Source organism: Paenibacillus sp. JDR-2, from assembly GCF_000023585.1.
Taxonomy (GTDB): Bacteria; Bacillota; Bacilli; order Paenibacillales; family Paenibacillaceae; genus Pristimantibacillus.
The window spans coordinates 1600858-1716200 of the sequence record NC_012914.1 but is presented as its reverse complement, the minus strand read 5'-3'; the positions used below and the strand labels follow the sequence as shown (position 1 = coordinate 1716200).

Below are 115343 nucleotides of genomic sequence, written 5' to 3'. Positions count from 1 at the left end.
TCTTCAAAGCCTTTGGCGAAGCCGGTGTTATACCCGTCGTTATAGGCTTGGTTAAAACCGTAATCATAGCTAGCCTGATCAAAGCTTACGCTTTTTCTTCTTTTTCTGACCGAAGACTTCCGGCGTTTCATCGTGCTTTTGCCGGATTTCTTCCCCACTGTCTTCCGGGCTCCGCTTACTTTGCGTTTAGTCCGTACACCAGGCTTGCGTTTGGTTCTCCGTTTGGCTGAAACAGCCCTCTTCTTCTTCATATCAAACGCCTCCTTCTTGGATGACTTCTATCTTACGGCCTGCTGATCTTGGCGTTCAGCCAAGGGCTGCCGGGGCGTCCCCGCTTCAGACGCTTGCCGCGCATGGTCAGCCCCGTTACCGACTCCGCTATATTTTTCTGCATGGACGTAAGGAGCTTCACATTCTCGGCAATGCTTCTGGCAAGCTCCGGTGAAGCCTCCGATACGTCGGCGATGCTGTTCAGAATGCGGGCGAGCGCCGTCTGGCTGCTTGCGAGAGAAGAGAGAATTTCCAGCTTCACTTGCTGTTCTCTGGATGCCATGAATCTCAATTCATGTCACCCATGCCGCCGAACAGCATCTCCTCGTCGTCCCCGCCATGATCGCCTCCGCCTTCATTGCTCTTGGGCAGAACCGAGCGCATAACGGATAGGATCCCTTGGCTCATTTTGTTAACGCCATCCAATAATTCAATAACCTGCTCGTTGATTTGGGCTGTCTGTTTAAGCTGCGTCTGATCGCCCGGGAAGGATGCCGAGGTAATATGATTACATATCCAATGACGTGCTTTCTCCGCTTCTTCCGCTTTGGCCTCCAACATCTTGGCGATATTCCATTGCATATTGGCGGTAGCGCCAAGCATACGCATATAAGCCTGTTCCCGATTCATGACAAACATCCTCCTTCCGGCCGCTTACTCTTCTTCCTCTAAGCGAAGCTCGCGGACCGTAAACGTCAGCTGCGCAGCAAGCGTCTCCTGCAATTCGGCTATCGTCGTTAAATAAGATACAACTCCGCCCAGCAGAGCTTGCGTGTTCGACAGCAGTCCATCCGTTCCTCCAAAGTTCGGATTGTTGTCGGGGATAGCCTTCACAACCTCGGCCATCCGTACGACAACATGGCGCTTGGAGTCGATCATGCGAGCCATTTGTTGATGGGAATGCGATAAATGCTCTATTATTTCGTTTACGATCTGCTGCAACTTTAAGCCCCTCCTTTGCAGCAATAAACGTTTCAAGTTCAGTTGTCGTCGTCATACTAGCATATGCATCTTTGAAAAAGGGTGATACTTGCGTATGCCTACAGAACCTGGCGCAGCTTAACCGGCGGAATTAGCGGCAGACCTTCCGGCATTTCCTGAAGCTGTTCCACGGTCAGCGGATATTTCGCCCTTTCGTTCAAATGCCAGGAGACAGCTGCTGCTTCGGTAATAATTTTCCGCTTGGTGCCATTCTCCAGATAATACAGGAAGCCGTCCAGCCCGCTTGCAATCTGCCCATGCATGGGAGCGCCGTAATGAACGGAATGAAGCGCATGCCATTTGGATGCCGCTTCAACCGCGGGCAGCGCATCTGCCGCCGGCCAGCTACGGAGAAGAATCTGCGGCAGACGTACGACCGGTCCGGACCATTCCCCTTCGATTGGACGTTTGATTCCTTGCTCGATCCAATAAACCTGCGGGCCAATTCCTTTCACAACGACACCTTCCGGGTAAAAGGCGGTCTCTCCCTTTGCCGTGAGCGAAGTAAGCTTCGGATTGCTTGTGCGAACTTGATGAATCCAAGCATACGGATTATTCCATTTGGTCATATAGTAAACCATATTCCGGGTGTTAACTTGCTCAAGCTGATCGCCAAGCGCTTTGATACTAACGCTACCGAAATGATGGATAAAGGAGTCCCTTGCGATGACAAGGGAGTAACCGAGCAGCCTGGTCCGAATATTATAATCATCATCCTCATAGTTTCCGAATTCGAACCCTTCATCAAGAAAACCGACCTGCTCCCACAACTCGCGGCGGAACAAGAGGCAGAAGCCCGGAAGCCTGTCTGTTCTCTCCCAGCGCTTCGGATCGGAAATATTATTGAGTCTCGCGAATTCCGGCATATCTTCAATTCTTTCATAAAGGACCGGGATTTGCTGATCCCCGCTAATATAATTCGTGACTGGCCCCACCATTCCGATTGTGGGATCGCTGTGCAGACAGATCAGCAAGTTGCCGAGCCAGTTATCCGTCACAAGCGTATCGTTGTTCAGAACAAGCATCGTTGTGCCTTTGGCCATCATCAGCCCCGTATTCACCGCACCGGCGAAGCCGTAATTCTGATCGAGCACCCGGTAACGCACCTGACCGTCCAGCTGCTCCAAATATTCGGCTGTCCCGTCAGTCGAAGCGTTGTCGACAACGATAATCTCATGGGGCTGCTCCGTATTGTCCACGATGCTGTCGATGCAGCCGCGCAAATAATTCACCTGATTGTAGCTCGGGATAATAATACTTGTTCCCTCGAATAAAGAATGATAGCTGCTTTGACCAGCCAGAAGTCCCTGATTGTATCCTGCCTGCAGACCGGCCTGATAGTTAGCCGTACGCCTTCCCACTTTCGTTGGTTTGAGACGACGAATGCCCCGAGGTTTGCGTCTCACTCAAAAATCTCTCCCGTCTAGTATTCTATATCCCAATATCGGGCAGATGCTTCCTTAAGCGACTCGAATGTTCCCGCATCCATCCACCAGCCGGATATCGTCCGGTAGGTTAATAGACCGGCAGCCGCGTAAAGATTATTCAGATCCGTAATTTCGAGTTCTCCTCTGCTTGACGGGCTGATATTCTCGATCCGCTCGAAAACATCCGAGCTGTACATATATAAACCGGTAACCGATAGATTCGACTGCGGCTCCGCGGGTTTTTCTTCTATGTGCTTGATCGCACCGCTAGAATCAAAGACCGGAATCCCGTACCGGTGAGGGTCGTCGACTTCTTTAAGAAGCACCATCGCCCCGTCTTGCTGCTGCCGAAAGTCATGAATATAAGGCTTTAAATCCTCTTCAAACAAGTTATCGCCCAGAAGAACGAGAAACTTCTCGCCATCCGCAATAAACGGTCTGGCCAGCTGCAACGCATCCGCAATGCCCCCGGCCCCTTCTTGGATCCGGTACACCAGCGACACGGCCTGGTCTTCGCCGCTGCCGAAATATTGGATAAACATTCCCGCAGACTGACGGTTCGTAATAATCAGAATCTCACAGATGCCTGCCTTGCGCAGCGTCTCGATACCATGATGGATCATCGGATGTCTACCGACCGGCAGCATATGCTTATTGATATAAGAAGTAAGAGGCAGGAGCCGTGTGCCGGTTCCGCCCGCCAAAATAACAGCTTTCAAAAGTGCAGCCCTCCTAACCATGTGCAGACTTACAAGGCCATCTCGCGCTTGCGCAGCCGATCCTCGAACCCGCCCCGTTCATCTGTGCATGACAGCAGCCAATAGATCGCCTCCAAATGATCGCCTAAAATTAATCGTTCAAGCGGGTTTTTTCTCTCCCGCTCCGGCCGGGGTTTGTTTATTTTGCCGACATTAACGGTGTGTACGGCCTTCACCTTAAGTCCTTGCTTCACAGCCATCGCATGGGCAAGCGGAGGGACCGACAAAGATTCCGCGCCTATCGTATCCAGACATCTGCGGCTGATCGCATGCGGTACGGCCGTGAAGGACATCCCTTTCAAATCGGGTCTTTGAAGAACGGCATTCAAGGCATGTTTGGCCAGCACAACACTATGAACCTTTGCTTTGCGAACTGGACCTGAATAGTTATTCAAAGCCGCGTCTACTCCTTTTTCTCTCACTGCGTGAACGAAAGGACGTAAATTAGCAGCTGATATAACCATATCTCCGTCAATAAACAGCAATACCTCGCCTTTGGCTTCCAGTGCCCCTATCGTTCTCCCAACGTCATGACCAAGAGGCTTCTCGAATTGCAGCACTCTTGCCCCCATCTTTCTAGCAATTGCTATGGAACCGTCTGTAGAACCATTGGCAACAACAATAACCTCGGTACGGGGATGTACCTTTGCAGCTTCGCGAATCACGCGCCCGATGGTTGATTTTTCATTCATAACGGGGATAATGACCGATACGGCAGGATTAGGATGAGGTGCGCGTTTCATCCACTGAATCACCTCAGTTTTACGCCTATTAAAATTTGCAAGCAGATTGATGCACATCACATAGTATGTATGCAGACTCCTGGCGCAACGGCATTTGTACAACTTCCAAGACGTCTGTCCCCCTCCCAAATAAAAAAGAGGATAGGAGCATAGATTTCGCTCCCATCCTCTAGTAAAACTATGATTGTTACCGGCCAATGGCGATCCAGTTCATATATCCCTCAGGCTCAAACGAACCTCTGGAACGGACAATATTTAGAATGGCGCTGCCTTCGGATTTGCTAAAGACGGATACATAACATTCCGGATTGTCGCAGATGGCAGTAATGGCATAGTTCGTGTTGCTGAACGGCTCGTCGAAAATAACTTCAACCTCCAGAATCTTTCCTTTTTTGAAGAACGAATACGGAGCAAGGCCAAACTGTTGAGTGACCTGACCGGTTCCGGTGGAACGGATAAAGGTAGGCGCAGGTTCCGATTCTAGTTCCGGTTGTTCTTCCACTTCTTCTATAACTGGCGGAAATATCGCAGATACAAGCTCAGGCGCTAATTTATCCAGCGTTATTGCCTCTGTCGCAATATGCCAACCGCATACACTGCCTTCCGCCAGCTTCTCCCTTGTTACGCTCTCATCGGCTAGCTTCTCGTTTGTTACGCTCTCATCGGCCAGCTTCTCGGTTGTTATGCTTTCTTCTACCAGCTTATCGCCGGAGATGCTGTTGCCGGCAAGCTTATCGCCCGTTACACTGCCGAACGCCAACTTCTCGCGGGTAATGCTGCTATTCGCAAGCTTCCCGGAGGTTACACTATGATCCGCGAGCTTCCAAGTGGTTACACTGTCATCAACCAGCTTAGGCGTTGTAATGCTGTCATCGGCCAGCTTCTCCGCCGTAACGGTATCGTCGGCCAATTTGCTTCCGGTAACAGCCTGATCAGCAAGCTTATTGGTAGTTACGCTGCCGTCAGCCAGCTTGCTTGCTGTTACACTTTCTTGAGCCAGCTTGCGGCTTGTGATGCTGTCGTCGGCTAGCTTCTCTGCGAGTATACTAGCATCCCGGAGGATGTCGCCGGTAATGCCGTCTGCCGCAAGCTTATCGGCCGTAATACTTCCAGCTGCGAGCTTCTCGCTTGTAATGCTGTTATCGGCCAGCTTGCTTCCGGTCACCGCTTGATCGGCTAGCTTCTCGCTGGTCACACTCTCATCGGCAAGTTTATCGCTGGTTATGCTTTCATCAATCAGCTTGCGGCTCGAAATACTATAGTCAGCCAGCTTTCCTGTCGAGACGCTCTCATCTGCCAGCTTGCTGCCCGTGACAGACAGGTCGGCTAGCTTGCTCGTAATGACATTTCCGTCCGCGAGCTTCTCGGAGGTTACACTCTCAGCTATCAGCTTGCGGCTTGTAATGCTATCGTCGGCTAGCTTCTCGGTTGTGACACTTTCATCGGCTAGTTTGCGGCTTGTAATACTATCTGCCGCAAGCTTATCTTTCGTTACGCTTCCCGCTGCCAGCTTCTCCGTCGTGATGCTCTCATCGGCCAGTTTACTGCCGGTAACAGCCAAGTCGGCAAGCTTCATGCTTGTTACGCTTCCGCCTGCCAACTTCTCGCTGGTTACACTTTCATCGATCAGCTTGCGGGTTGTAATACTGTCGTCGGCTAATTTCTCGGAAGTGACGCTGTCGCCTGCCAGCTTTTCCGTTGTAATGCTTCCGGAAGCCAGTTTGACAGTTATAACACTTTCATCGGCCAGCTTATCGCTTGAGATACTGCCCTCGGCAAGGTTCCAGGCCGTGACACTTCCGCCCGCGAGCTTACGGGTTGTAATGCTTTCATCCGCCAGCTTTTCGGTTGTGACGCTCTCGCCTGCCAGCTTCCAGGTGGTCACGCTATCATCAGCCAACTTCTCATTCGATACGCTGCCGCCTGCCAGCTTCCCGGTTGTAACGCTCTCGTCCGCCAGTTTACTGCCGGTAACAGCCAAGTCGGCAAGCTTTAGGCCCGTGACGCTGCCGCCTGCCAGCTTGTCGCCGGTCACACTTTCGTCAACCAGCTTACGGCTTGTGATGCTGTCATCAGCCAGCTTCTCGGTTGTGACACTTTCATCGGCCAACTTGCTTCCGGTAATGCTGTCTGAGGAGAGCTTATCAGCCGCAATACTTCCAGGCGCCAGCTTATCGCCGGTTATGCTATTGTCGGCCAGCTTGCTTCCGGTAACAGCCTGATCGGCCAGCTTCCTGCTCGTCACGCTCTCGTCTGCCAGCTTGTCGCCAGTCACGCTTTCATCGATTAGCTTACGGCTCGAAATACTGGAATCAGCCAGCTTCCCGGTAGAGACACTCTCATCGGCCAGCTTGCTGCCCGTGACGGACAGGTCCGCGAGCTTGCTTGTAATGACGCTTCCCTCGGCCAGCTTCTCGGTAATTACGCTTGCGGCGGTCAGCTTGCGGCTTGTAATGCTGTCGTCGGCCAGCTTCTCCGTTGTCACACTTTCGTCGGCCAGTTTACGCCTGGTAATACTGTCTGCCGCAACCTTCTCGGACGTAACACTTCCCTCAGCCAGCTTTTCCGTCGTAACACTCTCAACGGCCAGCTTGCTGCCCGCAACTGCTTGCTCGGCAAGTTTGTTGGTTGTGATACTTTCGTCGGCCAACTTCTCGGAAGTGACACTCTCATCAATCAGCTTGCGGCTTGCAATGCTGTTGTCAGCCAGCTTCTCGGAAGTCACGCTCTCGTCTGCCAATTTGCCGCCTGTTACTGCCTGATCGGCCAACTTGCTCGTAGTCACGCTCTCTTCAGCCAGCTTCTCGGCGGTCACGCTTTCGTCAACCAGCTTGCGGGTTGCGATACTGTCGTCAGCCAGCTTCTCCGCCGTAACGCTGTCGCTTGCCAGCTTCCGGCCCGACACGCTTTCATCCAGCAGCTTCTCGGCCGTAACGCTTTGATCAGCCAGCTTGCTGCTCGTGATGCTTCCGTCCGTAAGCTTATCGCTTGTAATGCTTTCATCCGCCAGCTTACTGCCGGTAATGCTCCCGTCGGCCAGCTTGCTGCCCGTAATAATGCCATCCGCCAGCTTCCGGCTTGAGATGCTTTCATCCGCCAGCTTGTCGCCGGTAATACTGCCTCCGGCCAGCTTGCTGCCCGTTACGCTTTCGGCTGTCAGCTTATCGCCGGTAATACTCTCAAATGCCAGCTTCCGGCCTGTCATGCTTGCGTCGGCCAGCTTATCTGCCGTAATGCTGTTATCGGCCAGCTTCTCGTTTGTAATACTGCCTGCCGTCAGCTTGCTTCCGGTAATGCTCTCATCCGCCAGCTTCTCGCTCGTGACGCTCGCTTCGGCCAGCTTGCTGCTTGTGATGCTTCCTTCCGCCAGCTTGCCGGTTGTGACGCTCTCTTCGGCCATCTTTTCGGTTGTGATGCTGTCATCGGCCAGCTTCTCGGTAACGATGCTGCCGTCCAGCAGCTTGGAGGTTTGGATAATCCCTTCAGCCAGCTGCTCCGGCAAAATCATTTTTGGCTTGAATTCATTCAGAACATCGGCGCTCAGGTGATCGAAGGACACCGTGCCTTTCCGAAGATGATAGCTTTGAATGGAATCGGCCTTAATATGCTTGCTCGCGATCGTCTCCAGGCGCAGGTGATCGCCCGATACGGTATCAACTGCCAGCTTGGAGGATGTTACCGCTCCGTTTTGCAGCTTGCTTTCATCGATGCTGCCCGGTGTCAGATGTTTCTCTTGAATGGACAACGGCTGGATATGATCGGCATTAACCGACAAGGAAGCAAGCTTGGTTTCCTGAACCGCACCGTCCGCGAGATGCTCCGTTCCGATAATTTCTTCCTGCAGGGCTTCCGAATTTACCGCACCGGCCTGGATATGGGCCTCCCCAACGCTGAGCGGAGCAAGCTTTGCTTCGGTGACCGCTTCATCGGTCAGATGAACGTTGCGGACGCTGCCCTGGCCGATATGAATGCCAAGGACGGAATCATTCGCCAAATGCCGGCTCATGACCGCTTCATTGACGATATGGCTGGACTGTACAGCATCGGTTGTCAACTTCGACGCCGTTACCGACTGGTTAGACAAAGCCTCCGTTCCAACCGCTCCATTGCGAATATGATTCGCTCCGATAATGCTGTCTGTCAAATGCCCGGATTGGATTGAAAGCGGCTCGATATGACCGGTTTGAATCGAGAACGGACGGATTAACTCCGAGTAGATGGAGCCTTCCGCAAGTTTGCTGGCCGTAACGCTGCCGTCTGCCAGCTTGGAGGTGGTAACGCTTGAATCGTTCAGCTTCTCGGTTGTTACCGCATCCTTGGATAGCTTGCTTTCCGTTACGGCCTGGTCGGTAATGTGATCCGTGTTCACGATATCATACGACAGATTCATCTCGGTAACGGACTGATAACCCATATGCTCCGATTGAATAATACCCGTCTGCAGATGCTCCGATTGGATCGCCTGAAGTCCAATTAAGTCAGAATGAATCGAGCCCGAAGCAATATGATTCGATTGCACGCTGCCGTCCGCCAGCTTGGAGGAGGTAACGTTCGAATCCGCCAGCTTCTCGGTTGTTACCGATTGGGCAGCCAGCTTGCCGGTTGTCACCGATTGGTCGGACAAATGCTCCGTCTGTACGCTGCTATGAGACAGATGCTGCTGCGTTACAGCTTCGTCGGCCAGATGAACGGATTGAATTGCGCCGTCCTCAATGTGCTCGCTTGCGATCGAAGAATACTGTACATGACCGCCATGAATAGAAGCAGGCTGAATCGCATCGGAATTTACCGCGTCTTGCGCGATATGCTGCTCATTGACGCTGCTGTCGCCAAGCTTTGAAGCTGTTACGCTTCGCTCGGCCAGCTTGTCGGTTGTAACGGATTCAGGAGCAAGCTTCTGGGAGCCGATAATATGATCGGCCAGATGATGCGGATGAACGGAGTTCGGAGACAGGTTAAACTCGGTAATCGCGCCGAAAGCAATCTTGCCGCTGGTCACCGACAGATCCTGGATGGCATCCGTGCCAACTGCCTGATTGGCAAAATGCTGCTTCTCAATCAGCTTCGGCTTTAAATGCCCGCCGGAGATCGCCTCCGGGGAGATCGCATCTTCAGTTACAGCTCCTGCCGAGAAGTGATAAGCACGAAGCGCATCGGGAGCAATCTTCTGGAACGTAACAATCTCGTTTTTCAGATGCCCCGTTTCGATTGCACCGGCAGCCAACTTGGAGCTTTTGACCGCGCCGTCCGCCATTTTCTTATCCGTTACGGCCTGGTCCGCAAGCTGGTGCGTACCAACCGACTGGTCACTCAGATGATCGGTCGCAATCGCTTGGGGAGCGATTTTTTCCCCTTTCACAGAGCCGTCCTGCAGCTGCTCTCTGCCTACGGAGCTGGATTGCAAATGCTGACGGGACACCACCTGATGGGCAATATGGCGCTGCTCGATCTGACCGATGGCAATATGGTCCGAAATGATGCTGCTGCGTCCGATATGCCGGGTCTGCACGGCTTCATTCGCCAGCTTGCTCGAATTGACGCTCTGGTCGACTAGATGCTTGCTCCCAATCTGTCCGGCCACAATATGTTCGCCGGAGACAGTCTCTTCCTGAAGATGACTTGCGTTAACGGCTCCGGGTGCTATCCGCTCGGCGTTTACGGATTGAGGCTGAAGGGCTCCGGTCCCTACCGCTCCTTCCGCCAGATGCTCCTGCGTAATGGCGCCTGGAGCCACGTGCTTCCCCAGGATAGCTCCAATCGAGACATGCTCCGCCAGGAGCAGCCCTTGCTTCAGATGAACGGATTCAATCGTATCCGAGGCGAGCTTGCTGCCCGTAATCGCTCCGTCCCGCAATTTGGAATGGGTAACCGATGCCTCGCCAAGCTTCGAATTCGTAATGGCTTCATTGGCAATTTTTTCCGTGCGGACGGCGCTGTTCTGAATTTTGTCAGATGAAATAGATTGGTTGTCGATTAGCTCCTCCGTAATGATAAACGGCTGAAGATGTCTCGAAGTAATCGAGCTGTCCGAGATTTTGCTGGAGTCAATGGTCCGGTCGGCCAGCTTCTCCGAGGTGATGCTGCCGTCCTGCAGCTTGCTGCCGTTAATCGAGGAATCTACGATTTTATCCCCGGTAATGGAGCTGTTTGAAAGATGGTTGCCCGTAATGGCTGAAGACGAAACTTTATTGCCCGTTACGGCTCCCGGGGCAAGATGAATGTTTTGCACCGCATAATCGGAAAGGGTGGAAGAGTTGATGCTGCCCGGACGCATTTTGTCCGAGTCTACCGAATAAGGGGCAAGCTTGCTGCCGGTTACAGAGCCGTCCACGATATCATCCGTATAGATAAACGGAAACGGTTTGTAGAGATCCTGTTTTTCCACCAGTTTGTCGAGCTTCTTCTCATAAGTTGGCTCAAGCTCCGGTACTGATGTCTTTTCTTGTTTCCGTTCCGGCTTCGACTCTTGCCTTTGCGTTTGCTTAACCTCCGGCTTCGCTTCCTGTTTAACCTCGTGTTGCTTCAGTTCAAGCGCAGGCTCCTGCTTCAGCTCCGGAATCGGTACGGGATCGGCATCATAAGAAGTAATTTCCTCAATAAGGCGCTCGGTCTCAGCGTCGCTCATTTCAGCCGATGAGGAGGCATCGGCAACAAGGATCAATTCTTCCGTCAATGCAGGGATCAAATACGTCTCCGCTTGCGAGGCCTCTTCCATGGGAGCTATTGCGTTAATATTTACCGGCCTGTTCTCTACAGGCTTAGGCTGCGGAACAAGCAGGTTATTATTTTGAACCTTATTTTTTTTGCTTTTTAATTCATCCAGCCACTTTAATTCCGAGGCATTCGGATTATCAACAAAATAACTCGGCTTACGCCCTTTGGCACTTTTCGACGATTTACCTTTTGTCATTGACCTCTCCTTCTTTCTTCCTCCCCAAAGTTATTTCACTATATGCTCCTACCCATGGGCTCGCTACTGCCGTTTAGGCAATAAAAAAAGGACAGCAGCTCTTAACTGCCGTCCTCCGGGGTATAAGGTTTGTGATTCGAATAGCCCATTTCGTAACTTATCATCTGCCCATCCTCATGAACCTTTTCCTGCACTTGCTGAGTATCCGACTCCGGATCTATGTTTTCATCACATAACTCCGGGTTCTCATGGCATCTCGTATCCACTTCATTTCGTTGAATCTTTAACCACCGCTTCGCCGTATGTTCCCATGTGAACAGCTGCTCCACCCGCTGTCTGCTCTTTACCCCCATCTGTCGGCGCAGCGCCGCATTATGGAGCAGAAGCAGGAGCTTGGCAGTCAGCTCGGTCTTAATTTCTTTCTGATTGATGAGAAAACCGGTCTCTCCGTCCTGAATAATTTCCTGCATTCCGCCAGCACGCGTGGCTATAACCGGAAGACCCGTTGCCATCGCCTCGACATTCACAAGTCCAAACGCTTCCCGCTTTCCCGAAGGCATTACGGCAATGTCGGCGGCCATGAACCAGCCAGGAACTTCCGAGTAAGGCACATAAGGCACGAACCGGACATGCTTCTTGTACCGCTCACCCATCTTTATCAGCTTGCGCGAATATGCCGTTGTACGGTGTGATCCGTAGAATGGACTTCCGACAATCACAACAAGAAGATCCGGATGGACCTTGATCAGCTTTGGCATAATGGCGAGCAAATGATGCACACCCTTAAGCGGAATCAGCCTGCCGAGGAAAACGACTACTTTTCGGTGAACCAGACCTTTACGCTCCCTGTGATGTCTTCGCGCGGTCTCCCCTTCCGCCGTATAGCGGGACTGGAAGCGTCTTGTCTCCACTCCCGGATATACGACGCGTAGCTTCGTTCTGGCTTCCGGCACCTTTTTAAGAATCAGACCGCGCAGAAATTCGCTGTTTACAATAATCCGGTCCGCTAGAGCAAAGCTCTTGCGGAGCTGCGACTCGGAGATATGTCGCGGACTTATATAAGTGGAGGAATGAAGATTTAGCCATATTTTGGCTTTAGGATTGGAACGCCTCAGCTTTATAACATAAGTCGGCCGGTTCTCGACCTGTATAATTTGCGGACCGAATTTCTTTAAAGCAAGTCCTACGTTCGCAACATAAGCTGAACGTTTGGCAGCATGGAATCTTTCGCATACGACGTCATGAACAAGGCTCCGGCGGGGCAATTTGCGCCCGATTTTCCCGTAAATACGAGGCTCAACACTAGGACGCAGCAGAGGAACGAATTTTTCAACAACCCGTTCGACAGAGCTGCTATTTCCCGATGGGATCGGATAGGCTCCAGGCGTAACGAATGCCACTTTCACAGGCGACATGTCGAAGGAAGGCCTCCTTCGTTATGAATTTGCAGTTAGCATACGCGAGCGATTCCGATATTGCCACAAGGTTGAGCGGACGCCTATACTATTGATTTGTATGAACGGTTGTGTCACACTGTTCGGAGGACATCGAAAGGTAAGATGCAAGGAAAGGACGTGAGTGAGCGGGCATGATGGGATGGTTGTTTCAAGCCATGACGGAGCTTAGTTCGCGCAAATGGATATCCAGACTGACCGGCCGCTTTGCGCAATCGAAGGCAAGCCGCGGATGGATTCCGAGATTCGCCAGCATGTATAACATCAAAATCGAAGAAGCGGAGAAGCCGCTGGAAGCATACAGCACGTTAAACGAATTTTTCACGAGGCGCCTAAAGCCGGGCTCCCGGATCATACATGAAGAGGCTACTGCACTTATAAGTCCGGTAGACGCCTTGATTACAGGGGCAGGACCGATCAAAGCCGGAACGATTGTTAATGTAAAAGGACAGGATTATACGATTGAGGAGCTGCTTAACCGCTCTCCGCGAACAGAGCTTTACCGCGACGGGTATTACATCGTATTGTACTTGAGTCCAACCGATTACCACCGCATACATACACCCGTAGACGGACAAATTGTCGAGCGCGAGCATGTTCCGGGCAAGGTATACCCGGTTAACGACTTTGGCCTTCGCCGTATGCGCCGTGTCCTCAGCCGGAATGAAAGACTGATTACCTACATCAAGCATGCAGGTGGAGAAACGGCCGTCGTCAAGGTTGGCGCCATGAACGTCAGCAGCATTCGTTATGTGGAGCCCATCCGGGACAAGGCTGTAAAAGGCGGAGAGCTCGCCTACTTCGAATTCGGCTCAACGGTGGTACTGCTCATGGAGAACGATACCTTCATTCCGCGGCAGGATCTTGCGCCCGGGTTAAAGGTACGGATGGGCGAGATGCTTGGGAAGTTGATTGAGGAGTAAAAAGCATGCTCATTGCGCGTTAAAAGGCATGCTCATTGCGCATAAAATGTTCTTCCGATCGCCATTGCTCGGGGATTCCTTTGAACAATCCTGGCGGATTGGAATCCCAGAGCAAAAGCGAACACTCCGTTTCTACAGAATCATTTAATGCTTCAATCGCACTTTTCCCCTGCATCAACTTATTTTTGTAGGCCGAATGCTGCCATTTCATTGCTTGAAATGGGTAAAATAAATAAGAAAGGCGCCGAGGGAGTTATCCCTGCGGCGCCTTTTTGGCGTTAACGGATTTCGGATGGGCTGCGGCCCGTATATTGCTTGAACTGTCTGCTGAAGAAGAAGATATCCCTGTAGCCAAGCGCATCCGCGACCTCCGTCACGTTCATGCCCTCATACATCAGCAGATGCTGGGCCCGCTCAATTCGTGTCCGGATCATGTACGATTGTACCGACATGCCGATCATTTCTTTAAATTTTACGGAAAAATACCGCGGAGACAACTGGGCGCGCATCGCCAAATCTTCGACCCGGTGAGCTACGCTTGGATGCTGCTTCACGTAATTGGCAACCTCTTGAATCGCTTCGGTCAGTTGGTTGCTTCCTTTGCGTTCAACCGGCATCTCCCGGTCCTCGCGCAGCAGATGGATCATCAGCTGCTTAAGCACCAGCAATGCCTCTTCCTCCGCCGCGTATGTCTCAACGAGAAACAGCCGGACATACCGGGAGAGCAAATATTCGAAATCAACCGTATCCGTTAGCTTCCGGTAACGTTCAGGCACAAACTGCACAGGCTCGCGCACGTCAAAATGGATATAAGTAAGGACAAGGGGCTTTTGGGGATTATGGGTAGCGCTCGTGTGGTCACCCGGCCGGAACAAAAAACAGCTTCCTTTTCCTACCGGATACGCTGTTCCGTTAACTTCCACTTCCCCTTCACCGCTCCATACATAAAATAAATCATAATTCGCCATCGGCTTTTCACGCCGCTGCCATCTCCAGTTTGGTTCACATACGATTTTGGCAATAGGCGGCAATTTAATGTACGAATCCGTAGATAAGTGCAGCATGTGAATCCTCCTAAAAATTTCAGTAAATAACGTACTTTGTTATTTGCTGAAATTACTTCGTAAGCATTAGCCGAAAAATTCAGACCAATAACACATCGTAGGTATAATCCTAAATTTTACCAAACAACACTATTCATTATTAAGTAAATATACTTCGCAAGCAAATATTCCGTATCTCGCGACGCTTTTCCAAAGCAATTTTCGCGAAATTTCGAGTACTTGCCGACATCATACAACAGCCGGAATCTCGCACGCAAGCGGGTACTGCCCTCCCGTTTGCACAAAAGTCAAAAAAAATTGCATTTTGGTTGGTGTGCTTTGTTAAAAAAATGTTATAATAGCACCCGATAAGCGTTAAATGACGAATTGATTTCCCGGAAGGATGGAATGAAGTCCATGAACCCACTTGCTCAGCAGTTGAATGAGACGCTCAAAGCCGAAAGTCCGAACGTCTACGACATGTTGTCCGCTTTAGGAAAAGCGATTTATTTCCCGAAGGAAGGCATACTCAGCCAATCCGCAGAAGCAAAGGCCAAGGCTAAGAAATTTAACGCCACGATCGGCATAGCAATAGAAAACGGTCAGCCCATGCACCTTAAGGTTATACAAGACACATTGTCTTCGTATGATCCAAAAGATATATACGAATACGCTCCGCCAGCTGGCAAGCCGGAGCTGCGTTCCGCATGGCGCACCAAAATGGTTAAAGAAAACCCTTCTCTGGAAGGCAAAAAATTCAGCAACCCTGTCGCTACAAACGCATTGACACACGGTTTGAGTATTGTTGCCGACTTGTTCGCTGATGTCGGCGACGCGGTTATCATCCCGAACAAGAACTGGGAGAACTATGAACTGACATTCAACATCCGCCGCGGTGCCGAGATCGTTGAATACCCGCTGTACAATGAGGATTACCGCTTCAACAGCGCCGGTCTGCGCGAAGCTCTGCTTGCTCAGAAGGACAAAGGCAAAGCGATTGTTATCCTCAACTTCCCGAATAACCCTACAGGCTACTCGCCGGGTCCTCAGGAAGGCGATGAGATTGTTGCAGCAATCCGTGATGCGGCAGAAGCAGGCATTAACGTTGTGGCCGTAACGGACGACGCGTACTTCGGCTTGTTCTTCGAAGACTCGCTGCATGAATCGCTTTTCGGCAAGCTGGCTGATCTGCATCCGCGCGTACTCGCTGTCAAAGTCGACGGCGCGACAAAAGAAGAATACGTATGGGGCTTCCGCGTTGGTTTTATTACTTACGCTAACCCTTCCGATAAAGCATTAGCTGCACTTGAGCAAAAAACGATGGGCATTATCCGCGCGACAATCTCGAGCGGTCCGCATCCATCGCAAACCTTCGTCTTGCGCGCACTGCAGTCGGCTGAGTTCGATGAGCAGAAAGCGGAGAAATACGAAGTGATGAAGAAGCGCGCCAATAAAGTAAAAGATCTGCTCGACAGCGGACGTTACGGAGACGTATGGAGCTACTATCCGTTTAATTCCGGTTACTTTATGTGCCTTAAGCTGAAAGGTGTAGCCGCGGAAGAGGTCCGCACACGTCTTCTGGACGAGTACGGAATCGGAACAATCGCGCTTGGCGAGACCGACCTTCGCGTTGCATTCTCCTGCATTGAGGAGCCGAACCTGGAAGAGCTGTTTGATACGATCTACAAAGCGGTTACCGAATTGCTCGGTTAATTGCTCTCTTATAACTAATAAAAAATAGCGGTGCAAGGGATACTCCCTGCACCGCTATTTTTTACGAAAAACGGTCATTCTTCCTCCGCGTCTTCATACAGCTTGCGGCGCAAGCGGCCGGGACGCAAGAACAGAATCTGCGCATAAGCAGCTAATAGCGCGACAATTGCCGGAATAATGAGCCCTTTAGCCAGCAGCATGACGGCTGCCGGCAGCCACATGAGGAAAGAAACAATCGCAAGCGCCCACCGGTCTACGATAACCAGACTCTCCATCCGTTTTGCCTCGGGCAGCGGATAGACGTGGCGCCAGACGGAATAGCGATGAGCATGCCGCAATCCCCCCAGCTGTACGGCAACCAACTGCAGAAGGATCATATAAGCTGCAGCAGCTCCCCAACCCGACAGCCATCCGTCCTCCGCAAACCAGTAAACGATAAGCGCAAACAATACGGTAAGCCGCAGGACGATGCCGCCAATTTCCGTACGTACTAGGGACGCCGCGTACAAATATGCATAGGTCAGGCGGTGCCGGTTCGGAATATACCTTATAATCCACGCCAGGTAAGATCGAGGTGCAGTACGGGAAGGCATCGTTGGAACATCGATAAATAAGCCGAAAAATTGATAGTAGCTTCTTCGGGTACGAACCTCTTCTTCGATCAGCCGTTCCCATGGGAAGGAATGCTGTACCGGCAGCCGGTACAGCAGGGCGAACAAGACAAGGAGCAGCAGCAGGAACAAAGCAGCCTGCCATGGTGCGCTTGTCAGCATGATCACCAGCGTAAGTGCATTCGCTGCCCAGCGCAAAAGCCGAAGCAGAAGGCGGACACCGGACCAGGCTATTTTCCGTTCCTTCCACGCCCCCCACAGGTTTGCCGCCCGCATGACCGCGCAAAGGAGCAGCAAAGTCAAAAAGCCGGCTTCCCCGTCTCCTTGCCGGTAAATCGGCCAGTATAGCAGAAGAACTATAAACCCGAGCAAAGATGTCAAGATTGCTGAGCGACGGAAGCTTCTGCGTATATAGCTGCCCATTTCCGCTTCCCGAGGCATATGGAAGACAATATCCGGCGAAGTCAGCCAGGTTCGAAGCGGACTCCAGCTAAGAATAATAAACAAGGCCACGGTACCAACAAGCGTAATTGGAAATCCGCTTGGCAGACCCCGAATCAGCTTGATGTAACCAAAGGCAGATGACAACACGATAAACGACATAAACAACGGAAACCCGCTTTGCGCCATATAACCGAAATAAGGAGTTACTTCTTTTCTGAATTCTCCTGACCGCTTAAGCCATAATGCCTCAAGTGACCGATTCCCCCCGCTCATTGGCGTCCCTCGGTGACAAGCTTGTAAAAGGCATCCTCCAGCGCCCCGCCGCGCGTTTCGATTCCGGCAGTCTGGCATACCTCTTCAAGCGTGCCGTATGCAGCCACTTTGCCTTGATGCATAACAATAAACCGGTCGCAATACGCCTCCACCGTGGACAGGATGTGAGAGCTCATCAGAATAGCCGAGCCTCTCTTCTTCATTTCAACAAGCCGTTCAAGCAGAGAACGAATACCTAACGGGTCCAGACCAAGGAACGGCTCGTCTATCATATAAAGCGGCGGTTCGGAGAGCAGCGCATTCATAATCATTACCTTCTGCTTCATCCCCTTGGACAAATGCGAAGCAAATGCCCCACGCTTTGGCCTCATCTGGAATTCATCCAGCAGCTGTTCCTGCCGCTCTCCGAATGCCGGCTCCGCCACATTGTAAGCCATTCCGGTCAGACGTAAATGCTCCTCCACTGTCAGTTCATCGAACAGTACCGGCGTCTCCGGCACATAGGCAAAAGCGGACCGGTAACGCTCCGCGTTGTCCTCAAGCGTAACGCCGTCTACTTTCACCAGGCCCTGATGGGGCTTCATAAGCCCAAGAATATGCTTGATCGTTGTGCTTTTTCCCGCACCATTAAGTCCTATTAATCCTACCATTTCTCCTGCCCGCACCTCGAACGTCACATCATGTAGCACGGGACGCCGCGGACTGTAACCGCCGGTTAATCCGGCCACCTGCAAAATGGGCTCGCTCATATTCCGTCACCTACAATTACCTATAAAATAAGTTGCTCTTCTGTTATCAGCATACCGAATTACAGCCGCAATATCAAAAAAAACAGGTATTCCTTTCCACGAGGGAAGGAATACCTGCTTCCATTCAATTCTTGTTAAAGAATAGTAATACCTGCAATAACGCCGTCTTTGCCTTGAATTCTAACATCATGGCCTGTTACAAGATTATTTCGGTCGCCGGCAATCAGCGCGTTTTCCGCAACGTTATAAATGGTTACCGTCGTTTGATTTCCGTCTTGCTTCGAGATGGAGATCGTCGACAGCTTGCCGTTAGCGTTATAAGTAATCGTGTTGATTTTGCCCGTAACGTCGAACAACTTGGACTCATCAACCGCTGCTTTAGTCACTTCAATAAACACAATTTTGTTCTGATAAGTGCGGACAAGAATCTCGTCGCCTGCCTTCAGCGCGCTTACCGCAGCTTTCTTGTCGTCTCTGAAAATAAAGACGTTTTGATCCAGGCTAAGCGTCAAATCCGTACCGCCCGATTGCGTAATCGTAATTTGACCATTCGAAGCAACGGCTTTCAGCTTGCCAGTGATAGCTTGTCCGTCGTTATCCGGAATTTCGGAATCTGTGCGGTCGAGCAAAGCAGCAAGCTCCGCGCGGGAAACCGGCTGGTTCGGACGGAACGTATTATCGTTGTAGCCCGTAATAATTCCTTTTTTGATAGCCAGGGCCACATAACCAACGGAACCTGCAGGGATATTTTTTGCATCCTTGAAGTTCAGCTGCGTATTGCTGAGCGCTTTCGCCTCATCTTCCAGTTTAAGCGCTTTAACGAGGATTGTTGCCGCCCACAGACGAGTAGCATTTTCCTGCGGCTTCACCTCGAAGTCATTCTCGTTAAACAGATCGTTCTCAACCGCTACCGCTACGTAACCTACTGCCCACGGATACTTCTTCTTGATTTGATCGGCATCCTTGAAGTTCAGCTTCGTGTTCATTTCTTCCGTAGATTCCGCCTGCTCGCGGAGGCCCATCAGACGAACGGCCGCAACAATCGTCTCAATGCGGGAAATTTTTTGATTAGGCTTAAACGTGCCGTCCTCATAACCCGTAAATACGCCCTTCGACGCCAGACGCATAATATATTCCATTGCCCATTTCATATCATCTTCATCGTTGAATTTCCAGTTAACCTTTACTTCTTTCTTGTCGCCACGATCGTCGCCTTTTTTTCCGCCATCGTCGTTATGGTTACCGTTTGCGAAAGCCGAAGACGCGCCGCCTGCGAGCATCATAACAGCTAGCGAAGAGATCACCGTTTTTTTCCATACCGCTTGTTTCTTCATAAAAAGCCACTCTCCCTTGTACTTTTTTAAATTCTAAGAGTTTATAAGTGTGTTCTTATAAACATCGCTTAGAATTCTCCGGATTGAAACGCGTTCTGCCTCCAAAGGACGGCGAAACCGTTTCACCTTGCGGAAAATATTCCGCTTGTACCTTCGCCTATACGTTTTCGTCGAAGGTCTAAAGTTTTGGGAGGGTGGCTTCTAAAAAAATTTCTTATATTTGGTTTTTTATTGATTGTCCTGACTTTCGCGCTTGGCCTTCAGCCACTTCGGAGCACCCTTGTCTTTCTTGTCGCGGAGCCGTTCCTGCTTGGTTGCAGCCGGCTTCGGACGCGGTGCCGGAGCTGCGCTTTCCGGCTTTGCAGCGCCTTTCTTGGGCTTCCGCTCTTCCTTGAGCAATGACTCCCATTCCTTGCTGTTCTTAGGCGCAACAAATGAACGCGTGCTGACTTCCTGCTCTACGGCAGTCCGGCGCGGGGACGGTCTTGCCGAAACCTTATTCGGCAGATCGCTCGGATCCACGAATTCGCCTTTGTACATCGCCTTCTCCGGCAGCTCGATACGAAGAGACTTGCGGAATTTGTCCATAATAAACCGTTCTTGCGGCGTAATAAGCGAGATAACGGTCCCTTTCCGGCCCATGCGCCCGGTACGGCCGGCGCGGTGAACATAATGATCCGCATCAATAGGAGGATCCAGATTTATGACTAGCTGCAGACCCTCAATATCAAGACCTCTGGCCGCTACGTCGGTTGCGAGAAGCAGCTGCGTTTTTCCTTCACGGAATCTGGCCAGCGTTGCTGCCCGGCGCTGCTTGTCCGAATCGCCGTACAAGGTCTCCACGGAGAAGCCCTCATAGCTCAGCTTCGCTTCCCAATTCGCTATATTTTCGGTAACGTTCAGGAACAAAAGCGCAGACTCCGGCTTCAGCATCCGGACAATCCGTCTAGCGGCATCCGGCTTGTCCCGTTTATCGCATACCACATAAAAGTTATTAATCGTCTCCGAAACCCGTTGCTCCGGCGCAATCTGAATACGGACGGTATCCTTCATCCATCGTCCTTCAAACCGTGCCATTACATCGGGATACGTTGCGGAGAAAAAGGCCAGCTGGCGCTCTTGGCTCATGGCAAACAGGATTGTCTCCACCTCGCGGGTGGATCCAAGCTCAAACACCTGGTCCGCTTCATCGATAACGATATGACGAACATCGCTGAGCTTCAGCTTGCGCAGCTTCAACAGCTCGTGAATCCGCCCCGGCGTACCGATGACAATCTGCGGACGAAGCTTCAGCTTCTCAATTTGGCGTTTCATCGCCGCGCCGCCGATCAGCTGCTGAACGCGGAGGCCAAGCGGCTCCGCGTATCCTTCGGCTACGCGGACGATTTGCATCGCCAGCTCCTGTGTTGGAGCAAGGATAATCGCTTGGATCGCCCCCGATGATGGCTTCAACTGCTGAAGCATCGGCAGCAAATAAGCCAACGTCTTGCCCGAGCCCGTCTGCGAACGCGCGGATACATCCCGGCCTTCAAGCAAAGTCGGGATTGCCTCGGCTTGAATGGCCGATGGGACCTTTATATTGTTCGCTTCCAGCTTATCGCCCAGCGCCTTATTAATACCTAGATCATTCCATGTCTTTTGACTCATATACGTTCCTCTCTTTTTCCACCGCTATTTTCGATTAAACCAACCGCCAAACACACGATCGGCGATGCGCGGGAACAGCTGATACAGCTTAATGCCAACAGCCGCTGTTTTTGGCAGATCTACTTCGGCTTTCCGCCGTTCCATCACTTTAATTATTTGCGACGCGACATATTCAGGCTTCATCATAAACCAGTTTACGTTTTTCACGTAAGTGCCTGAAGGATCGGCGACATCAAAAAATTCGGTACGGATCGGTCCTGGATTAACCGCCGATACCATAATACCTGTACCATTCAGCTCCATGCGCAGAGAATTGGTGAAGCCAAGCACCGCATGCTTGGTTGCCGAGTAACCGGTAGACTTCGAGGAACCAATTTTCCCCGCCATAGAAGCGATATTAACAATATGTCCGCTTCCCTGCTTCAGCATGTAGGGCAGCACGGCTTTCGTACAGCGGACAATTCCCATATAGTTGGTGTCCATCATCTGTTCGAAGCTTTCTACATCCGCTTCCAGGAAAGTCTCGAATTTGCCAAAGCCCGCATTGTTCAGCAGAATATCGATTTTACCGTAACTCGCTATAATGACATCAACGGTCTGCTGCACCTGCTTCATATCGGTTACATCCATCTGATACATCGGACATGCCGCACCGATTGCGGCCGCATGCTTGCGAAGCCGTTCCAGGTTCCGTCCGGTCAATATCGGCACCGCTCCAAGCTTAGCCAGCTGTTTCGCCGTGACCGCTCCAATACCGCTGGAGGCTCCGGAAATAAGGACAATTTTCCCCTTTAACACTCATCATCACCTGCATCCGCTTCGCTCATTCTCATCTCTTCAGTGTACTTGATCAATCCCCGATTAGCAAAAGATAAACCAAAAAAAAATAGCTCCCGAAGGAGCCTGTTTCCATGTTACGATGCGACTAGGACTTGAATATCAAATTGACCGATTCCGTCCATAATGAGAGGCACCGTTAATGCCTGTCCTGCAGATAAGCTTTCGGCGCTAGCCGACTGAATAATTCTTGGAGGTGTAATATCTACGCTTACCCCTTGATTGAAAAGCATGGTGCTCGCGTTACCGCTAATCATATTGCCTAGCTCGGATATCGCGCTGCGGCCGATCTCGTCTAGCTCGGAGATGATAAATCCGCCCATCATGGCTGAGACCATCTTCAAAGCTACCTGCTCACTCAGCCCGAATACAATGTCGCCATTCATTTGCCCATTAATCCCAATCTGAATCCAAATGTGATTTTCTACTAATTCGATATTCTTCAGGCCTAGCTTTCCAGTGGAAGGCCGAATCTGAATCACCTGCTCGATGACGATCGTTGCGGCTTCAAGAAACGGATTAATGTATTCTGCCTTCATTAGCGGGAACGCTCCTTTTCGACAAAATTCGCACGTAGTCTATTCTATTTCCATTATACTTAAATATGTAGGACAAGTATACTAATATTATCATTATTGAAACTTAAGTCCTACGCACATAGTCACTTTTTCATACTTAATTTGACAAAATGTGGAGGTTTTCTTCCATGCCTAATGTTTGGGCTCATCTTATATTTGGCCAAAAAGTACTTGATCAACTGCAAGAGTCCGGGCTTGCGGCTTCGGAACCACTCTGCCGGTTATTTTATATGGGCTGTCAGGGTCCGGATTTCCTATTCTATCACCGGTTTTTGCCTTGGCAGGGAAAATCGCCCATGATTCAGCTGGGCACCGAAATGCATAACCGGGACTGCGGGCCTGTCCTTATGAAGCTACTTGATTCGATTCTCGGACGTTCGGCAGATGCCGCGCAGCCAGATCCGGCTGTTGTTTATTCATTGGGATTTGTGCTCCATCATGTGCTCGACCGGCATATGCACCCGCTTGTCTTCAGCAGATCCGGCTTCCGCAAATGGGATCATCAGCGTTACGAGGTGATGATGGATACGATTATTGCAAGACAGCAATGGGGAATTGAAACGTGGAAAACACCGGTTTGGCGTAAAATTGATATTGGAGGCCGTTTGCCGGAAGCTGTAGTTAAAGCCTTCCAGGCCATTACGGGCAGCTACTATCCAGAGCTTGCACCGGTCGTCCTACAGGAAGATTGGAATACCGCGATCCGGGATATGATTCGGGCTCAACGGCTGTTTCACGATCCCACGTCTATTAAACGATCCGTTACCTTTGGGCAAATGGAACCCTTCGTCTTTCGGAAGCAGGTGCCTTACGACGTGCTGAATGAGGCCGGGACGCCATGGATTGATCCTTCGGACAAAACGGTTATCCGCAATGAGACAGCCTGGATACTATGGGACCGTGCCATGGAGGATGCGCAGCTGGTTATTCCCGCCGTGCTTCAATATTTAAGACAGGGCAGCAGAAGGCCGGAGCTTCGTCAGATTGCCGCCGAGCGGATCGGCAACCTCTCCTATGAGACCGGACTGCCCTGCGATTCCGGCGCGATCATTCGATATGCAGAGCCTATTTGGCCGGATGGCGGAATAAAGGAAGCACCCTAAACGGGGTGCTTCCTTTATTTCTTCCCAGACAATTACATCGCATGCTGCTTCGCGGACTTCCGGTAGTGGAGGCGGACAAGGCGCAGCCTTTCATAGAGTACATCCATTTGCTTTTCCTTCAAGCTGTCTTCCCCGTATACCTGTTGCAGCACGGGCTTCAAGTAGCGGTCGCCTGCCTGGCGGAACGTTTCCCAGATCAACTCTCTTTCCGTATCGGGCATATCGGCGAGCTCCCTTGCGATAAGCGGCTCAAAGTCATAGCCTTCCGTCTCGAGCTGTTCAATCCGGTCCATAATCTCGCGACGGGGAAGCTCAAGCTCCGATTGCAGCTGTTCCATCGAACCGCCTTCGAATACAAAGCTCAAAATCCGCTTCTTCTGCTGCTGCCGGATCATGTCGCTCTTGTAGCGAGCCTCCTTCTGCTTGTACATCCATTGGGTATACGCAGCCGGCTCCAGCTTCTCGGTTACCCATTTCAGCGGAAATTCGGTCTCGCGGACATGTTGTACCGTAATCTCCAGGAGCTCCTGTCCGTATGCCGCATGTTTCTGCTCTCCCCAGCCCGGAATCTGCATCAATTCTTCCGTTGTATAAGGAACAAATGCGCTAATCATCCACAGCATCCGATTGGTGGCAACCAAATAAGCCGAACGCTTCTCCGAGACTGCCTTCTTGCGGCGCCATTCCCGAAGTCCTTCGAACAGCTCCTGGTTCGCATGAAGCTCTCCATAACACTGCAGCATCGACAAGAAACTGCCGGCTCCTCCCCGCTTCTCCTCCAGCATGCCGTCTACGACAGGCGTATAGCCTTCACCCATTTTCACTGCTACGCCATGACGGAAACCAATCAACATTTCTTCCCAAGACGTACCTTCAAACCAGCTGACCGCCTCTTCCGTCCCCTCCGACCATAAGACTGCCCAGATGCCGTCTCTCTCGCAGATGGAGAGTTTTCCCGTAACAATGATGCCGTCCTCAGCCGGTTTTTCAAACGTGTTCAAAAAAACGATTTGCATGATTCATTCACTCCTCGATCAAAATGGATAATCGCGCGAATAAACGTAAACTAGCGTAAACGAAAAAAAAAGCACCCCTCCTGCAAAAAATGCAAGAGAGGTGCTTCCTCACGTTCGTTTATTCGATTAGTTCAATGCTATCATAACCGAACCTTTCTTACAAGCGTTTTCTTATTGTATAATGTGTTCAAACGATTTATGGAGGCTTTATCATGCTGCTGCCTGATTACGATTTTATGTCCGATACAACGGAAGATACATCCACAAGATTTGTGACGTTTATTACGCCAAGCATGAAGCGTTTCGACCTCGCTATTATGTCGACGGCAAGATTTTACGGCAAGAAGCTGATTACCGATCTTCAAGCCGGTCGTACGGCTATCATCGGACCGGATGATCTGGAAGAGGAAGGTTATCTGGAATATACCTTTAACCTGACGGAGGAAGAAGCGGCTGAGCTCGCCCAGTTTTTATATTTTGTAGTAGGAACGGTGAATTTTACCGATTAATCAAGGGTACACTGAGAGGGCGAACGCAAACTTAAGCCATTTCAGGAGGAGATATCGGTGGATCGGTTTATGGACGAAGACCGCAGCGAGTATACGGATTTATCGACAGTGGAATCGCAAAGGAACGATCTCTCGCATGAGGAGTTCCCTGACGGTTCCTACGGCTCAAGCATAACGGGGCCAACTGGCAAAAGCGGTCCTTGGCGCATTGATCAGCGATCCTCAAGGCCTTACGGCTATGAGGATCGCCAAATGCACGAGGAATATAACCGTGATTTTGCGGGCGATGATGATTACGACTCGCTCCCTGATGCAATGGATGAACCATAATAGGAAGCTTTATACAAAGCCCCGGCCAATTTAACTTGGCCGGGGCTTTGTTCTCATTATGATCTTGGAGGAAAGACACCTTGAAGCGCGATAATAAAATTGAGTGCTTGATAAGGCTGCATGTTGTTGTGCGGCTGAGAACCGCCTGTTATTCCTACAGCAAGCGGATTGAGTGCAACATCCGTTTTATCGGAATAGTATTGGATTCCGCCCCGGCCAGGCGCGCCTGCCATTGCCCAAATATCATTCTGAGCCTCCGTTTTGTTAGAAGCGGCTTGAGCGTTTGCCAGATGAGTATGGGCAGGAATTTCGGTTTGAAGAAGGGTCACATCGGGTTCGCCGCCCGTCTCGCCTAAATCTCTAGGAGTAAGTCCCGGCCCTTGTCCCCAATGCATGGGCGCACGGCCTTGAAGATTCGGCAAAGCGAAAGTCGTTCTGCCATCGCCTCCGTAAGTGACGCCAAGCAAAGAGAACAAAGCTGTATTTTGCTGGATTGACATAATTTGACCATTGCAGAATGCCCAGCCTCTTGGTTCGAAGTTGCCTGCAAACAACCGAATCTCGCCAACGTATGGATCCATTTCGTTTCAGTCCTTTCTACTAGTTTCTCGAAGGATAAATTCCTTGTAGTGCGATACAGAAATTGATAACCAAATACGGCTGCATATTATTATGGGGTTGGCTGCCGCCCGCTTGCGCGATGGCATTTGGAGACATAATCGTATTGGGTTGTGGAGCAAAAGGAGAAACACTGGTTGAAGTACCCCAGGTTTTTCCCGCTGGTCCCGATCCCGCAGCATCTGATCCGCCTTTAGCTTGATGATTATGATGCGGCATCTCGTTAATGGTTAGCGTATGAGCTTCCTCGCCGGCCGTCTGCCCTAATACGACGGTTTGGCCTGGATGAACCGGAACGCGCCCTTGCAAATTCGGCAGCGCGAAAGTCGTTGTGCCGTTCCCCCCATAGGTCGTACCCAGTAGCGAGAATAAGGCTGTATTTTGCTGGATTGACAGCAGCTGGCCATTGCATTGCGCCCAGCCCTTCGGTGCAAAGTTGAACGGAAATTGTCTTACCTCGCCAAGAAATGGTTCTGCCATGTTATTTCCTCCTTGTTCTCTCTCTAGGATTGGGACGGATAGATACCCACAAGCGCAATGATGAACGAAACCGCCAGATAAGGCATCATGTTGTCATGAGGCTGGCTGCCGCCGGTCACTCCGATAGCCGCAGCATTTAAAGTAACGTCGGAGGCCGCGTCGGAATAAAGATTTTTGTCGCTTGCAGCCCAGAAAGCATTCTCTGGGCTGTTGCTCGTTCCCGATAATGTTGAACTGTTCGCTGCATGGGAATGAGCAGGAAGTTGATTCATAATTAATGTGACGGATTCGGTACCCGCATTCTGGCCAATCGTATACATGCCGCCTGTCGCATTGTTGCGTCCCGTATGTACAGGCAAGCGTCCCTGCATATTCGGCAGCGCAAAGGTAGACACGCCGTCTCCACCGTAAGTTGTACCGATCAAGGAAAACAAAACTTCGTTTTCGCTGATGGACAATAGTTGACCGTTGCAAAATGCCCAGCCGATAGGAGCAAAATTGCCTCCAAACATGCGAATTTCACCTACATATTGATAACTCATATTAACTGCTCCTCTCTCGTATCTGGCCGCCAGGTCATAGAGATATAAGGAGATGCTCCCCCTATAGCCTTGAAGCCAAGTCTTTCGTACAACCGCTTTGCCTGATTGTGCTCCAATACGCTGAGCTTAACCGGCAGACCCGCTGCCGCCGCTTCCTCCAGCAATCCGGTTATTACAGCCGTACCTATTCCCTTATTGCGGTAAGCGTTCAGCAAGGAGATATCAATGAGATGAATAGAGTTGCTCTTGGAAGTAATGATCCTTCCTATTCTATTCCCGCCATGATTTATGACCTGCGTTACGGCCTCAGGGAACTGCAACGCATAGGACCTGGTCTGAAGCTCGTACTGCATACGCAAAAAAGCTTCTGCTTCGCCAGCCGGCCAACCCCAGGCTTCCATCTCTTCGCGCCTTGTATCGGCATAAACCTCAAACAAAAAAACAGCATGTTCAGGACAAGCGGATTCGAATACCAGCATCGCACCCCCACATTTTGAATAGTAAATATTAGCAAAAAAGTAGTGCAATTCTACTATAGATTTAAGAGACGGATATTGTCAATTAATGTATAAAAATATTAAAAAAAGCCCCTGCCTGGAAAAGGCAAGGGCTTCAAAAACAATAGATCTATTCCGGTATAAATGTCTCGCTGCCACCGGAATCCCGTGCTGCGTCATGAGACCTTGACGCTTCTTCAATCGCTCCGAACGCCCAGAAAGAAGCCGATACATCCTTCCAAGTAGGCGTTGTTACGCCAGTTAACGGACCGCGGCCAAGAATCCGGTTAACAATAACAACCGCTTCGGCACGGGTTAACGGCTGATCCGGACGGAACGTGCCGTCCGAATATCCGGTCATGTAGCCAAGCTTTGCTGCCGCGGCAATTTGGACAGACGCCCAATGCCCCTTCGCATCGCGGAAAGCAGGATTTGCGGCATCGGGATCGAGCTGCAGCCATTTAACGATAATAGCCGCCATTTCGGCTCGCGTAATTGTCGCGTTTGGCTTGAAGGTATGATCCGGATAACCGTTCAGAATCCCCACCTGCTGCCCCCACCGGATTGCTTCGGAAGCCCAGAAGCTGCCGGATACGTCTTTGAAGGCGGTGACGGAGCCTCGGCCTGGAAGCGTGCCGGACAAAAGACGATACAGCATGGTGCTCATTTCCGCTCTCGTCACCGATTGATTCGGACGGAACGTACCGTCGGAATATCCGGTCATATAAGCATTATGATGCACGCTTGCTCCTTCTGCCGAGACAATCGTAAACGTACTGAACTTGTTTACCTCGATTTCGATGCCAACCGGATAACCTTTGTCGTTATAGACGATTTTCCCGCGCTGGAATACCTTTTCGCCATCCGAGTGTTCAATGTATACGCCAAGACTGGCGAGGAAAAGCTTTCTTTGATTCAGATCGCTTGGAATCACGTTGGAATCCAGCGGGAACGTAACTTGAACCGCTACTTTCGGCAAATTCGTTTCAATCGTCATCGGCATGCCGATAACGGTCACTTTACCCGAGTTCGCGATTTTGCGGATCGCTTCCGCGTTAACCGTTCTGTCCTTCACCGCGTCCTGCTCGTCCTTCTTGCGGATCGGCAGGATATCGAAGAAGAACTCCTGGCTGCCTTTCATCGCCCCCAATGCCTCGGTGGATAGATGAAGCGTCGCATTCTCCGTTTGAATCACCACTTGAATCGAGCTGTCGAGGAGATACTTGATGGAGTTGACCGTCAGTTTCACCTTGACCTCGTCCGCCGGATCTCCGGGAATATCGTCCACGATAATTCTTATCGTTCCCTGATGGGCTCCTATCGCGCTTGCAACCGCTTGTTTGATTTTGTCCTCGTTCATAACGACGGTGTCCACCTTCTTGCCGCCGATTACCTCGCGTACAATATCGATCTGCACAATGACCTGCGGATGATCCGGGTCTCCTATTTCAACGGTTACTTGACGCACATTCGTATTGCTGACCGGTTTGTTGACCACGTTGACGTAGCGAATCACTTCTACCGCATGATTGCCCGCAAGGTCTACCGCGTTATATTGCAGCGTGTAAGTTCCAAGCGTGGTGGTATTCACCGTTCCAGTAACCGTAGCCAGAGGATCAGCCGGATTCGCATCCTGCACTTTAGCCCCTTGCTCCGTATAGGTGCTGCCGTTATAAACAATCACCGTGTTATTGCCGTTCAACACGATAACCGGTGCTGTCTTGTCGATCTTCACTTCGACTGACTTGACCTCGCTAACGTGATTATCGGGATCGATAACTCTCGCATAAAAGGCCGTCAGACCTTCCTGAGTTACAAGTACGGGAGCGGTATAGCTCGTCCATGACCCGCTGCTGCCCAGCTTGTATTCAATCTTGTTGTCCGGATCCGTCGTGACGGTTACCGTTACGTCTTTATTCGTCCAGTTTGTCTCGCTCAGCGCTATCGAGAAGTTGTTGCTGACCTTGATGTTCCCGGTGGCGCCGATATGGTTAAGCGTTGTGCTGAAGCCGTTGCCTGCAGCATCCGAGATAACCGCTCCGTTTAAAGCTAGTGCTCCGGAATCAACGCTGATGCCATCCGAATCCTGATCCTCAAGACGTACCGTGTAGCGGAACTTGAACTCGCTTGAAGATACGGCTTCAAGGTATTCCGCCTTAACGACAGCAGAACCAACCTGTACTTCCATGTATGGTTTTCCTGCGGCGGCATTAAGAATAACCGGTTCGCTTGTTTTAACAATAAAATCAAGGTTTGCCCCCGCATGATACATTCCGTCGGCAGGCATGCTGACCAGGCTCACGACCGGCACGGTCGTGTCGATCCGTACGGCGCTTGCATCGCCTGGGTTTGCAAGGGTAAGTACGGCCGCATTGCCTGCTTGGTCAGCTATTGCCGCACCATTCAAGGAAATACCTGCAGCAAGCTCAATGCCATCCGAATCCGTGTCTCCAGCTTGCACTTCGTATTGGAATACAAGAGCATTAGTACCCGATCCGGAAACGTAAGCCGCTTGAACGGTTTTACCGTCAAGCTTCAAGTCGAGCTCCGGAGTACCGCCGGTTACATGAACATTCTCGCTGAAATGCACAGTAAACTGAAGGTTTGATCCTGCTTTGTAAGAACCGTTTGCCGGAACCTCCACCTGCGTAATGCTTGGAGCAACGGCATCGACCTTCACCCCGGCCGTGCTGCCCAGGCCGCTAAGAACCGCTTCGGCGTTATTGCCCGTTGCGTCCTTCAGCGTTCCGCCGTTCAGGTTTAGGGCTCCAACTTCAATGCCGTTCGCATCGTTGTCGCCGGTTTTTACGGTGTAGCGGAACAGCAGATCTGTTGTTCCCGTACCCGAGACATATTGGGCTTGGACCGTAGCCGAACCAATCGTCATCGAGATGGATGGCGTTCCGGTGACCGTTACCGCCTCATCGTAATGAATCGTGATATCCAGCTGTTCTCCTGCCACGTAGGTATCATTTGCGGGCAGGTCCACGCTTTCAATCGATGGAGCTATCGCATCGACGAGGACAGCGCTTGTGCTGCCTACGGAAGCAAGCGTTAAGTCTGCCGCATTGCCTGCCGCGTCTTTAAGCGTGCTTCCGTTCAGCGCAATGGCATTGCCTACCGCGATGCCGTCCGTATCATGATCGCCGGCTTGTACCGCGTAGCGGAACAACAAAGCGTTGGTTCCCGCTCCCGACACATACGAGGCATGGACATCCGTCGTGCCAATAGTGACGGTCAAATACGGCGTTCCGCCGCTGAGCGCTACGTTTTCGTTCAAGGTAACCGTAAAATCCAGCTGGTCCCCTTCTTTGTACGTTCCGTTAGCCGGAACGCTTACGCTGCTTACGGTTGGCACAATTGCGTCTACAAGGACCGTGCTGATGCTGCCTGCACCTGTCAGGGCAAGGCCAGCCGTATTACCCGCTGCATCATTTATTGCAGCGCCATTCAGATTTACCGAGCTGCCTACTTCAATGCCGTTCGTATCTTCTTGACCTGCCAGCACAGTGTAGCGGAATACCAGCTCATTGGTGCCGGTTCCCGACACGTATGCAGCTTGCACTGGCGTCGTCCCAATCGTTACGGACAAGTATGGCGTTCCGCCCGTTACGTTGACGGCTTCATCGTAATGAACCGTAAACGTTAAGGCTTCGCCTGCTTTATACGTGTCGTCTGCCGGTACGTCCAGGCTTGTTACAGCTGGAGCAACGGCATCCACTTTTACTGCTGCCGTGCTGCCCAGGCCGCTAAGAACCGCTTCGGCGTTGTTGCCCGTTGCGTCCTTCAGCGTTCCTCCGTTCAGGCTGAGAGCTCCTACTTCAATGCCGTTCGCATCATTGTCGCCGGTTTTTACGGTGTAGCGGAACAGCAGATCTGTTGTTCCCGTACCCGAGACATATTGGGCTTGGACCGTAGCCGAACCAATCGTCATCGAGATGGATGGCGTTCCGGTGACCGTTACCGCCTCATCGTAATGAATCGTGATAACCAGCTGCTCTCCTGCCACGTAGGTATTATTTGCGGGCAGGTCCACGCTTTCAATCGATGGAGCTATCGCATCGACGAGGACAGCGCTTGTGCTGCCTACGGAAGCAAGCGTTACATCTGCCGCATTGCCTGCCGCGTCTTTAAGCGTGCTTCCGTTCAGGGCAATGTCTGTACCCGCTACTATGCCATTTGCATCAAGGTCGCCCGCTTGTACCGTGTAACGGAATAACAAACCGCTTGTTCCGGTGCCTGATACATACGGCGCATGAACCGTCGCGGAACCAATCGTGATCGTCAAATAAGGCGTTCCACCGCTTACCGTTACGCTTTCGTTGAAGTTAACCGTAAAATCCAGCTGATCGCCTTCTTTATAGGTTCCGTTCGCCGGAACTGCTACGCTTGTTACGGTTGGTACAATCGCATCTACGCGTACCGTGCTAATGCTGCCTGCTCCCGTAAGGGCAAGGCCAGTCGCATTGCCGGCTGCATCCTGAATGGAAGCTCCGTTCGGATTTACCGCGTTACCTACCTCAATGCCGTTCGTATCTTCTTGACCCGCCAATACCGTATAGCGGAATACCAGCGCATTGGTGCCGGTTCCCGATACGTAAGAAGCTTGTACTGGCGTAGTCCCAATCGTTACGGACAAATAGGGCGTTCCGCCGGTTACGTAAACATCTTCGTCGTAATGTACCGTAAAGGTTAATGCCTCGCCTGCTTTGTACGTTCCTTCAGCCGGAACATCCAGGCTAGTTGCTGCCGGAGCTACGGCGTCAACCTTCACCCCGGCCGTGCTGCCCAGGCCGCCAAGAACCGCTGCGGCGTTGTTGCCTGTTGCGTCCTTCAGCGTTCCGCCGTTCAGGTTCAGAGCTCCTACTTCAATGCCGTTCGCATCATTGTCGCCGGTTTTTACGGTGTAGCGGAACAGCAGATCTGTTGTTCCCGTACCCGAGACATATTGGGCTTGGACCGTAGCCGAACCAATCGTCATCGAGATGGATGGCGTTCCGGTGACCGTTACCGCCTCATCGTAATGAATCGTGATATCCAGCTGCTCTCCTGCCACGTAGGTATCATTTGCGGGCAGGTCCACGCTTTCAATCGATGGCGCTATCGCATCGACGAGGACAGCGCTTGTGCTGCCTACGGAAGCGAGCGCCAGTTCCGCCGCATTGCCTGCCGCGTCAGCGATTGTTCCGCTATTTAAGTTGAGCGAGGCGCCAACGGAGATGCCGTCCAAATCCACTTGACCCGCTAAAACGGTGTAGCTGAAAACCAAAGAATCCGTTCCCGTTCCCGTTACATATGCCGCTTGAACGGTAGAAGAACCAATCGTAATAGGAAGGGTCGGCGAACCGGCAATCGTTACTTTCTCGTTGTAATGAACCGTAAAGTTTAAGGTCGAACCCTCGCTGTAATTGCCATTACTAGGCACTTGTACACTGGTGACAGCAGGTGCAGCGGTATCCACCAGCACTCCGCTAGTGCTTTCCGTTGTCACGGCCAGAACAGCGGCATTGCCTGCCGCGTCTTGAATCGCCGCTCCGTTTAACTGAATGACGCTGCCGGCTTGAATGCCGTCTTGGTCATTATCTCCCGCTTGCACGTCGTATTCGAACAACAGAGAGCTTGTGCCCGAACCCGACGCATAAACAGCATGAACCGCAGCCGATCCAATCGTTACCGTCAGGAAAGGCGTTCCGCCGGTTACCGTAATCTTTTCGTCGTAATGCACGATAAATTTGAGCTTATCCCCTGCATTGTAAATACCGTTATCCGGCACATCCACGCTTGAGATGGTTGGTGCAATGGTATCAACCAGCACCGCGTTGGTGCTGCCCGCTGCAGTAAGCGATAAGCTAGCCGCATTACCCGCTGCATCGTTTAGCGCTCCACCATTTAACGCAACCGTGCCTAGTTCGATACCATCCGTGTCCTCATCCCCGTTCTGAACGGAATAAGCAAACGTAATATCCTTAGTGCCTGATCCGGAAGCGTAAACGGCATGAACCGCAGTGCTTCCGATCGTTATCGTGATATAGGGGGTACCGGTAACGGCAACTTTTTCATCATAGTGGATCGTAAAGGTTAAGCTGCTGCCTGCTTTATAAATTCCAGCTGCCGGCACATCAATGCTTACAGCGGATGGAGCTACGGCATCGACAAGCACTTGATTGGTATCGTCAACAGCTGTCAAGGTCAAACCTGCCTCATTGCCTGCCGCATCCGCCAGCGTTCCGCCATTTAGCGCCAGAGCGCTGCCAACTTCGATGCCATCCAAATCCTCCTGTCCGCTAAGCACCGTATACCGGAATAAAAGGGTTTTTGTACCCGCTCCGGAAACATACGCGGCTTGAACCGTAGAAGAGCCGATGGTAATTGGCAAGGATGGAATTCCGGTTACCGCAACGTTTTCGGAATAATGAACGGTGAACTCCAGTGCGGAGCCAGCTTTGTAGCTGCTATCCGCAGGCACATCCACGCTCGTAACCGCAGGTCCCGCCGTATCTACCAAGACGGCAGTCGTACTGCCGACGCCAACCAAAGTCAAAATCGCATGATTCCCCGATTCATCCTTAATCGTACTGCCATTCAAAGAAATAGCGCTGCCGGCTTCAATGCCGTTATTATCATTGTCGCCAGCTTGCACGACGTAGCTGAATACTATCGTGTCCGTACCCGCTCCGGATAAATATTGCGCCTGTACTGTGGAGGATCCAATCGTTAAAGGAATAAAAGGCGTTCCGCCCGCAATGACCACCTTTTTGCTAAAATGAACCCTAAAGTCCAGAATAGCTTCTGGCCCGTACGTCTGGCTCAGCGGCACATCAACGCTGCTAACGGTTGGGGCTGTCGCGTCCACCAACACCGCAGTCGTACTGCCTGCATTGTTTAAAGCTAGATTCGCGTTATTCGCGGCGACGTCTCTTACGGTACCGCCGTTTAAGTTCAAGCCGGAGGCAACCGCGATTCCGTCGCCATCATAATCCCCTGCCTGAACGGTATAGCGGAACAAGAGGTTTGCTGTTCCCGAACCCGATACATAGCTTGCTTGAACAGCCTTACTGCCGATCGTGATTGGTAAAAAAGGCGTTCCCGTTACCGCCACCAGCTCATCATACTGAACCGTGAATTCGAGATCTTGCCCGGCCAAGTAAGTTTTATTTGCCGGCACGCTTACGCTGCTGATTGTTGGGGCAACCGCGTCCACCAATACAGTATTGGTGATTATGCCGGAAAGCGCGAGACTTGCATTATTGTTTGCCGCATCCCGAATGCTTCCCCCGTTCAGCACCAGATTTGCCCCTGGCTGAACACCGTCGGCATCAAGATCGCCCGCTTGGACCGTGTAGCGGAAAAGAAGGTTTTGTGTTCCCGATCCGGATACATAGGTTGCTTGCCTCGAAGATGCGCCGATTGTAACCGGCAAATAAGGACTGCCCGTCACGTTTGCGTTCTCGTTGTAATGGACCGTAAAGTTAAGCTGATCGCCTGTCTTATACGTACCTGCGGAAGGCATGTCTACGGAACTGATGGCAGGTGCTACAGCATCTACTCTCACGCCTGCCGTGTTGCCAACGCTATTGAGAGTCAGAGCTGCCGCATTGCCTGCAAGGTCTTTGATGGTTGCACCGTTGAGAGAAAGGTTGCTAACCGTAATGCCGTCCGAATCGGATTGCCCGTCTAGCACATCGTACCGGAATACAAGCGAGCTTGTTCCCGATCCGCTTGCGTAATTGGCCTGTACGTTTGTTGATCCGATAATAAGACCAAGGCTAGGCGTTCCGCCTGCTGCGTTTACAGGTTCATTAAAATTGACGGCAAACGTAAGGCTTTGTCCGCTGCCGTAAGTCGCGTTAGCCGGTACGCTTACCGAGCTTACCGTTGGAGCCACGGCGTCTACCTTTACATTGCTTAAAGAGCCGATATTATTGAGGGTAAGAATACTGTCTTCATTACTTGCATTTTTAATGGTGCCGCCGTTGAGGCTGATCGATCCTCCTAATGATACCCCATCGGTATCAAGTTGCCCGCTTGCAACCGTGTACCGGAATGTGAGCGCGGTAGTTCCGGTACCTGATACGTAGGTCGCCTGTACACCCGTTGACCCAACTGTCAAAGGTATGCTGGGAGCATCCGTTACGTTGACGACCCGGTCAAAATTCACTGTAAAGTTCAGGTTTTGCCCGGTTGTGTATGTGCCGTTCGGTGGAGCAGTCACCGAAGCAACTTTTGCGTTTGTTGCTGTTGTTACTTCCAGCGCTGGTTTGTTGGATGGAGCGTTGTTGGAATTAATAGCAAATTGGTTGCTCTTACCAGGTGTATTCTTACTTGTCAGTACAAGGGTTGCTTTTTTATCACCTGCGGCAACCTGACTGCTAATATAAGAGGTAAGATCAATATTTAGAAACTGACCTTGCGTAATACCCGTTTGTTCGCTAACGATCGTAACGTCTTGGGTAGGAATCTTTTGCGAAGATTCCGAAATGGCATCATCATTTGATCCGTACACATTGACAAATAACGGAGTCGGATCTGTATGATCATAATCCACATATGGAACAAACAGCTTTAAATTCGCACTCGATACCATATCCGAAGCAGGAATGGAACTCAGATCAAATTGCAATACTGTTACAGAGTTGCCAAACTCAGAATCAAAATAAGTTCCAATCCAGCTATAACCCGGGCCTACGGAGTCATCTCCATTAAAATAATAACCGGAATTATCGTGGAAATAATCCACGCTTGCCGGAATTTGGGGTAGAGCCGCCGCGTAACTCGTTTGCGCGGGAAGCAGCCTGAACACGATTAATGCCAGCATTACTGACATAACCGCCATTCCTATTTTTCGTAAAACACCTTTCATAATACGCCTCCTTATTTGTTCAGATGACCCCTGCCCCGTACCGTTTGTTACCCTTCTGTTGCTAGCAGATCTGCCGGTTTTCGCGCGCCAAAAACCCTCTCAAGTCGCTTGTCACCCTGTTATCACCAACGGGCAATGCTAACATGAGAAGTTGCTTATTTTTAGCCAATATAGGTCTTGGTTACCAATTCGACATTTCCTTTCAGTTTCCTTTTTCCGCAACGAAAAAATAGTATTTTTTGGCAAAAAAATAAGACAGCTATGCTAAGCACAGCTGCCTTCCAGTTAAACGATAATTTTCAATAATGAGGCCAGACGATATTTTTCAAATACAATTTCTGCTTCAACCGGAACGCTCCATACGCATTCCTCCAGGCTGCAAGCAACCGGCACTTCAATGTTAATCCGTGCAAGCGTCCGTGATAGATGCAGCATATCCAAATCGGCTTCAATCTTTGCCTTGATACTCTTCGATACGGAGTCCAGATTGCTCAAAATTCCGTCGATCGACTCAAACTCCTGAAGAAGCTTCAGCGCCGTTTTTTCGCCGATTCCTTTGACTCCCGGATAGTTATCGCTTGTGTCGCCGGTCAAACCTTTCATCTCAATAACCTGGAAAGGATGGATACCTTTATCTTCTTTAAGGAAACCTAGATCATAGACCGCATAATTGCCTCTGCCTTTTTTCATAATGACAACATGAATGCGTTCCTCTACCAGCTGCAGCATATCCTGATCACCCGTCAGGATGTACACATGAGCCATTTGGCTGAGCTGCTTCGATACCGTACCGATACAGTCGTCCGCCTCATAGCCCTCAATTCCGATATTCGGAATACCAAGAGCGGCTACGATATCCTTCACGAGCGAAAATTGCGGGATCAGATCGTCCGGAGCTTCCGGTCTGTTAGCTTTGTAATTCGAGTACATCTCGGTACGGAACGTTTTGCTCCCCATATCCCAGCAGCATGCCACGTGAGTCGGCTGAAACTGGTTAACCGCGTCAAACAGATACTGCATAAAACCGTAAATCGCATTGGTAGGCGTACCGTCTGCCATTCTTCTAGCGCTGTATTGCTGAGCAAAAAAGGCACGGAATAGCAGCGCCATTCCATCTACTATAAGAATTTTATTTTCGTTCATCGAAAGGCCATCCTCTACACCATAATATAATTCTATTGTACAGCAGTTTTGGCGTTCCTTGTAATGCAAAAGCTGGCATTGAATGCTGGTCACTGGGTGGTCACTGGGCAAGCTTTCTCGGGGAATGGGTCGCTGGGGTTGCTGCGTAAGGGAATATTCTTTCGATCGCTGTTGTTTTCAAAGTTTCTCGGATTATTATTTGTCGGATGATAAACTTTGAAAACAAAGGCGTACGCTCCGCTTCTCAAGAACATTCCCTTACTCCGCTTCCCGCTCCCCCCGAAGATTCACTCGCTCCGTTCCCTCGCTCGCCACTCTTAATGCCGCTGAATTTGCATTAAGATGAAACCAAAACCGTGTACGGGCCGCGTGGCCCGTTAACCATCACTCCATTCACGAGTGATGACAAACTAATGAAGATCCATTACTCGTATTCCGAGTGATGACATAGTAAAGGCTACATCACTCAGGTTACGAGTGATGCAAATGGCCCCTAAATAATTGCTTGGACGAAGCGAAGCAAGCCAATACTCTGGAGAAGTGCAACGTTCGCTTTTGTCCCCGAATTTCATCCGCTGGCGGATTACAAACAAGAAATTCGGGGACAATGGCGATCGGAAGAGTATTGGCTTGCGTAGTGCCGCATGGCAATCAGGATCCTAGCCTCTAAGAAACGCACCGATCCGCCGAGCAGCCTCACGCAGCCTTGCTTCGTCTTCGACCAAAGCAATCCGCACAAACCCTTCGCCTTCGCTGCCAAACGCTTCGCCAGGAATAACAACAACGCCCGTTTGATCAAGCAAGCCTCGGGCGAACTCGCGGGAAGTCCACGTTGTGCCATCGCTGCGCTCCGGCAGCTTTGCCCACACGAACATGGTAGCCTTCGGCTTCTCTACAGCCCAGCCTTCAGCGGCTAAAGCCTCGATGAACGAATTCCGCCGCTGCTCATATAATACGCCGGCTTTAGGCGGCGCAGAAGCAGACATGGCTTCCTGCAGCGCCGCTACGCCCGCTTCCTGAACAGCGCCAAATACGCCGTAATCGATGTTTTCCTTCAGCTCGCGCAGCGCTCCGACGGCTTCGCGGTTCCCCGCAAGGAAGCCGATACGGCAGCCGGCCATATTAAAGCTTTTGGACAAAGAATGGAATTCTACGGCTCCATCCAAGGCTCCCGGAACAGCCAATATACTTGGGGGTTCATGTCCATCGAAGGCCATTTCGGAGTATGCCGCATCGTGGACGACCAGTACGCCGTATGGCTTGGCTTTAGCGAGCAATCGCTCGAAGAAGGCAAGATCAATAATGGCCGATACAGGATTGCCCGGATAATTCAGCAAAATAAATTTTGCGCGTTCCCACACTTCTTCCGGCACCGAGTCGAGATCCGGGAGAAAATGATTCTCTTCCTTCAACGGCAGCAAGTAAGGCTCTACGCCTGCCAATGCCAGCGCCGCCGTATAAATCGGATAACCGGGATTAGGCACGATAACCACATCTCCCGGATTACACAGCGACATTGCCAAATGGGATAATCCATCCTGCGAGCCCATCAGGGATACCAGCTCACGATCGGGATCCAGCTTCACTCCGAACCGATGCTCCATCCAGGCGGCTGCCTGCCGGCGAAAGCCTGTACTGCCGTGCGTACCCGGATAAGCATAAATATCCGTGCGCAGCGCCGCTTCGCTTAGCGCTTTTCTTACTGCTTCCGTTGGAGGCTTATCCGGACTTCCGATGCCAAGGTTTATTATATCCCGGCCTTTGCCGGCTGCTTCCTTTCTCCATTCCGCAACCTCGGCGAAAATCGAAGAGCCTAGCTGCGACAGCCGTTCAGAACGCCATGATTTCCTCATCCCGTCACCCGTTCCATACTTGCTCGTATTGTTCTTCCTTGTACCCAACCGTCACTTTTTTGCCGTCCGTTACGATTGGGCGTTTGATCAGCATGCCATGGGAAGCCAGCAATTCAAGCTGCTCCTGCTCGCTCATGCTGCCAAGCTTGTCCTTCAGGCCAAGCGCTTTGTACACTTCACCGGAAGTGTTAAAAAACTTCTTCAGCTCCAAGCCGCTGTTCTGAACAAGCACTTTCAGTTCAGCCGGAGTTGGTGTTTCTTCTACAATATGCTTCAGATCCAGCTCGTTGCCCTTTGCTTGCAACGATTTGACGGCCTGTCGGCATGTACCGCATTTCGGATATTGATAAATCGTCAGCTTGCTCATCTGTGTAAATCCTCCTATTAGCACTCTCTTAACGCCAGTTCCAGCTGCACAAGATCAGGCGGCAGCGCTGCCGTCCACTCGCTCCATTCCTTCGTCATCGGATGCGTCAATCCAAGCGTCTCCGCATGAAGCGCCTGGCGTCCGGCGGCTGTTTCCCACTCGTCTACCTTGCCCGTCTGCAGTCCGTACATGCCGTCGCCAATCAGCGGACAGCCGATATGCTTCATATGGACGCGGATCTGATGAGTCCGCCCCGTCTCCAGCTTTAACCTCACTTTTGATGCTTGTCCCCCGCCAAATACAGCTGCCGTCTTATAATGCGTAACGGACGGATAACCTTCCGGCGTTACGATTCGAACATGCGGATCCTCAGGGTTGCGGTCAATTGGCGCACCCACCGTTCCATCTGCAGGGGACGGCGTACCGTAAACGTAGGCGCAATAGATCTTCATTATTGTTCCGGCCTGCAGCTGTTCGGACAATTGCTGGTGTATGTACGGATTTTTGGCAATCACGACAAGTCCCGACGTATCTTCGTCCAACCGGTGTACCGGACGGAACCGTACGCGTTCGCCCCTAACCTGCCAATGATGCACAATCCCATTAGCCAGCGTATTGGTGTAATGTCCTTTCGTCGGGTGGACGATGATGCCCGCGGGTTTGTTCACGACAAGCAGATAATCGTCTTCAAACACTATTGATAAGGGCAGATCCTGCGGCAAAATATCCTCCGAGATCTCTTCCTCCATCCGGATGGCAACCGAATCTCCCTCGGTCACTTTCGCCGTGGTATAAGCCCTTACTCCATTAACGGTAATGCCATATTCGGTCAGCTTGAGCCGGGACAGAAGCGAGCGTGATACGCCAAGCTTCCGTTCCAGCACCGTCCTGACGTCTTTTCCTGCCATATCAGCGCCGACCTCAACGGCCAGCGCTTTGTAATAACCCGCAATATCTTTTACCGTCATTTCGATTTCTTGCGGAACACTTCCGCACTCCGTACGTATTCGGTATCAGGCACGCCAAGCTTCGCGTTCGCCGCTCTTGCCGCTGCAAAGAAAAAGTCCGACAGACGGTTCAAATATTTCTGTACTTCCGGATTAGCCGGATTGTCAGGATGCTCGGCGGCAAGCGTAACGACGCGGCGCTCCGCCCGCCGGCATACGGTACGGCACACATGCAGCAAAGCCGATACGGAGCTTCCTCCAGGCAAAATAAATCTTGTAATCTCAGGTGCCTCTTCGGTATATTGATCGATCATTGCCTCAAGTCTAACCGCCGCCTCTTCCGTCACTTTAAGCGGAGCTCCCGGGCTTGCATAGGCCAGGTCCGAGCCGCAGTCGAACAGTTCCTGCATAATATCTACGAGGAGTGCGGCCATATCCTTCAGTTCCTCATGCTTCGCAGCCTCCGCTGCAGCTTGCCCAACAAAGGAGTTCAGCTCATCGATCGTGCCGTAAGCTTCAACACGTATATCGTCTTTGCGTACCCGACCGCCAATAAGCGAGGTTTGGCCTTTGTCTCCCGTACGAGTATAAATTTTCATACAATTCAGCCCTTTCCTAAGGGTGTAGTTCCCTTCACTATATCATAAAAAAACAGGCAAGGGCGCGCCCTGCCTGTTTATCTTCTGCCCTATTAGCCTTACTTCAGCTTATGAACAAATTGTCCGATCCGGTCAAGTGCCTCCGTAAGCTGGGCAACCGATGTTGCGTAGGAGCAGCGCAGATGTCCTTCGCCTCCTAGGCCAAATACATCGCCGGGAACAGCAGCGACATTCCCTTCCTCCAGCAGCCGCTGTGCGAATTGCTCGGAGGTAAGACCAGTTGACGTAATGGAAGGGAACGCGTAAAATGCTCCCTCCGGTTCATGGCACTCCAGCCCGATTTCGCGGAAGCCCTTCACAACAAGCCGTCTGCGCTGGTTGTAAGACTCCATCATCCGGTCCTTCTCTTCGAGGCCATGAGGAGTCAACGCTTCAAGCGCAGCATATTGGGCCATAATCGGCGCACACATAACGGTGTATTGATGAATCTTCAGCATGGCGCCAATCAGATCCTGATGGCCGCATGCATAACCCATCCGCCAGCCGGTCATGGCAAAGGCTTTGGAGAAGCCGCTCACAAGAAGCGTCCGGTCCTTCATGCCCGGGATTGCGGCAAAGCTCACATGCTTGGAGCCATACGTAAGCTCTGCGTAGATTTCATCGGAAATAACGATCAGGTCGTTCTCTTCAACAACCTTAGCGATTGGCAGCCAGTCCTCGTAAGTCATAATGCCGCCGGTTGGATTGCTTGGATAACATAAAATAAGAACCTTGGACTTTGGTGTAATCGCCGCACGCAGCGATTCCGCCTTCAGCTTGAAATTATCCTTCGCAAAGGTCTCGATGCCAACGGCTTTTCCGCCGCTCAACGTTGTAATAGGCGAGTAGGAAATATAGCACGGCTCCGGAATAAGAATCTCGTCGCCAGGGCTGATCAATGCCCGCAGGGCAAGATCAATCGCTTCGCTGCCGCCGACCGTTACCAGAACCTCATTAGCCGGATTATAGGAAACGGCAAACGAATCGTTCAAATATTGACCGATAGCTTCGCGCAGCTCCGGCATACCGGCATTGGATGTATATTGCGTCTTGCCTTTCTCGAGCGCGTACACAGCCGCGTCGCGCACATGCCAAGGCGTTACGAAATCCGGTTCGCCTACGCCAAGCGTAATTACGTCCTTACGGGTACTAACCAAATCAAAAAAGCGCCGGATGCCTGACGGTTTGATGCTCCGAGCAAGCGGCGACAAATAATCAGCCATTGATTGGCGATGATTCGATGTTACCTCGTCTTTAATCATAGCCATCACCCTCTTATGGCGAAATCATCAATCGATGGTCACCTTCATGCTCCTCGAAGATAATTCCGTCCTGTTTGTATTTTTTCAAAATAAAGTTTGTTTTTGTCGACAGCACTTTGTCGATAGGTGATAATTTATTGGAAACAAAAGAGGCAACCTCTTTCAGATTCTTACCTTCAATCTCGACAAGCAAGTCGTATGCCCCGGACATCAGATAGACCGATTTCACTTCCGGATATAAGTATATGCGCTCGGCGATGCCTTCAAAGCCTCGTCCGCGCTCAGGTGTAATTTGAACCTCGATCAATGCCGTAACCTTCTCGTCATCAACCTTGCTCCAGTTCACAACTGTGGCATATTTAACGATGATATGTTCTTCTTCCATGTAGGCAATTGCCTGCTTTACGCTCTCAACCGGCTCATTCAGCATGGCGGCGATCAGGTCGGCGTCGCGTCGCGCGTCTTCCTTGAGCAGCTCCAGCACTTTCAGCTGTAGTTCGTTCATCGTCAAACTCCTTCCAAAACTGCGGTTATTAAAATATTTTACAACGAATTAAAGGTTCCTGCAAAGAAAAAAAACGAAAGACCCCGAAGGGTCTTTACATGTAGAAAGGCTGATGCGAATGGTTCTGCTGCTGTTGCTGGAACTGGCCGTACTGCGGGAACGAAGGCTGAGAGTTGCCCATGCGCTGCTGCAAATATTGGGTCGTTTTTTGCTGCGTCTGCTGATATTCCTTCGTTTGCTTGTCGATTTCTTGACGAAGCGCGGAAGAAGCCGTGTTGTACATGTTTTGCGACTGCATGACCTGGAACAGGTTCCCTTGCAGCTTCAGCGTGCTGTTAAGCAGGTGGGTGAACATTTGACGTACTTCCGGGCAGGATGACTCCGTTGCTGCCGTCGCGTACTCGCGAACGACCCGCTTCAAGTCAGATAGTACGGTATAAGCCAGGTCTTCATCCGGCAAATGATGCTGTTGTTGGTACATGGTTGATGTCCTCCTTAAATGAATTGTGAAGCAATTCATGCTTCGTAAGCATAGGCTTAATGAATTGTGAAGCAATTCATGCTTCGTAAGCATAAGCTTAATGAATTGTGAAGCAATTCATGCTTCGTGAGCTTATATTATTGAGGTTGTGTTGGCGCCAAATGCTGATGCTGTTGAAGTGCCTGCATCAGTGTTTGATAATGCTGCTGATGCGTTTGCAATTCCGCCATGCCGGCTTGTCTTAAGGCCGGGTTAGTCGCAAGGGATGCGAGTAGTGCATTTTGCTTGATCAGCAAATCTTCATTGGACATCGAGTCCGCGATATATTCCAATTCTTTCGCGGTTAGAGCTTGAAGCATATGTTTTCGTCTCCTTCATGCCAAGTTTGGGATAGCATACGTATTATGGGCGTAACTCCCATGGATTATGTATGCAGCTCGAGTTCGGATTTCGTGCGGAGCTCCGATTCCTTCGTAATCTTGCATTTCACCTCGATCGTCAAATCTTTTGGACCGGGCTTCCAATTTTCTTTAACAAGATGCTTCCACTTCTTGTTGTGATGACGGTACAGCTGATGCTCCAGATCATACAGATCAGCATTTAGCGCCAAGCCTTTCAGGTAAGTATCCTCCAATTGGGCTTTTACAGCCTGCTCCACCTGGCCAATAAGCTCCGCGTCCGTAAAGTCGCCCGATGCTTCAATTAAGTGACCCGTTATTCCAACCCCCAAAACAAATTTGGGGCTATTGTCGTCCCACTTCACTTCAACTTTCGATTTGGCCGAATCCACGATAATCGAGCCTCTCTTGTCCTCAATCTGAACGGGTACAAGCGATCGCTTAAAGGCTTCGCCTGTCCAGATCAGCCCTTTGGAATTTTTCCGGGATACATAACCGGTCGGTTTCTTCTCGTTGAACAAAAACGCGCCGTCAACCATCAGGAAGCTCAGCTTTTTTTTATTATTTTCCCAGTCATCAGTCAGGATGGAAAGCGAAGGCAACTTCACTGTCATAGCCGGCTCAAGCGCTCCCCGAACAAATGTCTGCAGCGTCATCGGCTCCACGTAGCTGTTCTGATTATTCTCGATGTGCGGCGCATACAGCGGTGTTGTTAACGGCGTCTTGTTGAACAGCATGTCCATCGTAAACAGCTCGTTAATGTCCGTTTTGGTTCCGAACACGAGCGAATTGAATCGGGTCGAGCTCAACCGGTTCAAGCTGTCGATAATCTGCTTCATTTCTTTGAAAGCACGCTCGTGGATCACGACTGACTTCAGATGATTAAGAGATAGCTTGTATTGGGAGGAATCCATTAAATTAAATACGGCGGCAAGATTGGTATTCCCCTCGTGCTTGCCTACCCATATCGGACTCCCTGGCGGCGCTGCGCCTTCCTGTTTGGCGATGACGCCAAACGATATCATCTGGGCATATACAACAAAGTGTTCGTCTACATAATCAACGCCGATTGCCGAGATATAGCTGACATCCTGCAGATTAACTTCATCCCAGCAGCCTCCCGTTACAAGCATCATACATAGAGCAAGGGCAGCTTTTACGGTTTTCGCATAGCTTTGAAATTTCGCATGACTTTTCATGGCTTCTCACCTTTTGCTCTGGACTTCCATGGCTTCTGGAATAATCCCGTCACTAATTCCCTCCATTTAATCGGGGCAATGGGCTGCATGTAATTCTGATTAAACGTTTCAAGCGAGCACATATAGATCAGGATTAAAAAAACGCCGACAAAGAAGCCGAAGATCCCGAACATCGAGGAGAGGATCAGCACGAAAAAACGTAATATGCTGACGGTTCCGCTTAAGGTCTGATTAACCAGCGTAAAGGTGGAGACTGCCGTAATAGCGGCTGCCACAAGCATCGTCGGCGAAGTTATGCCTGCCCGGATGGCAGCATCCCCGATAATGAGTCCTCCAACGACGGACACCGTCTGGCCAACGGGCCGGGGCAGCCTCACGCCCGCTTCCCGGAATAACTCGAACATCGCCATCATAAGAAACATTTCCATCGTGGCCGATATCGGAAGGCCGATTCGGGAGTTCGTGACGGTAGCCAGCAGCGTAAACGGAATCTGATCCGTATTATAGGCCGATAAAGCGACCCAGAAGCCGGGGAGACAAATAGCAAGAACAAACCCCGTAAAACGGAGCAGCCGCTCTAGAGTTACATAGTAATAAGGAAGATGGGCATCCTCAGGGGATTTTACAAGTAGGGTCAGATTACCCGGCAGGATAATGACCGAGGGATTGCCATCAACCAGGAGACATACCCTGCCTTGCATCAAGGATTGAACCACATAGTCGGGACGGCCGATATAATCAACGAGCGGGAACAGGCTGTTGGGTCTGTCCGACACAAGCTCCTCCAGCTCGGAAGAGCTGTATAAGGCTTCGATATGAATCGCATCCAGCCGTTTTTTGGCTTCTCTGACCAAGGATGGCTCTGCTTTGCTCCTCATGAACATAATCGAGATTTCCGTCTGCGACTCGGTTCCGATTTTCATATATTCCACATTCAGATCCGGCGTCCGGAGTCTTCTGCGGATCAGTGCAATATTGGTAGTAATCCCTTCCACAAACCCGTCCCGCGGCCCTTTGACCGACAGCTCCATCGTTGACTCTTCGGGCTGGCGTCCCGGAATGCTTGCAATATCAAAGGAATATACCGACCGCGTTGCTTCGTCGATTACGATGACGCTGCCCGAGTAAAGGTTGGAAAAAAAGAAAGCGACCTCCCGTTCATCATCAAGCGAAAGGCGTGCGCCAAACGAACAGCCTTCCTTGTGCAGGTGGTTCTTGTCCATCACGACCGGCTCGTGCACAGCTTCTGTCTGATCAAACTTTCCAAAGTTTTTGTTTATATTCTCGGCCAGCTTGTCCAATTGCGGCAGCAAGGCGATAAATACCGTCTGCATGTCCACCATGCCGCTGCACATTAGAATGCGAAATCCCCGCTTTGGTTCTTCTTTGCCAACCTCTAACGTTTGAATAACAATGTCCCCGGAACCGGCCAATTCTTCAAAAATTCGGTCCAGACGATCCCGTTTGCGATGTTGTTCTTCCGGTTCATGACTCATTGCGGTAACCTCCTTGCGCTTCCGGCTGGGCTGACTTCTTTGGTTTGCGGAACGAGAGAATCCATAACAGCAGAAGAACGGCGCCAAACAGAATCCAAGCTACCTGAAAGTAAGCATGCATCAGGATCATGTACCATTTCATATGCATCAGAACGGTAAAGCTTGCGACAGCCAAGACTAAAACGGTGATCATCATGCTGATCCATTTCCGCTTTATTTTCCTAAATGGACCGTAAATCTGAATTAAATAAAGCGGCAGCGATATCCGAATAAGCGCGCCGGAAAGCCATTGAAATACGGCAAAGAAATCAACATGCTCGAAATATTTGCCGATCTTCACAAGACGCCATTGCGAGTAAGCCGGATAACGCATAATACTTGCCTCTTCCGGCCCAAACAAAGTGATGGCGCCGATTGTCGGCCCCAAGGTCAAGAGCATGAGCATAATGGTTAGCAGCAGGAGATGCCATTTCTTAAAGCTTCTTGTCATCTCGTGTTGGATAAGCAGCAGAAAGGACAGTTCCATAAAAGCGCTGAGCGAGTAGACGGCCCCCTTTAATACCGGGTACAATCCTATTTCAAACATCGGGAGCAAGTACCTGTAGTCCTTGGCCGGCATGTTAGCCGACATGACAAAGTCCCCCAGCACTACAACGATTGGAAGCAGAATGCAGGATACATAAGCAATCGTGCGCAGCCCGTTCATGGCCGCAAACATGCAGATAAAGCAGAAGATAAACAGAACCACGTATTGCGGTGTCAACGGCAGGTAGGTATTGGATGTCCAGGCGACAACGTCAACCAATGATCCAAAAGCGACAAACAGCAAGGCCAAATTAATAATTGCGAGAATCAACCATACGAAAAAAGCCGGGACACGCTGCCTGAGCCATTCGTCAAAGCGTACTCTGTTCATCTTGAACATCACGCGCTGCAAAGGAAATACTGCAACGGGAAGCGCGATAATAAGCGCAACCGGTATGCTCAGCCAAGCATCTCTTTTCGCTTCGGCAAGCAGCAGGGGAACAACGATGACGTGATTGACAAGGCCAACACTGAGCAGAGTCATCATAACAATTGGCCATAAACCGATAGGCTTGGCATTAGGCTGCACAGATATTCACCACCTTCGCTTCCAGCATTCCCCTTAGGAAGAAAAGTGATGCATTTCCTTTTCCACGTAGAAAAGCCCCTTGATTTGCCTAATGCAATCAAGAGGGCTTTACTGTTTATGGCAGGTGAATCGTTTTGACGTGGTCAAAATGGATAAACACCGATGATCCACTCGCATCCGCAAGTTCAAGCAGGTTCAAATCGACATTTTTGAGGACACCTGTTTTTCTAGGATTCTCCCCCAGATCGAGAACGACGAATTGTCCGATATGTTTGCGCAGCTGCTGATCAAAGGTCCGGGCAAGGGTTAAAGGCGTTGGCTTGAGCGGAAATTGTTCGGATGACAGCGAATAAGGGGTAACATTGGCATTGTAAGGTACCAGATATTTCAGATGCCGCATGGAGATCATGACGGAATGGTAGACCGGAGAGTAAAAAACAAAGAAATCGTTCATTACTGCTGTTACATACCCATGTATGGACTGATTGCCGGTGATATAAATCTCCGAAAACATACCTTTGGAATTCAATAAAATTTTGCGGAAAGAGATGGAATCATTATACGACTCAAAAGGGAGCTCCGGCGTACTGCTGTAGCTTTGATCTTCGTCATACACAATTCTCATTTGCTGCAAATGGATAAGCGGAACATAAAAAAACTGGTTTCCGTTATAGAGCACAAGAATGTCGGGGCCAAAATCTATCAGCTTGCCGCGTATGCCCGCTCTGCCGGAAATAACAAGCTCAACCTGTGAATCGAGGAAAGGATGCTGGTTCTTCAACTGCTCGACCTCCTTTTCAAAAGCTTCATCTATAAGGATGCCGGACACTAAAGTACATGCCCGGCATCTCATCTATCGATTAGCCTTTTTTCGAGCGGTTGCTGCCACCGGATTTTTTAGATTTGTTGCCTGTCGATTGTCCTTGAGCTTGAGCACCGGTACGGTTGCCCGTTTTGTTGGCGCCGGATTGCTGAGCACCGGATTTGTTGTTGTTTTTGTTGCCCGATTTGTTGCCACCTTGGTTATTACCGGATTTGTTATTGTTGTTTTTGTTGCCGCCGGATTTATTGTTGCCCGATTTGTTGCCGCCGGATTTGCCGCCGAGTTTTTTAATCGTTTTGATATGGTCAACCAGGATATAGACAACTTGATTGTTTGCTACGACAAGCGCTGTGTTTCCTTGCACTTCTGCGAGGAAGCCTTCTACCTTCTCCGGTCCGCCCCAGTTGATTTGAACGAATTCTTTCGTCAAAGCGGTAACGACGCCTCTGAAGTTGTTCGCGTTGATATAATCAGTGCAAGTACCGCCGCTTTTGCTTGTAGCAAAGCCGGTTACGCTTTTAACATGGCTGAGGTCAACATATACAACGCCTTCTCTTGTCGAAAGTACCAGGTAATCGTTTTTTACTGCGAGCAGTTTGCCTTCCAGAGATTCCGGACCGCCACGGTTGATTCTGACAAATTCGCCTACCAAGTTTCTGAGTTCAGTGTTGCCTGTTCCTGTGTTGCCCGTTCCTGTGTTGCCTGTTCCTGTGCTTTTGCCGCCATTGCTTCTGTGGCTTTTGTGACTCTTGTGGCATTGGTGTCCGTTGCTGTTGTTGCTACCTTGCTGCCAATTGCATCCGTACATGTAATAAATCCCTCCGATAACTCTCTCTTAATAGATTTACAACCGTGCCATCCAATTGACCTTCTACCACTAATAGGCTGATCTTGCTGTTGTTTCGCTATCTAGTCATCTACCATTGGTGACGGTTTGTAATATATTTATATGTAACCCGTATAGGAGAGGTACTAGATTAGTAACCATTTATGCGGACAAAAAAGAGAAATAAACAATTTCATCGCTTACGGTGTCATTCTCCCCCATTCCCGAATACTGTAAATAAGCACAGGAGCCTATCGGCCACGATAGGCTTTGACTTCGGTCTTAAGGGGTGAAGCCCGTGGCACAGCTGCCTATACGTAAAATTGAAATTGACGAGGATGATCTGTGGGATCTGAAGAACAATCCTTGGAGCAAATCGTTTAAACCCATCCATATTGAAATAGATGGAAAAAGCTATTCGGGAACTTGCGGCATTCGGGGCGGTCATACGCGCAACTACACGAAAAAATCGTTCGAGATCAGGCTGGACGGGGGAAAAACGCTGCACTGGAACGCGGAATTCGACGATCCCTCCATGATCCGCAACGCCTTATCCTTTCAGTTTTTCAACCTCATTGGAGTGCCGTCCCCGGAAACCCAGCATATCTCCGTCGAGATTAACGGTTATGAGCAAGGGGTTTATTTGGAGATTGAAGCGGTGGATAGGCGGTTCTTTAGAAAAAGAGGTATCGGTTATACCTCCTTGATCTATGCCGTTAATGACAGCGCGGATTTCAGTCTTGTCGATCAGAATACAAATGCCAAAAAAGACTCGCTGTTTGACGGATATGAAATCGTGAAGGGACAAACAAACACAAAATACCGTCTGGTCCGTTTCATCCGCAATATTAACTCCCTCTCTAGCAAACAGTTGAGCGTCTATACGGCCAAACGGCTGGATATCAATCAATATTTATTGTGGCTGGCCGGGGCCGTTCTGACCGGCAACTATGACGGCTTTGACCAGAACTATGCTATTTATGAGCATAAGAAAACAAGCAAGTACCGGATTATCCCTTGGGATTACGAGGGGACCTGGGGGAGGAACTGCTACGGGAAGCCTTGCGGCAGCGATCTTGTAAGGCTGCAGGGGTATAATAGTCTGACCGGCAAGCTGTTTAACTTCTCTTCCTGCCGTCAAAGATACCGCGCAATCCTGCTGAAACTATTAAAAACAGCCTTTACCGTTGAGCGAATCGATCCTATGATTACCCGCTTATATAAAGAGATCACGCCGGCTATCCGTGATGATTTTACACGTAAAAGCAGCTATGACTCGTTTCTCGACGAGCCTTCTTTTATTCTCGAATACGTAAGGGAACGTCGTGGACTTATAAAAGAAGCCCTTAAAGCTTGGAAATAAGCTTTAAGGGCTTTCTCTTTTTGCGCGGATCGCATCGAGGCGTTTATAAGCCCATATGCAGCTTGCGGACGTTTAACATCCCGTCCAGTCCGGTTGGATCCTTTTCCGTCTTGTAGGCCGTAAATTGATCCGCCGCCTCCGAAGTCCGGATGCGAAGCGGCTTCTCCTCCAGGTTAATGAGGCCAAACACAACCTCGGCGACAGATTCCGCCGTTTGCGGAACGGCATTGCGTTTGGAAAACTGCTCCACATACCGGTCGATCAACGACTTGTATTCATCGTTCAAGATACCTCCCGTGCTTCCCAGCTGTTTAAAGACAGTATCGTTAAAGTTGGTCGCGATCGCTCCCGGTTCAACAAGGGTGATATCGATATTAAAGAGAGGCTTGTAATAGGTAGCCATGCTTTCCAGCAAGCCCTCCAACGCAAACTTGCTGGAGCAGTAGATTTCGTTGAACGGCTGGCCAACTAATCCCCCTACGCTGGAGGTAGCCATAATATGCGCTTTGCCTGCTTCGCGCAGCATGGGCAAGGCAGCCTTGATGGTATGAATAACGCCAAATACATTAGTCTCGAACACATTGCGAATTTCGTCCATGGACGCCTGTCCAAGCGTCCGCAGAAATCCGAAGCCGGCATTGCAGAATAACACATCAAGCTTTCCGCTCGTTCGGTCTTTAATCAGATCAAAAGCTTTTTTACAACGAAACCGGATCGGTAACTTCCATCTCCAGCCATTCCAAGCCTTCGACGTTATGCAATTGCCGCTCGCGCTCCAAATTCCGTGTTCCCGCAAATACCGTCCAGCCGTTTTTGGCGAAAAGCAATGCCGTTGCTAGTCCGATTCCCGTTGAAGCGCCTGTAATCGCGATTGTCTTATTCAACGATCCATCCCTCCCTTAAAATATGTTCATGCTTAAATACCGCTCGCCGGTATCCGGTGCGATGCATAAAACACGCTTGCCCGCTCCAAGCTTCTTCGCAACCTGCATGGCCGCCCAAACGGAAGCTCCGGAGGACGGTCCCAGCAGCAAGCCTTCAAGACGGGCAAGGTCTCGCATCGTCTGAATGGCATCTTCATCGGCAACCTGAATAATCTCGTCATAAACTTCCGTGTTCAGGATCGCCGGTACAAAACCGGGACTTGTGCCAACCAGCTTATGAGGACCCGGCTGGCCTCCCGAGAGAACAGGTGAACCGGCAGGTTCAACAACAGCAATATGTATATGAGGTAAAGAAGCCTTAAGCGTCTCGCCGGTGCCGGTAATTGTTCCTCCTGTCCCGGCAGTTGCAACGAAGGCATCCAACATGCCGCCCATTTGCCGCAAAATCTCTACCGCGGTTGTTGTCCGGTGGATGTCCGGGTTGGCATGGTTCTCGAACTGGTTCGGTATAAAGCTGCCCGGAATTTCCGCTTGCAGCTCCAGCGCCTTGCGGATGGCCCCGGGCATTCTTTCCGCAGCAGGCGTCAGAACAACATCTGCCCCATAAGCCTTCAACAGCTTGATTCGTTCCGCCGACATATTGTCAGGCATGATCAGAATAAGCTTATACCCTTTGGCAGCTGCATTCATCGCCAGGCCAATACCGGTGTTGCCGCTGGTCGGCTCGATAATGGTACAGCCCGGGGAAATCAAGCCGCTTTGCTCGGCGGCTTCGATAAGAGCCGATGCGGCGCGGTCCTTCACGCTGCCGCTCGGGTTGAACCGCTCCAGCTTAACGCATACATCCGCGCTTCCCGGTTGAATGAGCCGGTTAAGCTTGATGACGGGCGTTTCGCCGATGAGGTCGATGATGGTGGACACTATTCGTGGCATAAATTCTCCTTTTCGTGCTAGTTAAAAAACTGGCAGCCGTGGCGTAATGCTACGCAAAGCTATTAGATTCCGATCGCTGTTGCCCACGAATTTCTTCATTACAAACCGCTTTAGCGGTTGAAATTCGGGGGCAAAGGCGAACGCTACGCTTCTCCATTCTAATAGTTTTGCTACGCACAAACGGCTTAACAGCTATTTTAAAAAGCACTCAACGAAATTTATTGTTGGCCGAAAGGAACGGCCGGATAAAAAACCACCCGGCGATTGGAACGATACCAACACAAAACATAAGAGTAACGATAGCTGCCGGTGTCTGCGTCTGGGAAACGACAACCAGATAAGCGGCAAGACCGATGACACGGCCAATAATGAGGCCGGCCTCGCGGAGTACGATTAGTTCCTCGCGGTTAACGGCGCTTTCCTCGGAGTGGCCGATCAAGTCGAACACCCGGGATGTCATCGGTATGATATACAAAGGTATAAACAAGGAAGTCCCTATGCCGAAGATGAGCAATGTACTGTAGCTCACTTTATAGAACAACGGAAGAATGATCAGGCCAATCATAATCGTACCTGCCAGCATCGCGACTCTGCGGTTGCTCGGTTTGAGGCGCTTGCCGACAAACCAGAAGCTGATTAAGGCAACAAGGGAAGTAATCAGCGAGAAATTCCCCAGCTTTCCTTCGTTTTTAGTTGCGATATAGATGACAAGTCCAATCAGGAACATGAAGACCCCCTCGCGGACGCCTTGGGTGACGATGGCACCAAACATCCTCCGCCATGGATTTCCCTTCTCTTTCAGTTCTTCAATGCCAAGGAACCATTTGTACTTTTCCCCTACAACGCCGCGGTTCTTCAGCCAGAAGCTGCCGACAACAGCCAGACCAAAAATAACAAGGGAAATCGTGAAGATAAGCTTGTAACCACGCTCGCCATGCAGCGTCGTAATCAGAAAACCCGATACCCATGGGGCAATAATCCCCGACAATGCACCTAATATGCCTGCTATTCCATTAAACCGATCGCGGTTATCCGGCTCGGTAATTTCGAAATAAACCACATTATAAGCCATCCAATAGAAGCCTAATGCCATCCCGCTCAGCATGCCAAGAGGTATGCTGTAGGTTTTGGCCTGCTGTCCAAGCATCAATACCATAAAATAAAACGCCCCCGACAGCACGATGCCAAGACGGAGGCTGTACATTTTATGATGTTCCTTCACCCATTTGCCTGCCAGCCAAAAGGTGATGCCGCTCGTTATGTATTGTCCAAGCGTGTACCAGCCAATCAGCATAAAGGACTGGCTTGCTTTCCAGAGATAGACCGGGATGAACGTTCCTGACAGCGCGCTTGCGACGCCAAACAGACCTTGTACCGTCAGCAGCAAGATGGCCTGCGTATCCATAGCCCCGCTGTGGCGAGAACCTGGGACAACGCGGCCGATTGATCTGCCAGGCATACGCCCGCCGGTCTTAACGCCATGATGACTCTGCTTCAATCCGATTCCTCCTAACAGTGATGTTCCGTTAGGTTTCCCAATTAAGCAGGCCACATGCTGTTTTTCCAGTAATTACTCTTTTGGCGTAAGCAGCTCCAGCATCTGGTTCCGAGCATTCCCGCTCAGAACCGTCGAAGTCTGGAAGCAGGAGGGACAGATATAGGTTACGGTCTCAAACGGTGATTGGATGACCGGTTTACCGGTTACGGCATGTACCGTTGGCTGAAGCGATACCGTTTGTTTCCCCGCTTCCAGCATATATTCCCGGCAAGAAGGACACTCTGGCGCTTCTTCCTGACTGTCCGTGATTTGACGGATGGTCTCTTCGGCCGCAAGCCAGGATACATTCATTTGACGGAAGCCTTCGTTGGAATCATCGCTATAGGATTCATCCTGTTGCTGTTGCTTTTCCTGATCCTCGTCCCAGTTGTCTTCCTGCTCGTCTTCATCGCGGTCGATCCCGATCTGCATTGTACGGTAGCCGCTCAGTTCATTCTCGCAGTGCGGGCAATGCTTCTCCGGCCCGATTTCCTCATCCCATACAATTTCGGTATCGCACCATGGGCAAATTGTTTGCTCTTCCATTCCAAAACCCTCCACAAGCTTAATTGTTCATAATATAGATAACGCCTAATCCCAAAAATATAATTGCAATCGCGAGTAAAATTCCCCACAGATATTTCATGACTGCCCTCCTGAAAACAAGAATTGCTGAGCAATTCTTATTACGTAAGCATATGCCACTTACAATATAACCGTTGCTCCAATAACATAGGACAAAGAAATGGAAATAATCATTGCAATAAACCCTACCGCCCGGTTATCCTTAGCGATTTCGTTATCGATCTTGAACACCGGCGTAAGAAACTCAAACAAGAAATATGCGGCAAGCAATATAATGAAGCCAAATATCCCCCAAATCAGACTTTCGTACACGGAAACTTTCGCTTCAATGGAAAACCTGAAAATATTGCATATCCCGAATATTTTTCCGCTTGTCGCCATAGCTACAGCCAAATTGCCGTTCTTGATTTCTTTCCAGCAATTATAACGGGTCACAAGCTCAAACACGGACAAAAAGACGATAAGCGACAGCACAACCAGCGATACATAAACGAGAGATGCCGCATACGAATTGCTGAGCAAACGATCGACTTCATTACCCATCCTTATCACTCCCAAAGGCTTGCTTGCCGTGCCGCAAGCTTAACGGCGAAGCTATTTCAGCTCCGCCACGGTTACGCCTGCGCCGCCTTCGCCGTATTTTCCGAGACGATACGTCTTCACTAGACTATGCTTGCGCAAATATTGCTGGATACCTGCACGCAATACGCCTGTACCCATGCCATGGATGATATATACTTGACCAAGTCCGCCCAAATACGATTCGTCAAGGAAACGATCCACTTCGATAATAGCTTCCTCCAGATTCGCACCGCGCAGATCCAGCTCCATCCGCAGGCTATCTTCCTTGGAGCGCTTCAAGCTTGCCGTCTGCTTTGGCTGCTGCTTGTTGAGCTGCGCCACCGGCTTGATCAGCTCCAGATCGTCAAGGGCAACCTTCATCTTCATAATGCCAAGCTGAACGGTAGCATCCGATGCGCCGATCTCTGCAACAATACCCTTTTGATTAAGGCTGTAGACCATGACCTCATCGCCTGCCCCAATCTTCGCCGGCTTCTTCGCTCCGCCGCCTGCAGAACGTTTCTTCTTCGTGGCAAGCTCCGGTGCCGCTTCCTCCAGTCTGCGCTTCGCTTCAATAAGCTTATGCTCCTTGACGGAAGCACCTTCCTCAAGAGCAAGCTTGCGCAGGTCCGCAATAATCTGATCCGCTTCGCGTCTGGCTTTGGCAACAGCCTCATGCGCTTCCTCCTGCGCCTTCTGAAGCATTTTGTCGCGCTGCTCTTCGAAGCGCTCCAGCTCGGCTTCATGGCGTTTACGCTGCGCTTCCATCTCGCGGCGCATCGACTCTGCCGTATTACGCTCCGATTCCGCGCTTAGGCGATCTTCCTCAAGGGAAGCAATCATGTTCTCAACGCGTTGATCCTCTTCGCTGACTTCGCCGCGCGCGTGATCAATAATCGCCTGGCTGAGACCAAGCCGTTCCGCAATGGCAAACGCATTGCTTCGGCCGGGAACGCCAACAAGCAGACGGTAAGTCGGGCTAAGCGTTGCAACGTCAAATTCCATACTCGCGTTAATAACGCCTTTGCGGTTATAAGCGTAAGCTTTCAGCTCGCTGTAATGCGTTGTCGCAATAATCCGGCTGTCTAGCTTATGGATATGCTCCAGAATGGCAATCGCAAGCGCCGAGCCTTCCGCCGGATCTGTCCCTGCTCCTAACTCATCGAGAAGTACAAGGCTCTTGGACGTCATGGACCCCAGGATTCGGATAATATTCGTCATATGGCTGGAGAAGGTACTAAGGCTCTGCTCAATGCTTTGCTCATCCCCGATATCGGCATAGATAGAGTCAAATACGCATAGCTGGCTCCCTTCATCGGCCGGAACAAACAAACCGGACATCGCCATCAAGCTGAGCAGTCCCACAGTCTTCAGGGATACCGTTTTACCGCCCGTATTCGGTCCGGTAACGATAATGGCCGTAAACTGATTGCCAAGCTCCACATCAAGCGGCACAACTTTGTCAGGAGCGATCAACGGATGGCGTCCGCGTTTGATTTTGAGGAAGCCCCTGTCATTCATTCGCGGCAAAGTCGCTTTCATTTCATGGGCAAGCCGCGCTTTGGCATAGGCGAAGTCCAGCTTGCCCAGCAGATCCTGGTTATAAAGCAAGTCCTCCACATGCTCAGCGGCACGGGCCGTCAGCTTTTGCAGGATTTTCTCAATTTCGCGAAGCTCCGCGGCTTTGGTCTCCCGCAGCTTGTTATTCATGGATACGATGGCTTCAGGCTCAATAAACAGGGTTGCGCCGGAACCTGACTGGTCATGGACAATCCCGCCAAAATGCGAACGGTACTCCTGCTTAACCGGAATGACGTAACGGTCATTCCTAAGCGTAATAATGGAATCCTGCAGCATCTTTTGCACCGAAGAAGAACGGATCATCTGTTCCAGCTTCTCCCGGATCCGCGACTCCCCGCTCCGCAGCTCGCGGCGAATGGACGCCAGTTCAGGGCTCGCGCTGTCCATTACTTCCGCCTGGTCATCGATGCAATCAAAGATGGCATCCTCAAGCGGCTTATGCTCGGATAATTGCTCAGTCATCTGGAACAGGAGGGGAATCGGATCATCCTCATGCAGATTGTCGATATGCTTCTTCACCCGGCGTGCGCCTCTGGCCGTTGCCGCGATATCCAGCAGTTCAGCCGGATTCAGGGTTCCCCCGATTCGTGCGCGATGAAGGGAAGCGCTGATGTCCACAACGCCTCCAAACGGGGCATTGCCCTTCAGCCTGTCTGCTTTGTACGCTTCATCGGTCGTTTGCAGCATATGCTTGACGTCTTCCAGATCGGAGACCGGAGCAAGCTGTCCCGACACGCTTTTCCCAAGCGATGTAGCGGCATGATGCACTAATTTATTCGTAATTTTATGGAATTCCAAAGTGGATAAAATTTTGCTGTCCAAGTGAACACTCCTCTCGCCCTTATATTATAGCTGATCGGGGTTTAGGATGCACGACATCACCGCTTGATTCATACATGTTTCCCTGATTAATGGTCATAATAAGGGAGGAAACGCACCATACTTAGGCTAACCTAACATGAGGAGGCTAATGATATGAGTTTTCTTGGTCATGTTGTCCGTTTTATCGTTGCAGCCATCGTTCTGATGGTAGTCGGCTGGATCGTTCCGCAATTTAGTGTCGGCGGTTTCTGGAGCGCCCTCCTGCTGGCGCTTGTTATCGCGGCTCTGGGCTGGATCGTTGAAGGTATTTTTGGCAAAAAAGTTACCCCGTTTGGACGCGGTATCGTTGGCTTTATCGCCAGCGCGGCGGTCATCTGGATTGCACAGTTTATCGTCGGCGGCGTATCCGTCACTTGGCTTGGCGCAATCTTAGCCGCTCTCGTTATCGGGATTATCGACTTGTTCATTCCGGTCAGCACCCCGTACGAAGCAGGCAGAAGCGATTACCGCAACCGCGACTAGCAGTAAATAAGCTTTAAAGCCCTTGTCCTGTCGGAAACGATGGGCAGGGGCTTTTTTCATTTGTCACGGGACTGTCACTGCAAATTGGATGCGGATAAGCTACAATAGGAAAAGAATTGAAATTTTTATGCTTTTGGCTATGAAAGGGGTATGAAGATGAAGAAGTGGCTTATATTTGCATCCGTGCTTTGCCTTGTGTTTGTCGTTGCTGCCTGCGGCTCCAACAGCAAGAGCAATAACTCCGGATCAGACGCGGCAAGCTCTACTGTTGCAGACGTTGTGATTAAAGCAAGCAGCTGGGAATTCGATCAGCCGGAATACCATATTAAAAAAGGTCAGACCATTAAGCTCGAGCTCATCGATGGCGTTCACGGCGTCGAGATCGAGAAGACAAACGTGAAGCTGACTCAGAATAAAGCAAAAACCATTACGCTTGATGCCGGCGAATACGAAATTAAATGCAACATTCCTTGCGGCGGCGGACATTCGAAAATGTCGGCCAAGCTTATTGTTGAAGCTGCTTAAGCAAATTACTGTAAAGACCTCTTTATTGAAGAGGTCTTTTTTATTTTCCGCGACATGCCTGCTTGCCAGCCTACATATGAATTATAATGATTCCTTTACAAAAGGGTAAGAAAGACTGATGGTACGAACTCTTCCCCTACCACCTTCCGGTCTGATAAGATGATTCATAAATTATCCTTTTAAGGAGGGTATGATCCATGAGCTTATTAAACGGACGGATTGCCATCGTAAGCGGTGCAGGTTCAGGACTCGGTAGAGCAACTTCCCTCTCGTTCGCGAAAGAAGGAGCCGAGGTTGCTTTGTTAGGCCGCCGCGAAAGCAAGCTGCAGGAGACAGCCGAGCTGATCAAACAGAATACGGGCCGCGAAGCGCTGATCATCCCTACCGACATTACGCAGGAAAGTCAAATTCAATCCGCAGTCCAGCAGGTAATCGACAAATGGGGTTCCATCCATGTGTTATTAAACAATGCGGCCGTATTCGAGCCCGGTTCCGTGCTGGAATTAACCTCTGAGAATTGGCATGCGCAAGTGGCCACGAATTTGACAGGACCGTTTCTTCTTACAAAAGCCATTCTGCCAACCATGCGCATAAGCAAATACGGCCGCATTATTAATATAACCTCCGGTTTGTCCTGGAACGGAGCAGGCGGTTATGCCGCTTATAGCGCAGCAAAAGCCGGCCTGGAATCTCTGACCCGCACACTCGCCGACGAAGAACATGAGCACGGCATCCTTGTTAACCTATACAATCCAGGCACCCTGCGTACCGAAATGCATGCCACAGGCAAAGACCCGGCAGTCGTCACCCCGGACCTCATCCGCTTGGCCAGTCTTCCTGTAGGCGGTCCTACCGGAACTATAGTCAGCTATGGGTAACTCAATTAAAGAAGCCGTTCCAATGCTGTAACATTGGAGCGGCTTCTTTGTGTAGAGGCGCATTTCTCTAACCCCTGTAACACGGTTTTCCATCTTATTTGGCTCATCGCGCCAGTTTGGCACATCGTTATGCCCCTCTAACACGGTTTTTCCGTCTTATTTGGCTCATCGCGCCAGTTAGACACATCGTTATGCCCCTCTAACACGGTTTTTTCGTCTTATTTGGCTCATCGCGCCAGTTTGGCACATCCTTATGCCCCTCTAACACGGTTTTTCCATCATATTTGGCTCATCGCGCCAGTTTGGCACATCGTAATTCTCCTCTAACACGGTTTTTCCATCTTATTTGACTCATCGCGCCAGCCAAACATATTAATTAACACAAAAGAGCCGCCTGCACTTGGGACTGACCCGGGACTGACCCCTTAGCAAGTGGCTCTTTTTGCTGTAGCGGTTTAACTGTGTTCGATCAGCTCAATCCATTCATTGTACTCCGTTTGAAGCTTGCGGTATTCGATCTCCAGCTTCTCATGCTTCACGCCAAGTACGCGGAGTTCCTCGCGGAGTGCTTCCGTTTCACCGGAAGCATCCTGATGCTCAGCGGCCAGTGATTGCGCCTGCTCATCCAGCAATACCCGCAGATCCGCAGCTGCTGCCGCTTCTTTGCGTGCCGCTTCGAGCTCTTCGAGAAGCGACTTCTCTGCTTTTTCGCGGGCACGTTCCGATTCTGTCAGACGCTCCGCTTCCTGCTTCGCTTGCTGTGCAAGCTGCTGCTTAGCCTGAAGCTGCTCGTTAAGCTCCCGAATCTGCAGTGCGGCAATTTCGATCTGCTGTACCGTGATTCGTTCGCGGGCAGCGGTATATTCCAGCTGCTCCATAAGCTCGTTCTCGCGTTTTGATGAATTCGCGAGCTGTTCTTCTTTTTCAAGACTTTGAAGCCCCGTCTCTTCCAAAGAAGATTCCAACTCTTCAATACGGGAGCGCAGATTATGCTGCTGTTCTTCCTGCTTCGCCAGAAGCTCGGAGTACCGCACTTCCGCCTCCGAAAGACGTTCCTCGTAACGATGCTCATATTGCTGGCGCTGCTGATCGAGTTTACGGTTATTCTCTTGCTCCCGTTCATCCCAATCTGCTTTAAGCTCCTGCTGCTGACGCTCCAGCAGCTCGATTTGTTCCATGTACTTAAGCTCAAGCACTTCGTTCTGATCGGTGAACTGCCGTTCCAGGGAACGAAGCTGTTCCTGATGACGCTGTTCCAGTTCGGCAATTTGCTGCTCCTGCTGCTCTGCCATGGCAGCATTTTGTGCCTGCAGCCGTTCTTCCAGTTCCTGATTCGTCAACTGAATAGCGTCCAGCTGCTGCTTCAGCTCAGCATATTGCTGCTCATAACGTTCCTTCAATTCAAATTGCTGCTCGGCAAAACGCAGCTCAAGCTGCTCCTGCTGATCTTGATATTTACGTTCCAGCTTGTGCTTGTCCTCTTCATATTGAAGCTCCAGCTCAAGCTCCTTCTCTTCAAAAATAGCAGACGCTTCTGTTAATTGACCCGCTTGTTCTTCCAGACGGCGTTCTGCTTCGCTGTATCGGTCCGCATGAAACTGCTCGATAACAGAGCGTTCTGCTTCGAATTGGCGCTGCTGCTTCTCCATTTCATCCTGGAGAAGATCAAATTGCTCCTGCAATCGCTGCAGCTTCTCCGTTTGTTCCGCCGCAAGCACTTCAACAGCGGTCTGCAACTCCAGCTGCTTGGAAGCTTGCTGCTCCAATTGCCCGACTTTCTCAAGCGATTGTGCATACTGCTGAGAAACTTCCTCCAGCTGCTCTTTAACTTCAGCATATTGCTGATCAAGCTCATTCGTTTGCTGCTCCATCGCCTTGATGGAAGTACGCAGCGCTTCTTCTTTCTCTATCGCCTGCATCAGGTGTTCATCCGCAGCTTCAAGACGAAGCTCATGCAGCTGTTTATCCTGATTCCAAGTTTGCTCCAGCTCGGACAATTTCGTAAGAAGTTTTGTACGTTCTTCAATCCAGCCATTGCGGCGGCGTTCAAAATCAGCCTTCAGCGATTGCTCCAGCTGAGCAAGCTGCTCTTGCCACTGCTGCTCCTTCGACTGTATGAGCTCAAGCGTTTTTGCGCGTTCCTGTTCCAACTCTTCTGTAGCAATGACTTGCGCTAAGGCAAGCTCATCTACAGCTTCCGCTACTTTAATCCGCTCGCGTTCCAGTTCATGTGCCGCTGCCGCCTGCTGTTCCGAGAGGGCTATCGCGGCTATGGAGCGTTCTTGTTCCAGCTTTGCGGACAAAGCTTCCGCAGCTCTAATGCGTTCAAGATCAAGCTCTTCCGCAGCAAGCGTTTGGTTCAGCAGCAGCTCGGATGCCGCTTCCGCCGCTTTCGCACGTTCACGCTCCAGCTGTTCAGCAAGCTCTGCGGCTTTAGCACGCTCTTGCTCCAATTCTTCTGCGGCCAAGGCCTGCGCTAAGGCAAGCTCCTCGGCTGCCGCCGCTTGCTGCTCTGTTAGTGCTTGCGCAGCCCTAGCACGCTCGCGTTCCACTTGCTCGGCTAGTATTTCCGCGGCTTTCAAACGCTCTTGCTCCAGCTCCTGTGCGGCTTGCGCCTGCAAAGCAGCCAAGGCTTCTGCGGCCTTTTCGCGCTCGTGTTCTAGCTCTTCTGCTGCAAGAGCTTGCGCCAGCGTCAGCTCATCTGCGGCTTTTGCAGTCTTCGCTCGCTCTTGCTCCAGCTCCTGTGCGGCTTGCGCCTGCAAAGCAGCGAAGGCTTCTGCGGCCTTTTCCCGCTCGTGTTCTAGCTCTTCTGCTGCAATAGCTTGCGCCAACGCTAATTCTTCAGCAGCTTCTACCGCTCTGATCCGCTCGCGCTCCAGCTCTTCCTCAGACTTTGCCTGCTGCTCTGTTAGTGCTTGTGCAGCTCTCGCACGCTCGCGCTCTATTTGCTCGGCTAGCAATTCCGAAGCTTTCGCTCGCTCTTGCTCTACCTCCTGTGCCGCCTTCGCCTGCAGAGCAGCAAGAAGTTCTGCTGCTCCGGCACGTTCACGTTCCAATTCTTCTGCTGATAAGGCTTGCGCCAGCGCCAGCTCGTCCGCAGCTTCGACCGCTTTCGCGCGTTCTTGTTCCAACTCCTGTGCCGCCTTCGCCTGCAGCGCTGCCAACACTTCCGCTGCCCTTGCGCGCTCGCGTTCAAGCTCTTCTGCGGCCAGGGCTTGAGCCAGCGCCAGCTCCTCCGCAGCTTCCGCCGACTTCGTCCGTTCTTGCTCCAGCTCCTGTGCCGCTTGCGCCTCGTGCGCTGCCAACACTTCCGCTGCTCTTGCGCGCTCGCGTTCGAGCTCTTCAGCTGCCAAAGCTTGCGCCAGAGCCCATTCCTCGGCCGCTTCGACGGCCCTTAAACGTTCACGCTCCAGCTCTTCGTTCAGCTTCGCCTGCTGCTCCGACAAACTTGCCGCCGCTCTTGCGCGTTCCAGCTCCAGCTGCTCCGCCAGCGCTTCCGCGGCCTTCGCTCGCTCGCGCTCCAACTCCTCCGCAGCCAGCGCTTCGGCTAACGCCAGCTCCTCCGCGGCTTCGGCCGCTCTGGCGCGCTCCTGCTCCAGCTCTTGCGCTGCCGACGCTTGCTGCGCGGCTAACGCTTCCGCTGCTTTCCCCCGCTCGCGCTCAAGCTCCTGCGTCGCTGCCGCTTGCTGCTCCGCCAGCGCTTCCGCGGCCTTCGCTCGCTCACGCTCCAACTCCTCCGCAGCCAGCGCTTCGGCTAACGCCAGCTCCTCCGCGGCTTCGGCCGCTCTCGCGCGCTCCTGCTCCAGCTCCTGCGCTGCCGACGCTTGCTGCGCGGCTAACGCTTCCGCTGCTTTCCCCCGCTCGCGCTCAAGCTCCTGCGTCGCTGCCGCTTGCTGCTCCGCCAGCGCTTCCGCAGCCTTCGCTCGCTCGCGCTCCAACTCCTCCGCAGCCAGCGCTTCGGCTAACGCCAGCTCCTCCGCGGCTTCGGCCGCCCTCGCGCGCTCCTGCTCCAGCTCCTGCGCTGCCGACGCTTGCTGCGCGGCTAACGCTTCCGCTGCCCTCGCCCGCTCACGCTCCAGCTCTTGCGCAGCTCTCGCCCACTCGCGCTCAAGCTCCTGCGCCGCTGCCGCTTGCTGCTCCGCCAGCGCTTCCGCAGCCTTCGCCCGCTCGCGCTCAAGCTCCTCCGCGGCCAGCGCCTCTGCCAGCGCCAGCTCGTCCGCCGCTTCCGCTGCTCGCGCCCGCTCGCGTTCAAGCTCCTGCGCCGCTGCCGCTTGCTGCTCCGCCAGCGCTTCCGCGGACTTCGCGCGCTCGCGCTCAAGCTCAGCTTCCGCTTTTGTCTGCGCAAGCTCAAGCTCCTGCTCCAGCTGCTCTGCCGCTAGCGCCTGGACACGCTCGATTTCCTCCGTCGCCTCCGCCTGGGCTAATGCGAGAAGCTCGGCTGCTTCTTCCAGCCTCGCTGCAAGCTCCTCTGCAGCAGCCTCTTTCGCAGCGGCCAGCTCGGTTTCGTATTCTCCCCGCAGCTCTTCCAGCTCTGACCTGGATTTCTGCTGAACAGCCGCAAGCTCTTCACGCAGCGAAACCTCCAGCCGGCTTGCCTGCTCGAGCAAATCAACCAGCACAAGCCGCTTGGCTTCGGCGTCGTGCAAAGTATCGTTTTCACGGCGAAGCCGGAAAACCTCCTCGGTCATCTGAACAGCTGCCAGAACGGCCAGCTTGGGCATATCGAGACGAGGATTGCCAATCGCCAGCTTTTTCATTGCGTCATCGATCGAGCCGGCTACCCGCTTTATATAATCAATATTGTTATGACCTTTAAGCTTATATTGATGTCCGTATATATCAACTGTTACTACGGTTTGGTCAGCATCCATACTGGGTTATCCTCCTATTCAACGTCCCGCGTTTTTTAAGTCATACGCAAATCCAATCATTTGCCTTCATCTATGTAACAAAAAACGATTGCGAAAGTTTCAAATATGTGAAAAAACTCATCTTTTAAGCCCTTTTTAGCGCCTTTCAGCACAAAAAAGCCGCATCGAAAGTTCACAAGGAACTATTTCGATGCGGCTTAAAAGGTTTCCTGCCTACTTTCTTAATTCTGCGGCAAAAGATTGTTCAAGCTCGGCAACAACTTTGCCGTGCAGCTCGGTCACTTCTTCATCGGTCAGCGTACGGTCCGCATGACGGTAAACGAGCGACAAAGCAACGCTTTTCTTGCCGGCTCCAAGCTTCTCTCCAGTAAATACGTCGAACACTCGAACGGACTCCAGCAATTCGCCTGCAACAGCCCAAGCAATTGCTGTCAGCTTCGCTGCCGGAACCGCCTGTTCAAGCACAACGGCGATATCGCGCTGCATAGCAGGGTAACGCGGAAGTACCTTGTATTCGATGGCGGTATCAGCCAGCCCATACAATGTGCCCAGTTCTACCTCTACTACGTACGTATCGGCAAGGTCGCTTTCATGCTGCAAAGTCGGATGCAGCTGGCCAACGTAACCGATCGTTTCCGGTCCATGAGCGGTATCCACGATAACCGCAGCCGTTCTGCCAGGATGGAAGTTCGCAGGCTGAGCCGATTCGTAACGAACCTTCGAGGTCAAACCAAGAACGTCAATCACGGTTTCCAGAACGCCTTTGGCATCGTAAAAATCAACCGGCTCGGCTTTGCGGTTCCACTGCGCGTCTACGCGGTTGCCTGTAAGCAATACAGCAAGGCGCTGCTTCTCCTCCGGAAGACGCGTAAGCTGCTCTTCTTCCGTATGGAAGACGCTGCCGATTTCGAAAATAGCGGAAGACTCATTTTTACGGTTGCGGTTATACGTTGCTGTTTCGATCAGCTGAGCAATCAGCGTAGTACGGAGAACGCTGCGGTCCTCGCTCATTGGCATAGCCAGCTTCACCGCTTTCAGATCCTTGCCGGTCAGCTCAGGGAACAGCTCGGTGCGGGAAGGACCCGTGAACGAATAGCTGATCACTTCGTAAAGACCTGCATCGGTCAATCTTCTGCGCAGCTCGCGGCGGATCGTCTGCGGCTTGGTCAGCCCGCCAGGCGTCACGTCGCCGTGAATTGGCGTAGTAGGAATATTGTCATAGCCGAACAACCGGGCTACTTCTTCAATCAAGTCAACATCGCGCGTAATATCGCCGCGGCGCGTCGGCACCGTTACGGCGAACTGGTCATTGGCGTCGGATAGACGGTAGCTGAAATGCAGACGGTCAAAAATTGTCTGAACCTCAAGACGCGACAGCTCCGTTCCAAGGTAACCGTTGATTTTGTCCAGCGTTACTTCTACAACGGCAGGCTCCGTTTTTGTAACTACCGCTTCAACGATTCCTTCCGCCACAAGACCGTCGGCAAGCTCGGCAATAAGAGCAGCCGCGCGGTTCAGTGCCGGAATAACGCGGGCCGGATCCACTTCCTTCTCGAAGCGGATGCTCGATTCCGAACGAAGGCCAAGCTGGCGGGAGGTTTTGCGGACAGTACCGCCGTCGAACTTCGCCGACTCCAGCAAAATGTTAACCGTCTTGTCGTTAACTTCGGAGCTTGCTCCGCCCATGACGCCAGCCAGGGCTACAGGCTTCTCTCCATCCGTAATAACAAGCATTTGAGGCTCGAGCGTACGTTCCTGGTCATCCAGGGTTACGATCTTCTCGCCTTGCTTCGCCAAGCGAACGTCAATTCGGCCTGTCGTAATGGCATCCGCGTCAAAAGCATGCAGCGGCTGGCCATATTCCAGCATCACGAAGTTTGTTACGTCAACCACGTTGCTGATCGGACGGACTCCCGCTGCGATCAGGCGGTTTTGCAGCCATTGCGGGGATGGGCCAATCTTCACGCCTTTGATGTAACGCGCGCTGTAATGCGAGCATTGCTCCGGAGCGCTGATCGATACGGCAATATGGCTGTCCGCACGGTCTGCCGCATGGTTAACGGCTGGTTCGGGGATGCGCACTTCGCGGCCGGTCAAAGCACCAATCTCGTGAGCAACGCCCAGCATGCTGAGGCAGTCCGAACGGTTAGGCGTCAGATCCAGCTCAAGCACCTCGTCGTTGATGCCAAGCACTTCGCCGATTGGCGTGCCAACCGGAGTCGATTCCGGAAGCACGAGAATACCCTCCTGCTGCTCTTTCGGCAGCAGCTTGTCGTTAATGCCAAGCTCCTTCGCCGAGCAGATCATGCCTTGCGATTCCACGCCGCGCAGCTTCGCGCGTTTGATTGCGAAATCTCCCGGCAGCTTCGCGCCGATCATCGCAACCGGCACCTTTTGGCCGGCGTCCACGTTTTTCGCGCCGCATACGATTTGCAGCTCTTCGCCTGTACCGACATCGATCTTGCAAACGCTAAGCTTATCGGCATCCGGATGCTTCTCGCGGGATTTTACGTAACCGACAACAACGCCGGAAACCCCTTTATTCAAGGATTCCACGCTGTCGATCTCGATACCGCCGCGCGTCATTTTTTCGGCTAACTCTTCGGCTGTGTAGCCTGTCAAGTCAATATATTTATTTAACCATTGGTAAGATACTTTCATCGCTTGTTTCCCCTCCCTTTACATTCTCGCGAATTGGCTTAAGAACCGCTGATCGTTCGTGTAGAAATGACGGATATCGTCGATGCCGTATTTCAGAAGCGCGATACGTTCTACGCCCATGCCGAACGCAAAACCGCTCACTTCCTTCGGATCGTAGCCGCCCATCTCGAGAACGCGCGGATGCACCATGCCGCAGCCGAGAATTTCAAGCCAGCCGGTCTGCTTGCACATCCGGCAGCCATGGCCGCCGCACTGCACGCAGGTTACGTCAACCTCCGCGCTTGGCTCCGTGAACGGGAAGAAGCTTGGGCGAAGACGGATTTGCGCCTGCTCTCCGAACATTTGCTGTACGAACTGCAGCAGGGTGCCCTTCAGGTCGCTCATGCGAATGTTAGGACCAACGACAAGGCCTTCAATCTGATTGAACATGAACGAATGCGTAGCATCGTCATCATCGCGGCGGTATACTTTGCCCGGGCAAATAACCTTGATTGGTTTGCCGTTCATTTGCTGCATCGTACGGACCTGAACCGGCGACGTATGCGTGCGCATCAAAATGTCTTCCGTAATGTAGAACGAGTCCTGCATATCGCGGGCAGGATGGTTCTTCGGCAGGTTAAGAGCTTCGAAGTTGAAATAGTCGGTCTCTACCTCGGGACCTTCGGCAATGGAGTAACCCAAGCCTACGAATACGTCTTCGATTTCCTGCGCAACTTTGTTCAACGGATGTACCGCGCCTGTCGGCAAAGCTTTGCCCGGCAGCGTTACGTCAATCGTCTCCGCGCGAAGACGGTTTTCCGTCTCGGCAGCGAGGAATGCGTTTTGCTTCTCGTCGATTACGCCTTCGATTGCGGCGCGAACATCATTGCCCACCTGCCCGATAACCGGACGCTCTTCCGCGCTGAGGCCGCCCATACCGCGCAAAATCTCGGTCAGCGCCCCTTTTTTACCCAAGTACTTCACACGCAAATCATTCAGCTGCTGCGGATTATCAACCTGCTGCAGCTCTTGCAGCGCTTCAACGCGCAATGCTTCCAAACGTTCTTTCATCGTAAAATCTCGCCTCCATTGTGGAATTTAAAACAAAATAGCAACAAAAAAAGGCCTTTCTCCCCGCAAGGGACGAAAGACCGTGGTACCACCCTAATTTGGATTGCCCATAAAAAAACAGCAACCCCTCAAATCCCGTTAACGGCGGGAACCGGACCTTCCCTAATGCGCCTTCAGCCATTGGCGGCTAGAAGCGGTTCAGGCGTCTGCTCCGGAGTGAACTTCGGCAGCCTAATCCCGTAAAGACGCTCGCAATCCATGGCGTCTTCTCCCTGTACGGAAGCTCTGCTTACTTATCTCCATCAAAGCTTTCATCTTTTTTACACTTGGACACAATAATCTATATTATATGCATTTCCTTATTTCCTTGCAACCATTCGCTGCTTGGCAAGTTTATTTTTCGAGCATCCCCTGCTCATAGGCATACCGGGTAAGCTGCACGCGGTTATCCAGATGCAGCTTCTGCAAAATATTTTTCAAATGGTTCTTGACCGTATGCTCGGATAATCCGAAGGCAACCGCAATTTCTTTATTCGACTCTCCTGTCACGACCCGTTCAAGAATATCCTTCTCACGCGCGGTAAGCGGCGTTGTCATGGCCGAGGCATCACCGGCATGGCCGGGTTTGGAGCCGGTCTTTGCCGGCTTTATCCCGTTTGAGGCAGCCGAAGTAAACTCCTGCAGCAGCCTAAAGGCAATTTCCTTCGACATCGGCGCTTCGTCATCCACAACAGCCCGGAGATATTCTCTCCATGCGGAAGGAGAGAGATTTTTGAACAGATAACCTTGAGCTCCCCGTTTGATCGCTTCGAACAAATGGGTAATGTCGTCGGAGACGGTCACCATGACAATCTTAAGGGAGGGATAGAGGTATTTCAACTGCTGCGTCGCCTCCAATCCACCCATGCCAGGCATGTTGATGTCCATCAGCACCAGATCGGGCAGCACATCATCGATTCGGGCAATTGCTTCTTCGCCGCTAGCCGCTTCGCCAACCACCATAAATTCCGGATCCGCTCCGATAATTTCCCGCATGCCTTCCCTTCCGTGGGGATGATCATCCACCAAAAACACGCGAATATGCCCGTTTGCTTCACTCATTCCCTTCACCTCCGGATTGAATACGTACCGTTGTTCCTTCTCCCACCGCGCTTTTTATGTCAAACAGCCAGCCCATCTGCTCTGCGCGGTCCCGCATCATACGGATGCCGTATCGGTCCTTCGCGTCTATCTGACTAGGGTCAGCCCCTACCCCGTTATCCTTTATTTCGCATACAAAATCCTCATCGCCATGCTGCCGGCTAATGACCTGAACCTCGGTCGCCTGCGCGTATTTGCGGACATTCATAAGCGCTTCCCGAATGATCGACTGCAGTTCGACCAGCTGTTTGTTGGATAATACGCCTTCCGGCAGCTGCCAATCGAGCTTTGCGCGAACGCCGCTGTTTTGCAACAAATCGTTCACTGCGCCATGAATAGCGGTCAGCCACGAATCATCTACGACAACTGCGGGAGACTGCAGATTCGCGATCGACTGCCGGACATCCTCGTACACATGCTTAACCGTCTGCCGGATTTGAACAGTCGTATCCCTTGCATCATTGCCAAGCTCCATATGCTCCAGCTTATCCAGCTTAACGGAGAGCAGGAATAACGATTGAGAGATGCCGTCATGAAGCTCGCGGGCCAGCTGTTCACGCTGCTGAAAGGAAGCCTTGGACACCCGTTCCCGTTGAAGAGCTTCCTGCGTCTGTTCCAGCTTGCCGAACAGTCCACGCAATAAAGTTAACGTAAACAGAAACACAAGAGCCGGCGCCAGAAAGTTGCCCAGCTCCATTGAAATATACGGAAGCAGGAAGACATGCCGGACGTACTCCCATAAACCAACAACAATAGTAGGGATCCATAATATTAAAAATTTCAGAGATTTGTAGGACATTTTTGCATCTCCTAAAATGAATTATCACACAAGCAGCTTAAGAGCTGCTCGTGATGATTCATGCTTCGTAAGCATTCGCTTAATGAATTATCACACAAACAGCCTTTGGGCTGCTCGTGATGATTCATGCTTCGTAAGCATTCGCTTAAATAATTATCACACAAGCAGCTTAAGAGCTGCTCGTGATGATTCATGCTTCGTAAGCATTCGCTTAATGAACAGTCACACATAACTAATGCGATAAATGATTAATGCGGATAACATTTCCCGGGTAATCGCCTATTTGACTCCCCTCCAAGTGTACTAGACACCTTGCGAAAGAACAATTCGTATAAGAATCCCCTGCCGCGAGCACAATGAAAATGAGAGAGGAGGAATACCAATGACCAACAATTATTTCAAGCTTGCTGAGCTTGAGGGGCATACGGAAGCACTTGAAGAAATTCGACAGTTAGAACAAAAGCTCACCGACCAGATGGGCTCAACAATCAGCTTAATCGCTTACGAGTCCGAGGACGATCATAAGTAGAACCTATTACGCCTCCATTTTTGGCTTGGGGGCGTTTTTCTATTGACAGGCAACTCATTTTCAATTATTTTTGTTGTACATACAAAATAGAGTTCATCAAATCGCAAGGAGGGCATAGGATATGACAAAAGACATCGATCCGGCAACAGCCGCGGAAATCGAAGAACAAGTGGAAAATCCCGAGGCTTTCCTGCATACCTGCTTATATTTTACGGCGAACCGTCTGAGCAGAGCGATTACCCGAATGGCAGACGATGCTTTTGCTACAACGGGACTTGCACCCGGTTATGGCTATGTCATTCGTCTCAGTGTCGCCAAGCCCGGCATTACGCAGAAGGAATTATCCGAAAAGCTGTATATTACCCCCTCCACCCTAACCCGATTTATTGATAAGCTTGAAGCCAAACAGCTTGTTGAACGCAAGGTGCAAGGGAAAACCGTTCTGGTCTATCCGACGGAAAAAGGCCGCGAGCTGGAGCCAACGATTCGTGCCGCCTCCAAAAAGCTGCTTGAATCTTACCAATCGATTCTTGGCAATGAAGCTGCAGCGCAGTTGACGCTATCTCTGGAAACGACAAGCGAACAGTTGGAGAAATAACAGCTAGTTTGATTTGTTTTTTAACAGATGCGATTTCGGTTTGTAACGGTTAAACCGCTATAACTTATACTGCTGCCATAGTTCCTTAACCGGAACTTTTTCATCTTTATACATTTGTATGTACAAACAAAATAAGTCGAGGTGTGACATGAATCAGGTCAAAAGCAAGTTCTATTACGGGTGGATAATCGTTCTGCTCACCTTTGTTACCCTGCTGGTATCGGCAGGCATTCGTTCCATGCCAAGCGTTTTGATGATCCCCTTTCAAGACGAATTCGGCTGGAGCCGGGGAGAAATCTCCAGCGTAGCATCCATCGGCATTTTACTATATGGTCTGGTTGGCCCGTTCTCCGCTGCCCTGCTGCTGCGCTTCGGCATCCGCAAGGTTGTGCTTATCGCTCTAGCCGTGCTGGCCGCAAGTCTAGCGGTTACGCCGTTCATTAACGCGTTGTGGCAGTTCGATCTGCTGTGGGGCCTTGTCTCCGGACTTGCAACCGGCATGATGGCGAACGTGCTTGGCATTACCGTCAGCAATCTGTGGTTTGTGAAGCGAAAAGGGCTGGTTGTCGGCATGCTGACAGCAAGCGCCGCTGCCGGACAGCTGTTGTTCCTGCCGCTGCTTGCCAAAATGACCTCCGATTACGGCTGGCGCTCCGCCATGTACACGGCTGTTGTTGGTATCGTGACGGTGTTTGTGCTGGTTGCCATCTGGATGAAAAATCATCCTTCCGATGTGGGTGCCGCTCCTTACGGCTCGGATGAAATCGTTAAGCCGGCGCCATTCCGCGGCAATCTATTCCTGTCTCCTATCCGGAATCTTGGCTATGCGATGAAAAATAAAACATTCTGGCTGCTCGCCGGCACCTTCTTTTTCTGCGGCTTCTCTACAAACGGCCTGATCGGCACCCATTTGATAGCCGCCTGCGGCGATCACGGGATGGTGGAGGTTGCCGCTGCGGGGCTGCTCGCGATGATGGGGATCTTTGACCTTTTCGGCACCACGATTTCCGGCTGGTTGTCCGACCGCTTCGACAGCCGCTGGCTGCTGTTCTGGTATTACGGGCTGAGAGGGTTGTCACTGCTGTTCCTTCCTTATGCGCTTAACGCTACTCCGGCTATGCTTGTTGTTTTCTCCGTATTCTACGGCCTGGACTGGATTGCGACAGTACCGCCAACCGCCAAGCTCGCCGGAGAAACCTTCGGCAAAGAAAAGTCCGGCATGATCTTCGGCTGGATCGTGGTTGCCCACCAGATCGGCGCTTCAACCGCTGCATACGGCGCAGGCGTTATGCGCGACTGGCTTGGCAGCTACTCGCAGGCTTTTGTTATCGCAGGCTTTACCTGCTTCTTCGCCTCCCTGATGGCAATCCGGGTAAAAAGGCATCTGGCGGAGCGCAAGGACATTACGCTTCAAGCTTAATCATATAATTGCAAAAAACCTCGGGCAGCTCCTTGGATAAGGAGTGTCCGAGGTTTTTTGGCGATTAGCTGTTTTCGTTTCCAACAGTATTGGGATTAAGCAGCCTAACCGTATCTCGTAAACACAAACCAGGGGGTTTTGCCGCAGCACTGGGGAATCAAGGATAAACATTACCTTATTGAGCTCACCTGACGTACTATCCACCTATTCACTAACCCACGCTTGTTCCGCTAACGAAACTACGTATTCTTATTTGGTAAAAATCAGCTTATTCCGGAAGCTAACGAAACTTGGTAACGCTATTTGACTCAATATGGGCTGGAATCGGCAAAAAGTGACCGGATAGCGATATGAGGTTTCGTTAGAAAATCAGAAGCCTCCATTTTGGGCTAATAGCGTGTTGTAGTTTGGTTAGGTGTCCTAAGTGCATAAACTGCCATCCGCTATTTTCGTTCTAACGCAAATCGCGGATACCATAACCGTATGGGATTTCGCCAGCGAGAAATAACGGAAAAAGTACCATCCGTATTTCCGCTCTTACGATAAAAATCGGATACAAATATATCCGATTTTTACGTTTTACACTCTAAATTTCTCAATCTGCAACTGAAGCTGTTCCGCCATCTGGGATAGAGATAAAGCCGCGCCTGAAATATTTTTCATCGACTCCATCTGTTCCTCCGCGGAGGCCGATACCTGCTGGGAACCGGATGCCGTATGCTCCGACACCTCCGTGATTGCTTTCATCGATTGCACCATCTGCTCGGCACCCGCCGCCATTTGCTGCACGGAAGAGGAAACCTCCTGGATCTGGGAAGATACGATATTAACGGACTGCTGGATCAAATCAAAGGATTCGCCAGCCGAGTTTACCATCCCAAGTCCGTCGCTAACTTCGTTTGTTGCCGTATCCATCGCTTGTACCGCTCGAAGCGTCTCCTCTTGAATGGAAGCGATCAATCCGGAGATCTGCTGCGCCGATTGACTCGACTGCTCGGCCAGCTTTCTCACCTCTGTTGCTACGACCGCAAATCCTCGCCCATGCTCGCCTGCTCTTGCCGCTTCGATAGCCGCATTAAGCGCAAGCAGATTGGTCTGCGAAGAAAGCCCCGTAATCACGCTGCTGATTTGCCCGATTTCCTGGGAGCGTTCACCAAGCCCTCCAATGACTTGAGACAGTCCGTAAACCGTACGGGATATCGCACTCATCTGTCCGATAACCGTCTGGACGGAAGCCGTCCCCTCGGCAGCCTTCGAATAAGCATCCAGCGTAGTATCCGACACAACCTGGGTATTGCGGGCAATTTCCTGCGCTCCGGCTGCAATTTCGGCAATCGTCCGGGATGCTTCTTCTACCGTATTGAACTGGGTCTCTACCCCGGTTACGACCGAAGACATCGTAACGGCAATCTGCTCCGTTGCTCTCGAAGTCTGGTCAGCGCTTGCCGTCAGTTCTTCGGCCGATGCCGCTACTTGGCTTGCATTCGTGTTGACCGTCTGAATCAGCTCACGAAGATTGCGGCGCATTCTCTTGAAGGAGGCGGCCAAATCTCCGATCTCGTCTATATTTTTTACGTTCAGCTCCGTTGAGGTTAAATCGCCAGCCGCTATTTTTTCCGCAGCCTTTGACAGCTCTACTACCGGCCTGCTAATTTTCCTGCCTATGTATATCGCAACCGCAAGCCCGATCAGAATAGCGGCCAACCCCAATGCCAGCATCGAGATTTTTGTGCTTGCTGCCTGGTCTGCCGTCTCCTGATGTCCCTTTTCCATAACCGTCTGCTGATAATCCGTCAACTCGTCCATCTTGCTGTCGAAAGCGGAGGAAATCTCATGCCCCTGCTTGGTTACGAGCTCCATGTATTCATCGGTCTTATTCTGATCCTTCAGTTGGATCTCCTGGGCGGCGACCTCATGGAACTGGCTCTCCAGCTCAATCAGCTGCTCAAGCAGCTCCTTTGCTTTCGGAAGCTTCGTGATGGCGCTCAGCTCCTTGCTCAGCTGCAGGAAGCTTTCATGGGCAGCATTGAAATTTTGCGAGGAGGAATCGTCCTTCAGAATCAAGTAGCCTCTTGCGCTAAGCTGTTCTTTTTTGATGGCTACGTTTAGCTCCTGAATCATGATCAGCTTCTTCGCCTTGTCATCAATCAGCTTGCCATAGGCCTGATCAACAGTCGTAATTTTGGAGTAACCGATAAATACGATTGCGGTCAAAACGATAAGCACAGCCAAAAATCCCATAAATAATTTCCTGCTTACGGTTAGCTTCATAACTACACCTCTTATTGTAATTGGATACATACACGGCTGCGGATTTTATAAAAGTTCGTAAATTTTCGTTTTATTCCACTCCTTCCATAAATTAACGACATGAACAGTCCTTATTTTAGGAGATTTGGCCTATTTTGATCTAGTACAAAATCTGGGATTTCTACATTTTTGGACGACATAAAAAAGAGAACGTACCAAAAGGCACATTCTCCCGTTCAAAACTTTATCGTGTTATTTCAGAAACTTCACCAAATCCAGCTTAACTTCTTCTACCCATACATCCGTAATTTCAGCATCTCTAAAGTATTTCCAGGCTTCATAATATACCTTTGTCATATAGACGGATACATCATAACGTCCCATAGGGAATGTGACTTTATAACCTTCAAAAAACTCTCCCGTGATCCCATCTTCAGTCATAGCTAATCTCTCCCCTAGCCCTAGATCATACCTCTACATCATATCTAATTCTAGGAGATTATGTGATTCCAGTCTAGCAGTAAATTTACATTTCATGAAAGCTTTGGTTTAGTGGTCAAGTTGTTTAGATAATCCGGCCATGATGAACCTGGAACGGCTGAACAGCCACGGTCTGACGGCCAAATATAGACCCAGCCCTCAAGCTTTGAATTCTTGTCGTCCTGGACCCAAACCCGCTCGTAATCATTGGCTTCCTCGATGCCGGAAAACTCCTCCAGCTCGTCGAGTACAGCTAGTCCGGCACGGTCGATCGTAAGCCATAACCCTTCAATAACCGCACCGTTCGTTCTGGCCGACTGATCCCTGACTGCAGCCGGATAAGCTCCGACGTCCACCAGTCTGCCCGCGATCATACCGCTCCTGCTGTCTATAAGGAAGGGAGCTATGACATAATGATTGACCAGACCCGGAAGCAATGAGCCATATGCAAACACGGTAATCTTGTCGCGAATAGACATGCGTTATGCCTTGCCCGGCGCCTGGAGAGTAATCCCCTCTTTGATTAACGCCTCCCGGATACGGGAAGCAAACAGAGCCGCATGAAGGCCATCGCCATGCAGGCAAATCGTGTCAGCTTGTACGTTTACCGAAGCACCTTCCGGCGTAAAGGCAATTCCTTGCGCTGCCATCGCTACCGCTTGAGCGGCCGCAAGGTCCGCATCATGCAGAACGGCTCCTTGCTTGCCGCGAGGAGCGAGGCTTCCGTCCGGCTCGTACGCCCGGTCCGCAAAAACCTCGGATGCGGAGGACAGGCCGTATTGCTTGGCTTCAGACAAGAGCAAACTGCCGGATTGTCCGTAAATAATAAGCCTGTCATCAACAGCCAAGGCTGCTTTGACAATCGCCTCAGAGACCGCTTTATCGCGGTTAGCCATATGGTAAAGGGCTCCATGCGGCTTTAGGTGAGCCATCTCCCCGCCTAATGCCCGAACAAAAGCCTGCAATGCGCCAACCTGATACAAAACAAAATCATACACCTCGGATGCGGTTACCTGCATCTCCCGGCGGCCAAATCCGAGCCGATCGGGCAGGCCGGGATGGGCGCCAATTGCGGCGCCCGCGGACAAAGCCTGCTTCACGGCCGTATGCATCGTATGCGGATCACCGGCATGAAAGCCGCAAGCGATATTTACGCTAGTTATAAAGGGCAGCAGCTCGGCATCCTGCCCGAAGGAATAGCTGCCGTAGCCTTCTCCGAAATCACAGTTGAGATCAACCGCGCGATGAACCATGCTTATGTCTCCTTTCGGTATTTAAGGCCAGCGGCTTCGGATCGCGGCGGCCAGATAGCGGATATCCTGCTCGCGCCGGCGATCCAGCCGCTGCGCTTCGTCTAAGGTAACAGGCTGGAACCGGATCGTATCACCCGGTTTCGCCTGGGCCGCGAGCGGCATGTCGACCGTAGCGACATGCGCGATTTTGGGATAGCCGCCGGTTGTCTGGCAGTCGGCGGCCAGAATGATCGGCCCGCCGCCGGGCGGTACCTGCACGGCACCGGGCGTTACCCCGTGCGAGAGCAGCTCCGCACGGGACTCTCTTGCCAGCGGGGTGCCGATCAGGCGGCACCCCATGCGGTCCGAGGCGGGAGCGACGGTATACCGCTCCCGGAAGAGCGCTTCACGGGCAGCTGCGCTGAACTGCCCGTGCTCGCTCCCCGGCATCGCGCGAAGCACGATGCCGTCTTCGCCGTCGCCGCCGCCGTAGGCACCCGGCGGCGCGAACCATGGCGCGGCCGCCCACGGCAGGCGGCGGCCCGCGCCTTCCGGCGCTGTCGCGGCGGAGGCTTCGCCCAGCCGCGACAGCGCCGTTGCCCATGCGGCTGCCCACCGGGACGGGGCAGCTGTGCCCTGCGCCGCGCCGCAGGGCAAGGCGTCGCCGGCGGCAAGGCGCCGCCCGGCGAGCCCGCCCAGCGCGGCGCGCACGTCCGTGCTGCGGCTGCCAAGCTCGCGCGGCACGCCAAAGCCTCCCGCTGCCGCCACGTAGGCGCGGCAGCCGCTTACGGCGCGGCCAAAGCGCAGCACCGCGCCGCGCGGAACAAAGACCGGCCGCCACATCGGCAGCTCTTCTCCATCAATGGTTGGCTCCAGATAAGCTCCGCAAACGGAAATAAGAAGATCCGTATCCACCTCCAGCTCAGGTCCGATAAGCGTTACCTCAAGTCCCGCTTCCCCTTCCTCATTGCCCACCAGAAGGTTGGCCATCCGCAGCGCATACCGGTCCATCGCCCCTCCGGCAGAAATGCCCGAGGAACGGTAGCCTTCTCTCCCCGAATCCTGAATCGTAGTCGACAGGCCGGGTTTTAACACCTTCATTCCCCGGAAGCTCTCCGCTTCGCTTTTGTTTACGGTACTCCCGTTTATGCTTCGATCCGTCATTATCGGATGTCACCTCCGGTTACGGGAATAAAGCGGACGCGGTCGCCCGCGCGAAGCAGCACAGGCTCACTGCGTTCCTTATCAAACATGCAGATCGGCGTATAGCCGATTATCTGCCAGCCACCTGGCGAAGCAAGCGGATAAATCCCGGTCTGTTTCCCCGCAATTCCCACAGACCCTGCCGGGACAATAGAACGCGGTACGGCCTTTCGCGGCTGCTCTAGCTTCTCCGGCAGCCCGCCCATATACGGAAAACCCGGCATAAATCCAATCATCGCCACGGTATACTCCACCCTGGAATGCTCCTCGACGAACTCCGCCGCCGTCAGCCCCGAACGTTCGGCTGACTCCCCCAGGTCCGGACCGTATTGACCTCCATAATACACAGGAAGATCAAATCTGCGGCCTTTACCTCCCCGTTCCGAGGCTGCTTTTCCATTCTCGATCAAACTCCGCAGCTTCCGTTCCGCGAGGTGATAAGGCAGCAGAACGTCAGCCTCCGGCCCTTGCTCAATCTCCCGCCACAACATAGCAGGATCATACAGGACGGTAACCGTCTCGTAAGCCGGTACAATATCAATCACCCAAGCTTCGGCTTGCTGCTTCAACGTCCATGCAAGGTCGGCCATCTGCTTCCATCCGTTCGCTCCCTGCGTATCCTGCTGGAGGACAAGCGCGCGGTCGCCAAGCGGTGTTACGTGAACAGACATGATTAGCACCTCCGGCTCTGCTCTTTTGTTCAGACAATTCCCTTTCATGCGCTATATCCTATCTATTAATGCTTTTAGCTCGTTTAGATCATGAATAACGTAATCAGCCTGGACAAGTTCATCCTCCCGCGCAAAATCAAAGTGACAACCTACCGCCGTCAAACCATTGTCTTTTGCCGCGCGGATATCCGATAACCTGTCGCCTACTACTGCCGCATGCGATATTCCAAACTTCTCCATAATCGTTTGAACCAGGTCGGATTTATTTAAAGAATCAATTTGCTCAATGCTGAACGTCTCCGTCACCCATCGATCTAACTGGTAGTAACGCACAATCGCCTTCAAATACTCCGTCAGCCCGTTACTTGCTATGTAAATGGAACAACGCTGCTCCTTGAGATATCGAAAAACCTCCTCGACATGAGGATACAAAGCTCCTTTTCCGCTATTGATATTATGAATTAATCTTTGCAGAAAGTAAGCATCCGTCTCTTCCCTATCCGCCATGGAATGATCGGGCAGCAACGCTTCCCATACTTTCGGCAAAGGCACGCCCATAATTTCGCGGTATTTTTCAATTGGCGTTTCATTATCCCACTTATGAAGGGATCTCAATCGGTTATAAGCATCCTCAAGCGAGATCTCCAGAATCTTATCGGTCTGAAATAAGGTGCCGTCCATATCGAAAATAAGTGATCGAACCATTTGCTTCTCTCCTTTTTCTCTCGTTTCCATTGGCCTTCCAAAAATGGTTTTCCCCATATTAACACGAAGCCCCTATCTGATCCAACAGGACCAAATAGGGGTTTTATCCTTTATCTTATTGCACGTACCGGTTGATGACTTCAACCAGCAGATCATTAAGCAGCTTTGTCTCGTATTCGCCTACGGCCGGTTCCAGATGATCACTGCCAATGCCGCTGTCGTCGGTCAAGAACAGATAAGTGCCACCGGTTGCGACGGCCGCAAACCGCAGCAAATATTCCGTATCCGCATCAACGCCGCTTGAAGCAACCGGGATAATGCGAATCCCCGCCTTTGCCGCGTCTGCAATTACGCTGTGCATCTCCTGGATAATTTGGGTCTCGTGATGAGGCGGTGCATCCAGCACAAGAAACAGAAGCCTTGCCCGCGCGTTCTCGCTCCACTTATGATCGCTGACCGCGTTGCGCATGGCCTGCTCTACCGCTTCCGGATAATCACCGCCGCCTTGTGCTTTTTGCATCGCAATAAGCTTTACCGCCTGATCGATATGGGTTGTAAAAGGATTCGCCTTCACGACATAATCATCATGAATATCCCGGTAAAAATTCGTGCTCATCCGGATATCCAGCTGATTGGCATGCTTCTCGCCAACCCTGGTAATCACATCGTTCAGCTCGGCTTCCAAATAATCCATCTCGTCTTGCATGGAGCCGGTTGTGTCCATCACAAACATGACGTCTACCTGATTCGAGGCTGGCAGTTCACCGTCGAGGTCTACCTTCAGGGCTCCTTGACCGGGCACCTCGATGTTGGATACCTTTTTCTTCTGCTGGTCGGCCATTACTTCAACCGAATAACGCGTTCTCTGATTTTGCTGCCCGTTATCCTTGAACAATCCCGCGAATACAAATGCATTCCCCTCGGCATTTGTCTTGGCTTCCCAGACCGTCTGATTCTGCTCCCCGATAAGCCTTACCCTCGCATCGGATACAGCACGGCCGTCAGAGGTCACCGATACTTCCAGCCGGTTAAAATATTCAAAGCCCCAATATGCGGAGCTGCCACTGCCTTCATAGCCGTTAAGCAAGTTATTGAACCGTTCCCACGCGGCAAGATCATCCCACTCGCCGGCGGTTAGCTGGCCTGCCTGGATAGGCGCGTCGGTCCGCCCTTGACGGCGCACCTCTTCCCGGTGCGATTCGGGCTCAACAGCCCTATCCTCAACCCGGTTACCCAGGCCATCCGCTGAAGATTCGGCTTTGCTGCTCTCCGTCCCGCGATCCGGAGCTGCCCGGTCGGCCGCGTTATTGTTCCGGTTAGACGAACAGCCGGCCAGAATAAGCAAGATAACAACCATTGAAATGATCATGGACATGAGCTTGCTTTTCGCCTGATTTTTTATCATTTTCCATAACCCCCTTTATTTTCTAATTAGACGCAGAGACTTGGGGGATTGTTGCATTAACAGGCAATCAACATTACAATCAAAAGCAGGCATCCCGGCTGAATATCAGGCCGTTTTATGCCAGTTCATGGAGGGCTGCAATAATGGAAACTATTCAACTTAAAGGCATTGAGATTGTATACCAGCAGCAGATGAAGGAGCTTCTGTTCCAATCCGCTGAGCTTGTGCTGGTGTCGGATTACGGTTCGAGGCTATGGTACGTGGACGTTAACGGAGTAAAAGATACCGAGCTGCTTCAGTGGTTTGGGCAAAGCGAGGATATCCGGGTCGAATTATACGCAACGGCAGCCGACGGACGAGCCTTTAACGGTACAGCCTATTTGCATCCTAACGAGCCTCATCAGGCCGCTGCTATCCGGGGCGACGGCGAGCTGCGCGAATCCTAAGCTTCTTGTACATATGGAAGGAGAACGAGAACAACATGACAATTACTTCAAGATTGGTTACCAATGAACAAGATCTGCAGGCGGTCTACGACATCCGCAAAAAAGTTTTTGTGGACGAGCAAGGCGTACCAGCCGAGAACGAATACGACGAATTCGAGGAATCGTCCAAGCATGTCCTGGTCCACTACAACGATGAGCCGGTTGCTGCGGGCCGCGTAAGAGTAGTTGACGGAGTAGCTAAGCTTCAGCGCATTTGCGTCCTTGCTTCCCACCGCAAATACGGACTTGGCCGCGCTGTTGTCGAAGCACTTGAGTCTGTTGCCCGCGAAGACGGCCTCAAGGAAGCGAAGCTTAACGGCCAGACGCATGCCGAAGCCTTCTACTCCAAGCTCGGCTACAATACCGTCTCCGACGTATTTCTGGAAGAGGGCATCCCACACGTTACCATGAAAAAAACGTTATAAGATCCCGTCCCGCCTAGAAGGGGCTGCTGTTTCCAGCAGCTCCTTTCTTTTTGTCTTTCCTCGCCTCTATTCACTTTCCCTTTGTGCTTGTCTATCTGTCCTTTCATCCCTAACTTACCTCTCTTCACTTGCCTTCTCCATTCCCAAGCACAAAGGACTAAGGGTCACTTCCACCCCCCTAAGCTGCTCCTCGCAACTCACACTTCATCTCTAACGAAACCTGGTAACCTTATTTACTCAAAATGACTGCCTCGCGCATTCTAACGAAACCTGATAACGCTATTCACCCGATTTGCCCTCGTATTCCCTTCAAAATAAGCAAATAACGTTATGTAGTTTCGTTAGATCTTCAAACCGGTCAATTTAGATCAAATAACGATACTACGTTTCGTTAGCATTCCATAAGTTTCTTTTTTTCTTTTGGAGCAACCTACAGGCTCGGAAAAAGTCTGCTTTGCCGCAAGTCGCACTTTATGCTTTTGTCCCGGCCCGGCGCCTGAAAACCACCAGGCGCCTCCACGCCCCAACCACAAAGGGGCTGCCTATTATTAAGGCAGCCCCCTTTGTGGGAAGAGTGCGAAGAGAGGGTGCGAAGAGAGTGAGATGTATCTCCTGGAGGAGCGCAGCGTCTGCCTTTGCCAATCTGAATACTCGTTAGCCGAGTAAATTCAAATATTCAGATTGGCAACAGCAGCACCGAATTGTTATCGGGCGAACTGCTCCGATCACAATTCGGTGTGCCGAAGGCGATACATCTCATGTCCTGAGCATTACCCCGACCTGAGCATAGAACTCCTCCCGCAAATTAAAAGGCTGCCTTAAACTAAGGCAGCCCCACCATTATTTGCTATGAGCGACTTCCGGAGTCGTCAGACGATCGTAGAAGTCAACGCATTTATCTTTGTCTTCGGAATCGCGAAGCGCCATAGCCGAGCGTGGATGCTCATCCAGCATGCCCGTGATCATGTAAGGAATAATGTAGCCCCACTCTTCCTTCTCGCGGAGAGGAATCATGTATTTCTCGATCATGTCGAGAACCGGACGCACATTGTATTTCGCATTTTGAAGGTTAGCGACAAGCAGCTCCGTGTTGCAGTTGCCTGCAGCGCGGCCCATGCCGTATACGGAAGCATCAAGCAGCTCTACGCCTTTTTCCGCAGCAAGCAGCGTGTTTGCGAAGGCAAGCTGCATGTTGTTATGCGTATGGATACCAAGGCGTTTGTTAGGCAGATGATGCTGGAATTTCTCAATCAGATAGCTGTAGTCGTTAGGCTTCAAGCTGCCGTACGAGTCTACGATGTAGACAACGTCCACTACGCTTTCCTTGATCAGTTCGAAAGCCTCAATCAGCTGGTTCTCCATAACGTTGGAGAGTGCCATGATGTTAAGGGTTGTTTCGTATCCGCGTTCATGGAACAGTTGAACCAATTGAAGAGCTTTGTCTACATCCTGGATGTAGCAGGCTACGCGGATGAGGTCGAGAAGGCTCTCGCTGCGCGGCAAGATGTCATTCTCGTCTACGCGACCGATATCGACAAGAGCGGACAGCTTGGTATTGCCTTTGTTAGGGATGACTTGCTTCAGGAAGTTGTCATCCAGGAAACGCCAAGGGCCAGCCGTATCGGCGCCTTTCAGCAGCTTAGGCGAGTTTTTGTAGCCGATTTCCATATAGTCTACGCCGGCTTCGTTCAATGTATTATAGAGATGTTGAACGAATTCAACGCTGAAATCCCAGTTGTTCACAAGTCCGCCGTCGCGGATCGTACAATCGACAATTTTACAATGACTAGTTTTCGAGTTCATGTCCTACTCCTTCTGGTTCAATTATGTTACATCCAATCATACTTGAAATAGATGCGGAACGCAAAATAATTTTGTCGTTTTTTGGATGCGCTTCAGGCTTCCTTCAACAGCTTTAGAGCCGTCTGGCGGTAGTTTTTCTGGAATTCCTTCACCTCTGGCAGCAGCTGCGTTCCAGCAGGCCCGCGCATCATAGCAACATCACCCGACTTCGCCAATATCTCCAAGAACCGGCTCGCCATAATGCCGGTAACGGTATCCGGATTTTCCGTTGCGACCTTTAGATAGCTTGATTTCACTTCCGGCATCAGCTTCAAATTGCTTGAATCGAAAATGGGCGTATTCGAAAGTCCGTTTATATACATTCTCAAATAAGTATCCAGATAGATACTCTCGACCTCCGTATATTCCGGGGAATCCGCATATTGCTTCAGGAAGGTCTCGGCCATCACCGCTCTGCTCGCTAATTCGTTCCACGTAATAACAAGCCCGGCGTCCATGGCAGCCGGATCGCTCGATTCCGCAGCTTTCAAGGCGATATAGCTGTTTAACGGCTTGGACAGATACATGCTGTATTTCTGCTGGTTGCTGTAGTCCACGATCGGATAGATGGTTCCTTCTACCCATACCAGCTTGTAACCGCCGGACAGCTTGGTCACCACAAGCTGCCTGATCGCTTCGTCGGTAATAGACGCTGCGTTCGCTGAGGTAATCGGCCAATCCATCTCCGTCAGCACATTTTGAACATTATCGCCAAAAAAGGCTTCCTGGGAAGTCTGCAGATCCTTCGCGTAAAAGGCGTACAGCTCCCTTACCATCTGGTCCGCATTATTCTGCCCTGCTTTGTTCAAATTCTCGTTCAGGAAGGATACGATATCGGAAGCTTCCTTTGCCGTGCTGACCACCGTCTTGAATTTATGTATGAGAGCATCCTGATCAGAGCTTTTCTCAACGGCTTCCGTGGCTGCAGGTTGCTTGATAGCCCGGTCAGTCCGGACGGCATTATCATTCTGTTCCGCTTTGCTGCATCCCATTAATCCGATCACGATGCAGACGGTAAATAATCTATATAAGGATTGTTTTAGACGAGAGTTCATATGCACCCAACCTTCCGTTCCATATAGTGTATGCCAGATTGAGCATATCCATTAGACGACAGGACAGATCGATTGGTTTCGGTCAAAGCGCAAAAAAAACAGGCCGACTGCTCGGCCTGTTCCTTATTTTACCGCTAGCTCCCGTTCGAAATGACCGGAACGGGCAACCTTGGTCGATAAATATTTCTCATTATGAACGGATGCCTCTCCCCATAACGGTACGCGGGAGGTGATGTTCATCCCCGCATCGCGAAGGGCTTCCACCTTGCGCGGGTTGTTCGTAATGATGGATACCGGCGCTTGACGAAGAAGCTTCAGGACATCGATAGCTTCGCTGTAATCGCGTGCATCCTCGGCAAAACCAAGCTCAAGATTGGCATCTACCGTATCAAGGCCTTCCTCTTGAAGCAGGTAAGCCATCGCTTTGCTAAACAGGCCGATTCCGCGTCCCTCATGGTTGGCCAGGTAGAACAATGCGCCTGTTCCGTTAGCAATAATCATCCGCATCGACTGCTTCAGTTGGAAGCCGCAATCACAACGCTGACTTCCGAAGATATCGCCGGTATGGCAGATGCTGTGCATACGGATTAGCACTTCTTCCTCATGCTCGAAGTCGCCGTAGACCAGAACGCTCGACTGTTGGAAGTCCGCATAATGAACTTGATTAAGCTCCGTAATCAGTTCTTCCACGGATTCGCTCTTTTGAATATCGCGGCGGAGCCAGCTGTACCACTGGAATGTTACGGTTTCCCCGTCCAGCTCGACCGGGAGTTTGATTGGACCTACGACATGGATCGCATGATCGCCATTGTCGATGGTTTTAATTTTATTTTTTAATATCGATAAGATATGTTCATTAGACATGTTTACCGCACCTTCTTTTTAGCTGAATAATAAACCACGAATAATTGACCAAATTCTTGCAGTAGATACCAGTATATTGAGAATTATGCCATAGCGCAACAGGCTGCTGGTCCATCCTCACATTAGCCCATATAGGCCGGAGTGAGATATCTTCTTCAGATTTATTCGTTACTAATAGTAACTAATTATAATTTCATAATTAAGTGACGTCAAGTTACAAGCCTAACAAAAGTTTGCTTGTATTCATTTAACAATGTGACTATAATGAAATGGAAATGAACCAGAGGTGATCGTTATGGAGCAATCTGACCTTTGTCCGCGCGTGCAGAAAGGGATGGATCTCATTGGAAAACGTTGGATTGGCCTGATTATCTATCAGCTGTTAGCCGGCCCGCAGCGTTTCTGCGCTGTTCAAGCCGCGCTTCCGATCAGCGGCAGGCTGTTATCCGAACGTTTCAAGGATTTGGAAAATGAAGGAATCGTCACCCGCGTTGTTTATCCGGAAATTCCTGTCCGCATCGAATATTCCTTGACGGAGAAAGGCCGTGCCTTGGAGCCTGTCGTAAGGGAAATTGAGAAGTGGTCACAAGAGTGGATAAGCTTGGAGGGACAGGCGGCCCTTTCTGAATAAAATAAGTTTTGGTAAAAGCTTGTCTTTCCGATATGGAAAGGCAGGCTTTCTTTATTTATTCTATAATGATTACCGCCCCTTAATTATAGAACGCATGTTCGCAATGTTCAATAGAATTTACAAAATCTTTTTCTAACCGAATATCTCTATTTATCTTCCGGAAGCAGAGGCAGCAGCCTGGCATCCTTCGTAAACCATAACCGATAACTGATCAAGCTGAGCACCATTGCCGTCATTGCCGCGGAGGATGCCAGTACAAACATAATGAGGATCTGATAGCGTACCGCTTCTATCGGATCTGCTCCTGCCACAATCATCCCTGTCATCATGCCGGGCAGCTGTACCAGTCCAACCGTCTTCATGCCGTCTAATGTCGGAATCATGCTGGCCCTGACGGAGCGCCGCAAGGAACCGTGGACCGCCTGCTTTTCCGTTGCCCCAAGGGCAAGGAGCATCTCCATCTCTCCCCTAGCCGTCTCCATCTCTCGCTTCATCTGGTTCAAGAGCAAGCCGCATACGATCATCGAGCTTCCAATAATAATACCGCTGACCGGAATGATATATTGCGGTGTTGGCTCTATAATGCCAAGACCAAGCAGAATCGCCATCGTTCCCCCTTCCGTGCAGGCCAGTGCAATAGCGATCCGGCTGCGGATCCCCCGTACATGCTTCGCCTTCGCTCCCGCATTCCATGAGGCAACCATAATCATGCATACAATAATAATGATAATAAAAGCCGGGTGGCTTGTTTCGAAAACGAAATGAAGAACGTAGCCGATAAACAGCAGTTGAACCGCCGAACGTATCGTGCCAATCAGAATTTCCCTCTCCAGCCCAAGCTTCTGTTTCATGGAGATTAAGGCCGCGACCGCAACAAAACATAAGGTGCATAAGAGGGCAATGTTGTTCATGGCTCTTCCCCCTTTGCGCCTTGCATGCTGCGAATAAACAGTCTCGCCTGTTCCGTAGCCGGATTTCCGAAAAACATCTCTGTTGCGCTTCTCTCGAGCAAGCTTCCCTCTGCCATAAACCAGACCTGATTGCTGATCAAGCGTGCCTGATCCAAATCATGCGTGATCCATAGGTATGCTCGCTCCAATCCGTCGGCCCGCCGGGATACCCAACCCATAAGAAGCTTCTCGACGCTTCTCTTGCTTGCGGGATCAAGCGAGGATGTAATTTCATCAAGCAGCAGCAGCTCGGGATGAAGCAGCAGGGAACGGACAAGCGCAAGCCGCTGCTGCTCCCCGCCCGAAAGATCCAAAGCCTGCTTGTCCCAATCCATTTGTCCGAGACCAACAGCTTCCATATAGCGGCGGGCCAGTTCTTCTTCAAAAGGCTTGTTATGAAGCTCGCTGACCGTACGGAGATTGTAAGCAACCGTGCCGCTTCGCATGACCGGCTTCTGGGCTACGTAGGTAACCTTTTTGCGCCAGCTTTGCGGCTTGCATTCCGTAGTTGTCTGCCCATCCAGACGAAGAGCGCCGTTATCAAAAGGCTCCAGCAGCGAAAGGATGCGAAGCAGCGTGCTTTTCCCTTGGCCGGAGCCTCCAAGCAGAACAATCCGGTCTTCCGGACGAACCTCTGCCGTAACGCCGCTGAACAGCCATTCATCGCGATTATCGAATTTTGATTTTGCCATTTCATCTACCTGCAATACGGTCACCTATTCATCCTCCAATACAGCCCGGTTTAAAAGAAGGAAAGGATGATGCCGACGATAAAGCCGCATACCGCGCCGTTCACCCTGATCCATTGCAGGTCTTTGCCGATCTTCTGTTCCAGCATCTGAACAAGCGCCTGATCATCCATTTGGTTGACATTATCCCGGACAAGCACGCCAATCCGGTAATGGTTCTTCTCAATCCAGCTGACCAAATAAGCGAGAATGGACTGCTCCCAGCGATTGATCACCTCTTCCCTGCTCTTCGCTTGCTCTACCAGGAAGCGGAAGGCTTTAACGAGTATGCGTCCCCCGTTCAGGCATTCCTCCTCCAGCTTATCGAGCAGCAGTTGGCGGAGCTCTTCCAGACGAAGATGGATAAACCGTTCTATTCCAACGCTCTCCGCGCCGGATTCCAGTCCAGCCTTCAAGCGGGCCATCAGCTCCTCATTGGAAGACAGGGCCAAAGCATGCTTTTTCAATTCATCCAGCAGTTTCTGCCTGTTCGGATTGCCCGGCGTGCTAAGCTCCTTAATACTCGAGAGCAGCATACCTTGAATGATAGGTCCCAGCTTCTCCGGACTCATAAAGCCAACAAAAGCTTGTACGGCAAAGCCCATAAAGCCGCCTACCTGCAATTCTTCCATCTTGCTGTGCGCCAGTCTTCCGAAGAATTGCTCGGTCTCCCGCTTCTTCACCCATTCCTGTCCTTGCACCAGGACAAAATCCAGAGCCTTTTCGTCCCAGCCGTCATAGACGAATTTGTCGGTCAGCTTGTCTACGATCGGAACGATATCCTGCTTGCGGATATAATCCACGGCGAGCTCCTGAATCTTTGCGCTCAGCTTCTCTAACGGAACCTGTTCAAGCGAGGACTGGGCAAACCGAAGGACCCCAACCCGTAATTTACGCTTGCCGACCAGTCCGGTAAGGCCCGAGGCCAATCCTTTGAACAGCTTCAGCTCCTTCAGCTTTTTGCTGATGCTTTCCTTGTTCAACAGCTCGTTTTCCATCGCCGATATAAGAGAATTGACGATTTTGTCCCTGTTCTTCAGCAGCAGGGATGTATGCGGAATCGGGATGCCGAACGGATGACGGAACAAAGCCGTAACCGCAAACCAATCCGCAATTCCCCCGACAAGACCCGCTTCAAAGCCGCTCTCGAGGAGCCGTGTCCACCAATTGTCCGGCAGCCACAGCCTGGTTACGATAAAGCCGATAAACATAATGGCCAATGACAAACTCGCGATGTATCTTGATTTCATAGTAGCTGTAGTCCTCCTGTACCGTTTGCTTTATACTAATTATACCAGATAACGTTAGGAACTTAGAATTTTCGCATAAGTCCTAGTCTTCCATGAAAGGTGATACACGGCTTGAAGAATTCCATGCTAACCAAAATCAGTCCGCCGCAAATTCTGACCGCAGGCTTTATTGTTATTATTCTGATCGGCTCCATCCTGCTTTCACTGCCCTACGCTTCGGAAGACGGCATGCATACGCCTTTTATCGATGCCTTCTTTACCGCCACAACGGCGGCCTGCGTAACCGGTCTTGTCGTAGTCGATACCGGGACGCATTTCTCTACCTTCGGCGAGCTCGTAATCCTGATGCTGATGCAGGTTGGCGGACTTGGCTTTATGACGATGGCCACCTTATTCGCCCTCGCCTTCCGCAAACGGATCTCGCTCCGGGAACGGCTGTGGCTGCAGGAATCGATGAGCCATACCTCGCTTGAAGGGATTGTCCGTTTTATCCGCCGCGTTCTGATCTACGCCTTTACGATCGAATTTGTCGGCGCCCTGCTCCTGACCTTGCGCTGGTCGGCCATGATGCCGTTTGACAAAGCCTTGTATTACGGCGTCTTCCACAGCGTATCCATGTTCACGAATGCCGGCCTCGATATAATGGGACCGATTCACGGTCCATTTAACAGCTTTACCAACCATGTCGACGATCCGATTATTAACGCGGTACTAATGCTGCTTATTTTTCTTGGCGGAATCGGTTTTATCGTACTGGCCGAAGTGATTGACTATCCGAAAATACGCAAGCTGTCGCTTCACTCCAAGGTTGTGCTGTATACGTCCGGCCTCTTGTTCTTGGGAGGAGCGGTTCTCCTCTTTATATTCGAATATACGAATACGCTGGAGCCGCTTAGCTTTGCGGGCAAGCTGTACAGCTCCTTGTTCCAGTCGATCTCGCCGCGCTCCGGCGGCGCGAACACGCTTAATATCGCCGACATGCGCAATGCGAGCCAATTCCTGCTTATTATTCTGATGTTTATCGGAGCTTCCCCGGGATCCGCAGGCGGCGGCATCAAGGTCACGACATTCGCGATTCTGATCGGAGCCGTTATTGCCATGATCCGCGGGAAAGAAGATGTCGTCTTCTTCAAGCGCCGATTGGCAAAAGACCGGGTACATAAAGCTCTGACGATTACGGCGGTTTCCGTTGCTACCATCGTCTTATTCACGATGATTCTGTCCGCTACGGAAGAAACGGATTTCCTGACGGTTATGTTCGAGGTTACCTCCGCCTTCGGAACGACGGGCTTATCAATGGGTTTAACCCCGCATTTGACCGGGATCGGAAAAATTTTAATTATTATCGTGATGTTTATGGGAAGGATGGGACCGCTCACCCTTGCTTATACCCTGGTTCCGAATCAATCAAAAGAGCTTTACCGGCATCCGAAAGGAAAAATTACAATCGGTTAAAGGAAATCTTGAGGCCATCCTGCCTTTGCGGGATGGCCTCTTCCCATTCCTGAAAAACAGTAAAAATATTCTTTTAGCAAATTGCTCGTTCGGATATTGAATTAATATACATTATCCTGTATATTAATTCACATCATGTTAGAGATGGAGGTTCGATCATTCATGCAATCGATAACGAGAACAACCGACAGCCTGCTCGCGTCCGCCAAGCAATCGCTTCTATATACAGCTAATCGTCCTGAAGTAGTCATGACCCGCGGGGAAGGCATGTATATGTGGGATACCGAAGATAAAGCCTATCTGGACTTTATTGGGGGGTGGGCCGTGACGAGTCTTGGTCACTCCCCTGCCGTATTGCAAGAGGCTCTCGCTCATCAAAGCGGACAGCTCGTGCATGCAAGTCCGGGTTTCTATAACAAGCCCATGATTGAGTTTGCGAGCCTCCTGACGGAGATTTCGGGCTTTGACAAAGTCTTCTTCGCAAGCAGCGGCGCCGAGGCAAACGAGAGCGCAATTAAGCTTGCCCGGAAGCACGGCGCCCTCCATCTGAACGGCGCTTACGAGATTATTACGTTGACGAACAGCTTCCATGGCAGAACGCTGGCAACGATGTCCGCAACCGGCAAACCGGCTTTCGAGAATTTATTCGAGCCTAAGGTCCCAGGCTTCAAGCATGTGCCGATTAATGATTTCGACGCCTGCTTTGCCGCGATCAGCGATAAAACCTGCGCGATTATGCTTGAGCTTGTACAAGGCGAAAGCGGCGTCCACTCGGTGGATGCTCCTTATTTGCAAGCCTTGCGCAAAGCCTGCGACGTATACAACATTATGCTGATTTTCGACGAAGTACAAACCGGCCTCGGAAGAACCGGCAAGCTGTTTGCGTATGAGCATTACGGCGTGAAGCCGGACGTGATGACGCTCGCAAAAGGAATTGCCGGAGGATTCCCGCTATCGGCGATGCTGACTACGGAGCAATACGATCTGTTTGCGCCGGGGGATCAGGGCGGCACCTATAGCGCGGCGCCGCTAGGCATGGCGGCCGGCCATGCGGTTGTCAGCGAAATCCTGCAGCTGGGACTAGCGGACAATGCGGCAAAACAGGGGGCTTTTATTCAAGAGAAGCTAACCGGACTGGCTAAGAATTATGCTGTCAGTCAAGTCCGCGGCAAAGGTCTGCTGCTTGCTTTCGACGTACCTGAGGGAGCTGCCCCAGCCCTTGCCGAGGAATGTTTGAACAACGGTCTGCTTGTTAACGCGCCAAATGCGCGCACGATCCGCTTAATGCCGCCGCTTATCGTAACGGCCGAGGATGTAGAGAAGATGATTGAGATCCTGACGGGCGTACTGGAAGCCTGCGGTCTGATTAATGAGGCCGTTTATTCCTGAGATTTGAAAAACTTCCTCAGCTCATCGGGGACTACGCGGCTTTTGCGGGTTGATTGATCCATCGTTACGCTCGTAACCAAGGCATCGGCCCGCACTTCGCCGCGCTCGTCCTTAATCTCCTGCTTCAGAACGTAGCTGGAATTCCCTATTCGTTCAGGCTGGCAGGTGACCGTTAATTCGTCGCCTTGCCTGCACTCGCTTCTATAGTTGACGTTGATGTTTACGGTAACCGTTTGTATATTCATGTTGGCGAAGGTTTCATACGAAAGCCCGCATAACTCGTACCATTCCTCGCGCCCCCATTCGAAATATTCCAGGTATTTTGCGTTGTTGACATGGCCGTTGACGTCAATTTCCGTTGAGCGAACAATGATTGGCAGTGACGATTTCATTTCATCCATTCTCCTTAAATAGACTTAAGTGACTACTTATTTAAAATAACACATGCCCCCGTGTTAGCAAAAAAACCCGCCTTTCGGCGGGCTGTATCCTGCAGATCCCTATAATTAGCTGTACGTTACGTTCCGACGACTTGACTCCAAGCCTGCTCGATATCCCCGATCAGCGTTTGCGGATCCTCCAGACCGATGTACAATCGGGCTACTGAAGGGTTATTCCCCGCCAAATTACGGCTCCCCGGCGTTTGACCAACCGTTACCAGACTCTCGAAGCCGCCCCAGCTGACACCAATCCGGAAATAATGCAAGGCGTCAGCCCATTTCTTCAGCTGCTCTACCGGCAACTGAGTCTCGAAGGAAAATAGACTGCCAAACCCGTCTAATTGCCTACACGCAAGAGCATGCTGCGGATGCGAAGGCAAGCCGGGATGATTCACCCGGTTCACGAGCGGATGTTTCTCCATGTATTCGGCGAGCATCAAGCCGCTGCTATGATGTCTTTCCATCCTGAGCGGCAGCGTTCGCAGCCCCCGTATCATGAGGGAAGCCGTATGCGGAGTCATAACGCCCCCAAACAGCATATACCCTTTGTTTGCTATTTCATCGATCAGGTCCGCTCGTCCGGCCACGACGCCTCCCAAGCAATCGCTATGGCCTGAGAAATATTTGGTCATTGAGTGAAGCACAAGATCTATTCCCCATGTCAGCGGACGCTGGAAGCATGGCGTCGCCCAGCTGCCGTCAATCATCGTAAGAACGCCAGCGCGTTTCGCAAGCGCCGCGATTCCCTCCAAATCCTGCAGCTGGAACAATCCCGATGTCGGACTCTCCAGATAGATCAGTCGCGTTTGTGGCCGTAACTGGTCTTCGAAGTCCGATAACAGACAGCCGTCGACGTAGGTAACTTCAACCCTGTACCGGTCGGATAATTCGTCCAGGAACTGCCTTGTTGGACCATAAGCTTGATTAACGCAGATGACATGGTCGCCCGATCGCAATAAGGCATGCAAGGAGCCGGCTATAGCGGCCATCCCAGACGCGAAGCAGCGCGCCCGATCCGCCTCTTCCAATTCCGCGATTTTGCTTTCCAAATATTGCACCGTTGGATTATTGCCCCGGGAATAGACGGTAGCGGCCAATACGTCCTTCATAGCATGATCGAATGACTCATGGTTTTCGAACGCAAACAGACTATTTTGATAAATCGGAATAGTGACGGCGCCATAATGCTTCGTGTCCACTTCGTCATGCGCTGCTTTGGTGTGCAGCCCTTCATTCATTTGGCTTCTCTCCATATGCATTCATTCCTTTGTTTGTGTCATTCCGCCGCTAACCCTTCTCGGCGCCTTGCGTCAGCCCTTCCACGATATACCGCTGAGCGAAAGCAAACAGAACGACGGTCGGAATGACTGACAATACGGTACCAGCGGACATGGAGCCCCAATCCACGTCGAATTTCATAACGAAGGAATTCATCGCCACGGGCAATGTCTTCAAATTCTCGTCGTCAATAAACATAACCGCCATAAACAGCTCGTTCCAATTTTGTACGAATGCAAAAATAAAGGTCGATGCGATTCCCGGCAGCATGATCGGAATGATAACCCGAATCAGCGCCGTCAAACGGGAACAGCCGTCAATCATCGCCGCTTCCTCCAGACTGCTCGGAATGCGCTGGAAGAACCCTCGAAGCATAATCGTGGAAAAAGGAATGAGCATGACCGTATAGGCAAGAACCAAGGAAAACCGGTTATTGATAAGGTTCATGTCGGCCATCAGCAGATAGAGCGGCGCCAAGGAAATAAATCCCGGCAGCATTTGCGTCAAGAAAAAGGCCATCATAATTTGCTTATGTCCCCGGAACTGGAACCGGGCCATCACATAACCGCTTAACGTTGCAATACAGATGACAATAAGAGCGGCAATCACCGAAATAAGCAGACTGTTGCCGATATAAACATGAAACTTCGATACTTTAAAAATGTTGGCGTAGTTTTCGAATGTAAACTTCTCCGGCCAATAACGAATCGGCAGAGAAAAAATCTCCTTGCGCGGCTTAAGCGAAGTGATCACGATCCAATAGAGCGGAAAAACCATAATGAGGAAAAAGACGGCGAGATAAAGCGACTTCAGACCTGTCAATACACGCAGCTTCATCTAGAAGTCACCTGCCTTTTCCGATCTTGTAGCGAACAAATAAAACACGGTGTACAGCATAAGAATGACGATCATGATCACGCCAATCGCCGATGCCATCCCGTAATCCCCGCCATAGATAATCTTGTCGAGCATAAGCGAAGAGAGAATATGGGTCGTTCCGGCAGGCCCTCCGTTCGTAAGGCCGTAGATGATGGAGGGATCATTAAAGATCCAGATTGCCCGGAGCAATGTCGTTGCGATAACCGTCGGCAGTATATAAGGAAACGTCACGTTAAAAAACTTGCGCAGCCCTCCGGCTCCATCCATTTCCGCCGCTTCGTACAGATCCGCGGGCACGGATTGCAGCGCGGCCAGCAGCATAATCGCAAAAAACGCGATGCCATACCATACGTTAGCGATGATGACCGACGTCATGGCCCATTTCGGATCTGAGAGGAAACCGATGCGCGTATCGATAAGGCCCGTTCGCATTAATAGATCGTTAATGACGCCAATCTGCGAGTTGAACATCCACTTCCAGATCAGGCCGATTAGAAAACCGGACAAAGCCCACGAATAGAAAACAAAGCCTTGATAGATCCCTCTTCCCCTGAATTTCTTTCGAAGCGTAAGGGCAAGAGACAAACCAATGAGAAACTGAAGAACAAGCGAGAAAAACACCCAATACCCGCTGTTCTCAAGCGCCGAGAGAAACTTAGCGTCCCGAAACGCGGTTGCGAAGTTTTGCAATCCAATGAACTGAACATTAGTCAAATCAAACAGCACGTAATTTTGAAACGCCATGACTACCCCTTGCAAAAAAGGATAGAACGTAAACACCAGCAGCAATGCCAATGCAGGAAGCAAACTGAGTAATATGTACCTTCGCTGCTTGCTCATGCCATCTCACCTTCCCCCGCTAGTAAAATGCGGCGGGCGGTTCTCAAGCCGCCCACCGCGTATTCCGGTCACTTTTTCAATTCTGCTTTTGCTTTCACCCAATAATCGTCCCATTTTTTCAATGTATCTTCCACGCTAGTCTGTCCCAGCAGCATACTCTGTCCGGATTCCATGGCTACCGTGCCCCATTGTCCGTTCGCAGGATATTGGAAAGGCGGTTTGAAGTTAACAAACGTATCCGGCTGATTCGTCATATCGAGCAGCGTCTTATACGGACCGCTTTGGAAAAAAGCGTCCTCGGTAGCGGAAGAGTGAATCGGCACGGTGCCGTGGCTCTTCGACAGCTTTGTATTCTCTTCAGGCGAGGACAAGAAGCTGATCAGCTTCCATGCCGCTTCTTTGTTTTTCGAGTAAGAGGCGATGCCCCAACCCGCGCCGCCGGCGGAAATGAGCGCTTTGCCATTCGGACCCTTCGGCATCGGAGCCGTTGCCCACGTGCCTTCCTCCATGCTGCCCGTCAACGTCTGTATAACGTCCGGATCCTGCAGCAGGAATGCCGTCACGCCGGACGTAAAGGCCTGTACTTGCTCCTGAAAGCCCCAGTTAATGGAGTCCGGTGGGGAGCCTTCCTTATACAGCTTCACGTATTGCTCGACCGCTTCCTTTGCTTCGGGAGCCGAATAGATGGTGCCGCCGTCCTTCAGGAACATCGCGTCATCGATATTGATTTTCTCCGAATCGTAAGCCTGGATCATCGTATCCGGAACGGCATTAGCGCCTGATCCTCCGCGGAACGAGAAGCCGAAGCGGTTTTTGGAAGGGTCGGTAAGCTTCACGGAAGCATCAATTAACTCCTGGTATGTAGTCGGAACGGAGATGCCCGCTTCCTTCAGCCAATCCGCGCGATAGAACAGCTGCCGCTGATAGAGTCCGTTTGCGACAAAATACAGCTTGTCGCCAACGGTTGCGACGGACTGGGCGACGGAGGTGACGGTCTTGAAGTCATCCCAATTTTTCGTATAGTCATTAAGCGGTTCCACGTAGCCGTTGTTTACGAATTCCGCCACGTTGAGGTCGCGAACCTCAAGCACGTCAAGCTCTTGCTTCGCGTTAAGCATCGTTCTGATTTTGTTGTCCGCCTGATCGAACGGAGGCGAGATCAATTCGACCTTAATATTCGGATTCTGATCCATAAATGCCTTTATGCCTTCTTGAATGATGGCCGTGCGATTAGGGCTGGTCAAGCTTTCAATCATGCGCAGCGTAACAACCTTGTCTCCTCCACCGTCTCCATTCTTGGACCCGGAAGAGCTGCATGCCGTTACGGTCAAACTTAATGCCACACCAATCATAGATACGGATAACAGTGATTTCTTCCAAGACATTTGTTGCATTGGAATCCCCCTTAAAATGAGTGAGTATCATACTGTATACCTGTCTGATAGGTTTAATATAAGTGAGGCATTTACAGGTTGTCAATATCTAAATTTTCTGTCAATATTCTCGTATCGTCTCTTCGATAATATCCATCATTTGGCTGAATTCGCTTAACGCGTGCTTCCAGTCATGGTTAGCAATACCGTCGAATAACGTGCGGTGGAACGGGTAGGTATTATCGAACAGCTCTTTCACCCCAAACGGACCCGAGAAGAACTTCTTAATCAGCTCCGATATGGAATCGTACACGCTATGAAGCAGCGGATTGCCTGCCGCGTCGTAAATATGCTGATGAAATTCGTAATCGATCACCGACGTATCCAGACCTTTTTGCTTTCGTTCGTCGTATTCCGCGAGGCATGCTTTCATCTCCTCGATCTTGGCATCCGTTATCCGTTTCGCGGCCAGCTCGACGGCTTTCCCTTCCAGCGCTCTTCTAACGTCCAGGATATCAAGCAAAAACGACTTTTCGTCGTCTATTTTTACTTTTCCGCTGTACCGGTAAGAGCCGGCATCGTTGACGTATATGCCTTTGCCGTTAATGACCTTCACGATTTCAATGGCTTCCAAATATCGCAGCGCTTCGCGCAAGGAGGATCGTCCTACACCAAACATCCGGACCAGCTCGTCAACAGACGGAAGCTTATCCCCTTCCGCCAATTCCTTGTCTGCAATATATCTGATGATCTCCTCCGATACGAGTTCATGGGTGTGCTGCTTTTTAATTTTGCGAATCATCGTTCATCCGTCCTTTATACCTGTCAGATAGGTGAATATTATTTAAATATTTTAAGAATGTCAACCAGGCGTGCGTTACAGCCGGCTGAGACGCGAATGAGGAAGTTTTACATTTGATTATGGCAAAATACAAATTTAACCGTTTTTGCCCTTGCGGGATAGCGCCTTTCTATGCGTTAATATAGATGTCGGGCCGACGAAATGAATGGAAAGGAGGCTGAACGAAATGATTCAGATCCAGGAGGTGGCATTCGCGTAAGCGAATGTCCCATATAGGGGGAACCTACCCGGTTCCCCCATCAATTTTGAATATAATCGCAACGCAAAATACGAAAGGAGGAGGGTTAGCCATGTTTAACGCAAAACAAGCCAACGAAAGCCAATGGAACCAAATATCGAAGGAGGGCCTCGATGGGGCGTTACAAAAACGGAAAAGATGTGCTTCCCCCGACTCTGCTTAGGCAAATCCAGCAATATATTGATGGCGAATTGCTTTACATTCCGAAACAAAGCGAAGAGCGTGCCGGCTGGGGACAGCTGAGCGGCACCAAAGCGCGGATCAACGATCGCAATGGTGAAATCTACGCGGAATATTGCAAAGGGCGGTCAATCGCTGACCTTGAGCGGGTTTACTTTTTATCCGGGGACAGCTTACGAAAAATCATATGCAAACAACAGCAGAATGCCCGCATAGGCAGCGGAAGCTGATGCGGTACTTATATAGCATGACCATAAAGATAGCCTGCCACCGGTAAAACGAGGGCAGGCTATTCGCCTTTATTTTTTAATGAATTGCCCTATAGTTCATTTTGTTATCGACAATGAGCGTATCGCCGATTAATTGAAGTCCGTCTCCTAGCGGTTCGTTAAACGCCGTAATGGATGTTGCATGATTGACCGGGTTATAGCGGGTAATCGTCGCATGCTCGGATTGATAATCGTAGGCAGACCATATAAGCTGAGTATCCGTTGGTTTGGAAAGAAGTTGATAGCGGATAGACGAATCTGCCTGCGTCGTTTCTGCCGGCATCCAATACAGCCCTTGTTCACGGTCAATAATCATCATGGGAGCCGTATGGTTTACAATAACCGGCATAGGCGACTTCAGCTCCTCCAGCTGTTTCGCTTGCGTCAGCTTCGTTATCTTGCCTGTTGCCACATTAGCCAAACCGTAGCTCGAATCTGCCTTCCGTGGAGCACCTTCCGCCGTGCGATTCAGCCGGTACCAGGACAACACGCCTTCATCCCCGTCAGCCAGCCAGCCGTTCCAGTCCACATGAGTCAAACCTTCCTTCGGCTTAGCCTGCACATCCCATGTCAAGTCCCCTCTCTCATCATAAAAAGCTATTGCTTCCGGAGCAATAATGTACGCCTCCTCCCCGCCTAGCACATTGTCATGACTGTCGCTCAACGTAAAGGACAATGCCGCAAACCGGCTATCCGGACTCCATTCGAATGCCGGATAAGAATGATAACCAAGCGTTGGCGGAATAACCTTTAGCTCCTTTCCATTCCGGTCGTATAGACGGAAGCTGTCGGTTTGTTCATGCCAGAACAGATTGCCGTCCGGCGAAGGTGTCACGAGATATAGCGGCCATTCGTGCTTGAATTGTCCTTCTATCGATTGGATCTTGCCCGTAAGTACGTCCACCGACCAAAGACGGCCGTCGGAATAGCTGTTCAAATACAGCTGTCCGGACTTGTTCATCCATCCCTTCGCAAAAAAAGACGGCGATACATCCGGCACCGCATTTGCTGCTATTGTCTTTAGCCGACCATTATATAAATCGAGCGCGACCACATCGTACTGGATTCCCTCCTGCCCGTCCTCCCGCTTCTTGGGCTGGACAAGAACAAGCTGATCCTGCTCCGTAAATCCGTATGCCCCGGTAATGGAATCGACGGAATAATCATCCTTGACGATAAGATCCGCTACCGGATAAAGGCTGTAGGTTTGCTCCTTGGGTTTAACGGCAACGACGTCCAACCGATATCTAATCCCTTCCGGGTCGTAGACTCTTCGTTTTACCAGATGGGCAACCAGATTTGGATCATTCGGGGCTGGAAATGTTTGTGCGACAAAACCGTTAACTCCTTCCGAAATCTGTAAGGGAAAGGAGAACCCTTTATCATGTTTAACTAGGTCTATGCGTAAATCCTCGCTTACGGATGGCGCAGCAGATGCTGAAGGAATGCCGGAAGCTTCTGCTTCTGCCGTTGCCGGCGGTTTTGCAGATGTCGCAGAATTAGAGTTTGAATCCGGGCTGCAGCCCGTTAAGAGTAACGGCACAATTAAGATCGCAATCGTTATGGAAGTAAGCTTCATTCGTTAAGCCTCCCCTTTGGCCCTTTATGATTTAGACTTTATTTTCCATATAAAGGTTGCTCCAGATTGAAGAATGGCTTTTGATTTTCTTCCGTTTCAAGTTCCTTGGTCTACGTGTATAAGAAGTTAATAGGACTAAAGTCGTCTATTTCAGGCAAGTATTCACCCCTACAGACGCGAAACCGATAACTGTAGAAAGAAATGCCTATTCCAGGCAAATACAACAAGCTATAGGACAAATAAGGAGGGCATGACAAATGACAACCGCTCGAAAGAAAGGCTGGGGGGGATTGCGCTTCATCCTTGCGATGGCGTTTATTCTGGCCTTGACGGTACAACCGCTCGCGCAAACCGTACACGCTGCGGATACGGTTCATCACTGGAAGCATTACACAAACGGTGTTGCTTATATGAATCAAGGCAAGATCAAGCTCGCGATCAAGGAATTCGAGCTGGCCGCAGCCCAGTCGGAGCAAGCCGGTTACTTGCGCAAGCTGGCAGAGGCTTATACGCTGGACAACCAGTTCCAGAAGGCAGCCGATACGTATTACCGGGAAGCCAAAATCCACAAAGCGATCGGTGAAAAATCCGGCGACCTTAACACGTATTTTGCCGTACTGGCCAAAGCTGACGCTTTGAATACGGAAATTGATCTTTATCTGGAGAAAGATGCTGCCTCTTCCGCATCCGGAAACAGCCATTTAGCAAAGTTCGAACCGGCGTCGGGCATGTACATCGGTGCCTATGTAGAGAAAGACAGCGGCGTCGAGAAACAAAAAGACGGCAAATTTGACGCCTTCAACAAGCTCGCCGGCAAGCAGCATGCCGTATTTTTCAACTACCATAAATACGGCAGCCCGTTCCCTTATCACTGGGCAGAGACCGTAAAAGAAGCCGGAGGAGCGATTCAGATTGCGCTGCAGCCGGATGACGGGTTAAACGCGGTGAAGGATGATGCGTATTTACGCAAATTCGCGCGGGATGCAAAAGCGGCAGGCGTTCCGGTCTTCCTCCGGTTTGCCTCCGAGATGAACGGCAGCTGGGTGAAATGGAACGGCAATCCGTCGCTCTACATCGAGAAGTTCCGCCTGGTCTCCAAGGTAATGAAGGAAGAAGCGCCAAATGTGGCGATGGTCTGGTCGCCGGCGGCGAATCCGAAGCAAAAAATCGCGGCCTATTATCCCGGCGACGATTGGGTTGACTGGGTTGGCCTTAGCATCTACAGCGTCAAATATTTCAACGGCAACGTTTATGAGCCTGCCGATCAGGTGAATCCGCTTGATTCCTTAGATTATACCTACAATCTGTACGCTTCCCGCAAGCCCATTATGATCAGTGAATTTGGCGCGACGCACTTCAGCAAGGCAGGCAATACATCGGCCGTCAACTTTGCCATTACGAAGATGAACATGCTCTATCATGGCGCAAAGCTGAAATATCCACGCGTAAAATCTATCAACTGGTTCAGTCTAAATACGTTGACGGATTCCTACAGCGCGGAGCGCAGCCTGAACAACTTCAGCCTGACGGAAAGTCCGGCATTGCTCGCTTCTTACGGTAAAATGATTCAAGATCCTTACTACTTGCCGAAGGTCGTATCGGGCTCCAGCAGTTATACGAAAACCGTAAGCAAGTTTGCGAACCAAGGCACAATCGGCAAGCCGGCTACCGGCGTCGTATGGGTGAAAACTTACGATCCTTATATCGGCAAGGTGGTCATCAAGCTGGACGGCGCCGTTGTGCTGACGCGCCAGCAGTATCCTTACACCTTCTCGATCCAACCGGACAAGCTGAAAGCCGGCAGCCACAAAATCGAGGTAGTTGTCTTTGATTCCAAGAACCGCGAAGCTTCCCGCAAAACGTATACATTTAAGACGACATAGGGCTTGCAGGCCGTGCCGGTTAACCGGCACGGCTTTTTCGCGTCTGCGACCGAGCTCCCCCTCCGACCCCTCGCGTTGGACCAACCGCGCTTCTATAGCACGGTTTTTCCGTCTTATTGCGCTCATTTCGCCTAGTGTTGCTTCGCTCGACCCTCTATAACACGGTTTTTCCGTCTTATTGGGCTGCTTTCGCCTAGCCTTGGCCACCCCGACCCTCTGCAGCACGGTTTTTCCGTCTTATTGCGCTCATTTCGCCTAGCGTTGATTCGCTCGACCCTCTATAACACGGTTTTTCCGTCTTATTAGGCTGCTTTCGCCTAGCGTTGGACCAACCGCGCTTCTATAGCACGGTTTTTCCGTCTTATTGCGCTCATTTCGCCTAGTGTTGCTTCGCTCGACCCTCTATAACACGGTTTTTCCGTCTTATTGGGCTGCTTTCGCCTAGCTGTGGCCAGCCCGACCCTCTGTAGCACGGTTTTTACGTCTTATTCTCTTAACGATGTGTCGCATCGTTAAGCTCCTCAAAATCAGCCAATATGGGGCATTTTCCGCGTATGCGCACCACCTTGGCGATGTGCGGTATCGTTAAGCCCGTCTATTTTTACTCACTATGTCCAGCTTAACGATGCCCCACAGTGTTAATCGAGCGCGAATGAAAAAAAGCTGCCCTCGCGGGCAGCTTCCTCAAGAAAACTATTATTTAATAACGCCTTTTTTCAAGATCAAGTTAGCGTAGATGGCGCTTTCGCCGGTTGCGACGATGGCGTAGGCTTTTTTCGCACGCTCATAGAAGGCGAACCGCTCCACTTCCTCAAACGGCTCTTGCAGGCCGCTGCGCTGCGTTATTATAGCCTTGTACTCGCTCCAGATCGGCGTCTCCGCCGGGTCGCCGGGGATTACCTGCATAAGGGCAGCCGGCTTCTCGACATATTGGTCAAGCGGGAACAGCTGCATAATCGCATCCAGCAGCTCGGGCACGCCATGTCCGTCGCAGCGGACTAGACGCTGGGCATGGCTTACCGCGGGGAAATTGCCGTCAGCCAGCACAATCTCGTCGCTATGCCCCATTTCCATCAGGATCTTCAGCAATTCGGGTGAAATGATCTTCGGAATACCATTCAACATCGCTAGTGGTCCTCCCCATGTAGATCAGCCTACAGCAGCTGCTTGAATCGTGCATAAGCCTCATTCCATACATCCGTATCCGCTGGCTCGTAGATTTCAACCGGGAAGGATGCCGCCGACAATTGCCGGGCCTCTTCCAGATTCGCGCATTCTCCCAGCGCCATAAATTGTGCCAGCATGTTGCCAATCGCGCTTGCTTCCACGGGTCCGGCCCATACCGGGCGGCCGATCGCATTTGCCGTCAGACGGCATAGGAGCTTGTTCTGAATGCCGCCGCCAACCATATGCATGCCGCCGTAATGCTTGCCTGTCAGCTTCTCAATCTGCTCAAGCGCATTCCGGTACTTAAGAGCAAGGCTGTCCATAATGCACCTTGCGACCTCCGCCGCCGATTCCGGAACAGGCTGCCCGGTCTCGCGGCAGAAGCCTCTTACCTTATCCGTCATGTTGGACGGGCCAAAGAACCGCAGGTCATCCGGATTAATGAGATAGCGGAAAGCTTCCTGCTGCTCAGCCAGAACGGCCAGCTCGGCAAAGGAATAATTCTTTCCTTCTTCCTCCCATTCCCGCCTGCACTCCTGTAAAATCCACAGCCCCATGATGTTTTTCAGCAGCTGGTATTTGCCGCCAACTCCACCCTCATTCGAGAACTCAAGCTCCATCGCCTCTTCGGTTAACAACGGCTGATCAAGCTCCGTCCCTACCAGCGACCACGTGCCGCATACCAGGTACACAAACGGTTCAGACGCTGCCGGAATAGCAGCGACCGCCGATTCCGTATCATGCGTGGCAACGGCAACGGCCTCAACGGCCGGAATCCCCAGCTCCTCGCAAACTTCCTCTGACAAAGGCCCAATCCGGGTTCCCGGATAAACAGGCTCAAGGAATATCTCCTCCGGGATCCCCAGCTGCCCCATCAGAGCCGTGTTCCACTGCCGGGTCTCAGGGTGAAGAAGCTGCGTGGTTGTCGCCATCGAAAACTCGCAAACCCGCCTCCCCGTAAGCAAATAGACGAGCAGGTCCGGCGTCAGCAGCAGCGTTCTCGCCGTTTCCAGCTTTGGAGAAGCCGCCTTCTTCATGGCATACAGTTGATAGACCGTATTAAACGGCATAAACTGCAGACCGCCCTGCCGGAACAGCTCTCCTCTGCCAAATCTGGCTTCGATCTCCTCAATCAGACCTTCCGTATGCGGATCCCGGTAATGATAGGGATTGCCAAGCAGCTCGCCATTTGCATCCAGAAGGCCAAAGTCGACGCCCCATGTATCCACGCCAAACGTAGCGGGCTTATACCCAAGCTGGAACGCCTTGCGCAGCGCATGCTTCATCTCCTGCAGCAGCCTAAGAATATCCCAGTGCAAATGACGGCCAACCTGAACCGCGACATTCGGAAAACGGTGTATCTCCTCTACTTCCAGCCTGCGTTCCGCCAAACCGGATCCCGTCAGCCTGCCAATCAGCGCCCTGCCGCTGCTTGCTCCAAGATCAAACGCCAATACGGTGGTTGCTTGTTCCATATGCCAGAATTCCTCCTCGCAGCGGCAGCCGCTGTCTTTGGGTGTTATTGCTGCTTCTGCAGCAGCTTGATCCGGTAAGCTTCGCTCTCAAGCGACGCAATCTCCTCGAATTCTTCCTTCGTCAGCACCTTTGGTTCTTTAACCTGGCTGGCGATTAGGAAAATCTTCGCGCTCTCTTCCACAACCTCCGTACGGTAATACGCCTCGCGCAGGTTGCGTCCGGTTGTGACAAGGCCATGATTGCCAAGCAAAATGCTGCTTGCTTCCTTCACTTTAGGGGCAAGGGCATCCGCCAGCTTTTCCGTCGTAGGCAGTACATAAGGAATGTAGACGGTCTTGCCTACAAGCGCGGCCTGGTCCGGGAACATAATCGGAAGCTCTTCTTCCACCAGCGTAAAAGCAATACAGTATGGCGGATGGGTGTGAACAATCGCACCAATCGCCGGATTCGCACGGTAAGCGTACAAATGCATCAGCACCTCGGAGGACGGACGAAGCCCGTTCTCCTCTACCGCACCGGTCTCGATGTCAACGGCTACCCATTGCTCCGGCTCAATCTCGTCAAGGGCAAAGCCGCTTGGCGACAGATACATTTTCCCTTCATGCTTCGCGCTGATATTGCCGCCCGGTCCAACGACCAGCTTATTCGCAACCGTCTTTCTTGCGTATTTGCACAGCTCCTGCCGAATATCCAATCCGTTCATCTCCTAAAAGAATTTCCGTATTTTTGGCCTACCAGTGGACATATTAGGCAATTATTACTTCGAAAGCATGGTCTTTACTTGTACAATGGCCCGAAGTTCGAACAAGCACGGTAGTCCGCCGCCTCTTTGTCGTTAGTGCCGAATAGTCCCCATGCCCGCGGACGGAAAATGCTCTCCTCCGGAACGTTATGCATATTAACCGGAATACGCAGCATCGAAGCAAGCGTAATCAGCTCTGCGCCGATATGGCCGAAGCTGATCGAACCGTGGTTGGCTCCCCAGTTGTCCATCACGTCGTAAACGGAAGTAAAGGCGCCTTTGCCCGTAAGAGTCGGAGCGAACCAAGTCGTTGGCCATGTTGGATCCGTCCGTTTATCGAGCTTGTCATGCACATCGCTTGGCAGCTCGACGGAGTAGCCCTCCGCAATTTGCAGAACCGGGCCAACGCCTTTAACGAAATTGATTCGGGACATCGTCATCGGCATGCCTCCGCGCGACAAGAAGTCGGAGGAGAAGCCGCCGCCTCGGAAATATTCCACGCCTGCCGGTCTCCAAGAAGTAGCCGCAAGGCATGCCGCCGCTTCTTCTTCCGTAATATCCCAGAACGGCTTCATCGCCGGCTGGCCGTCCAGCTTCTGCTCGCCGGTACCGTCGAGCGTTGCCGAGCCCGAGTTAAGCAAATGCAAAATGCCGTTAGCCGCATGGCCTTCAAGCTTATGTCCCGTTACCCGCTCAACGGAAGCCGGGCTCCAGTAAGTGCGCACATCCGCAAAAATTTGCGGCGTATTCGTCAACAGATAGCCAAACAGCATAACAACGCCGTTCAGGCTGTCGTTCTCTGTTGCCACAATAAACGGAGGGCGGATGCCGTTCCAGTCAAAGGAGGAGTTCAGAATCGCTTCCATAAAGTCGCCGTTCGGGAAATGGTCCGTCCACTGGCGTTGACCTTGGAAGCCGGACACAACCGCGTTATGGCCCATCGCTTCTTCACCGAAGCCAAGCTCCGCAAGGCGCGGATTGCCGATCATCAGGTCGCGGGCGATCATCGTCATTTTGACAACGGTCTCCCAGTCCTGATCCTTCTTCTCGCGGGAGGTTTGAATCGCTTCCGGGTTATTGTCCGAACCCTCGACACAGTTCTCCTTCACCCAGGCCAGCGCTCGCTCAAATTCGGCCGTATCGTAAATCTCTTCCTCGAAACGGCGGACAAACTCGGACATATCGATGTATTCCGTACGCATCCCGAGGTATTCCTGGAAAAAGGAATCGCTTACAATTGAGCCCGCGATACCCATCGAGACCGAGCCCATCGACAAATACGATTTGCCCCGCATATAAGCTACCGCAAGACCCGCTCTAGCAAAGGAAAGCAGCTTGCCCCGCACATCGCCTGGAATCGACGTATCGGAGGCTTCCTGAACTTCCTCGCCGTAAATACCGAATGCCGGAATGCCTTTTTGCGCGTATCCAGCAAGAACAGCAGCCAAATAAACCGCACCTGGGCGCTCCGTTCCGTTAAAGCCCCACACCGCATTCGGGATGGAAGCGTTCATATCCATCGTTTCCGTGCCGTAACACCAGCAAGGCGTAACCGTTATCGATACCCCAACATTCTCGCGGGCGAATTTGTCCGCGCATGCCGCAGCTTCCGCCACCCCGCCGATTGTTGTATCCGCAATGACGCATTGTACCGGTTCCCCGTTCGGGTAACGCAAATTCTCGGCGATCAGATTCGCGACCGATCTAGCCATATTCATCGTTTGAACCTCAAGCGATTCGCGAACGCCCTTGCGGCGTCCGTCTATCGTCGGGCGAATCCCGATCTTCGGAAAACCATTCTGAAAGCGATAAGCGATGTCCGTCATAAATACCCCTCCAAATGAATGAATAATAACGAAACTAGCAAATAAAATGTTACCGATAACTCTAATTTATCAAGGCGTCCTGTTGCTGTCAATCGTTTTCTCTTGTAAAATAAAAGCATGAATTGTCGATGAGGAGCAGTAGGTATGGTTACAATCTATGATATTGCGGAGAAAGCTAATGTATCCGCGATGACCGTTTCTAGAGTTATCAATAACACAGGCAGAATAAGCGAGAAGACAAGAGCCCGGGTCAAAAAGGTGATGGAAGAGCTGAACTACGTACCCAACCAGATGGCCCGCAGCCTGGTCTTGCAGCAGACCCGGAGCTTGTTCCTGCTTATTACCGATATAACGAACCCGTTCTATACAACGCTGTCCCGGGGAGCCGAAGATGCCGCAACAAAAAACGGCTACCGACTGCTGTTCGGCAACAGCGACGAAAGTCTGGAGAAGGAAGCCGATTATATTAACACCATTCTGACTACCCGGGTGGACGGCGTGTTGATTGCCCCGGCCGGAGATCCGTCTCTGCCCCATCTCGAATCGCTGCAACGGCATAACATTCCGTTTGTCTTGCTGGACCGCGAAGTGCCGGGAGTCGAATGCGACATCGTGCTTGGGGACAGCAAGGAAGGCGCCCGCCAGCTGGTTAACCATCTTGCCAAGCAGGGCCATCGCCGCATTGCCATGGTGAACGGATCGGATACGATCTCAAGCGCAAGACTGCGTCTTGAAGGCTATAAGGAAGCGCTGATCCTGAACGGATTGACCTATGACGGGAGCATCGTCTTTGAGACTAGTTACGGTCCGCGTACCGATCTGTCTGAGATGGAAGCCTGGCTGGATTCGCTTGACCCGCTCCCGACGGCTGTCGTAGCCGGCAACAATGTCCTGGCGATCGAAGCCATCCGCCTGCTGAGAAAGCGTAATATGCGGATTCCGGAAGACATCTCCATCGTCTGCTTTGATGATTTTGGCCCGTATTCCGAGGTTGATCCGTTTATGACGGTTGCCGCGCAGCAGGCCTATCAATTCGGCTATCTGGGCATGCAAATGCTCATTGACCGCATTCAGAACAAAGAAGAAGCCGGACCGTGGAAAAAAATCGTTCTGCCCGCGGAGCTGATTATCCGCCGCTCCGTCTCTTCCCTTTAAAAGACAAGAAGGCTGAGCGATATCGTCGCCCAGCCTTCTATTCATTTCTCTTCCGTATTTAACGGCAGGATGATTTCGATCGTTGTCCCTTCGCCGGGAACGCTTGATATGTTCATCAGCCCTTGATGCTGCTCGATAATGCGCGAGCTGATCATAAGGCCCAGCCCCGTCCCCTTCTCCTTGGTCGTAATAAAAGGCTGACCGATTTGGCGGATAATCTCGTCCGGAATTCCCATGCCTTCATCGCGGATCGTCAGGCGCACCCGCTCATGATCCGACTCCATCGCCGCCGAAATCGTAATCTGTCCCCCAAGCGGCATCGCTTCTATTGCATTTTTTATAATATTGATAAAGACCTGCTTCAGTTGATTCTCATCGCAATAAATCGACGGAATACAGTTCTCGAACTCCGTACGGATCGATACGTTCATCAGAATCGCCTGTGTCTCCAGGATCGAAATAACGGCATGTAAAATATGATCCAGCCTTCGCGTGCTAAATTTGGAGAAATGCGGCTTCGCAAGCGTCATAAATTCATTCACGATAAAATTGATCCGGTCCAGTTCATTGGTCATGATGTCATAATAGAACGAATTCCCCTCCGCTTTGGATTTCAACAGCTGGGTGAAACCCTTCAATGCGGTTAACGGATTTCGGATTTCATGCGCTACCCCAGCTGCCAGCTGTCCGATTACCGACAGCTTCTCGGAACGGACCAGCATCTCTTCCGACCGCTTGCGGTCCGTCAAATCCCGGATAACGGTCAGAATCACCATTTTCCCCCGGTAATTATGAATCCGGATGCTCGACATCTCAACGTCGATCGTCTGGCCGTCATTGCATAGCAGCTTATTTTCGATAAAATTCGTGGGATCGTCGGTATGAATCACTTTGTAAAGTACATCCATCAGATCATCGCTATAAGCGGGATCGACGTAATCAAGGATAGGCCGCCCGACCATCTCGGAATCATCGGCAGCGCCAATCAGCTTGACCGCCAACTTATTGGCATATACGATCTCGCCATTGTCGATCAGGACAATAGGCTCGGGGAGAAACTTGATAATGCGCTGATACATGTTGGCACTATCGCGAAGGGAGCGCTCTTTTTCCTTCTTGATCGTAATATCCTGTACCGTGCCCAGCAGCGCCGGCTTTCCTTGAAAGGAGATCAGGCAGGAGTTGCCTTCGAGGTGGACAGGGGAGCCGTCCTTCTTAACCCCCGTAATGTTGAAATGAAAGTAGATTTGCTTCTGGTCCATCAAGGTTACTTGCGCATCCCGCGTAACGACTTCCAACTCGCCGGGCAGCATTAACTTATTCAACTCAACTTGCAGCAATTCCTCATTCGTATAACCGTAAAGAGCCGCCAAGTAAGGATTGGCGTACAAAATACGGCCTCCCTGCCCGACAAACACGCCGGCCAGCGCACTGTCAGCCAGATGACTATACAAGCTTTCCGCTTCAAACAAGGAAGCTTCCATCTTAATCCGGTCCGAGATATCCCTCTCGAATCCCACAACCCCGATAATAGTCCCACTCTCATCCCTTAGAGCTGTAAGACTTAGACTAATGTAGAGCATCGTGCCGTCTTTCCGAAGCTTAAACGTCTCCTGGCCCTGCACGCTTTCGCCAAGCTTGGCCTTCTCGATCATTAATCTTCGTTCTTCCAGAAGATGAACCGGCGTAAAGCAGCAAGGCCTGCCGATCAGTTCTTCCCTCGTCCATCCGTGAAGGGCAACAAACCCCGGGTTTACATCAAGAATATTCTCATCCAAATCTATCACGACAATCCCGTCGGGGATATTGTTCCATATCGATTCCATAAAGTTATGCTTCATTATATGACCATGCTTGTCCATTCGAATATTTTCCACCTTTTCGAAGTCAAAGTGATCGCTACTCAAATCAATTCCACAAAATGCCGGAATCCCCTGCTAACATGAACATTGAAATTAGATTAATTTTGGCTTTAATGACCGTTCATGTATAATGTGGCTATTATTCAGACACCTGAGGAGAGCTTAAGAAGCCATATGGCCAACCGAAGAAGATGGAACATCGGCGTCCTTCTATTACTAATTATTTTTGCTTATGTGCTGGTCCAGTTTTATTTGTCTACCGAGCGGATCAGAGATCTTGTAACCCCGCTGGAGGCAAGCGACAAGGATCATACCAGGCGGCAGATCGCCCTAATCTCGCAAGAGCTGGACAATCCGTTCTGGCGGTCCGTCGAAGAGGGAGCGATGAAAGCAGCCGGTCAATACCGGATGGAGCTGCAATATATGGGGCCGTTCCGCATTAACGCCGAGGAGCAGATGAAGCTGCTGGAGAAGGCGATAGCCTCCAAGATGGACGGGATTATTATGCAGGGGATCGGAAGCGAGCGGGATAAAGCCTTAATCGAAAAAGCCAACAAGCTTGGCATACCGGTCATTACCGTCGATACGGATGAGCCCGGCAGTAAACGACTCGCTTATGTTGGCACCAACAATTCGTTTGCCGGTCAAGAGATGGGACACCTTATTGCTGAAGACGGGCAGAAGGAACCAAGCGGCGTAATTGGCGTCCTTGTAGGCAGCAAAGAGGCCGCCAACCAACGGCTTCGCCTGGAAGGATTCCAATCGGTCATTAACACCTACAAGGGGCTGTCTATTGCCGAAGTAAGGGCTTCGAATATTTCCCGGCTTCAAGCGGCTCAGCAGGCTGAGCAAATGTTAAAGGAGCATCCGGAGATCACTTATATGGTCGGCTTCAGCTCCCTTGACGGTATTGGCATGGCGGAAGCCGTTGCCCGCGTTAAACCCGGCGGAGTCACAATCTTCGCTTTTGATGACCTGGAGGATACGCTGGCCGCTATTAGAAAGAAGCAGATCGAAGCTTCGATTGTGCAGCAGCCCACCCAAATGGGTTATGAAGCGATATCGCTGCTGAATCAATATTCTCAGGGGCAAGACGTCACATCCAAGCAATATACTCCGATTTCCGTCATTACGGATAAGGAGGTTTCAGCCCCATGACACTCCGTAAAAAGCTGCTGCTCTTTATCCCGCTGCTGGTGCTCCTGACGAACGGCGTCACGTTCTTCCTGTTCGAGAGCTCCAAAACGGTACAGCACAGCTATAATACGATGATGGACCGCATGCTGCTGTATACCCGGTCGGCACAAACGGCCGACGAGAATGTGCGGGCCTTGTACACGTATCTGCTTAATCCCGAGGACAACGGCCGGGCTTCGCTTCGGCAGCAACAGGCGGAACTCGCGCGAATCAGCGAGAAGCTGGCAAGCCAGCGGACGGAATTGGGCATTGCCGGTGTGCTGCAGGGATATGCTCATATGCTTCAGACGCTGGCGGAGCAAGTACAAGCGGCTGAAAAGTCTACCGTTCCAAACGATGCGCTAAGTTACTATGAGGATACGGAGCGGACGAGCTCTTTTATAAGAGAGGAAGAACGCCGCCTTATTGACCTGGAGCTTAGCGCTTATGAACCGGTATACCGGAGCATCCAATTGGAAATCGTACGAATGGACTGGCTTGGGCCTGCCGTATTTATCATTAATACGCTGCTAAGTATCGTAGTTGCGTTGTGGATTTCAAGAAGCATTACGGAACCGGTAGACCGTCTCGTGCAAACGGCGCAGCATCTGTCCAAAGGGCAGCTGGATACAGCTTATCTTCCCGAACGCTCGAATGATGAGCTTGGCATCCTGTCGGAAGCGTTCCGCCATATGATTAAAGATTTGAATGATTTGATGGGACGGGACAAGGAACGCATGGAATCGGAGCGTCTGGTCAAAGAACTGGAGCTTCAAGCTTTGCAAAGCCAGATCAACCCGCATTTTTTGTTCAATACGCTAAACGTGCTGTCCAAGCTTGCGCTGCTTGAAGGGGCCGACCGGACAAGCGACCTTATTGTGTCCATGTCCAAGCTTATCCGTTATAACTTAAGCCAGTTGGACCGCCCGGTTACGCTTGGCGACGAGCTTAAGCATGTCCGGGAGTACTTCACGATTCAACAGGCAAGGTTCCGCAACCGTGTAGAAACCAGACAGCAGATCGACGAATCCGTGCTGGATATGCTTATCCCCGCTCTGACGATACAGCCGCTTGTGGAGAACGCATTTGTACACGGCGTCGAACGGATGGAGTCCGGCGGAATAATTCAGCTTGTTATGGAGAGAGCTGGCGAGAACGTTAGTATAGTCATTAGGGATAACGGTGCCGGAATGACAATGGAGGAAAGCAACGCGCTTCTTTCCCTGCAAGAGCCCGCCCAACCCGCTCCCGCGAAGAAAAACTCCATGGGTTTTGGCACGCGAAATGTAATTAAGCGGCTAAGGCTTTTCTATAACCGGCGGGATGTTGTAAGTATCGAAAGCGAGCCAGGACGGGGAACCTCGGTTATTCTCCTCCTGCCTAATCCATCCGATGCAGGTGCAGAGCAGAAAGGAGGACCGGATCACGATGTACCGTCTATTGATCGCCGATGACGAAGCGCTGGAACGCGAAGGACTGGAGCATCTCATTCACCGCATGCTGCCGGACAGGTTCCAAATCGCGTTTGCGGATAATGGCCGAAGAGCCATTGAACAGGCGGAAGAATTCCGCCCCCACATCATTATGATGGATATTAATATGCCCGGTATTCAAGGTCTGCAGGCTATACGGGAAATAAAAACGAGGCTTCCGGACACCAAGTTTATCCTGGTGACGGCTTATGACTTTTTTGCCTATGCCAAAGAAGCGGTGTCGCTTGGCGTAAAGGAATATATCGTCAAGCCAGCCGGACGCGAGCAGATCTCCTCGACCTTGAACCAGCTCATTGAGGAGCTGGAGCGCGAGAAATCCAAGCGGACCGAAGAGCTGCACTTGCGGGATAAAGTATCCCAGCTGCAGCCGCTGGTGGAAAATGAGCTGTCCCTCCTGCTTATGGTGGATCAGGTGCTGGATGCGAATGAAGAGAAGCTGTCCGACTGGCTAAGCTTCCCGCTTGATGAGGGCTGCGCGGTTGTAGTCGCCTTACCGAAGCAGATTTATACGCTGGACAAGAAAAAGCTGTACGAAACGTTCCGCGGCTTCATCAAGACCTACGGGATCTCCTGCATTGTCAGCTCCTTAATCGACTTGCATATGGCTATTTTTATACGCAATGATACCAGCGATGCCTTATGGAAACGAAGTATCAAGCCATTTGGAGAAAAGCTGTGCAGTCTGGCCGAAAGGCAATTCCAGCTGCCGATTACCGTAGGAATCGGATCGGTCCAATCGGGCGCTGGCGGCTGGCGCAAATCGTATTTCGAGGCTGTATTTGCTTCTGACGTTGACCGGCATGTCGGCGAGGTGCGCGATTTCGAGGGTGTGGTACAAGGAACGGGATCAAACGTTGCCGCAGCAACTGCTAATCCCGCTTCCTCGGACGAACACTCCGATTCGGAAGATCAACGTTCTTATGTCATCTCCGCCCTGCAGCGGATCCGGGAGCAGCGGGAGCAGCAGACGATTAATGTGATGGATAAGGCCAAGCAGTACATCGGGCTTCATTTTACGGAGGAATTGTCGCTCGAGGAGACAGCCGAACATGTCCATCTGAATCCCCATTATTTCAGCAAAGTGTTCAAGCAGCAGGTTGGGGCGACGTTTATCGATTATTTGACGGGGCTTCGAATCGAGAAAGCCAAGCAGCTGATCTCGTCGGCCGATGAGCTAGCTTTGAAAGAGGTTTGCTTCGAGGTTGGTTATAAGGACCCGAATTATTTCAGCCGGGTGTTCAAACGGGTAACCGGACTTACTCCGACCGAATACCGCAGTCAAGCGAAATGATCAGGATATACAGGGAGTTCATGCCAGTCGGGCATGGACTTTTTTGTTTTGGCAAACTAATAAAATGCTATTCGCTTCAAGCTCTCTCCGTTATAGCTGTTCAAGCAGCTTTTCCATGCTGGAACAACACAAATAAGTGCTGACGAATGCCCGCTAATCCCCTCCAATCCGGTGATATAATGAGATTCGTTTCAATACACAACCATTTATTCAAGCAGTCACACATGGAAGGGGAATAAATATAGTGAGCAGCTTAACTGCAAATGCCAATGGCAAAAGCATGAAGTTTGTTACGCTCGTTTCGATGATTGCCGCTCTTGGCGGTTTATTATTCGGCTTCGATACCGCTGTCGTGTCGGGAGCAATCGGATTTATGCAAGACCGTTTTGACTTAAACGAGGTGGAGGTCGGCTGGGCCGTATCCTCGCTTATTATCGGATGTATTGTTGGCGCGGGATTCTCTGGCGTGCTAAGCGACCGTTTCGGTCGTAAAAAAGTACTTATCGCGGCGGCAGCCCTATTCATTATCGGTTCGATTGGCTCCGCGATTCCGGATACGTTCTCGATGTACATCGTCGCCCGCATGATCGGCGGTCTTGGGATCGGGATTACGTCCACGCTTTGCCCGCTGTATAACGCGGAGATTGCCCCGGCTAAATACCGCGGCCGTCTCGTTGCTTTGAACCAATTCGCAACGGTTACGGGTATCTTCCTTGTTTACTTCGTCAACTCGGGTATTGCCGGTTATGGCGATGATGCTTGGGATATTGCAAACGCATGGCGCTGGATGTTTGGCATAGGCGTTGTGCCGGGCGTTATTTTCTTCGTTCTGCTCTTCCTTGTTCCGGAAAGCCCAAGATGGCTGATCAAGCAAGGTCGTTCGGAGCAAGCTCTCCATATCCTTCTTCGCATCCACGGTGAAGAAGAGGCGAAGCAGGAAGTTCTCGATATTAAAGCCTCTTTCGCTGAGGAAAAAGGCAGCTCGCTCAAAGAGATTTTCCGCCCGGGCATCCGCCTTGCGTTGATCGTTGGTGTCGTGCTTGCGGTTCTTCAGCAAGTGACCGGTATTAATGCGGTCATGTATTACGCGCCGGAAATTTTCAAATCGATGGGCTCCGGCACGGATTCGTCCCTGCTGCAAACGATTCTGATTGGCCTCGTTAACTTCCTGTTTACGATTCTGGCTATCTGGCTGATCGATAAAGTCGGCCGCAAGGTATTGCTGCTTGTTGGTTCATCCGTAATGACGATCTGTCTGGCGGTTATCGGGATTGCATTCCATACCGGCCATACGACCGGCTCGCTTGTCCTGATCTTTATCCTGATCTATGTAGCGGCATTCGCCGTATCGCT

Annotated in this window: 98 protein-coding genes and 1 pseudogene (2 of these 99 only partly in view); 25 read left to right on the top strand and 74 right to left on the bottom strand. The window is 51.2% G+C overall.

Annotated elements, in window-relative coordinates:
- The 8 genes from PJDR2_RS07475 to PJDR2_RS33815 form a co-directional block, all read right to left on the bottom strand.
- Window positions 1–251, bottom strand: the 5' portion of a protein-coding gene (locus PJDR2_RS07475) for a hypothetical protein (RefSeq protein WP_015843058.1). The gene continues 34 nt to the left of window position 1, outside the view; 251 of the gene's 285 nt are visible here — the first part of the coding sequence; its start codon is at window positions 249–251; its stop codon lies off the left edge, out of view.
- Between the two features lie 32 nt (window positions 252–283).
- A complete protein-coding gene (locus PJDR2_RS07470; protein WP_041614072.1) occupies window positions 284–553 on the bottom strand; it encodes a hypothetical protein in 270 nt (89 codons plus the stop codon).
- 5 nt (window positions 554–558) lie between these two features.
- Window positions 559–900 carry a hypothetical protein gene (locus PJDR2_RS07465; RefSeq protein ID WP_015843056.1) on the bottom strand — a complete coding sequence of 114 codons (342 nt, stop codon included), beginning with the start codon at window positions 898–900 and terminating at the stop codon, window positions 559–561.
- 24 nt (window positions 901–924) lie between these two features.
- A complete protein-coding gene (locus PJDR2_RS07460; protein ID WP_015843055.1) occupies window positions 925–1212 on the bottom strand; it encodes a hypothetical protein in 288 nt (95 codons plus the stop codon).
- Window positions 1213–1310: 98 nt separating this feature from the next.
- On the bottom strand, window positions 1311–2657 hold the full coding sequence (locus tag PJDR2_RS07455) for a glycosyltransferase family 2 protein (protein WP_015843054.1): 1347 nt from the start codon (window positions 2655–2657) through the stop codon (window positions 1311–1313).
- A gap of 17 nt (window positions 2658–2674) precedes the next feature.
- Window positions 2675–3397, bottom strand: coding sequence for a sugar phosphate nucleotidyltransferase (locus PJDR2_RS07450; RefSeq protein ID WP_015843053.1), 723 nt, complete (start codon window positions 3395–3397; stop codon window positions 2675–2677).
- A gap of 29 nt (window positions 3398–3426) precedes the next feature.
- Complete coding sequence (locus PJDR2_RS07445; RefSeq protein ID WP_015843052.1) at window positions 3427–4179, bottom strand: glycosyltransferase family 2 protein; 753 nt, start codon at window positions 4177–4179, stop codon at window positions 3427–3429.
- A gap of 187 nt (window positions 4180–4366) precedes the next feature.
- Window positions 4367–5755 (bottom strand): WIAG-tail domain, encoded by a 1389-nt coding sequence (locus PJDR2_RS33815; RefSeq protein WP_416202268.1) that lies wholly within the window; start codon window positions 5753–5755, stop codon window positions 4367–4369.
- A gap of 814 nt (window positions 5756–6569) precedes the next feature.
- Between PJDR2_RS33815 and PJDR2_RS33810 the strand changes: the two genes are divergently transcribed.
- Entirely contained in the window at window positions 6570–6941 is a 372-nt protein-coding gene (locus PJDR2_RS33810; protein ID WP_416202267.1) for a pentapeptide repeat-containing protein, read from the top strand.
- Window positions 6942–11190: 4249 nt separating this feature from the next.
- On the opposite strand, the gene PJDR2_RS07435 is transcribed toward PJDR2_RS33810, so the two are convergent.
- Window positions 11191–12504 (bottom strand): glycosyltransferase family 4 protein, encoded by a 1314-nt coding sequence (locus PJDR2_RS07435; RefSeq protein ID WP_015843050.1) that lies wholly within the window; start codon window positions 12502–12504, stop codon window positions 11191–11193.
- Between the two features lie 173 nt (window positions 12505–12677).
- Here PJDR2_RS07435 and asd point away from each other — a divergent pair, with 173 nt between their 5' ends.
- The gene (asd, locus tag PJDR2_RS07430) at window positions 12678–13466 is read left to right on the top strand and encodes an archaetidylserine decarboxylase (protein WP_015843049.1); all 789 of its coding nucleotides are present in this window, start codon (window positions 12678–12680) and stop codon (window positions 13464–13466) included.
- A gap of 278 nt (window positions 13467–13744) precedes the next feature.
- Here the strand turns inward: asd and PJDR2_RS07425 are convergent, their stop codons facing one another.
- Window positions 13745–14530 carry a helix-turn-helix domain-containing protein gene (locus PJDR2_RS07425; RefSeq protein WP_015843048.1) on the bottom strand — a complete coding sequence of 262 codons (786 nt, stop codon included), beginning with the start codon at window positions 14528–14530 and terminating at the stop codon, window positions 13745–13747.
- Between the two features lie 396 nt (window positions 14531–14926).
- On the opposite strand from PJDR2_RS07425, the gene PJDR2_RS07420 reads away from it, so the two are divergent.
- Window positions 14927–16222, top strand: coding sequence for an aminotransferase class I/II-fold pyridoxal phosphate-dependent enzyme (locus PJDR2_RS07420; protein ID WP_041613339.1), 1296 nt, complete (start codon window positions 14927–14929; stop codon window positions 16220–16222).
- A gap of 74 nt (window positions 16223–16296) precedes the next feature.
- Here the strand turns inward: PJDR2_RS07420 and PJDR2_RS07415 are convergent, their stop codons facing one another.
- The 6 genes from PJDR2_RS07415 to PJDR2_RS07390 form a co-directional block, all read right to left on the bottom strand.
- Window positions 16297–17550 (bottom strand): ABC transporter permease, encoded by a 1254-nt coding sequence (locus PJDR2_RS07415; RefSeq protein ID WP_015843045.1) that lies wholly within the window; start codon window positions 17548–17550, stop codon window positions 16297–16299.
- Window positions 17547–18299, bottom strand: a complete 753-nt coding sequence (locus PJDR2_RS07410) for an ABC transporter ATP-binding protein (protein WP_015843044.1) — start codon at window positions 18297–18299, stop codon at window positions 17547–17549. Before PJDR2_RS07410 ends, PJDR2_RS07415 begins: the two co-directional genes overlap by 4 nt.
- 134 nt (window positions 18300–18433) lie before the next feature.
- A complete protein-coding gene (locus PJDR2_RS07405) occupies window positions 18434–19633 on the bottom strand; it encodes an S-layer homology domain-containing protein (protein ID WP_015843043.1) in 1200 nt (399 codons plus the stop codon).
- A 228-nt stretch (window positions 19634–19861) separates the two neighbouring features.
- Complete coding sequence (locus PJDR2_RS07400; RefSeq protein ID WP_015843042.1) at window positions 19862–21280, bottom strand: DEAD/DEAH box helicase; 1419 nt, start codon at window positions 21278–21280, stop codon at window positions 19862–19864.
- 24 nt (window positions 21281–21304) lie between these two features.
- The gene (locus tag PJDR2_RS07395; protein WP_015843041.1) at window positions 21305–22078 is read right to left on the bottom strand and encodes an SDR family NAD(P)-dependent oxidoreductase; all 774 of its coding nucleotides are present in this window, start codon (window positions 22076–22078) and stop codon (window positions 21305–21307) included.
- Between the two features lie 116 nt (window positions 22079–22194).
- Window positions 22195–22656, bottom strand: coding sequence for a chemotaxis protein CheX (locus PJDR2_RS07390; RefSeq protein ID WP_015843040.1), 462 nt, complete (start codon window positions 22654–22656; stop codon window positions 22195–22197).
- A 167-nt stretch (window positions 22657–22823) separates the two neighbouring features.
- Between PJDR2_RS07390 and PJDR2_RS07385 the strand changes: the two genes are divergently transcribed.
- Entirely contained in the window at window positions 22824–23798 is a 975-nt protein-coding gene (locus PJDR2_RS07385) for a zinc dependent phospholipase C family protein (protein ID WP_015843039.1), read from the top strand.
- 32 nt (window positions 23799–23830) lie between these two features.
- Here the strand turns inward: PJDR2_RS07385 and PJDR2_RS07380 are convergent, their stop codons facing one another.
- On the bottom strand, window positions 23831–24814 hold the full coding sequence (locus PJDR2_RS07380) for an HRDC domain-containing protein (RefSeq protein WP_015843038.1): 984 nt from the start codon (window positions 24812–24814) through the stop codon (window positions 23831–23833).
- A gap of 212 nt (window positions 24815–25026) precedes the next feature.
- Between PJDR2_RS07380 and PJDR2_RS07375 the strand changes: the two genes are divergently transcribed.
- Window positions 25027–25323 (top strand): DUF3055 domain-containing protein, encoded by a 297-nt coding sequence (locus PJDR2_RS07375; RefSeq protein ID WP_015843037.1) that lies wholly within the window; start codon window positions 25027–25029, stop codon window positions 25321–25323.
- 57 nt (window positions 25324–25380) lie between these two features.
- Entirely contained in the window at window positions 25381–25653 is a 273-nt protein-coding gene (locus PJDR2_RS07370; protein WP_015843036.1) for a hypothetical protein, read from the top strand.
- A gap of 56 nt (window positions 25654–25709) precedes the next feature.
- Here the strand turns inward: PJDR2_RS07370 and PJDR2_RS07365 are convergent, their stop codons facing one another.
- From PJDR2_RS07365 to PJDR2_RS07275, 19 genes are all read right to left on the bottom strand, one after another.
- A complete protein-coding gene (locus tag PJDR2_RS07365; RefSeq protein ID WP_015843035.1) occupies window positions 25710–26234 on the bottom strand; it encodes a phage tail protein in 525 nt (174 codons plus the stop codon).
- A gap of 19 nt (window positions 26235–26253) precedes the next feature.
- Complete coding sequence (locus tag PJDR2_RS07360; protein ID WP_015843034.1) at window positions 26254–26751, bottom strand: phage tail protein; 498 nt, start codon at window positions 26749–26751, stop codon at window positions 26254–26256.
- A 23-nt stretch (window positions 26752–26774) separates the two neighbouring features.
- Entirely contained in the window at window positions 26775–27293 is a 519-nt protein-coding gene (locus PJDR2_RS07355) for a phage tail protein (RefSeq protein WP_015843033.1), read from the bottom strand.
- Complete coding sequence (locus tag PJDR2_RS07350; RefSeq protein ID WP_015843032.1) at window positions 27290–27772, bottom strand: GNAT family N-acetyltransferase; 483 nt, start codon at window positions 27770–27772, stop codon at window positions 27290–27292. Before PJDR2_RS07350 ends, PJDR2_RS07355 begins: the two co-directional genes overlap by 4 nt.
- 148 nt (window positions 27773–27920) lie before the next feature.
- Window positions 27921–36650 (bottom strand): S-layer homology domain-containing protein, encoded by an 8730-nt coding sequence (locus tag PJDR2_RS07345; protein ID WP_015843031.1) that lies wholly within the window; start codon window positions 36648–36650, stop codon window positions 27921–27923.
- A 285-nt stretch (window positions 36651–36935) separates the two neighbouring features.
- The gene (locus PJDR2_RS07340; protein ID WP_015843030.1) at window positions 36936–37793 is read right to left on the bottom strand and encodes a 5'-3' exonuclease; all 858 of its coding nucleotides are present in this window, start codon (window positions 37791–37793) and stop codon (window positions 36936–36938) included.
- Window positions 37794–38452: 659 nt separating this feature from the next.
- Complete coding sequence (locus tag PJDR2_RS07335; RefSeq protein WP_015843029.1) at window positions 38453–39646, bottom strand: aminotransferase class I/II-fold pyridoxal phosphate-dependent enzyme; 1194 nt, start codon at window positions 39644–39646, stop codon at window positions 38453–38455.
- A gap of 4 nt (window positions 39647–39650) precedes the next feature.
- The gene (locus PJDR2_RS07330) at window positions 39651–40013 is read right to left on the bottom strand and encodes an arsenate reductase family protein (protein WP_015843028.1); all 363 of its coding nucleotides are present in this window, start codon (window positions 40011–40013) and stop codon (window positions 39651–39653) included.
- A 17-nt stretch (window positions 40014–40030) separates the two neighbouring features.
- Window positions 40031–40981 carry an RluA family pseudouridine synthase gene (locus PJDR2_RS07325; protein WP_015843027.1) on the bottom strand — a complete coding sequence of 317 codons (951 nt, stop codon included), beginning with the start codon at window positions 40979–40981 and terminating at the stop codon, window positions 40031–40033.
- Window positions 40978–41559, bottom strand: coding sequence for a cob(I)yrinic acid a,c-diamide adenosyltransferase (locus tag PJDR2_RS07320; protein WP_015843026.1), 582 nt, complete (start codon window positions 41557–41559; stop codon window positions 40978–40980). Before PJDR2_RS07320 ends, PJDR2_RS07325 begins: the two co-directional genes overlap by 4 nt.
- Before the next feature lie 98 nt (window positions 41560–41657).
- A complete protein-coding gene (locus PJDR2_RS07315; protein WP_015843025.1) occupies window positions 41658–42860 on the bottom strand; it encodes an aminotransferase class I/II-fold pyridoxal phosphate-dependent enzyme in 1203 nt (400 codons plus the stop codon).
- Between the two features lie 13 nt (window positions 42861–42873).
- Window positions 42874–43365, bottom strand: coding sequence for an Lrp/AsnC family transcriptional regulator (locus PJDR2_RS07310; RefSeq protein ID WP_015843024.1), 492 nt, complete (start codon window positions 43363–43365; stop codon window positions 42874–42876).
- 94 nt (window positions 43366–43459) lie between these two features.
- Complete coding sequence (locus tag PJDR2_RS07305) at window positions 43460–43846, bottom strand: spore coat protein (RefSeq protein WP_015843023.1); 387 nt, start codon at window positions 43844–43846, stop codon at window positions 43460–43462.
- A gap of 137 nt (window positions 43847–43983) precedes the next feature.
- Window positions 43984–44205, bottom strand: a complete 222-nt coding sequence (locus tag PJDR2_RS07300) for a hypothetical protein (RefSeq protein WP_015843022.1) — start codon at window positions 44203–44205, stop codon at window positions 43984–43986.
- 65 nt (window positions 44206–44270) lie between these two features.
- The gene (locus PJDR2_RS07295) at window positions 44271–45443 is read right to left on the bottom strand and encodes a Ger(x)C family spore germination protein (RefSeq protein WP_015843021.1); all 1173 of its coding nucleotides are present in this window, start codon (window positions 45441–45443) and stop codon (window positions 44271–44273) included.
- Window positions 45440–46939: a spore germination protein gene (locus tag PJDR2_RS07290; RefSeq protein ID WP_015843020.1), complete on the bottom strand. Its 1500-nt coding sequence runs from the start codon at window positions 46937–46939 to the stop codon at window positions 45440–45442. Before PJDR2_RS07290 ends, PJDR2_RS07295 begins: the two co-directional genes overlap by 4 nt.
- Window positions 46929–48053, bottom strand: a complete 1125-nt coding sequence (locus PJDR2_RS07285) for a GerAB/ArcD/ProY family transporter (protein WP_015843019.1) — start codon at window positions 48051–48053, stop codon at window positions 46929–46931. The genes PJDR2_RS07290 and PJDR2_RS07285 overlap by 11 nt, the downstream gene beginning before the upstream one ends.
- Before the next feature lie 115 nt (window positions 48054–48168).
- Window positions 48169–48834, bottom strand: a complete 666-nt coding sequence (locus PJDR2_RS07280; protein WP_041613334.1) for a hypothetical protein — start codon at window positions 48832–48834, stop codon at window positions 48169–48171.
- Window positions 48835–48913: 79 nt separating this feature from the next.
- A complete protein-coding gene (locus PJDR2_RS07275) occupies window positions 48914–49684 on the bottom strand; it encodes a hypothetical protein (RefSeq protein ID WP_015843017.1) in 771 nt (256 codons plus the stop codon).
- Between the two features lie 316 nt (window positions 49685–50000).
- Here PJDR2_RS07275 and PJDR2_RS07270 point away from each other — a divergent pair, with 316 nt between their 5' ends.
- On the top strand, window positions 50001–51065 hold the full coding sequence (locus tag PJDR2_RS07270; protein WP_015843016.1) for a CotH kinase family protein: 1065 nt from the start codon (window positions 50001–50003) through the stop codon (window positions 51063–51065).
- Between the two features lie 43 nt (window positions 51066–51108).
- On the opposite strand, the gene PJDR2_RS07265 is transcribed toward PJDR2_RS07270, so the two are convergent.
- From PJDR2_RS07265 to PJDR2_RS07240, 7 genes are all read right to left on the bottom strand, one after another.
- Entirely contained in the window at window positions 51109–51717 is a 609-nt protein-coding gene (locus PJDR2_RS07265; protein ID WP_265525107.1) for an SDR family NAD(P)-dependent oxidoreductase, read from the bottom strand.
- A 46-nt stretch (window positions 51718–51763) separates the two neighbouring features.
- Window positions 51764–51949 (bottom strand): SDR family NAD(P)-dependent oxidoreductase, encoded by a 186-nt coding sequence (locus PJDR2_RS33425; protein WP_265525106.1) that lies wholly within the window; start codon window positions 51947–51949, stop codon window positions 51764–51766.
- Window positions 51950–51964: 15 nt separating this feature from the next.
- The gene (gene cysK / locus PJDR2_RS07260) at window positions 51965–52882 is read right to left on the bottom strand and encodes a cysteine synthase A (protein WP_015843015.1); all 918 of its coding nucleotides are present in this window, start codon (window positions 52880–52882) and stop codon (window positions 51965–51967) included.
- 208 nt (window positions 52883–53090) lie between these two features.
- Entirely contained in the window at window positions 53091–54380 is a 1290-nt protein-coding gene (locus tag PJDR2_RS07255; RefSeq protein WP_015843014.1) for an MFS transporter, read from the bottom strand.
- Between the two features lie 72 nt (window positions 54381–54452).
- Complete coding sequence (locus PJDR2_RS07250; protein ID WP_015843013.1) at window positions 54453–54965, bottom strand: hypothetical protein; 513 nt, start codon at window positions 54963–54965, stop codon at window positions 54453–54455.
- A 159-nt stretch (window positions 54966–55124) separates the two neighbouring features.
- A complete protein-coding gene (locus tag PJDR2_RS07245; RefSeq protein WP_015843012.1) occupies window positions 55125–55547 on the bottom strand; it encodes a DUF350 domain-containing protein in 423 nt (140 codons plus the stop codon).
- A 51-nt stretch (window positions 55548–55598) separates the two neighbouring features.
- Window positions 55599–57968 carry an endonuclease MutS2 gene (locus tag PJDR2_RS07240; protein ID WP_015843011.1) on the bottom strand — a complete coding sequence of 790 codons (2370 nt, stop codon included), beginning with the start codon at window positions 57966–57968 and terminating at the stop codon, window positions 55599–55601.
- 153 nt (window positions 57969–58121) lie between these two features.
- Here PJDR2_RS07240 and PJDR2_RS07235 point away from each other — a divergent pair, with 153 nt between their 5' ends.
- From PJDR2_RS07235 to PJDR2_RS07225, 3 genes are all read left to right on the top strand, one after another.
- Window positions 58122–58490 carry a phage holin family protein gene (locus PJDR2_RS07235; RefSeq protein WP_015843010.1) on the top strand — a complete coding sequence of 123 codons (369 nt, stop codon included), beginning with the start codon at window positions 58122–58124 and terminating at the stop codon, window positions 58488–58490.
- Between the two features lie 156 nt (window positions 58491–58646).
- Complete coding sequence (locus PJDR2_RS07230) at window positions 58647–59015, top strand: cupredoxin domain-containing protein (protein ID WP_015843009.1); 369 nt, start codon at window positions 58647–58649, stop codon at window positions 59013–59015.
- A gap of 197 nt (window positions 59016–59212) precedes the next feature.
- Window positions 59213–59893, top strand: coding sequence for an SDR family NAD(P)-dependent oxidoreductase (locus PJDR2_RS07225; protein ID WP_015843008.1), 681 nt, complete (start codon window positions 59213–59215; stop codon window positions 59891–59893).
- A 455-nt stretch (window positions 59894–60348) separates the two neighbouring features.
- Here PJDR2_RS07225 and PJDR2_RS07220 read toward each other — a convergent pair whose 3' ends face one another.
- From PJDR2_RS07220 to PJDR2_RS07200, 5 genes are all read right to left on the bottom strand, one after another.
- On the bottom strand, window positions 60349–64764 hold the full coding sequence (locus PJDR2_RS07220) for a hypothetical protein (protein WP_015843007.1): 4416 nt from the start codon (window positions 64762–64764) through the stop codon (window positions 60349–60351).
- A 213-nt stretch (window positions 64765–64977) separates the two neighbouring features.
- Window positions 64978–67425, bottom strand: coding sequence for a phenylalanine--tRNA ligase subunit beta (gene pheT, locus PJDR2_RS07215; protein ID WP_015843006.1), 2448 nt, complete (start codon window positions 67423–67425; stop codon window positions 64978–64980).
- An 18-nt stretch (window positions 67426–67443) separates the two neighbouring features.
- Window positions 67444–68475 (bottom strand): phenylalanine--tRNA ligase subunit alpha, encoded by a 1032-nt coding sequence (gene pheS, locus PJDR2_RS07210; RefSeq protein WP_015843005.1) that lies wholly within the window; start codon window positions 68473–68475, stop codon window positions 67444–67446.
- Window positions 68476–68868: 393 nt separating this feature from the next.
- Entirely contained in the window at window positions 68869–69576 is a 708-nt protein-coding gene (locus tag PJDR2_RS07205; RefSeq protein ID WP_015843004.1) for a response regulator, read from the bottom strand.
- On the bottom strand, window positions 69569–70414 hold the full coding sequence (locus PJDR2_RS07200) for a sensor histidine kinase (RefSeq protein WP_015843003.1): 846 nt from the start codon (window positions 70412–70414) through the stop codon (window positions 69569–69571). The genes PJDR2_RS07205 and PJDR2_RS07200 overlap by 8 nt, the downstream gene beginning before the upstream one ends.
- Window positions 70415–70796: 382 nt before the next feature.
- On the opposite strand from PJDR2_RS07200, the gene PJDR2_RS33090 reads away from it, so the two are divergent.
- The 3 genes from PJDR2_RS33090 to PJDR2_RS07190 all read left to right on the top strand — a co-directional run bounded on the left by PJDR2_RS33090 (window position 70797) and on the right by PJDR2_RS07190 (window position 72961).
- Complete coding sequence (locus tag PJDR2_RS33090; protein WP_015843002.1) at window positions 70797–70943, top strand: hypothetical protein; 147 nt, start codon at window positions 70797–70799, stop codon at window positions 70941–70943.
- Window positions 70944–71064: 121 nt separating this feature from the next.
- Complete coding sequence (locus tag PJDR2_RS07195; RefSeq protein WP_015843001.1) at window positions 71065–71541, top strand: MarR family winged helix-turn-helix transcriptional regulator; 477 nt, start codon at window positions 71065–71067, stop codon at window positions 71539–71541.
- 148 nt (window positions 71542–71689) lie between these two features.
- Window positions 71690–72961 carry an MFS transporter gene (locus PJDR2_RS07190; RefSeq protein ID WP_015843000.1) on the top strand — a complete coding sequence of 424 codons (1272 nt, stop codon included), beginning with the start codon at window positions 71690–71692 and terminating at the stop codon, window positions 72959–72961.
- Between the two features lie 579 nt (window positions 72962–73540).
- Here PJDR2_RS07190 and PJDR2_RS07185 read toward each other — a convergent pair.
- The 8 genes and pseudogenes from PJDR2_RS07185 to PJDR2_RS07150 form a co-directional block, all read right to left on the bottom strand.
- The gene (locus PJDR2_RS07185) at window positions 73541–75232 is read right to left on the bottom strand and encodes a methyl-accepting chemotaxis protein (protein ID WP_015842999.1); all 1692 of its coding nucleotides are present in this window, start codon (window positions 75230–75232) and stop codon (window positions 73541–73543) included.
- A 231-nt stretch (window positions 75233–75463) separates the two neighbouring features.
- Window positions 75464–75652 (bottom strand): hypothetical protein, encoded by a 189-nt coding sequence (locus PJDR2_RS07180; RefSeq protein WP_015842998.1) that lies wholly within the window; start codon window positions 75650–75652, stop codon window positions 75464–75466.
- 92 nt (window positions 75653–75744) lie between these two features.
- Entirely contained in the window at window positions 75745–76170 is a 426-nt protein-coding gene (locus PJDR2_RS07175) for a gamma-glutamylcyclotransferase family protein (RefSeq protein ID WP_015842997.1), read from the bottom strand.
- A 3-nt stretch (window positions 76171–76173) separates the two neighbouring features.
- Window positions 76174–76944 (bottom strand): 5-oxoprolinase subunit PxpA, encoded by a 771-nt coding sequence (locus tag PJDR2_RS07170; RefSeq protein WP_015842996.1) that lies wholly within the window; start codon window positions 76942–76944, stop codon window positions 76174–76176.
- Window positions 76945–76965: 21 nt separating this feature from the next.
- Complete coding sequence (locus PJDR2_RS07165; RefSeq protein ID WP_015842995.1) at window positions 76966–78024, bottom strand: biotin-dependent carboxyltransferase family protein; 1059 nt, start codon at window positions 78022–78024, stop codon at window positions 76966–76968.
- Between the two features lie 62 nt (window positions 78025–78086).
- Window positions 78087–78797: a 5-oxoprolinase subunit PxpB gene (gene pxpB / locus PJDR2_RS07160; protein WP_041613331.1), complete on the bottom strand. Its 711-nt coding sequence runs from the start codon at window positions 78795–78797 to the stop codon at window positions 78087–78089.
- Window positions 78798–78848: 51 nt separating this feature from the next.
- A pseudogene (locus tag PJDR2_RS07155) lies at window positions 78849–79565 on the bottom strand (HAD family hydrolase); the annotation flags it as partial.
- A gap of 52 nt (window positions 79566–79617) precedes the next feature.
- Complete coding sequence (locus PJDR2_RS07150; RefSeq protein WP_015842992.1) at window positions 79618–80907, bottom strand: VWA domain-containing protein; 1290 nt, start codon at window positions 80905–80907, stop codon at window positions 79618–79620.
- A gap of 143 nt (window positions 80908–81050) precedes the next feature.
- Between PJDR2_RS07150 and PJDR2_RS07145 the strand changes: the two genes are divergently transcribed.
- Window positions 81051–81353, top strand: coding sequence for a hypothetical protein (locus PJDR2_RS07145; protein ID WP_015842991.1), 303 nt, complete (start codon window positions 81051–81053; stop codon window positions 81351–81353).
- 35 nt (window positions 81354–81388) lie between these two features.
- Window positions 81389–81817 carry a GNAT family N-acetyltransferase gene (locus tag PJDR2_RS07140; protein WP_015842990.1) on the top strand — a complete coding sequence of 143 codons (429 nt, stop codon included), beginning with the start codon at window positions 81389–81391 and terminating at the stop codon, window positions 81815–81817.
- Between the two features lie 840 nt (window positions 81818–82657).
- On the opposite strand, the gene PJDR2_RS07135 is transcribed toward PJDR2_RS07140, so the two are convergent.
- From PJDR2_RS07135 to PJDR2_RS07125, 3 genes are all read right to left on the bottom strand, one after another.
- Window positions 82658–83620 carry an aldolase catalytic domain-containing protein gene (locus tag PJDR2_RS07135; protein WP_015842989.1) on the bottom strand — a complete coding sequence of 321 codons (963 nt, stop codon included), beginning with the start codon at window positions 83618–83620 and terminating at the stop codon, window positions 82658–82660.
- 92 nt (window positions 83621–83712) lie between these two features.
- Entirely contained in the window at window positions 83713–84714 is a 1002-nt protein-coding gene (locus PJDR2_RS07130; RefSeq protein WP_015842988.1) for a hypothetical protein, read from the bottom strand.
- Window positions 84715–84837: 123 nt separating this feature from the next.
- Window positions 84838–85578, bottom strand: a complete 741-nt coding sequence (locus PJDR2_RS07125) for a GTP cyclohydrolase II (protein ID WP_015842987.1) — start codon at window positions 85576–85578, stop codon at window positions 84838–84840.
- 295 nt (window positions 85579–85873) lie between these two features.
- Here PJDR2_RS07125 and PJDR2_RS07120 point away from each other — a divergent pair, with 295 nt between their 5' ends.
- Window positions 85874–86209 (top strand): winged helix-turn-helix transcriptional regulator, encoded by a 336-nt coding sequence (locus PJDR2_RS07120; RefSeq protein ID WP_015842986.1) that lies wholly within the window; start codon window positions 85874–85876, stop codon window positions 86207–86209.
- Between the two features lie 146 nt (window positions 86210–86355).
- Here the strand turns inward: PJDR2_RS07120 and PJDR2_RS07115 are convergent, their stop codons facing one another.
- From PJDR2_RS07115 to PJDR2_RS07105, 3 genes are read right to left on the bottom strand one after another with little or no spacing between them, the layout of a single operon-like run.
- Entirely contained in the window at window positions 86356–87120 is a 765-nt protein-coding gene (locus PJDR2_RS07115) for an ABC transporter permease (RefSeq protein ID WP_015842985.1), read from the bottom strand.
- Entirely contained in the window at window positions 87117–87875 is a 759-nt protein-coding gene (locus tag PJDR2_RS07110; RefSeq protein ID WP_015842984.1) for an ABC transporter ATP-binding protein, read from the bottom strand. Before PJDR2_RS07110 ends, PJDR2_RS07115 begins: the two co-directional genes overlap by 4 nt.
- A 26-nt stretch (window positions 87876–87901) precedes the next feature.
- On the bottom strand, window positions 87902–89137 hold the full coding sequence (locus PJDR2_RS07105; protein WP_015842983.1) for a DUF445 domain-containing protein: 1236 nt from the start codon (window positions 89135–89137) through the stop codon (window positions 87902–87904).
- A 123-nt stretch (window positions 89138–89260) separates the two neighbouring features.
- On the opposite strand from PJDR2_RS07105, the gene PJDR2_RS07100 reads away from it, so the two are divergent.
- Both PJDR2_RS07100 and PJDR2_RS07095 read left to right on the top strand, forming a co-directional pair.
- Window positions 89261–90592: a TrkH family potassium uptake protein gene (locus tag PJDR2_RS07100; protein ID WP_041614052.1), complete on the top strand. Its 1332-nt coding sequence runs from the start codon at window positions 89261–89263 to the stop codon at window positions 90590–90592.
- 162 nt (window positions 90593–90754) lie between these two features.
- Entirely contained in the window at window positions 90755–91981 is a 1227-nt protein-coding gene (locus PJDR2_RS07095) for an aspartate aminotransferase family protein (protein WP_015842981.1), read from the top strand.
- On the opposite strand, the gene PJDR2_RS07090 is transcribed toward PJDR2_RS07095, so the two are convergent.
- The 6 genes from PJDR2_RS07090 to PJDR2_RS07065 all read right to left on the bottom strand — a co-directional run bounded on the left by PJDR2_RS07090 (window position 91972) and on the right by PJDR2_RS07065 (window position 97593).
- Entirely contained in the window at window positions 91972–92373 is a 402-nt protein-coding gene (locus tag PJDR2_RS07090) for an acyl-CoA thioesterase (protein ID WP_015842980.1), read from the bottom strand. The two genes, PJDR2_RS07095 and PJDR2_RS07090, sit on opposite strands and share 10 nt — an antisense overlap.
- 125 nt (window positions 92374–92498) lie before the next feature.
- Window positions 92499–93659: a trans-sulfuration enzyme family protein gene (locus PJDR2_RS07085; protein ID WP_015842979.1), complete on the bottom strand. Its 1161-nt coding sequence runs from the start codon at window positions 93657–93659 to the stop codon at window positions 92499–92501.
- 49 nt (window positions 93660–93708) lie between these two features.
- Window positions 93709–94536: a carbohydrate ABC transporter permease gene (locus PJDR2_RS07080; RefSeq protein WP_015842978.1), complete on the bottom strand. Its 828-nt coding sequence runs from the start codon at window positions 94534–94536 to the stop codon at window positions 93709–93711.
- Window positions 94537–95418: a carbohydrate ABC transporter permease gene (locus PJDR2_RS07075; protein ID WP_015842977.1), complete on the bottom strand. Its 882-nt coding sequence runs from the start codon at window positions 95416–95418 to the stop codon at window positions 94537–94539.
- A 68-nt stretch (window positions 95419–95486) separates the two neighbouring features.
- On the bottom strand, window positions 95487–96812 hold the full coding sequence (locus tag PJDR2_RS07070) for an ABC transporter substrate-binding protein (RefSeq protein WP_015842976.1): 1326 nt from the start codon (window positions 96810–96812) through the stop codon (window positions 95487–95489).
- A gap of 100 nt (window positions 96813–96912) precedes the next feature.
- The gene (locus PJDR2_RS07065) at window positions 96913–97593 is read right to left on the bottom strand and encodes a FadR/GntR family transcriptional regulator (RefSeq protein ID WP_015842975.1); all 681 of its coding nucleotides are present in this window, start codon (window positions 97591–97593) and stop codon (window positions 96913–96915) included.
- A gap of 411 nt (window positions 97594–98004) precedes the next feature.
- Between PJDR2_RS07065 and PJDR2_RS07060 the strand changes: the two genes are divergently transcribed.
- On the top strand, window positions 98005–98301 hold the full coding sequence (locus tag PJDR2_RS07060; protein ID WP_015842974.1) for a CD3324 family protein: 297 nt from the start codon (window positions 98005–98007) through the stop codon (window positions 98299–98301).
- A gap of 76 nt (window positions 98302–98377) precedes the next feature.
- On the opposite strand, the gene PJDR2_RS07055 is transcribed toward PJDR2_RS07060, so the two are convergent.
- Window positions 98378–99919: a hypothetical protein gene (locus PJDR2_RS07055; RefSeq protein ID WP_015842973.1), complete on the bottom strand. Its 1542-nt coding sequence runs from the start codon at window positions 99917–99919 to the stop codon at window positions 98378–98380.
- 257 nt (window positions 99920–100176) lie between these two features.
- Between PJDR2_RS07055 and PJDR2_RS07045 the strand changes: the two genes are divergently transcribed.
- Entirely contained in the window at window positions 100177–101802 is a 1626-nt protein-coding gene (locus PJDR2_RS07045) for a glycosyl hydrolase (protein ID WP_015842972.1), read from the top strand.
- Between the two features lie 696 nt (window positions 101803–102498).
- Here PJDR2_RS07045 and PJDR2_RS07040 read toward each other — a convergent pair.
- From PJDR2_RS07040 to PJDR2_RS07025, 4 genes are all read right to left on the bottom strand, one after another.
- The gene (locus PJDR2_RS07040; protein ID WP_015842971.1) at window positions 102499–102927 is read right to left on the bottom strand and encodes an RbsD/FucU family protein; all 429 of its coding nucleotides are present in this window, start codon (window positions 102925–102927) and stop codon (window positions 102499–102501) included.
- Window positions 102928–102956: 29 nt separating this feature from the next.
- A complete protein-coding gene (locus PJDR2_RS07035) occupies window positions 102957–104444 on the bottom strand; it encodes a rhamnulokinase (RefSeq protein ID WP_015842970.1) in 1488 nt (495 codons plus the stop codon).
- A gap of 44 nt (window positions 104445–104488) precedes the next feature.
- Window positions 104489–105148 (bottom strand): class II aldolase/adducin family protein, encoded by a 660-nt coding sequence (locus tag PJDR2_RS07030; RefSeq protein ID WP_041613324.1) that lies wholly within the window; start codon window positions 105146–105148, stop codon window positions 104489–104491.
- Window positions 105149–105222: 74 nt separating this feature from the next.
- Complete coding sequence (locus PJDR2_RS07025) at window positions 105223–107013, bottom strand: L-fucose isomerase (protein WP_015842968.1); 1791 nt, start codon at window positions 107011–107013, stop codon at window positions 105223–105225.
- 144 nt (window positions 107014–107157) lie between these two features.
- Between PJDR2_RS07025 and PJDR2_RS07020 the strand changes: the two genes are divergently transcribed.
- A complete protein-coding gene (locus tag PJDR2_RS07020) occupies window positions 107158–108168 on the top strand; it encodes a LacI family DNA-binding transcriptional regulator (RefSeq protein ID WP_015842967.1) in 1011 nt (336 codons plus the stop codon).
- Between the two features lie 41 nt (window positions 108169–108209).
- Here the strand turns inward: PJDR2_RS07020 and PJDR2_RS31785 are convergent, their stop codons facing one another.
- Window positions 108210–110030, bottom strand: a complete 1821-nt coding sequence (locus PJDR2_RS31785) for a PAS domain-containing sensor histidine kinase (RefSeq protein ID WP_015842966.1) — start codon at window positions 110028–110030, stop codon at window positions 108210–108212.
- A 174-nt stretch (window positions 110031–110204) separates the two neighbouring features.
- On the opposite strand from PJDR2_RS31785, the gene PJDR2_RS07010 reads away from it, so the two are divergent.
- The 4 genes from PJDR2_RS07010 to PJDR2_RS06995 all read left to right on the top strand — a co-directional run.
- The gene (locus PJDR2_RS07010) at window positions 110205–111188 is read left to right on the top strand and encodes a substrate-binding domain-containing protein (protein ID WP_015842965.1); all 984 of its coding nucleotides are present in this window, start codon (window positions 110205–110207) and stop codon (window positions 111186–111188) included.
- Window positions 111185–112660, top strand: a complete 1476-nt coding sequence (locus PJDR2_RS07005) for a sensor histidine kinase (protein WP_015842964.1) — start codon at window positions 111185–111187, stop codon at window positions 112658–112660. Before PJDR2_RS07010 ends, PJDR2_RS07005 begins: the two co-directional genes overlap by 4 nt.
- A complete protein-coding gene (locus PJDR2_RS07000) occupies window positions 112635–113990 on the top strand; it encodes a response regulator (protein ID WP_015842963.1) in 1356 nt (451 codons plus the stop codon). The genes PJDR2_RS07005 and PJDR2_RS07000 overlap by 26 nt, the downstream gene beginning before the upstream one ends.
- A 244-nt stretch (window positions 113991–114234) precedes the next feature.
- Window positions 114235–115343: the 5' portion of a sugar porter family MFS transporter gene (locus PJDR2_RS06995; protein ID WP_015842962.1), read on the top strand. 265 nt of this gene lie beyond the right edge of the window; 1109 of the gene's 1374 nt are visible here — the first part of the coding sequence; the start codon lies at window positions 114235–114237; the stop codon falls past the right edge of the window.

Bases quoted from the DNA above. Each gene is read 5' to 3' on its own strand.
- PJDR2_RS07470 (WP_041614072.1), bottom strand. From the start codon at position 553: ATGGCATCCAGAGAACAGCAAGTGAAGCTGGAAATTCTCTCTTCTCTC.
- PJDR2_RS07465 (WP_015843056.1), bottom strand. From the start codon at position 900: ATGAATCGGGAACAGGCTTATATGCGTATGCTTGGCGCTACCGCCAAT.
- PJDR2_RS07445 (WP_015843052.1), bottom strand. From the start codon at position 4,179: ATGAAACGCGCACCTCATCCTAATCCTGCCGTATCGGTCATTATCCCC.
- PJDR2_RS33815 (WP_416202268.1), bottom strand. From the start codon at position 5,755: ATGAAGCTTGCCGACTTGGCTGTTACCGGCAGTAAACTGGCCGATGAG.
- PJDR2_RS33810 (WP_416202267.1), top strand. From the start codon at position 6,570: ATGACGCTTCCCTCGGCCAGCTTCTCGGTAATTACGCTTGCGGCGGTC.
- PJDR2_RS07435 (WP_015843050.1), bottom strand. From the start codon at position 12,504: ATGTCGCCTGTGAAAGTGGCATTCGTTACGCCTGGAGCCTATCCGATC.
- asd (WP_015843049.1), top strand. From the start codon at position 12,678: ATGATGGGATGGTTGTTTCAAGCCATGACGGAGCTTAGTTCGCGCAAA.
- PJDR2_RS07425 (WP_015843048.1), bottom strand. From the start codon at position 14,530: ATGCTGCACTTATCTACGGATTCGTACATTAAATTGCCGCCTATTGCC.
- PJDR2_RS07420 (WP_041613339.1), top strand. From the start codon at position 14,927: ATGAACCCACTTGCTCAGCAGTTGAATGAGACGCTCAAAGCCGAAAGT.
- PJDR2_RS07415 (WP_015843045.1), bottom strand. From the start codon at position 17,550: ATGAGCGGGGGGAATCGGTCACTTGAGGCATTATGGCTTAAGCGGTCA.
- PJDR2_RS07410 (WP_015843044.1), bottom strand. From the start codon at position 18,299: ATGAGCGAGCCCATTTTGCAGGTGGCCGGATTAACCGGCGGTTACAGT.
- PJDR2_RS07405 (WP_015843043.1), bottom strand. From the start codon at position 19,633: ATGAAGAAACAAGCGGTATGGAAAAAAACGGTGATCTCTTCGCTAGCT.
- PJDR2_RS07400 (WP_015843042.1), bottom strand. From the start codon at position 21,280: ATGAGTCAAAAGACATGGAATGATCTAGGTATTAATAAGGCGCTGGGC.
- PJDR2_RS07390 (WP_015843040.1), bottom strand. From the start codon at position 22,656: ATGAAGGCAGAATACATTAATCCGTTTCTTGAAGCCGCAACGATCGTC.
- PJDR2_RS07385 (WP_015843039.1), top strand. From the start codon at position 22,824: ATGCCTAATGTTTGGGCTCATCTTATATTTGGCCAAAAAGTACTTGAT.
- PJDR2_RS07380 (WP_015843038.1), bottom strand. From the start codon at position 24,814: ATGCAAATCGTTTTTTTGAACACGTTTGAAAAACCGGCTGAGGACGGC.
- PJDR2_RS07375 (WP_015843037.1), top strand. From the start codon at position 25,027: ATGCTGCTGCCTGATTACGATTTTATGTCCGATACAACGGAAGATACA.
- PJDR2_RS07365 (WP_015843035.1), bottom strand. From the start codon at position 26,234: ATGGATCCATACGTTGGCGAGATTCGGTTGTTTGCAGGCAACTTCGAA.
- PJDR2_RS07360 (WP_015843034.1), bottom strand. From the start codon at position 26,751: ATGGCAGAACCATTTCTTGGCGAGGTAAGACAATTTCCGTTCAACTTT.
- PJDR2_RS07355 (WP_015843033.1), bottom strand. From the start codon at position 27,293: ATGAGTTATCAATATGTAGGTGAAATTCGCATGTTTGGAGGCAATTTT.
- PJDR2_RS07350 (WP_015843032.1), bottom strand. From the start codon at position 27,772: ATGCTGGTATTCGAATCCGCTTGTCCTGAACATGCTGTTTTTTTGTTT.
- PJDR2_RS07345 (WP_015843031.1), bottom strand. From the start codon at position 36,650: ATGAAAGGTGTTTTACGAAAAATAGGAATGGCGGTTATGTCAGTAATG.
- PJDR2_RS07340 (WP_015843030.1), bottom strand. From the start codon at position 37,793: ATGAACGAAAATAAAATTCTTATAGTAGATGGAATGGCGCTGCTATTC.
- PJDR2_RS07335 (WP_015843029.1), bottom strand. From the start codon at position 39,646: ATGAGGAAATCATGGCGTTCTGAACGGCTGTCGCAGCTAGGCTCTTCG.
- PJDR2_RS07330 (WP_015843028.1), bottom strand. From the start codon at position 40,013: ATGAGCAAGCTGACGATTTATCAATATCCGAAATGCGGTACATGCCGA.
- PJDR2_RS07325 (WP_015843027.1), bottom strand. From the start codon at position 40,981: ATGACGGTAAAAGATATTGCGGGTTATTACAAAGCGCTGGCCGTTGAG.
- PJDR2_RS07320 (WP_015843026.1), bottom strand. From the start codon at position 41,559: ATGAAAATTTATACTCGTACGGGAGACAAAGGCCAAACCTCGCTTATT.
- PJDR2_RS07315 (WP_015843025.1), bottom strand. From the start codon at position 42,860: ATGATTAAAGACGAGGTAACATCGAATCATCGCCAATCAATGGCTGAT.
- PJDR2_RS07310 (WP_015843024.1), bottom strand. From the start codon at position 43,365: ATGAACGAACTACAGCTGAAAGTGCTGGAGCTGCTCAAGGAAGACGCG.
- PJDR2_RS07305 (WP_015843023.1), bottom strand. From the start codon at position 43,846: ATGTACCAACAACAGCATCATTTGCCGGATGAAGACCTGGCTTATACC.
- PJDR2_RS07300 (WP_015843022.1), bottom strand. From the start codon at position 44,205: ATGCTTCAAGCTCTAACCGCGAAAGAATTGGAATATATCGCGGACTCG.
- PJDR2_RS07295 (WP_015843021.1), bottom strand. From the start codon at position 45,443: ATGAAAAGTCATGCGAAATTTCAAAGCTATGCGAAAACCGTAAAAGCT.
- PJDR2_RS07290 (WP_015843020.1), bottom strand. From the start codon at position 46,939: ATGAGTCATGAACCGGAAGAACAACATCGCAAACGGGATCGTCTGGAC.
- PJDR2_RS07275 (WP_015843017.1), bottom strand. From the start codon at position 49,684: ATGTACGGATGCAATTGGCAGCAAGGTAGCAACAACAGCAACGGACAC.
- cysK (WP_015843015.1), bottom strand. From the start codon at position 52,882: ATGCCACGAATAGTGTCCACCATCATCGACCTCATCGGCGAAACGCCC.
- PJDR2_RS07250 (WP_015843013.1), bottom strand. From the start codon at position 54,965: ATGGAAGAGCAAACAATTTGCCCATGGTGCGATACCGAAATTGTATGG.
- PJDR2_RS07245 (WP_015843012.1), bottom strand. From the start codon at position 55,547: ATGGGTAATGAAGTCGATCGTTTGCTCAGCAATTCGTATGCGGCATCT.
- PJDR2_RS07235 (WP_015843010.1), top strand. From the start codon at position 58,122: ATGAGTTTTCTTGGTCATGTTGTCCGTTTTATCGTTGCAGCCATCGTT.
- PJDR2_RS07230 (WP_015843009.1), top strand. From the start codon at position 58,647: ATGAAGAAGTGGCTTATATTTGCATCCGTGCTTTGCCTTGTGTTTGTC.
- PJDR2_RS07225 (WP_015843008.1), top strand. From the start codon at position 59,213: ATGAGCTTATTAAACGGACGGATTGCCATCGTAAGCGGTGCAGGTTCA.
- PJDR2_RS07220 (WP_015843007.1), bottom strand. From the start codon at position 64,764: ATGGATGCTGACCAAACCGTAGTAACAGTTGATATATACGGACATCAA.
- pheT (WP_015843006.1), bottom strand. From the start codon at position 67,425: ATGAAAGTATCTTACCAATGGTTAAATAAATATATTGACTTGACAGGC.
- pheS (WP_015843005.1), bottom strand. From the start codon at position 68,475: ATGAAAGAACGTTTGGAAGCATTGCGCGTTGAAGCGCTGCAAGAGCTG.
- PJDR2_RS07205 (WP_015843004.1), bottom strand. From the start codon at position 69,576: ATGAGTGAAGCAAACGGGCATATTCGCGTGTTTTTGGTGGATGATCAT.
- PJDR2_RS07200 (WP_015843003.1), bottom strand. From the start codon at position 70,414: ATGTCCTACAAATCTCTGAAATTTTTAATATTATGGATCCCTACTATT.
- PJDR2_RS33090 (WP_015843002.1), top strand. From the start codon at position 70,797: ATGACCAACAATTATTTCAAGCTTGCTGAGCTTGAGGGGCATACGGAA.
- PJDR2_RS07195 (WP_015843001.1), top strand. From the start codon at position 71,065: ATGACAAAAGACATCGATCCGGCAACAGCCGCGGAAATCGAAGAACAA.
- PJDR2_RS07190 (WP_015843000.1), top strand. From the start codon at position 71,690: ATGAATCAGGTCAAAAGCAAGTTCTATTACGGGTGGATAATCGTTCTG.
- PJDR2_RS07185 (WP_015842999.1), bottom strand. From the start codon at position 75,232: ATGAAGCTAACCGTAAGCAGGAAATTATTTATGGGATTTTTGGCTGTG.
- PJDR2_RS07180 (WP_015842998.1), bottom strand. From the start codon at position 75,652: ATGACTGAAGATGGGATCACGGGAGAGTTTTTTGAAGGTTATAAAGTC.
- PJDR2_RS07175 (WP_015842997.1), bottom strand. From the start codon at position 76,170: ATGTCTATTCGCGACAAGATTACCGTGTTTGCATATGGCTCATTGCTT.
- PJDR2_RS07170 (WP_015842996.1), bottom strand. From the start codon at position 76,944: ATGGTTCATCGCGCGGTTGATCTCAACTGTGATTTCGGAGAAGGCTAC.
- PJDR2_RS07165 (WP_015842995.1), bottom strand. From the start codon at position 78,024: ATGAAGGTGTTAAAACCCGGCCTGTCGACTACGATTCAGGATTCGGGG.
- pxpB (WP_041613331.1), bottom strand. From the start codon at position 78,797: ATGTCTGTTCACGTAACACCGCTTGGCGACCGCGCGCTTGTCCTCCAG.
- PJDR2_RS07150 (WP_015842992.1), bottom strand. From the start codon at position 80,907: ATGATAAAAAATCAGGCGAAAAGCAAGCTCATGTCCATGATCATTTCA.
- PJDR2_RS07145 (WP_015842991.1), top strand. From the start codon at position 81,051: ATGGAAACTATTCAACTTAAAGGCATTGAGATTGTATACCAGCAGCAG.
- PJDR2_RS07140 (WP_015842990.1), top strand. From the start codon at position 81,389: ATGACAATTACTTCAAGATTGGTTACCAATGAACAAGATCTGCAGGCG.
- PJDR2_RS07135 (WP_015842989.1), bottom strand. From the start codon at position 83,620: ATGAACTCGAAAACTAGTCATTGTAAAATTGTCGATTGTACGATCCGC.
- PJDR2_RS07130 (WP_015842988.1), bottom strand. From the start codon at position 84,714: ATGAACTCTCGTCTAAAACAATCCTTATATAGATTATTTACCGTCTGC.
- PJDR2_RS07125 (WP_015842987.1), bottom strand. From the start codon at position 85,578: ATGTCTAATGAACATATCTTATCGATATTAAAAAATAAAATTAAAACC.
- PJDR2_RS07120 (WP_015842986.1), top strand. From the start codon at position 85,874: ATGGAGCAATCTGACCTTTGTCCGCGCGTGCAGAAAGGGATGGATCTC.
- PJDR2_RS07115 (WP_015842985.1), bottom strand. From the start codon at position 87,120: ATGAACAACATTGCCCTCTTATGCACCTTATGTTTTGTTGCGGTCGCG.
- PJDR2_RS07105 (WP_015842983.1), bottom strand. From the start codon at position 89,137: ATGAAATCAAGATACATCGCGAGTTTGTCATTGGCCATTATGTTTATC.
- PJDR2_RS07100 (WP_041614052.1), top strand. From the start codon at position 89,261: ATGCTAACCAAAATCAGTCCGCCGCAAATTCTGACCGCAGGCTTTATT.
- PJDR2_RS07095 (WP_015842981.1), top strand. From the start codon at position 90,755: ATGCAATCGATAACGAGAACAACCGACAGCCTGCTCGCGTCCGCCAAG.
- PJDR2_RS07090 (WP_015842980.1), bottom strand. From the start codon at position 92,373: ATGAAATCGTCACTGCCAATCATTGTTCGCTCAACGGAAATTGACGTC.
- PJDR2_RS07085 (WP_015842979.1), bottom strand. From the start codon at position 93,659: ATGAATGAAGGGCTGCACACCAAAGCAGCGCATGACGAAGTGGACACG.
- PJDR2_RS07080 (WP_015842978.1), bottom strand. From the start codon at position 94,536: ATGAAGCTGCGTGTATTGACAGGTCTGAAGTCGCTTTATCTCGCCGTC.
- PJDR2_RS07075 (WP_015842977.1), bottom strand. From the start codon at position 95,418: ATGAGCAAGCAGCGAAGGTACATATTACTCAGTTTGCTTCCTGCATTG.
- PJDR2_RS07070 (WP_015842976.1), bottom strand. From the start codon at position 96,812: ATGCAACAAATGTCTTGGAAGAAATCACTGTTATCCGTATCTATGATT.
- PJDR2_RS07065 (WP_015842975.1), bottom strand. From the start codon at position 97,593: ATGATTCGCAAAATTAAAAAGCAGCACACCCATGAACTCGTATCGGAG.
- PJDR2_RS07060 (WP_015842974.1), top strand. From the start codon at position 98,005: ATGGGGCGTTACAAAAACGGAAAAGATGTGCTTCCCCCGACTCTGCTT.
- PJDR2_RS07055 (WP_015842973.1), bottom strand. From the start codon at position 99,919: ATGAAGCTTACTTCCATAACGATTGCGATCTTAATTGTGCCGTTACTC.
- PJDR2_RS07045 (WP_015842972.1), top strand. From the start codon at position 100,177: ATGACAACCGCTCGAAAGAAAGGCTGGGGGGGATTGCGCTTCATCCTT.
- PJDR2_RS07040 (WP_015842971.1), bottom strand. From the start codon at position 102,927: ATGTTGAATGGTATTCCGAAGATCATTTCACCCGAATTGCTGAAGATC.
- PJDR2_RS07035 (WP_015842970.1), bottom strand. From the start codon at position 104,444: ATGGAACAAGCAACCACCGTATTGGCGTTTGATCTTGGAGCAAGCAGC.
- PJDR2_RS07030 (WP_041613324.1), bottom strand. From the start codon at position 105,148: ATGAACGGATTGGATATTCGGCAGGAGCTGTGCAAATACGCAAGAAAG.
- PJDR2_RS07025 (WP_015842968.1), bottom strand. From the start codon at position 107,013: ATGACGGACATCGCTTATCGCTTTCAGAATGGTTTTCCGAAGATCGGG.
- PJDR2_RS07020 (WP_015842967.1), top strand. From the start codon at position 107,158: ATGGTTACAATCTATGATATTGCGGAGAAAGCTAATGTATCCGCGATG.
- PJDR2_RS31785 (WP_015842966.1), bottom strand. From the start codon at position 110,030: ATGGACAAGCATGGTCATATAATGAAGCATAACTTTATGGAATCGATA.
- PJDR2_RS07010 (WP_015842965.1), top strand. From the start codon at position 110,205: ATGGCCAACCGAAGAAGATGGAACATCGGCGTCCTTCTATTACTAATT.
- PJDR2_RS07005 (WP_015842964.1), top strand. From the start codon at position 111,185: ATGACACTCCGTAAAAAGCTGCTGCTCTTTATCCCGCTGCTGGTGCTC.
- PJDR2_RS07000 (WP_015842963.1), top strand. From the start codon at position 112,635: ATGTACCGTCTATTGATCGCCGATGACGAAGCGCTGGAACGCGAAGGA.